105 protein-coding genes, 4 tRNA genes, 1 other RNA gene and 1 pseudogene (2 of these 111 running past the window's edge) are annotated in these 114,411 nt (G+C 74.3%); 60 read left to right on the top strand and 51 right to left on the bottom strand.

Translation table 11 applies throughout. The features are described 5' to 3' along the window. The 3 genes from ACZ402_RS08450 to ACZ402_RS08440 form a co-directional block, all read left to right on the top strand. Positions 1–112, top strand: partial view of a hypothetical protein gene (locus ACZ402_RS08450; protein ID WP_375822931.1) — the end only. 1,157 nt of this gene lie to the left of the window's left edge; the window shows 112 of its 1,269 coding nt (coding positions 1,158–1,269); its start codon lies off the left edge, out of view; the stop codon is at positions 110–112. Further along, positions 109–3,021, top strand: a complete 2,913-nt coding sequence (locus tag ACZ402_RS08445) for a multicopper oxidase domain-containing protein (protein WP_375822930.1) — start codon at positions 109–111, stop codon at positions 3,019–3,021. Before ACZ402_RS08450 ends, ACZ402_RS08445 begins: the two co-directional genes overlap by 4 nt. 92 nt (positions 3,022–3,113) lie before the next feature. Beyond that, positions 3,114–3,470 (top strand): DUF2249 domain-containing protein, encoded by a 357-nt coding sequence (locus tag ACZ402_RS08440; protein WP_255180867.1) that lies wholly within the window; start codon positions 3,114–3,116, stop codon positions 3,468–3,470. A gap of 104 nt (positions 3,471–3,574) precedes the next feature. Here ACZ402_RS08440 and narI read toward each other — a convergent pair whose 3' ends face one another. From narI to ACZ402_RS08405, 7 genes are all read right to left on the bottom strand, one after another. Continuing rightward, a complete protein-coding gene (gene narI / locus ACZ402_RS08435) occupies positions 3,575–4,309 on the bottom strand; it encodes a respiratory nitrate reductase subunit gamma (protein WP_255180868.1) in 735 nt (244 codons plus the stop codon). Next, entirely contained in the window at positions 4,306–5,013 is a 708-nt protein-coding gene (gene narJ, locus ACZ402_RS08430; RefSeq protein ID WP_375822929.1) for a nitrate reductase molybdenum cofactor assembly chaperone, read from the bottom strand. The genes narI and narJ overlap by 4 nt, the downstream gene beginning before the upstream one ends. Further along, positions 5,010–6,653, bottom strand: a complete 1,644-nt coding sequence (gene narH / locus ACZ402_RS08425) for a nitrate reductase subunit beta (protein WP_375822928.1) — start codon at positions 6,651–6,653, stop codon at positions 5,010–5,012. Before narH ends, narJ begins: the two co-directional genes overlap by 4 nt. Beyond that, the gene (locus tag ACZ402_RS08420) at positions 6,653–10,405 is read right to left on the bottom strand and encodes a nitrate reductase subunit alpha (RefSeq protein ID WP_375822927.1); all 3,753 of its coding nucleotides are present in this window, start codon (positions 10,403–10,405) and stop codon (positions 6,653–6,655) included. Before ACZ402_RS08420 ends, narH begins: the two co-directional genes overlap by 1 nt. Positions 10,406–10,467: 62 nt before the next feature. Beyond that, the gene (locus ACZ402_RS08415; protein WP_255180872.1) at positions 10,468–11,814 is read right to left on the bottom strand and encodes an MFS transporter; all 1,347 of its coding nucleotides are present in this window, start codon (positions 11,812–11,814) and stop codon (positions 10,468–10,470) included. A gap of 121 nt (positions 11,815–11,935) precedes the next feature. Next, positions 11,936–12,664: a helix-turn-helix transcriptional regulator gene (locus ACZ402_RS08410; RefSeq protein WP_375822926.1), complete on the bottom strand. Its 729-nt coding sequence runs from the start codon at positions 12,662–12,664 to the stop codon at positions 11,936–11,938. A 91-nt stretch (positions 12,665–12,755) separates the two neighbouring features. Then, positions 12,756–13,301 (bottom strand): NUDIX hydrolase, encoded by a 546-nt coding sequence (locus ACZ402_RS08405; RefSeq protein WP_375822925.1) that lies wholly within the window; start codon positions 13,299–13,301, stop codon positions 12,756–12,758. Positions 13,302–13,442: 141 nt separating this feature from the next. Between ACZ402_RS08405 and ACZ402_RS08400 the strand changes: the two genes are divergently transcribed. Together ACZ402_RS08400 and ACZ402_RS08395 are read left to right on the top strand one after the other, a co-directional pair. Beyond that, positions 13,443–14,645 (top strand): MFS transporter, encoded by a 1,203-nt coding sequence (locus ACZ402_RS08400; protein WP_375823166.1) that lies wholly within the window; start codon positions 13,443–13,445, stop codon positions 14,643–14,645. A 58-nt stretch (positions 14,646–14,703) separates the two neighbouring features. Beyond that, positions 14,704–16,014: an MFS transporter gene (locus tag ACZ402_RS08395; protein WP_375822924.1), complete on the top strand. Its 1,311-nt coding sequence runs from the start codon at positions 14,704–14,706 to the stop codon at positions 16,012–16,014. 849 nt (positions 16,015–16,863) lie between these two features. Here ACZ402_RS08395 and ACZ402_RS08390 read toward each other — a convergent pair. The 8 genes from ACZ402_RS08390 to ACZ402_RS08355 all read right to left on the bottom strand — a co-directional run bounded on the left by ACZ402_RS08390 (position 16,864) and on the right by ACZ402_RS08355 (position 25,539). Further along, positions 16,864–18,663 carry an acetyl/propionyl/methylcrotonyl-CoA carboxylase subunit alpha gene (locus tag ACZ402_RS08390; RefSeq protein ID WP_375822923.1) on the bottom strand — a complete coding sequence of 600 codons (1,800 nt, stop codon included), beginning with the start codon at positions 18,661–18,663 and terminating at the stop codon, positions 16,864–16,866. 196 nt (positions 18,664–18,859) lie between these two features. Then, positions 18,860–19,519: a Maf family protein gene (locus ACZ402_RS08385; protein ID WP_375822922.1), complete on the bottom strand. Its 660-nt coding sequence runs from the start codon at positions 19,517–19,519 to the stop codon at positions 18,860–18,862. A 60-nt stretch (positions 19,520–19,579) separates the two neighbouring features. Next, positions 19,580–20,500, bottom strand: coding sequence for an AEC family transporter (locus tag ACZ402_RS08380; RefSeq protein WP_375822921.1), 921 nt, complete (start codon positions 20,498–20,500; stop codon positions 19,580–19,582). A gap of 74 nt (positions 20,501–20,574) precedes the next feature. Beyond that, positions 20,575–22,317, bottom strand: coding sequence for a DUF885 domain-containing protein (locus ACZ402_RS08375; RefSeq protein WP_375822920.1), 1,743 nt, complete (start codon positions 22,315–22,317; stop codon positions 20,575–20,577). 10 nt (positions 22,318–22,327) lie between these two features. Next, positions 22,328–23,146: a hypothetical protein gene (locus ACZ402_RS08370; protein WP_375822919.1), complete on the bottom strand. Its 819-nt coding sequence runs from the start codon at positions 23,144–23,146 to the stop codon at positions 22,328–22,330. Next, a complete protein-coding gene (locus tag ACZ402_RS08365) occupies positions 23,143–23,403 on the bottom strand; it encodes an acyl-CoA carboxylase epsilon subunit (RefSeq protein ID WP_375822918.1) in 261 nt (86 codons plus the stop codon). Before ACZ402_RS08365 ends, ACZ402_RS08370 begins: the two co-directional genes overlap by 4 nt. Then, positions 23,400–23,918: a hypothetical protein gene (locus ACZ402_RS08360; protein WP_087471592.1), complete on the bottom strand. Its 519-nt coding sequence runs from the start codon at positions 23,916–23,918 to the stop codon at positions 23,400–23,402. Before ACZ402_RS08360 ends, ACZ402_RS08365 begins: the two co-directional genes overlap by 4 nt. Before the next feature lie 49 nt (positions 23,919–23,967). After that, the gene (locus tag ACZ402_RS08355; RefSeq protein WP_465272298.1) at positions 23,968–25,539 is read right to left on the bottom strand and encodes an acyl-CoA carboxylase subunit beta; all 1,572 of its coding nucleotides are present in this window, start codon (positions 25,537–25,539) and stop codon (positions 23,968–23,970) included. Positions 25,540–25,779: 240 nt separating this feature from the next. Here ACZ402_RS08355 and ACZ402_RS08350 point away from each other — a divergent pair, with 240 nt between their 5' ends. Both ACZ402_RS08350 and ACZ402_RS08345 read left to right on the top strand, forming a co-directional pair. Continuing rightward, positions 25,780–26,694 carry a biotin--[acetyl-CoA-carboxylase] ligase gene (locus ACZ402_RS08350; protein WP_375822916.1) on the top strand — a complete coding sequence of 305 codons (915 nt, stop codon included), beginning with the start codon at positions 25,780–25,782 and terminating at the stop codon, positions 26,692–26,694. Positions 26,695–26,822: 128 nt separating this feature from the next. Continuing rightward, a complete protein-coding gene (locus tag ACZ402_RS08345) occupies positions 26,823–27,911 on the top strand; it encodes an adenylate/guanylate cyclase domain-containing protein (RefSeq protein WP_375822915.1) in 1,089 nt (362 codons plus the stop codon). Between the two features lie 33 nt (positions 27,912–27,944). On the opposite strand, the gene ACZ402_RS08340 is transcribed toward ACZ402_RS08345, so the two are convergent. Then, positions 27,945–28,712 (bottom strand): SOS response-associated peptidase, encoded by a 768-nt coding sequence (locus tag ACZ402_RS08340; protein ID WP_375823165.1) that lies wholly within the window; start codon positions 28,710–28,712, stop codon positions 27,945–27,947. Positions 28,713–28,816: 104 nt separating this feature from the next. On the opposite strand from ACZ402_RS08340, the gene ACZ402_RS08335 reads away from it, so the two are divergent. Both ACZ402_RS08335 and ACZ402_RS08330 read left to right on the top strand, forming a co-directional pair. Continuing rightward, complete coding sequence (locus ACZ402_RS08335; protein ID WP_375822914.1) at positions 28,817–30,052, top strand: multidrug effflux MFS transporter; 1,236 nt, start codon at positions 28,817–28,819, stop codon at positions 30,050–30,052. Between the two features lie 86 nt (positions 30,053–30,138). Beyond that, complete coding sequence (locus ACZ402_RS08330; RefSeq protein WP_375822913.1) at positions 30,139–31,506, top strand: LCP family protein; 1,368 nt, start codon at positions 30,139–30,141, stop codon at positions 31,504–31,506. 55 nt (positions 31,507–31,561) lie between these two features. Here the strand turns inward: ACZ402_RS08330 and ACZ402_RS08325 are convergent, their stop codons facing one another. Beyond that, positions 31,562–32,788, bottom strand: a complete 1,227-nt coding sequence (locus ACZ402_RS08325) for a pyridoxal phosphate-dependent aminotransferase (protein WP_375822912.1) — start codon at positions 32,786–32,788, stop codon at positions 31,562–31,564. Positions 32,789–32,987: 199 nt separating this feature from the next. Here ACZ402_RS08325 and ACZ402_RS08320 point away from each other — a divergent pair, with 199 nt between their 5' ends. The 16 genes and pseudogenes from ACZ402_RS08320 (at position 32,988) to ssrA (ending at position 46,015) form a co-directional block, all read left to right on the top strand. Continuing rightward, a complete protein-coding gene (locus ACZ402_RS08320) occupies positions 32,988–34,289 on the top strand; it encodes a CpaF family protein (protein WP_375823164.1) in 1,302 nt (433 codons plus the stop codon). Position 34,290: 1 nt separating this feature from the next. Then, positions 34,291–35,151, top strand: coding sequence for a type II secretion system F family protein (locus ACZ402_RS08315; RefSeq protein ID WP_375822911.1), 861 nt, complete (start codon positions 34,291–34,293; stop codon positions 35,149–35,151). After that, positions 35,148–36,089: a type II secretion system F family protein gene (locus tag ACZ402_RS08310; RefSeq protein WP_375822910.1), complete on the top strand. Its 942-nt coding sequence runs from the start codon at positions 35,148–35,150 to the stop codon at positions 36,087–36,089. The genes ACZ402_RS08315 and ACZ402_RS08310 overlap by 4 nt, the downstream gene beginning before the upstream one ends. Before the next feature lie 75 nt (positions 36,090–36,164). After that, positions 36,165–36,380 (top strand): hypothetical protein, encoded by a 216-nt coding sequence (locus ACZ402_RS08305; RefSeq protein WP_375822909.1) that lies wholly within the window; start codon positions 36,165–36,167, stop codon positions 36,378–36,380. A 58-nt stretch (positions 36,381–36,438) separates the two neighbouring features. After that, complete coding sequence (locus tag ACZ402_RS08300) at positions 36,439–36,789, top strand: TadE family protein (protein ID WP_375822908.1); 351 nt, start codon at positions 36,439–36,441, stop codon at positions 36,787–36,789. A gap of 71 nt (positions 36,790–36,860) precedes the next feature. Beyond that, entirely contained in the window at positions 36,861–37,265 is a 405-nt protein-coding gene (locus ACZ402_RS08295) for a pilus assembly protein (RefSeq protein ID WP_375822907.1), read from the top strand. Then, positions 37,265–37,756: a pilus assembly protein TadG-related protein gene (locus ACZ402_RS08290; protein ID WP_375822906.1), complete on the top strand. Its 492-nt coding sequence runs from the start codon at positions 37,265–37,267 to the stop codon at positions 37,754–37,756. The genes ACZ402_RS08295 and ACZ402_RS08290 overlap by 1 nt, the downstream gene beginning before the upstream one ends. 189 nt (positions 37,757–37,945) lie before the next feature. Further along, the gene (locus tag ACZ402_RS08285; RefSeq protein WP_375822905.1) at positions 37,946–38,560 is read left to right on the top strand and encodes a hypothetical protein; all 615 of its coding nucleotides are present in this window, start codon (positions 37,946–37,948) and stop codon (positions 38,558–38,560) included. 133 nt (positions 38,561–38,693) lie between these two features. Beyond that, entirely contained in the window at positions 38,694–39,833 is a 1,140-nt protein-coding gene (locus ACZ402_RS08280) for a WxL protein peptidoglycan domain-containing protein (protein WP_375822904.1), read from the top strand. A 77-nt stretch (positions 39,834–39,910) separates the two neighbouring features. Then, positions 39,911–41,023: a peptide chain release factor 2 gene (gene prfB / locus ACZ402_RS08275; protein WP_375822903.1), complete on the top strand. Its 1,113-nt coding sequence runs from the start codon at positions 39,911–39,913 to the stop codon at positions 41,021–41,023. 161 nt (positions 41,024–41,184) lie between these two features. Further along, a pseudogene (ftsE, locus tag ACZ402_RS08270) lies at positions 41,185–41,865 on the top strand (cell division ATP-binding protein FtsE); the annotation flags it as partial. 224 nt (positions 41,866–42,089) lie between these two features. Then, positions 42,090–43,001 (top strand): permease-like cell division protein FtsX, encoded by a 912-nt coding sequence (gene ftsX / locus ACZ402_RS08265; RefSeq protein ID WP_047234060.1) that lies wholly within the window; start codon positions 42,090–42,092, stop codon positions 42,999–43,001. 1 nt (position 43,002) lies between these two features. Then, entirely contained in the window at positions 43,003–44,382 is a 1,380-nt protein-coding gene (locus ACZ402_RS08260) for a peptidoglycan DD-metalloendopeptidase family protein (RefSeq protein WP_375822902.1), read from the top strand. Between the two features lie 153 nt (positions 44,383–44,535). Then, positions 44,536–45,006: an SsrA-binding protein SmpB gene (gene smpB / locus ACZ402_RS08255; RefSeq protein ID WP_375822901.1), complete on the top strand. Its 471-nt coding sequence runs from the start codon at positions 44,536–44,538 to the stop codon at positions 45,004–45,006. Positions 45,007–45,105: 99 nt separating this feature from the next. Then, positions 45,106–45,519, top strand: a complete 414-nt coding sequence (locus tag ACZ402_RS08250; RefSeq protein ID WP_375822900.1) for a hypothetical protein — start codon at positions 45,106–45,108, stop codon at positions 45,517–45,519. Positions 45,520–45,648: 129 nt separating this feature from the next. Then, positions 45,649–46,015: a transfer-messenger RNA gene (gene ssrA, locus ACZ402_RS08245) on the top strand. Positions 46,016–46,095: 80 nt separating this feature from the next. Here the strand turns inward: ssrA and ACZ402_RS08240 are convergent. Together ACZ402_RS08240 and ACZ402_RS08235 are read right to left on the bottom strand one after the other, a co-directional pair. After that, positions 46,096–46,455, bottom strand: coding sequence for a hypothetical protein (locus ACZ402_RS08240; protein WP_375822899.1), 360 nt, complete (start codon positions 46,453–46,455; stop codon positions 46,096–46,098). Beyond that, complete coding sequence (locus ACZ402_RS08235) at positions 46,448–47,431, bottom strand: DUF4349 domain-containing protein (protein WP_375822898.1); 984 nt, start codon at positions 47,429–47,431, stop codon at positions 46,448–46,450. Before ACZ402_RS08235 ends, ACZ402_RS08240 begins: the two co-directional genes overlap by 8 nt. Before the next feature lie 150 nt (positions 47,432–47,581). Here ACZ402_RS08235 and ACZ402_RS08230 point away from each other — a divergent pair, with 150 nt between their 5' ends. From ACZ402_RS08230 to ACZ402_RS08190, 9 genes are all read left to right on the top strand, one after another. Next, entirely contained in the window at positions 47,582–48,463 is an 882-nt protein-coding gene (locus ACZ402_RS08230) for a PfkB family carbohydrate kinase (RefSeq protein WP_375822897.1), read from the top strand. A 132-nt stretch (positions 48,464–48,595) separates the two neighbouring features. Continuing rightward, entirely contained in the window at positions 48,596–49,756 is a 1,161-nt protein-coding gene (locus tag ACZ402_RS08225; RefSeq protein WP_082141568.1) for an ROK family transcriptional regulator, read from the top strand. Positions 49,757–49,952: 196 nt separating this feature from the next. Then, positions 49,953–51,263, top strand: a complete 1,311-nt coding sequence (locus tag ACZ402_RS08220) for an extracellular solute-binding protein (RefSeq protein ID WP_375822896.1) — start codon at positions 49,953–49,955, stop codon at positions 51,261–51,263. A gap of 151 nt (positions 51,264–51,414) precedes the next feature. Beyond that, positions 51,415–52,368, top strand: a complete 954-nt coding sequence (locus tag ACZ402_RS08215; RefSeq protein WP_375822895.1) for a carbohydrate ABC transporter permease — start codon at positions 51,415–51,417, stop codon at positions 52,366–52,368. Beyond that, positions 52,365–53,297, top strand: a complete 933-nt coding sequence (locus tag ACZ402_RS08210; RefSeq protein WP_375822894.1) for a carbohydrate ABC transporter permease — start codon at positions 52,365–52,367, stop codon at positions 53,295–53,297. The genes ACZ402_RS08215 and ACZ402_RS08210 overlap by 4 nt, the downstream gene beginning before the upstream one ends. A gap of 1 nt (position 53,298) precedes the next feature. Beyond that, complete coding sequence (locus ACZ402_RS08205; protein ID WP_375822893.1) at positions 53,299–54,327, top strand: ROK family protein; 1,029 nt, start codon at positions 53,299–53,301, stop codon at positions 54,325–54,327. Beyond that, positions 54,327–55,109 (top strand): glucosamine-6-phosphate deaminase, encoded by a 783-nt coding sequence (gene nagB / locus ACZ402_RS08200; RefSeq protein ID WP_375822892.1) that lies wholly within the window; start codon positions 54,327–54,329, stop codon positions 55,107–55,109. Before ACZ402_RS08205 ends, nagB begins: the two co-directional genes overlap by 1 nt. Before the next feature lie 187 nt (positions 55,110–55,296). Next, entirely contained in the window at positions 55,297–55,632 is a 336-nt protein-coding gene (locus ACZ402_RS08195) for a DUF3039 domain-containing protein (RefSeq protein WP_141388733.1), read from the top strand. Further along, positions 55,629–57,482: a DEAD/DEAH box helicase gene (locus ACZ402_RS08190; protein WP_375822891.1), complete on the top strand. Its 1,854-nt coding sequence runs from the start codon at positions 55,629–55,631 to the stop codon at positions 57,480–57,482. The genes ACZ402_RS08195 and ACZ402_RS08190 overlap by 4 nt, the downstream gene beginning before the upstream one ends. A 19-nt stretch (positions 57,483–57,501) precedes the next feature. Here the strand turns inward: ACZ402_RS08190 and ACZ402_RS08185 are convergent, their stop codons facing one another. Then, positions 57,502–58,929 (bottom strand): nicotinate phosphoribosyltransferase, encoded by a 1,428-nt coding sequence (locus ACZ402_RS08185; protein WP_375822890.1) that lies wholly within the window; start codon positions 58,927–58,929, stop codon positions 57,502–57,504. A 113-nt stretch (positions 58,930–59,042) separates the two neighbouring features. Between ACZ402_RS08185 and clpS the strand changes: the two genes are divergently transcribed. The 6 genes from clpS (at position 59,043) to rdgB (ending at position 63,307) form a co-directional block, all read left to right on the top strand. After that, positions 59,043–59,330, top strand: coding sequence for an ATP-dependent Clp protease adapter ClpS (clpS, locus tag ACZ402_RS08180; protein ID WP_375823163.1), 288 nt, complete (start codon positions 59,043–59,045; stop codon positions 59,328–59,330). Beyond that, positions 59,327–59,995, top strand: coding sequence for a DUF2017 family protein (locus tag ACZ402_RS08175; RefSeq protein ID WP_375822889.1), 669 nt, complete (start codon positions 59,327–59,329; stop codon positions 59,993–59,995). The genes clpS and ACZ402_RS08175 overlap by 4 nt, the downstream gene beginning before the upstream one ends. 111 nt (positions 59,996–60,106) lie before the next feature. Then, positions 60,107–60,910 carry a glutamate racemase gene (murI, locus tag ACZ402_RS08170; RefSeq protein ID WP_375822888.1) on the top strand — a complete coding sequence of 268 codons (804 nt, stop codon included), beginning with the start codon at positions 60,107–60,109 and terminating at the stop codon, positions 60,908–60,910. Beyond that, on the top strand, positions 60,910–61,740 hold the full coding sequence (locus tag ACZ402_RS08165) for an MBL fold metallo-hydrolase (protein ID WP_375822887.1): 831 nt from the start codon (positions 60,910–60,912) through the stop codon (positions 61,738–61,740). Before murI ends, ACZ402_RS08165 begins: the two co-directional genes overlap by 1 nt. A 92-nt stretch (positions 61,741–61,832) precedes the next feature. After that, entirely contained in the window at positions 61,833–62,603 is a 771-nt protein-coding gene (gene rph, locus ACZ402_RS08160; protein ID WP_087471618.1) for a ribonuclease PH, read from the top strand. Next, the gene (gene rdgB, locus ACZ402_RS08155; protein ID WP_375822886.1) at positions 62,600–63,307 is read left to right on the top strand and encodes an RdgB/HAM1 family non-canonical purine NTP pyrophosphatase; all 708 of its coding nucleotides are present in this window, start codon (positions 62,600–62,602) and stop codon (positions 63,305–63,307) included. The genes rph and rdgB overlap by 4 nt, the downstream gene beginning before the upstream one ends. A 44-nt stretch (positions 63,308–63,351) precedes the next feature. On the opposite strand, the gene ACZ402_RS08150 is transcribed toward rdgB, so the two are convergent. Further along, positions 63,352–63,825: a DUF3054 domain-containing protein gene (locus tag ACZ402_RS08150; RefSeq protein WP_375822885.1), complete on the bottom strand. Its 474-nt coding sequence runs from the start codon at positions 63,823–63,825 to the stop codon at positions 63,352–63,354. 110 nt (positions 63,826–63,935) lie between these two features. Between ACZ402_RS08150 and ACZ402_RS08145 the strand changes: the two genes are divergently transcribed. Next, on the top strand, positions 63,936–65,570 hold the full coding sequence (locus tag ACZ402_RS08145) for an ABC-F family ATP-binding cassette domain-containing protein (RefSeq protein WP_375822884.1): 1,635 nt from the start codon (positions 63,936–63,938) through the stop codon (positions 65,568–65,570). A gap of 103 nt (positions 65,571–65,673) precedes the next feature. Here ACZ402_RS08145 and ACZ402_RS08140 read toward each other — a convergent pair whose 3' ends face one another. The 5 genes from ACZ402_RS08140 to ACZ402_RS08120 form a co-directional block, all read right to left on the bottom strand. Further along, the gene (locus ACZ402_RS08140) at positions 65,674–66,216 is read right to left on the bottom strand and encodes a flavodoxin domain-containing protein (RefSeq protein WP_375822883.1); all 543 of its coding nucleotides are present in this window, start codon (positions 66,214–66,216) and stop codon (positions 65,674–65,676) included. A 146-nt stretch (positions 66,217–66,362) separates the two neighbouring features. Beyond that, positions 66,363–67,025, bottom strand: a complete 663-nt coding sequence (locus ACZ402_RS08135; protein ID WP_375822882.1) for a Pr6Pr family membrane protein — start codon at positions 67,023–67,025, stop codon at positions 66,363–66,365. Further along, on the bottom strand, positions 67,022–67,591 hold the full coding sequence (locus tag ACZ402_RS08130) for an NUDIX hydrolase family protein (RefSeq protein WP_087471623.1): 570 nt from the start codon (positions 67,589–67,591) through the stop codon (positions 67,022–67,024). The genes ACZ402_RS08135 and ACZ402_RS08130 overlap by 4 nt, the downstream gene beginning before the upstream one ends. 41 nt (positions 67,592–67,632) lie before the next feature. Next, complete coding sequence (locus ACZ402_RS08125) at positions 67,633–69,258, bottom strand: aminotransferase class V-fold PLP-dependent enzyme (protein WP_375822881.1); 1,626 nt, start codon at positions 69,256–69,258, stop codon at positions 67,633–67,635. After that, the gene (locus ACZ402_RS08120) at positions 69,224–70,675 is read right to left on the bottom strand and encodes an MFS transporter (RefSeq protein WP_375822880.1); all 1,452 of its coding nucleotides are present in this window, start codon (positions 70,673–70,675) and stop codon (positions 69,224–69,226) included. The genes ACZ402_RS08125 and ACZ402_RS08120 overlap by 35 nt, the downstream gene beginning before the upstream one ends. 133 nt (positions 70,676–70,808) lie before the next feature. On the opposite strand from ACZ402_RS08120, the gene trxA reads away from it, so the two are divergent. Beyond that, on the top strand, positions 70,809–71,192 hold the full coding sequence (gene trxA / locus ACZ402_RS08115) for a thioredoxin (protein WP_375822879.1): 384 nt from the start codon (positions 70,809–70,811) through the stop codon (positions 71,190–71,192). A gap of 224 nt (positions 71,193–71,416) precedes the next feature. Here the strand turns inward: trxA and ACZ402_RS08110 are convergent. Both ACZ402_RS08110 and bcp read right to left on the bottom strand, forming a co-directional pair. After that, positions 71,417–71,498, bottom strand: a tRNA-Leu gene (locus ACZ402_RS08110). Positions 71,499–71,596: 98 nt separating this feature from the next. Then, the gene (gene bcp, locus ACZ402_RS08105; protein WP_375822878.1) at positions 71,597–72,073 is read right to left on the bottom strand and encodes a thioredoxin-dependent thiol peroxidase; all 477 of its coding nucleotides are present in this window, start codon (positions 72,071–72,073) and stop codon (positions 71,597–71,599) included. A gap of 158 nt (positions 72,074–72,231) precedes the next feature. Here bcp and ACZ402_RS08100 point away from each other — a divergent pair, with 158 nt between their 5' ends. The 4 genes from ACZ402_RS08100 to ACZ402_RS08085 all read left to right on the top strand — a co-directional run bounded on the left by ACZ402_RS08100 (position 72,232) and on the right by ACZ402_RS08085 (position 76,960). After that, positions 72,232–72,528, top strand: a complete 297-nt coding sequence (locus ACZ402_RS08100; protein ID WP_253051451.1) for a GroES family chaperonin — start codon at positions 72,232–72,234, stop codon at positions 72,526–72,528. Positions 72,529–72,645: 117 nt separating this feature from the next. Next, a tRNA-Lys gene (locus ACZ402_RS08095) sits at positions 72,646–72,721 on the top strand. A gap of 120 nt (positions 72,722–72,841) precedes the next feature. Next, a tRNA-Lys gene (locus ACZ402_RS08090) sits at positions 72,842–72,914 on the top strand. Between the two features lie 269 nt (positions 72,915–73,183). Beyond that, entirely contained in the window at positions 73,184–76,960 is a 3,777-nt protein-coding gene (locus ACZ402_RS08085) for a metallophosphoesterase family protein (protein WP_375822877.1), read from the top strand. Positions 76,961–77,083: 123 nt separating this feature from the next. On the opposite strand, the gene ACZ402_RS08080 is transcribed toward ACZ402_RS08085, so the two are convergent. Continuing rightward, a complete protein-coding gene (locus ACZ402_RS08080; protein ID WP_375822876.1) occupies positions 77,084–77,845 on the bottom strand; it encodes an SDR family NAD(P)-dependent oxidoreductase in 762 nt (253 codons plus the stop codon). Positions 77,846–78,194: 349 nt separating this feature from the next. Here ACZ402_RS08080 and ACZ402_RS08075 point away from each other — a divergent pair, with 349 nt between their 5' ends. The 7 genes from ACZ402_RS08075 (at position 78,195) to ACZ402_RS08045 (ending at position 85,855) form a co-directional block, all read left to right on the top strand. Beyond that, a complete protein-coding gene (locus ACZ402_RS08075) occupies positions 78,195–79,505 on the top strand; it encodes a TrpB-like pyridoxal phosphate-dependent enzyme (protein WP_375822875.1) in 1,311 nt (436 codons plus the stop codon). A gap of 58 nt (positions 79,506–79,563) precedes the next feature. Continuing rightward, positions 79,564–80,328, top strand: a complete 765-nt coding sequence (gene trmB, locus ACZ402_RS08070) for a tRNA (guanosine(46)-N7)-methyltransferase TrmB (protein WP_375822874.1) — start codon at positions 79,564–79,566, stop codon at positions 80,326–80,328. 173 nt (positions 80,329–80,501) lie between these two features. Then, positions 80,502–80,852, top strand: coding sequence for a DUF485 domain-containing protein (locus tag ACZ402_RS08065; protein ID WP_375822873.1), 351 nt, complete (start codon positions 80,502–80,504; stop codon positions 80,850–80,852). Next, positions 80,849–82,495 carry a solute symporter family protein gene (locus ACZ402_RS08060; RefSeq protein ID WP_375822871.1) on the top strand — a complete coding sequence of 549 codons (1,647 nt, stop codon included), beginning with the start codon at positions 80,849–80,851 and terminating at the stop codon, positions 82,493–82,495. The genes ACZ402_RS08065 and ACZ402_RS08060 overlap by 4 nt, the downstream gene beginning before the upstream one ends. A gap of 126 nt (positions 82,496–82,621) precedes the next feature. Beyond that, positions 82,622–83,188 carry an AAA family ATPase gene (locus ACZ402_RS08055; protein ID WP_375822870.1) on the top strand — a complete coding sequence of 189 codons (567 nt, stop codon included), beginning with the start codon at positions 82,622–82,624 and terminating at the stop codon, positions 83,186–83,188. A gap of 64 nt (positions 83,189–83,252) precedes the next feature. Beyond that, positions 83,253–84,836: a dihydrolipoyl dehydrogenase family protein gene (locus ACZ402_RS08050; RefSeq protein WP_375822868.1), complete on the top strand. Its 1,584-nt coding sequence runs from the start codon at positions 83,253–83,255 to the stop codon at positions 84,834–84,836. A gap of 95 nt (positions 84,837–84,931) precedes the next feature. Next, positions 84,932–85,855 (top strand): ATP-grasp domain-containing protein, encoded by a 924-nt coding sequence (locus ACZ402_RS08045; protein ID WP_375822866.1) that lies wholly within the window; start codon positions 84,932–84,934, stop codon positions 85,853–85,855. 109 nt (positions 85,856–85,964) lie between these two features. Here ACZ402_RS08045 and ACZ402_RS08040 read toward each other — a convergent pair whose 3' ends face one another. The 4 genes from ACZ402_RS08040 to ACZ402_RS08025 form a co-directional block, all read right to left on the bottom strand. After that, positions 85,965–86,882, bottom strand: coding sequence for an ABC transporter substrate-binding protein (locus ACZ402_RS08040; protein WP_375822865.1), 918 nt, complete (start codon positions 86,880–86,882; stop codon positions 85,965–85,967). A 77-nt stretch (positions 86,883–86,959) separates the two neighbouring features. Further along, entirely contained in the window at positions 86,960–87,694 is a 735-nt protein-coding gene (locus ACZ402_RS08035; RefSeq protein WP_375822863.1) for an ABC transporter permease, read from the bottom strand. Beyond that, positions 87,691–88,332, bottom strand: a complete 642-nt coding sequence (locus ACZ402_RS08030) for an ABC transporter permease (RefSeq protein ID WP_237842265.1) — start codon at positions 88,330–88,332, stop codon at positions 87,691–87,693. Before ACZ402_RS08030 ends, ACZ402_RS08035 begins: the two co-directional genes overlap by 4 nt. Then, entirely contained in the window at positions 88,329–89,162 is an 834-nt protein-coding gene (locus ACZ402_RS08025; RefSeq protein WP_264032219.1) for an ABC transporter ATP-binding protein, read from the bottom strand. The genes ACZ402_RS08030 and ACZ402_RS08025 overlap by 4 nt, the downstream gene beginning before the upstream one ends. Positions 89,163–89,397: 235 nt before the next feature. On the opposite strand from ACZ402_RS08025, the gene ACZ402_RS08020 reads away from it, so the two are divergent. From ACZ402_RS08020 to ACZ402_RS08010, 3 genes are all read left to right on the top strand, one after another. Then, positions 89,398–90,051: a LysE family translocator gene (locus ACZ402_RS08020; protein WP_375822861.1), complete on the top strand. Its 654-nt coding sequence runs from the start codon at positions 89,398–89,400 to the stop codon at positions 90,049–90,051. A gap of 142 nt (positions 90,052–90,193) precedes the next feature. Beyond that, a complete protein-coding gene (locus ACZ402_RS08015; RefSeq protein WP_264032217.1) occupies positions 90,194–90,427 on the top strand; it encodes a heavy-metal-associated domain-containing protein in 234 nt (77 codons plus the stop codon). Beyond that, on the top strand, positions 90,424–92,415 hold the full coding sequence (locus ACZ402_RS08010; RefSeq protein WP_375822860.1) for a heavy metal translocating P-type ATPase: 1,992 nt from the start codon (positions 90,424–90,426) through the stop codon (positions 92,413–92,415). The genes ACZ402_RS08015 and ACZ402_RS08010 overlap by 4 nt, the downstream gene beginning before the upstream one ends. Here the strand turns inward: ACZ402_RS08010 and ACZ402_RS08005 are convergent. From ACZ402_RS08005 to ACZ402_RS07990, 4 genes are all read right to left on the bottom strand, one after another. After that, a complete protein-coding gene (locus ACZ402_RS08005) occupies positions 92,346–93,071 on the bottom strand; it encodes a Crp/Fnr family transcriptional regulator (protein WP_375822858.1) in 726 nt (241 codons plus the stop codon). The two genes, ACZ402_RS08010 and ACZ402_RS08005, sit on opposite strands and share 70 nt — an antisense overlap. Positions 93,072–93,186: 115 nt before the next feature. Next, positions 93,187–93,262, bottom strand: a tRNA-His gene (locus tag ACZ402_RS08000). Positions 93,263–93,337: 75 nt separating this feature from the next. Next, positions 93,338–93,982, bottom strand: a complete 645-nt coding sequence (gene orn, locus ACZ402_RS07995) for an oligoribonuclease (protein WP_375823162.1) — start codon at positions 93,980–93,982, stop codon at positions 93,338–93,340. Positions 93,983–94,169: 187 nt separating this feature from the next. Then, positions 94,170–94,319, bottom strand: coding sequence for a hypothetical protein (locus tag ACZ402_RS07990; RefSeq protein WP_156533217.1), 150 nt, complete (start codon positions 94,317–94,319; stop codon positions 94,170–94,172). Between the two features lie 213 nt (positions 94,320–94,532). Between ACZ402_RS07990 and ACZ402_RS07985 the strand changes: the two genes are divergently transcribed. The 3 genes from ACZ402_RS07985 to ACZ402_RS07975 are packed head-to-tail and all read left to right on the top strand — an operon-like array spanning position 94,533 to position 97,337. Then, on the top strand, positions 94,533–95,270 hold the full coding sequence (locus tag ACZ402_RS07985) for a phosphatase PAP2 family protein (protein ID WP_375822856.1): 738 nt from the start codon (positions 94,533–94,535) through the stop codon (positions 95,268–95,270). Between the two features lie 43 nt (positions 95,271–95,313). Beyond that, the gene (locus ACZ402_RS07980) at positions 95,314–95,994 is read left to right on the top strand and encodes an ArsR/SmtB family transcription factor (protein ID WP_375822855.1); all 681 of its coding nucleotides are present in this window, start codon (positions 95,314–95,316) and stop codon (positions 95,992–95,994) included. Beyond that, a complete protein-coding gene (locus ACZ402_RS07975; protein WP_375822854.1) occupies positions 95,991–97,337 on the top strand; it encodes an MFS transporter in 1,347 nt (448 codons plus the stop codon). The genes ACZ402_RS07980 and ACZ402_RS07975 overlap by 4 nt, the downstream gene beginning before the upstream one ends. Positions 97,338–97,473: 136 nt before the next feature. Here the strand turns inward: ACZ402_RS07975 and ACZ402_RS07970 are convergent, their stop codons facing one another. The 5 genes from ACZ402_RS07970 to ACZ402_RS07950 form a co-directional block, all read right to left on the bottom strand. Next, positions 97,474–98,073: a CbiQ family ECF transporter T component gene (locus tag ACZ402_RS07970; RefSeq protein ID WP_375822852.1), complete on the bottom strand. Its 600-nt coding sequence runs from the start codon at positions 98,071–98,073 to the stop codon at positions 97,474–97,476. Then, on the bottom strand, positions 98,070–98,729 hold the full coding sequence (locus tag ACZ402_RS07965; RefSeq protein WP_375823161.1) for an energy-coupling factor ABC transporter ATP-binding protein: 660 nt from the start codon (positions 98,727–98,729) through the stop codon (positions 98,070–98,072). Before ACZ402_RS07965 ends, ACZ402_RS07970 begins: the two co-directional genes overlap by 4 nt. Positions 98,730–98,884: 155 nt before the next feature. Beyond that, a complete protein-coding gene (locus ACZ402_RS07960) occupies positions 98,885–100,078 on the bottom strand; it encodes a thiolase family protein (protein WP_375822850.1) in 1,194 nt (397 codons plus the stop codon). Next, the gene (locus tag ACZ402_RS07955) at positions 100,075–101,541 is read right to left on the bottom strand and encodes a class I adenylate-forming enzyme family protein (RefSeq protein WP_375822849.1); all 1,467 of its coding nucleotides are present in this window, start codon (positions 101,539–101,541) and stop codon (positions 100,075–100,077) included. The genes ACZ402_RS07960 and ACZ402_RS07955 overlap by 4 nt, the downstream gene beginning before the upstream one ends. A gap of 19 nt (positions 101,542–101,560) precedes the next feature. Continuing rightward, positions 101,561–102,241 (bottom strand): biotin transporter BioY, encoded by a 681-nt coding sequence (locus ACZ402_RS07950; protein WP_375822847.1) that lies wholly within the window; start codon positions 102,239–102,241, stop codon positions 101,561–101,563. Between the two features lie 358 nt (positions 102,242–102,599). Here ACZ402_RS07950 and ACZ402_RS07945 point away from each other — a divergent pair, with 358 nt between their 5' ends. Then, positions 102,600–103,088, top strand: coding sequence for an Hsp20/alpha crystallin family protein (locus ACZ402_RS07945; protein ID WP_374614547.1), 489 nt, complete (start codon positions 102,600–102,602; stop codon positions 103,086–103,088). Positions 103,089–103,094: 6 nt separating this feature from the next. On the opposite strand, the gene ACZ402_RS07940 is transcribed toward ACZ402_RS07945, so the two are convergent. The 9 genes from ACZ402_RS07940 to ACZ402_RS07900 all read right to left on the bottom strand — a co-directional run. Continuing rightward, positions 103,095–104,018, bottom strand: coding sequence for an FHA domain-containing protein (locus ACZ402_RS07940; RefSeq protein WP_375822845.1), 924 nt, complete (start codon positions 104,016–104,018; stop codon positions 103,095–103,097). Next, positions 104,015–105,298: a VWA domain-containing protein gene (locus tag ACZ402_RS07935; RefSeq protein WP_375822843.1), complete on the bottom strand. Its 1,284-nt coding sequence runs from the start codon at positions 105,296–105,298 to the stop codon at positions 104,015–104,017. Before ACZ402_RS07935 ends, ACZ402_RS07940 begins: the two co-directional genes overlap by 4 nt. Before the next feature lie 102 nt (positions 105,299–105,400). Continuing rightward, complete coding sequence (locus ACZ402_RS07930; RefSeq protein WP_375822841.1) at positions 105,401–106,690, bottom strand: protein phosphatase 2C domain-containing protein; 1,290 nt, start codon at positions 106,688–106,690, stop codon at positions 105,401–105,403. Then, on the bottom strand, positions 106,687–109,044 hold the full coding sequence (locus ACZ402_RS07925) for a serine/threonine-protein kinase (protein ID WP_375822840.1): 2,358 nt from the start codon (positions 109,042–109,044) through the stop codon (positions 106,687–106,689). The genes ACZ402_RS07930 and ACZ402_RS07925 overlap by 4 nt, the downstream gene beginning before the upstream one ends. Further along, positions 109,041–110,147, bottom strand: coding sequence for a hypothetical protein (locus ACZ402_RS07920; protein ID WP_375822838.1), 1,107 nt, complete (start codon positions 110,145–110,147; stop codon positions 109,041–109,043). The genes ACZ402_RS07925 and ACZ402_RS07920 overlap by 4 nt, the downstream gene beginning before the upstream one ends. Further along, complete coding sequence (locus ACZ402_RS07915; RefSeq protein WP_375822837.1) at positions 110,144–111,172, bottom strand: glutamate ABC transporter substrate-binding protein; 1,029 nt, start codon at positions 111,170–111,172, stop codon at positions 110,144–110,146. The genes ACZ402_RS07920 and ACZ402_RS07915 overlap by 4 nt, the downstream gene beginning before the upstream one ends. Continuing rightward, entirely contained in the window at positions 111,169–112,515 is a 1,347-nt protein-coding gene (locus ACZ402_RS07910) for a hypothetical protein (RefSeq protein WP_375822835.1), read from the bottom strand. The genes ACZ402_RS07915 and ACZ402_RS07910 overlap by 4 nt, the downstream gene beginning before the upstream one ends. Further along, the gene (locus ACZ402_RS07905) at positions 112,512–114,254 is read right to left on the bottom strand and encodes an AAA family ATPase (RefSeq protein WP_375822833.1); all 1,743 of its coding nucleotides are present in this window, start codon (positions 114,252–114,254) and stop codon (positions 112,512–112,514) included. The genes ACZ402_RS07910 and ACZ402_RS07905 overlap by 4 nt, the downstream gene beginning before the upstream one ends. Next, positions 114,251–114,411, bottom strand: partial view of a hypothetical protein gene (locus tag ACZ402_RS07900; protein ID WP_375822831.1) — the end only. Its footprint extends 412 nt past the window's final position; the window shows 161 of its 573 coding nt (coding positions 413–573); its start codon lies off the right edge, out of view — the gene reads right to left on this strand; the stop codon is at positions 114,251–114,253. Before ACZ402_RS07900 ends, ACZ402_RS07905 begins: the two co-directional genes overlap by 4 nt.

The raw sequence follows: 114,411 nt of genomic DNA, 5'->3' as shown, positions 1-114,411 counted from the left end.
CTCTGCCTCGCGTGACCAGGGCTCTACCTCGGCCGACCGGGCCTCTGCCTCGCGCGACCGGGGTTCTCCCTCGGCCCCGTCCGCCGTGCTCCCGATCGTCTCCGGAAGGTGACCGTGCCCGCCTCGCCCGAGCGACCCTCGCTCCTGACCGCCCGACCCGCCGGACCGCTGCCCGGCACGCAGAAGGTCGGGGGAACGGGCCGGAACCTGTGGCTCCACGCGCTCGTCCTCGGGTGGTTCGTCGCCGAGGCGGTGCTCGTCGTGGTGCACCGGTTCGTGCCCGACGCGCTGTGGCTCATGGTTCACGTGCTCATGCTCGGCGCGGTGAGCACGGCGATCCTCGTGTGGAGCCAGCACTTCGCCGACACGATGCTGCGCCGCCAGGCGCCGGGCGGGCGCCCGCTGCACGTCGCGCGGCTCGCCGCGCACACGGTCGGCGCGCTGCTCGTCGTCGCGGGGCTCCTCACCGACGTGTGGTCCCTGGTCGTGGCGGGCGGGGTGCTCGTGGGTGCGGGCGCGGTGACGCACGCGACGGTGCTCGTGCTCCAGGGCCGCGGTGCGCTGCCGTCGCGCTTCGGCCGGCTCGTCCGCTACTACGTGGTCGCCGCGGCGTGCCTCCCGGTCGGCGTGACGCTCGGCGTCCTCATGGCCCGTGGCGGCGCGGGGACGGAGGCGTACGGCCGCCTCTACGTGGCGCACGTGACGCTCAACGTCCTCGGGTGGGTGGGGCTCACCGTGCTCGGCACGCTCGTGCTCCTGTGGCCGACCGTGCTGCGCACCCGCATCGAGCCCGACGCCGACGTCGCGGCCCGCCGCGCGCTCCCGGTGCTCACCGCGGGGATCCTGCTCGTCGTCGTGGCGTGCACGGTCGGCTGGCGGCCCCTCGTCGCGGCCGGGGCGGCGGTCGTGCTGGGCGGTGTCGTGCTCGTCGGGCGGCACCTCGCGGCACAGGGTCGCGCCGCGCAGCGCGGAGCCTGGGGGTTCGCCGCGTGGAGCCTCGCCGCGTCGGTCGTGTGGTTCGCCGGGAGCGTGGCCGCGTTCGGGGCCCGGGTCGCGACGGCGCCGTCGTGGGCCGCCGCGCAGGACGCGATCGGCGGGCTGCTGCTCCCGTTCGTCGTCGGGTTCGCCGCGCAGGTGCTCCTCGGCGCGCTCACGTACCTCGTCCCCGTCGTGCTCGGCGGCGGCCCTGCACGACGGCGGCGCACCGAGGCCGTCGTCGGCGCCGGCGGGGCGTACCGCGTGCTCGTCGCGAACGGCGGGCTCGCGCTGTACCTCCTGCCGCTGCCGTCGTGGGTGCGCGTCGGGCTGTCGCTCGTCGTCTTCGCGACCTTCCTCGCGTTCCTCGTGCTCGCACTCCGCGCCGTCCTCGTCTCGCGGGGCGATACGGTCTCGCAGAGCGACACGGCCCCGCGGGGCGATGCGGTTCCGGGGGGAGCCGTCACCGCGCGCGCCGACGGACCCGGGCCGACGGCGGTCCCGTCCCCGGTCGGGGCACCCGCCCCGGGTGCCGCACCCGTCGCGGCGGACGCTCCGCCGTCGGGCACGCGCCGCGACGAGGCCGCCCGGGCGGTCGCTGCTCGGCGGGAGACTCAGGCGCGCCGGCCGCTCGCCGGGGCGGTGACCGCCGCGGTCGCGACCCTCGCGCTCGCGGTCGTGGGCGGCGTCGCAGCCGACCCGGTCGCGGCCGGCGTCGGCGGGGGCGGGTCCGTCGCCGCCGTGGACGGTGCGGCGGGCGCCCCCGGGGTGGTCGCGACCGGCCGCACGACGACCGTGCAGGTCGACGCCGTCGACATGCGCTTCGTCCCCGACACGATCAGCGTGCCCGCGGGCGACCGGCTCGTCATCGAGCTGACGAACGCCGACGACGACGTGCACGACCTGGTCCTCGCCGACGGCGCGACGACCGGCCGTGTCGCACCGGGCGCGACCGCGACCCTCGACGCGGGCGTCGTGAGCGGCGACCTCGACGGGTGGTGCTCCGTGGCCGGTCACCGGCTCATGGGCATGACGCTCACGGTGGAGGTCACCGGGGGCGCGGCGCTCGTCGACCCAGCGGGTCCTGAGGAGGCGCCCGCGGCCGAGGGGGCGCACGCGGGGCACGGGACGTCCTCGGGGACGGACTCGCTCGGCGTGGCGGACGCCGACCTCATGGGCGGGCCCGGGGACGGGTTCGTCGCGCGCGACGCCACGCTCCCGCCCGCCGAGTCGGACCCGTCCGGCGGACCCGTCGTGCACCGGCGCACCCTCACCGTGACGGAGGCGGTGCAGGAGGTGGCGCCCGGCGTCGAGCAGACCGTGTGGACGTTCGGCGGGACCGCGCCCGGGCCCGTGCTCCGGGGGAAGGTCGGCGACGTCTTCGAGATCACGCTCGTCAACGACGGGACGATCGGGCACTCGATCGACTTCCACGCGGGCGCGCTCGCGCCCGACGAGCCGATGCGGACCATCGCGCCGGGGGAGTCGCTCACCTACCGCTTCACGGCGACCCGGGCGGGGATCTGGATGTACCACTGCTCGACCATGCCCATGTCGCTGCACATCGCGAACGGCATGTTCGGCACGGTGATCGTCGACCCGCCGGACCTCGCCCCCGTGGACCGCGAGTACGTCGTCGTGCAGTCCGAGCTCTACCTCGGCGCGCAGGGCGCGTCCGCCGACGACGCGAAGGTCGCCGCCGCCGAGCCCGACCTCCTCACGTTCAACGGGTACGCGAACCAGTACCGCTACGACCCGCTCGCGGCCCGGGTGGGCGAGCGCGTGCGCGTCTGGGTGCTCGACGCCGGGCCGAACCGCCCGAGCGCGTTCCACGTCGTCGGCGGCCAGTTCGACACCGTCTACCACGAGGGCGCGTACGCGCTCCCGCCGGGAACCTCCGGCGGGAGCCAGGTGCTCGGCCTGCTGCCCGCGCAGGGCGGGTTCGTCGAGCTCACGTTCCCCGAGGCCGGGACCTACCCGTTCGTCACGCACGCCATGTCCGACGCCGAGCGCGGCGCGTCCGGGGCGTTCGCCGTGAGGCCCTGACCGGCCCGCCCGCCGGCGTCGTCGTCCACGCCGGCAGCACCGCAGACCCAGCACCCCCACCCGGCGCTCGCGCCACGACCAGGAGGACCACCATGGCAGCAGAACCGATCGAGATCACCGAGCCCCCGCAGCACGCGGCGGTGAACGAGGAAGGGCCCGGGGAAGGGGCCGAGGAGGGGCACACCTGCGGGTGCGCGCACGACGACGCCGAGATCGTCCTCGACGTCCGCACGATCCCGCACGCCGTGCGTCACGGCGTCGTCTTCGGGGCGCTCGAGGCGCTCGCGCCCGGGGACGGGCTCGTCCTCGTCGCGCCGCACGACCCGCTCCCGCTGCTCGCGCAGCTCGAGGGTCGTGAGCCCGGCGCGTTCGACCGCGAGTACCTGTCGCGCGAGGCGACCGAGGTGAGCATCCGCCTCACGCGCCGTCCTGTGCCCGCACAGGACTGAGCGGCCGGGCCGACACGGTCCCGGCACGACACGACGCCCGGCGGCACGGGGATGGCCGCCGGGCGTCGTCGTGCGCGCACCGGGTCGAGCGAGGACGGTCCTCGCTACGGGGTCGTCGGGGGCTCCCAGCCGCGGCGCGGTGCGCGCGACGTCGTCGCGACCGCGCGACGCCGGTAGACGACGTACGGCCGCGTGAGGTAGCCGAGCGGCGCGGAGAACACGTGCACGAGGCGCGTGAACGGCCACAGGGCGAACAGCGCCAGGCCGCACAGGACGTGGAGCTGGAACGCGAGCGGGACGTCGGCCATGAGCGACGGGTCGGGCTGGAACGTGAGCAGCGAGCGGAACCACGGCGAGATCGAGCCGCGGTAGTCGTACCCGCCGCCGAAGATCTGGTGCTGGACCGTCGCGAGCGTGCCGAACCCGATCGCGGCGCCGAGCACGACGTACATGAGCTTGTCCGTGCGCGTGGTCACGCGGAAGACCGCGCCGGAGAGCCTCCGGCGCAGGACGAGGATCACGAGCCCGACGACCGTGAGGACCGCCGCGAACGTCCCGGCGATCGTCGCGACGAGGTGGTAGGCGTGCTCGTCCACGCCGACGGCCTCCAGCCACGGGCGCGGCACGAGGATCCCGACCACGTGCCCGCCGATCACCATGAGGATGCCGACGTGGAACAGCGGCGAGCCGAGGCGCAGCCAGCGGTTCTCGTAGAGCTGCGACGAGCGCGTCGTCCAGCCGAACTGGTCGTAGCGGTACCGCCACACGTGCCCGACGACGAACACCGCCGCCACCGCGTACGGGACGGCGACCCACAGCAGGACGTCGAGCGGGCTCATCGTCGGGTCTCCTCGGTCAGGCTCGGGATCGTGGCGAACGGCGTGAGGTGGGACAGGTCGCTCAGGCCGACGAGCTCGGTGGGCGGTCCCGCGGCGACCAGGTCGCGGAAGCGTGCCGCCGTCTCCGACTGCATCGCGGGCAGCGTCGCGACGAGCGCCGCGACCACGTGGGCGTACGGGCTGCGCAGGGTCTCGAGCGCGGCGCGCAGGACCTCGATGCCGTCGCGGTGCGCGTCGAGCACCATGCCGGCGATCTCGCCGTCCGTGCGTGCGGAGAGCTCGAGCACCGTGGGCAGGTGGTCGGGCAGCTCCGAGCCGTCCGTCTCCCATCCCGCCGCGCGGAACGCCTCCACGAACGTGACGAGCGCGGCGCCGCGCTTCCGGGTGTCCCCGGCCGCGTAGTACGACAGGTACAGCGAGCACCGGCGCTTGAGGTCGAACGTCGCGACGTAGGCGGCCTGCCGCTCCCCGAGGGACAGCGACGCCGTGGCGTCGAGGAACGCGCGCAGGGGCCGCCGCACGTCGGACGGCAGCCCGGCGACGACGTCCTCGACGTCCGTTCGGTGCGCGGCGGCCTCCGCGGTGGGGTAGTCGAGCAGGAGCGAGATCACGGTGTGCGCGGCGCGGCGCTGGTCGTCCGGCAGGGGACCGGGCGACGACGCGCTCGTCGAGGACACCGGCCGGGAGCGGGTCGCGCGCCTCATGCCGCACCCCCCGAGGCCTCCGGGCCCGCCGGTCGCGGCGGCGGGAAGAGACCGCCCGGGGTCCCGTCGCCGTCCCAGTTGAGCAGGTTGACCCGACCCGTGGTGGAGGGGGTGTACGGGCTGGTGGCCCGTTCCTTCTCGCCGACCGCGTGGAACGACTCGCCCGTCGTCGGTCCCGCGCCCCCCATCCCCGGTCCGCCGTCGTAGTCGAGCGAGCACGCCATGTCGCTCAGCTCGCGGGCGATCTCGGTGTGGGCGGTGGGGATGACGTAGCGGTCTTCGTACTTGGCGATCGCGAGGAGGCGGTACATGTCCTGGACCTGTTGCCCGGTCATGCCGACGGCGGCCGCGGTCTCTTCGTTGGCGTCGTGGCCGAGGTTGATGTCGCGCATGTAGGAGCGCATGGCGGCCAGGCGGCGCAGGACCTTCTCGACGGGGGCGGTGTCTCCGGCGGTGAACAGTCCGGCGAGGTACTCCAGGGGGATGCGTAGCTTCGAGATGGCGGCGAACAGGGTTCGTCCGTCCTCGCCGTCGTTGCCGGAGGCGGTGATGACGTCGACGACGGGGGACAGGGGTGGGATGTACCAGACCATGGGCAGGGTGCGGTACTCCGGGTGCAGGGGCAGGGCGACCTCGTACCGGGTGATGAGGTCCCAGATGGGGGAGCGTTGGGCGGCGGTGATCCAGTCCTCGGGGATCCCCTCGGCGCGTGCGGCGGCGATGACGTCGGGGTCGTTCGGGTCGAGGAAGACGGCGCGCTGGGAGGCCAGGAGGTCGTGCTCGTCCTCCACCGACGCGGCCTGGGTGACCTTGTCCGCGTCGTACAGGACGAGGCCGAGGTAGCGCAGGCGTCCCACGCACGTCTCGGAGCACACGGTCGGCAGGCCGACCTCGATGCGCGGGTAGCACAGGGTGCATTTCTCGGCCTTGCCGGTCTTGTGGTTGAAGTAGACCTTCTTGTAGGGGCAGCCGGTGACGCACATGCGCCAACCCCGGCACTGGTCCTGGTCCACGAGCACGATGCCGTCCTCGGCCCGCTTGTACATGGCGCCCGACGGGCAGGACGCGACGCAGGCGGGGTTGAGGCAGTGCTCGCAGATGCGGGGCAGGTAGAACATGAACGTCTTGTCGAGCTCGGTCGCGACGTGCTCGGACATGTGCTGCAGCACCGGGTCGTCGGCCATGGTGGTGGTGGACCCGGCGAGGTCGTCGTCCCAGTTCGCCGACCAGGAGATGTTCATGTCCTTGCCCGTGAGCAGCGACTTCGGCCTGGCGACGGGGGTGTGGGCGCCCTGGGGGGCCGAGAGCAGCATGTCGTACTCATACGTCCACGGTTCGTAGTAGTCGTGGATCGAGGGCAGGACGGGGTTGGAGAAGATCGTGGCGAGCTTCTTCAACCGGCCCCCGGCGCGCAGCTTGAGCTTGCCCTTCTTGGTCCGCACCCACCCGCCCTGCCAGCGGTCCTGGTCCTGGTAGGTGCGGGGGTACCCGAGTCCGGGGCGGGTCTCGACGTTGTTGAACCACACGTACTCGACCCCGGTGCGGTTGGTCCAGGCCTGCTTGCACGTGACCGAGCACGTGTGACACCCGATGCACTTGTCCAGGTTCATCACCATCGACATCTGCGCCATGACCTTCATCAGTAGGTCACCTCCTGAGAACGACGACGGATCACCGTGACCTCGTCACGCTGGTTGCCCGTCGGGCCGATGTAGTTGAAGCCGTACGAGAGCTGCGCGTAGCCGCCGATGAGGTGGGTGGGCTTGAGCAGCACGCGGGTCAGGGAGTTGTGGATGCCGCCCCGCAGGCCGGAGGTCTCCGACCGCGGCACGTCCACGGTCCGGTCCTTCGCGTGGTACATGAAGACCGTGCCCTCGGGCATGCGGTGCGAGACGACGGCCCGCGCGACCACGACGCCGTTGCGGTTGTAGGACTCGATCCACTCGTTGTCCGCGACGCCGATCTTCTCCGCGTCCTGCGGGCTCATCCAGATCGTGGGACCGCCGCGCGAGAGCGACAGCATGAAGAGGTTGTCCTGGTACTCGGAGTGGATCGACCACTTCGAGTGCGGGGTCAGGTACCGCACCGCGACCTCGGCGTAGCCCTCGGACCCCTGCGCCCCCGTGGGGGACGTGTCGCCGACCCGTGAGTCGCCGAACAGGCGGTGCATGTCCAGCGGCGGACGGTAGACCGGGAGCTGCTCGCCGAGCTCCGTCATCCAGTCGTGGTCGAGGAAGAAGTGCTGGCGGCCCGTGAGCGTGTGCCACGGCTTGAGCCGCTCCACGTTGATGACGAAGGCGCTGTAGCGCCGCCCGCCGTGCTCCGACCCGGACCACTCGGGAGAGGTGATGACCGCCGTCGGGCGGGACTGCACGTCCGGGAAGGTGATCCTCTTGCCCTGCTCGTCCCGCGCCAGGTCGGCCAGACGCTGCCCGGTGCGCCGCTCCAGGTCCTCGAACCCCTGCACCGCGAGCCGCCCGTTCGTCGTCCCCGACAGCGCGAGGATCATCTCGCAGACGTGCGTGTCCCGGTCCAGGCGCGGACGCCCCGCCGTCGGGCCGTCGGCGACGACGCCGTTCGCGACGGCGAGCCGCTCGACCTCCGGCGTCGGGTCGAACGCGACGCCCTTGGTGACCATGCCGACCTTCTGCGTGAGCGGACCGAGGGCGGCGAGCCGCGCCGCGAGCGCGGGGTAGTCCCGCTCGACGACGACGAGCTTCGCCATCGTGACCCCGGGCACGAGCTCGTCCTGTGGCAGGACCTCGCCGTGCGGCGTCGCCATGGCGTCCGGCGTGTCGTGCGCGAGCGGGACGGCCACGACGTCCTTGCGCACGCCCAGGTGCGTCACTGACAGCTCCGAGACGTGCCGGGCGAGCGTGTGGAAGATGTCGAAGTCGGTGCGCGTCTGCCAGGGCGGGCTGATCGCCGGGTTGAACGAGTGCACGAACGGGTGCATGTCCGTCGAGGACAGGTCGTGCTTCTCGTACCACGTCGCCGCCGGCAGCACGACGTCCGAGAACAGCGTCGTCGACGTCATCCGGAAGTCGGCCGTGACGAGCAGGTCGAGCTTCCCCTGCGGCGCCTCGTCGTGCCACGCGATGTCCCGCGGCCGCCGGTCCGGCCCCGACTCCGGTGCGCGCACCGCGGCGTCGGTCCCGAGCAGGTGCTTGAGGAAGTACTCGTTGCCCTTGCCCGACGACCCCAGCAGGTTCGCGCGCCAGACGGTGAGCACGCGCGGGAAGTTCGCCGGGTCGTCGGGGTCCGCGCACGCGTAGTCCAGCTCGCCCGAGGAGAGCTGGTCGACGACGTGGCGCACCGGGTCCTTGCCCGCCGCCTCGGCCTCGTCCACCAGGTCGAGCGGGTTGCGGTCGAACGTCGGGTAGCTCGGCGTCCAGCCGCGACGGACGGACTCCACCAGCGTGTCCGCCGTCGTGCGGCCCGCGAGCTTCCCGGTGGCGAGCGGGGACGCGAGCGCGTCCGCGGGCAGGCCGTCGTAGCGCCACTGGTCCGTCGCGAGGTACCAGAAGGCCGTGCTGATCATGAGGCGCGGGGGCCGGACCCAGTCCGCCGCGTTCGCGTACTGCTGGAACCCCGTGATCGGGCGGACCTTCTCCTGCCCGACGTAGTGCGCCCAGCCGCCGCCGTTGACGCCCTGGCAGCCCGTCATGGTGACGAGCGCGAGGAACGTGCGGTAGATCGTGTCGGAGTGGAACCAGTGGTTGGTGCCCGCTCCCATGATGATCATCGACCGGCCGTCGGAGTCGAGCGCGTTCTGCGCGAACTCGCGCCCGATGCGCGCCGCGGCGACGGCGGGAACGCCGGTGATCTCCTCCTGCCACGCCGGGGTGCCCGGGGTCGCGGGGTCGTCGTATCCGGTCGGCCACGTGCCCGGCAGGTCGAGGTCGGGGCGGTCCACGCCGTACTGCGCGAGCAGCAGGTCGTAGACCGTCGTCACCAGGTGCTCGCCCACGCGGTGCGTCGGCACGCCGCGCCGGACGGCGCCCGCGCCGCCCTGGTGCTCCGCGCCCTCCTCGGGAGCGAGGTCGAAGCGCGGGAGGTCGACGGCGACCGGCTCGCCCGACGCGCCGCCCGAAAGGTCCGCGACCGACAGCGCGGGCTCGACGCCCTCGAGGTCGAGGTTCCACCTCCCGGGGTCGCCGTAGCGGTGCCCGAGCGACCCGTTGGGGACGACGACGTCGCCCGCGCGGGACAGGATCACCGTCTTGGACGCCGCGTTCGCAGTGTCGGCCTGGTCGGCGGCGGGCGTGCCCGCGAGCCGGTCCGCCGTGAGGAAGCGCCCGGGCACGTACGCGTCCCCGCGCTTCTCCAGCGTGACCAGGTACGGGGAGTCCGTGAACCGGGCCATGTAGTCGAGGAACCGCGGCGCGCGGTCGCGCACGTGGAACTCGGTGAGGATGACGTGGCCCATGGCCTGGGCGAGGGCACCGTCCGTCCCCGGGTGCGGGGCGAGCCACTCGTCGGCGAACTTGGTGTTGTCGGCGTAGTCGGGGGAGACGACGACGACCTTCTGGCCGCGGTAGCGGGCCTCGGTCATGAAGTGGGCGTCCGGCGTGCGGGTGACCGGGACGTTGGAGCCCCACATGATGCAGTAGGTGGAGTTCCACCAGTCGGCGGACTCCGGGACGTCGGTCTGGTCGCCGAACACCTGCGGGGACGCGACCGGGAGGTCGGCGTACCAGTCGTAGAACGACAGCATGCTCCCGCCCAGGAGCTGCACGAACCGCGAACCCACCCCGTGCGACACCATGGACATCGCGGGGATGGGGGAGAACCCGGCGACGCGGTCGGGTCCGTAGGTCTTGATGGTGTGGACGTGGGCGGCGGCGACGATCTCGGCGGCCTCGTCCCAGGTGGTGCGCACGAGCCCGCCCTTGCCGCGCGCCGACTTGTAGGCGCGGGCCGACCCCGGGTCGGACGTGACCTTCGCCCACGCGAGCACGGGGTCGCCGCCCACCTCGTCCTTCGCGCGCCGGTACAGGTCGAGCAGGGTGCCGCGGACGTAGGGGTAGCGCACGCGGGTGGGGGAGTAGGTGTACCAGGAGAACGCGGCGCCGCGGGGGCAGCCGCGGGGTTCGTACTCGGGGGAGTCGGGGCCGACGGAGGGGTAGTCGGTCTGCTGGGTCTCCCAGGTGATGATGCCGTCCTTGACGTAGACCTTCCAGGAGCAGGACCCGGTGCAGTTCACGCCGTGGGTGGAGCGCACGACCTTGTCGTGGGACCAGCGGTCGCGGTAGAACACGTCGCCCTGGCGCCCGCCGGTCAGGAACACCTGCCGCAGGTCGTCCGACACCTTCCCGCGCCGCAGGCGGCTGCCCAGGCGCAGCAGGGTGTCCGCCGGGTCACGGGGGGTGCGCTCGTCGAGTGGGGGCACGACAGCTCCTCGGGTTCTCTGGGGCGGGGACGGCGGACGCGTCGCCGGCGTTCCCGGTCGGGTCAGGAGGGGTTCGGGGCGCCCGGTCGGGCGTAGTAGTGCCACGTGAGCCACGTGCACAGGGCGAAGAACACGGCGCACCCGACGAAGAACGACCGCGCGGGGACGAGCGACAGGCCGATGCCCACGAGGAACGGGCCGAACGCGGCGATCGAGGCGGTCCAGCCGATCACCCCGCCCGCCTGACGACGCGGGAAGATCATCGGCATCTGCTTGAACGTCCCCGCGTTGCCGATCCCGGCGAAGGTGAACACCGCGAGCATCCCCGCGAGGAACCAGCCGAACTGCCCGACGTCGTGCGGGTCGAGGAAGAACAGCGAGAACACCGTCGAGACCGTCATGCCGATCCCGGCGACGAGGGTCCAGACCGCGCCGCCGAACCGGTCGCACAGCGGCCCGAACCCGGCGCGCGCGGCCGAGCCGAGCAGCGGGCCGAGGAACGCGTAGCGCAGCGGGTCGGGCGCGTTCGCGAACCCGCCGTACTGCGCGACGATGAGCAGCCCGAGCTGCGCCGCGAACCCGCTGAACGCGCCGAAGGTCATGAGGTAGATCGCCGTCATGATCCACGTGTGCTTGTTGCCGAAGATGTCGAGCTGCTCGCGGAAGTTCGCGCTCACCGGGACCCGGCGCAGGTACAGGGCGGCGAGCACCGCGCCGAGCACGGTCCACGGCACGAGGACGAGGCCCGCGTTGTGCAGCCACAGGTGGCTGCCCGTCGCCGTCTGCTGCGGCGTGAGGACCGCCGTGCCGAGGAGGCCGAAGCCGACGACCCACGGCGTGAGGAACTGGATGAGGCTCACGCCGAAGTTGCCGATCCCGGCCTGCAGCCCCAGCGCCGTCCCCGCCATGCGCTTGGGGAAGAAGTAGCTCGTCGAGGGCATGAAGCCGGAGAACGCGCCGCCGCCGATCCCCGCCGCGACCGCGAGCAGCATGAGCACCGAGTACGGCGTGCTCGCGTCACGCACGGCGAACGCCCAGCCGAGCATCGGCAGGAGGACGAGCGTCGCCGTCCCGCCCACGAGCGTGCGCGTGCCGACGACGGGGGGCAGGAACATGTAGACCATGCGGAACAGCCCGCCGGCGAGGCCGGGGACGGCCGTGAGCCAGTAGAGCTGCGCCGTCGTGAGGTCGAAGCCGACGTCGTTGAGCCGGGGCGCGACCGCGCTCACGAGGTACCACGCGCAGAACGCGAGCGTGAGGTTGTACGTCGTGATCCACAGCGTGCGCCACGCGAACCGGCGGTCCCAGCGGGACTCGTCCTCGGGGTCCCACGTCGACAGGTCCACGCTCGACGGCGTGCGCACCGCCCGCAGCAGCGAGGGCGGCCTGGTGGTGGCAGGGGCGGTCATGTCGTCCTCCCGTCGTCGCAGGTCACGACCACACCGACGTCGTGACGCCGGGCCCGTACCCGGTGCGCCGTCAGCATGACCCGACGGGCGGGAGCCGCGGCGGGTCGCGGACCGTGAATAATCAGCCCGCGCGCGAGAGCTGCAGCACGCAGTGGTGCGGCTCGACGAAGGGCAGCAGCGCCTCCGCACGGACGGGCCCCCCGACGCCGGCGAGCACGCCCTGGACGAGGCCGAGGTGGACCGCGCAGACCACGTCCTCGCGGTCGGCCGCGAGCGCGAGGAACGGGCACCGGTAGAGGTGGAACCGCAGCCGTTCCTCCTCGAGCTCGGGGTCGAGCCCGAGCTGGTGCAGGTGGTCGTCGAGCGCGGCGAGCTGGTTCTCCGGCGTGGGCGCGGGCGCCTCCCGGCCCGAGGAACGGAGCACGTCGGCGAGCCGCCGCCCCGCGGCGCGAGCGGTCCCGGCGAGGTCGTCTCCGGAGCCGGGCGCGGGGGCGTGCGCGGGGTCCTGGGGGGCGTCGTCGTGACCGAGCACCGCGCGGGTCAGCGCGGCCCGGACGAGCGACTCGCCGAGGCGCCGCGCTGCGCCGTCGTCCCGGGGCGGGTCCTCGCCCGCGATGGCCTCGTAGAGGATGCGCGGGCGTCCGCGCGTCGTGCGCACCTCGGGGGCGCTGCGCACGAACCCCGCGTCCGCGAGCCGCTGGAGGTGCTCGCGCGTCGCGCTCGGGCAGAGCGCCGCCTCGCGCGACAGGTCCGCGACCGTCATCGGGCCGCGTTCCTGGAGGGCGTGCAGCAGCGTCAGCCGGCTCGACGACGCGAGCGCGCGGTACGTGGTCGACGTGTCCTCGGGCACGACGCCATCGTGCCCCGGCCCGACGCCGTCGGACCGGTCCCGGGGCGCGTCCGACGCGGATCGATGACGAAGGTCCTGCGGGCGCGGGCCGTCAGGCCCCGGGGCCGCCCTGGTCGAGCGCCGCGCGCAGGCTCGGCCAGGCGTCCGCGAACGCGGGCAGCAGGTCGAGGGTCGCGACGTCGTCGACCGGGACCCAGCGGACCTCGACGCTCTCCGCGTCCGTCGCGCGCGGCTCGACGACCGCGCCGTCCGCGACCTCGGCGAGGACCGTCGTGTAGCGCCACGGGCCGTGGTCGAGCACGCGCTCGCCCACGACGCGCACGTGCGCCGGCTCGAGCCCCGCCTCCTCCTGCGCCTCGCGCAGCGCGCCCTGCACAGGGGTCTCGTCCGGCCCGACGGCGCCGCCCGGCACTCCCCACGTCCCGCCCTGGTCGGACCACGGGGCGCGGTGCTGGAGCACGACGTCGGTCAGCCGGCCCGCTCCGTCGCGCCGTCCGAGCAGGAGCCCGGCGGCGCCGAACAGTCCCCAGTGCCGCCGGCCGCACGCGCACTCCACCCAGCCGTCGCCCGGCTGCAGGTGGCGGGGGAGCCGCGGGGGCGGCTCGCCGGGGTCGCGGGGCGCGGTCGGGATGGTCACGGGGCCATGCTGCCAGGCCGGCGTGCCGCTCGGCACCGCACCCCACGCCGGCGTCCGGAAAAGGTTGCCCGGGCAGACGGCGCGGCGGCGTACGCTTCTCCGCTTGTGAGCAGGATCGGGGAGGTCGTCGCACCGCGACGCATGGGCACCAGCTTCCGCTGGCTGCTGTCGTCGTCGTGGACGAGCAACGTCGGCGACGGCATCGCCCTGGCGGCGGGGCCCCTGCTCGTCGCGTCCCAGACGGACTCCGCGTTCCTCGTCGCGCTCGCCGCCCTGCTGCAGCGACTGCCCTGGCTCCTGTTCGGGCTGTGGGCCGGGGCGCTGGCCGACCGCCTCGACCGGCGCGTCGTCGTCATGGTGGCCAACGCGCTGCGGGCGGTCGTCGTCGTGGCGCTGTGCGTCCTCATCGTGACCGGGCACGTGAGCATCGGCGTCGTGCTCGCCGTGATGTTCCTCTACGGCGTCGCCGAGGTGTTCGCGGACTCCGCGTCCCAGACCCTGCTCCCGATGCTCGTCGAGCCGCGCGACCTCGGCACGGGCAACGCGCGGCTCCAGGCCGGGTTCCTCACCGCCAACCAGCTGCTCGGGCCGCCCGTGGGCGCGTTCCTCTTCGCGCTCGGGATGGTCTGGCCGTTCGTCGTCCAGGTCGTGTGCGTCGGGCTCGCCGTCGTGCTCGTGGGGCGGATCGCGACCACACCGGGCGGTGTGCGCGAGACGCAGACGCACGTGCGCCAGGACATCGCCGAGGGCGTGCGGTGGATCCTCGGGAACGCCCCGGTGCGGACGCTCGCGATCGTCATCCTCGCCTTCAACGTGACCTGGGCAGCGCCGTGGGGCGTCCTCGTCAAGTACGCGCTCGACCACCTCGACATGGGTGAGGTCGGGTTCGGGCTGCTCACGACGGCGTCGGCCGTCGGCGGCGTCGTGGGCATCGCGTCGTTCGGGTGGCTCGAGCGGCACGTGCGCCTGTCGACCCTCATGCGCGTGTGCCTCTCGCTCGAGGTCCTCATGCACCTCGCGCTCGCCCTCACCACGACCGGCTGGATCGCCCTCGCGATCATGGTCGTCTTCGGCGCGTACGCGTTCGTGTGGGGCACCGTGTCCAACACGATCCGGCAGCGTGCCGTCCCCACGGAGTTCCAGGGACGGGTCGGCTCGGTCTACATGGTCTGCGTGTTCGGCGGCAGCGTCGTCGGGCAGGCGCTCGGCGGCGTCCTCGCCCAGGCGTGGGGGATCACCGCACCGTTCTGGTTCGCGTTCGTCGGCGCGGGCATCACGCTCGCGCTCGTGTGGCGCCAGCTCGGGCACATCGCGCACGTGGGCGAGGTCCCCACCGCCGACTGACCGTCCGCCGACGGTGAATTCCGTGGACCCTGTGGGTGGCGGCCGTCAGGATGTGCGGGTGAGCCATACGCCGTACGAGAACACCGACGCCCCCACCGCCGACGTCTCCGACGGCGCGGAGACCGGCGCCCCGGTCGACGACACGCTCGCCAAGCCCCGGTGGCGGCGGGACACCGCGATCTTCCTCTCCGGCCAGACGGTCTCCCTGTTCGGCTCGATGCTCGTGCAGTACGCCGTGATGTGGCACCTGACGATCGAGACGAAGTCCGGCGCCGTGCTCGCGCTGAGCACGCTCTTCGGGTTCCTGCCGCAGGCCGTCGTCTCGATCTTCGGCGGCGTGTGGGCCGACCGCGTGAACCGCAAGGCGCTCGTCATCGCCGCGGACGGCACGATCGCCGTGACGACCCTCGCGCTCGCGCTGCTCATGCTCGGCGGTGCGGACGATCTCTGGCTCATCTACGCCGCGCTCGCGATCCGCTCCACGGGTGCCGGCATCCAGACCCCTGCCGTCGCGGCCCTGCTCCCGCAGATCGTCCCGACGAGCAAGCTGCTGCGCGTCAACGGGATCAACCAGTCGATCCAGTCCGCGATGATGCTGCTCGCCCCCGCCGTCGCCGCGGCGGTCTACGCGAGCACGTCCATCGTCTCCGTCTTCTTCGTCGACGTCGTCACCGCCGCGATCGGGATCGGGCTCCTCCTCCTCGTCCCCGTCCCGACGCTCGCGCACGCCGCCGCGGGGGAGCGGGCCGGGTACTTCGACGACCTCGTCGAGGGCTTCCGCTACCTCGGTTCCCACTCGTTCGTCCGGTGGGTCCTCGGCCTCTATGCCGTCGTGTTCCTGCTCATCGTCGCGCCGTCGTACCTCACGCCGCTCATGGTCGCGCGGACCTTCGGCGAGGAGGTCTGGAAGCTCACCGTCAACGAGGTCGCGTTCTCCGTCGGCATGCTGCTCGGTGGCGTGCTCCTCGCGACGTGGGGCGGGCTCAAGAACCGCATCGCCATGATCGTCGGCTCGACGTTCGTCTTCGGCGTGCTGTCCGTCGCGATGGGTCTCTCGACGAACATGTGGGTGTTCTTCGTCTTCATGTTCCTGCTCGGCCTCTCGGTGCCGCCGTTCTCGACGACGTCCATGACCGTCCTGCAGGAGACGGTCGAGCCCGAGCGCCAGGGCCGCGTCTTCGGGTTCGTCGGGATCGTCATGGCCGTCTCGATGCCGCTCGGCATGGTCGTGTTCGGCCCGCTCGCCGACCGTTTCACCGTGGAGTCGCTCCTCGTCGTCTCCGGGATCCTCATGTTCCTCGTCATCACCGTCGCCGTCGCCCTGCCGTCGGGCCGCCGCGCCATGCGCTCGGCCGCCCAGCCCGGCTAGCACCCGCGTCTCCGTGCCGGATCGGGCCGACTGCTCGCGAGGTCCGCTCGTGGATTACGGTCTCCTGCCCGCGGGGTCGGGTCCGCGGTGGGGTCGCACCGTGTGCTTGGACTGGCGCACCGTCACCCTGGTCTGTCGGGCGGGGGTTCTCGGAGTGCGCCTCTGACGTCCTGCGCACACGGTCCGACCCCACCGCTCGTCCTGTCCGTCGCCGCACGACCCGCGGCCCCGGTTCTGCGGACAGGCTCGGCCTGGGCGGGCGGTCGCGCCGCCCGGCGGAGGGAGGGTCTTGTCGAGATGCGAGAAGTGGCCCCTGCGGGCCTTGTCCCGTGGGCCATTTCTCCCTTCTCGTCACCACGCGCGGGACTCTTGGTGGTGGCGACGTCGGCCGAGGGGCCGAGGTGACGGCGCGGCGGGCCGGGCGCGCCCCCACCCCGACCACTCGAGCCGACCGCGGGTAGTTCGCCGGGCCGCTCCTCGGTCGCCCGAGCCGAACCTGCGGGCATGCGCGGGGCCGTACCTCGGTCACCCGAGCCGCCTGGCGGGCATGCGCTGGGCCGCGCCTCGGGCGCCCGAGACGACGCCGCCGGCATGTGCGGGGCCGTGCCTCGGTCACCCGATCCGGCTGGCGGGCATGCACCGGGCCGTACCTCGGTCGGCGCGGGCCGCGACGTGCTGGAGGTGGCGTTCACCCGAGCCGGCGTGTCGGGGCGGTTCTCCGGACCGCAGCATGGTCGGCCGTGCCGGCGGTCCCGCGGGCGTTCACCGAGCAGCGACCCGGTCGCCCGAGCCGAGTCTGCGGGTCGCGAGACGGACGACGGCGCGCGGGCCCGACGGCGGCGCCGAGGGTCAGTCGACGATCTCGCAGATGGCGGTGCCGGAGCTGACGCTCGCGCCGGCGGTGGCGGAGAGCGAGCGGACGGTGCCGGCGCGGTGGGCGAGGAGCGGCTGCTCCATCTTCATGGCCTCGAGCACGACGACGAGGTCGCCCTCGGCGACCTGGGTGCCGTCGGCGACGGCGACCTTGACGATCGTGCCCTGCATGGGGGAGGCGAGCGTCGTGCCGGAGGCGCCGCCGTTGGCCTTCCCGGTGCTGCGCCGTGCGGGCCGACGGGCGGCGTTCGCGGTGCGGGCGCGACCCGCGGCCATGCCGAGGCCCGCCGGGAGGACGACCTCCAGGCGCTTGCCGCCGACCTCGACGACGACGCGCTCGGTCGCCAGGGGCTCGTCGTCATCGTCGGCGGGGGCGGCCGGGGCGGGGGCGAGTGCGGCGAGCTGGTCCGCGAACTCGGTCTCGATCCAGCGGGTGTGCACGCGGAACGGCTCGTCGTCCGTGGGGACGAACGCCTCGGCGTCGAGCACGGCGCGGTGGAACGGCACGACCGTCGGGATGCCCTCGACCTCGAGCTCGCGCAGCGCGCGGCGGGCGCGCTGGACGGCCTGCTCGCGCGTGGCGCCGGTGACGATGACCTTGGCGATCATGGAGTCGAACGCGCCGGAGATCGTGTCGCCCTCGACGACGCCGGAGTCGACGCGCACGCCGGGCCCGGACGGGAAGCGCAGGCGCGAGATGCGGCCGGGTGCGGGGAGGAAGTTCGCGGCCGGGTCCTCGCCGTTGATGCGGAACTCGATCGAGTGGCCGCGCACCTGCGTCGACGTGTAGCCGAGCGGCTCGCCCGCGGCGATGCGGAGCTGCTCGCGGACGAGGTCGATGCCGGTGACCTCCTCGGACACCGGGTGCTCGACCTGGAGGCGCGTGTTGACCTCGAGGAAGGAGATGGTGCCGTCGGCGCCGACGAGGAACTCGCACGTGCCCGCGCCGACGTAGCCGGCCTCGCGCAGGATCGCCTCGGACGCCTTGTACAGCTCGGCCTCCTGGGCGGCGCTGAGGTAGGGCGCAGGGGCCTCCTCGACGAGCTTCTGGTGGCGGCGCTGGAGGGAGCAGTCGCGCGTGGACACGACGACGACGGTGCCGTGCTCGTCCGCGAGGCACTGGGTCTCGACGTGACGGGGGGTGTCGAGGTAGCGCTCGACGAAGCACTCGCCGCGCCCGAACGCGGCCGTGGCCTCGCGCACCGCGGACTCGTAGAGCTCGTCGATCTCGTCGGCGGTGCGGGCGACCTTGAGGCCGCGGCCGCCGCCGCCGAACGCCGCCTTGATCGCGATGGGCAGGCCGTGCTCGGCGGCGAAGGCGTGCACCTCGCTCGCGTCGGCGACGGGGTCGGGGGTGCCGGGCACGAGCGGGGCGCCCGCGCGCTGCGCGATGTGGCGCGCGCTCACCTTGTCGCCCAGCGCGTCGATCGCGGCCGGCGGGGGCCCGATCCAGACGAGGCCGGCGTCGAGGACGGCCTGGGCGAACTCCGCGTTCTCGGCGAGGAAGCCGTACCCGGGGTGCACCGCGTCCGCGCCGGAGCGGCGCGCGACGTCGAGCAGCTTCGCGATGTCGAGGTACGTCTCGGCCGCCCGGGAGCCGCCGAGCGCGAACGCCTCGTCGGCGAGGTGCACGTGCGGCGCCTGCCGGTCGGGGTCCGCGTAGACCGCGACGGACGCGATGCCGGCGTCGGCGCAGGCGCGGACGATCCGGACGGCGATCTCGCCACGGTTGGCGACGAGGACCTTGCTCAGGGGGCGGGTGGGGTTCGCGGGCACGGCTCACGGTAACGCGTGCGCGCCGCGCCGTTCACGCTCCCGGGCCGGGTACCGGACAAGATTGGAGAACATGCCAAGGCGCATGCGGGGCGGTTGGAGGAAACCTCCATAGCGGCGCGCTCCTGGGCCTCGCTCGTCCCGTGGGGTTGTCCGGCACCCACAACGAGCATCGACGACCGACGTCGGCCGCCCGGTCTCAGGCGCGCAGCTCGTGCCACGCGACGCCGGCCTCCCGGAGCAGCGACCGCAGCAGCGGGAGGCTGATGCCGACGACGCCGTGGTGGTCGCCCTCGATGCGCTCGACGTAGGGCCCGCCGAGGCCGTCGACCGTGAACGCGCCCGCGACGTGCAGCGGCTCGCCCGTGGCGACGTACGCGTCGATCTCGTCGTCGGTGAGGTCCGCGAAGTGCACGGTCGTCGAGCTCGTGGCTCCTGCCGCGGTGCCCGTCCCGCCGTCGGGCAGCGGGCGAAGGTCGACGAGCCAGTGGCCGGTGTGCAGGACGCCGGCCCGCCCGCGCATCGAGCGCCAGCGGGCGCGGGCGTCCTCGGCGTCGGCGGGCTTGCCGAGCACCTCACCGTCGAGCTCGAGCATCGAGTCGCAGCCGACGAGCAGCGCGGGGTCGTCGATCGGCGTGCCGGACCCGTCGTCGGCGAGCGTGCGCACGATCTCCTCCGCCTTCGCCCGGGCCAGGACGAGCACCGCGTCCACGGGGTCGAGCCCGCCGCGCTCCGCGGCGGCCGCGCGCAGGACCGCGTCCTCGTCGACGCCCGACACGCGCACGAGGGGTTCGACGCCGGCCGCGCGCAGCGTCGCGAGGCGGGCGGGGGAGCGGGAGGCGAGCACGAGTCGGAGCACCCGCGCAGACTACCCGTCGGGCACCGGCGCGACGGGGCGTGCCGCCCGCCGACGAACCCGCTACGCGACCAGCAGCGCGGCGACGAGCAGCACGACGGGCGAGCCGAGGGTCGTGACGAGGATCGTGTCGCGCGCGAGGATCTCACCCCGCCCGAACCGCGCCGCGTAGTTGTAGACGTTCTGGGCGGTCGGCAGCGCGGCGAGCGTGACGGCCGACGCGACCGCGGCGTCGTCGAGACCGAGCACGAGCCGGGAGACGGCGAACGCGACGACGGGCATGACGAGCAGCTTCGCGACGCTCGCCACCCCGACGGCCGCGCGGGGCTCGCCGCGGCGCAGCGGCCTGGTGCCGTGCAACGACATGCCGAACGCGAGCAGGATCATGGGGATGGCGGCGCCGCCGAGGATCTCGAGCGGGGCCGTGACCGCGACGGGCGGGGTCCAGCCGGTCAACGAGACGACGGCGCCCGCGAAGGACCCGAGGATGATCGGGTTGCGCACGGGCTGCGCGAGGACGAATCGCCAGGACAGGCGCCCGCTCGTCGTCGCGTCGAGGACGAGCAGCGCGACGGGGGCGAGCACGAGGAGCTGGAGCAGGATCACCGGCACGACGGCGGTCGCGTCGCCCAGCACGTACACCGCGACGGGCAGGCCGATGTTGTTCGCGTTCACGTAGCCGGAGCCGACCGCCCCGATGGTCGCCTCGGGGGCGGGGAGCCGCAGCCACAGCCGGTCGACGAGCACGAACACGCCCGCGGTCACGACGGCCGACGCCGCCGCGACTGCGAGCGGTGCCTGGAAGAGCGCTCCGACGTCGGCCTGCGCGAGCACGGTGAACAGCAGGGCGGGGCTCGCGACGAAGAACCCGACGCGGTTGAGCGCCGTCCGCGCGTCGGGTCCGCCGATCCCGAGGCGCGCGGTGACGTACCCGGCCGCGACGACCACGGCGATGATGGCGAAACCGGTGAGGACGGCGCCCACGCGTCAGGCCCTCAGGGCGGGACCGCCCCGCCCGGGCCGGCGCGAGGCCGACCCGGGCGGGGTGGACGACCGGGTCACGAGGAGAGCGCGTCGCGCAGCACGTCCAGGCCGACCGAGCCGAGGTTCAGCGCGCGCGCGTGGAACGCCTTCGCGTCGAACGACTCGCCGCGCGCGGTGGCAGCGGCGCGCGCATCGTCGCGCGTGGCCTCCCACAGGCGCTGCCCGACCTTGTACGACGGCGCCTGGCCCGGCCACCCGAGGTAGCGGTCGAGCTCGAAGCGCACGAACGAGTCCGGCATGTTGACGTTGGCGCGCAGGAACGTGAGCGCCTTGTCGGCGTCCCAGGTCCCGCCGCCCCACCGCTCGGGCGCGGGCAGGCCGAGGTGCACGCCGATGTCGAGCACGACGCGCGCCGCGCGCATGCGCTGCGCGTCGAGCATGCCCAGACGGTCGCCGTCGTCGTCGAGGAACCCGAGGTCCGCCATGAGGCGCTCCGCGTACAGGGCCCAGCCCTCGCCGTGGCCCGAGACCCAGCACGCGAGCCGGCGCCACGTGTTGAGCGTCGCGCGCGCGTACACGGCCTGGCCGCACTGCAGGTGGTGGCCGGGGACGCCCTCGTGGTAAACGGTCGTCTTCTCGCGCCACGTGTTGAACTCCGTGACGTCCGACGGCACCGACCACCACATGCGGCCGGGCCGGGAGAAGTCGTCGCTCGGCGGCGTGTAGTAGATCCCGCCCGTCTGGGTCGGCGCGATCATGCACTCGAGGTCCAGCACCGGGGTCGGGACGTCGAAGTGGACGCCGTTCAGCGCGGTGATCGCGGCGTCCGACGTCTCCTGCATCCAGGACCTCAGGGCGTCGGTGCCGTGCAGCGTGCGCGCCGGGTCGGCGTCGAGCGCGGCGACGGCGTCCTCGACGCTCGCGCCCGGTCCGGCGATGCGGCCCGCGATCTCCTCCTGCTCGGCGACGACGCGCGCGAGCTCCTCGAGCCCCCACGCGTACGTCTCGTCGAGGTCGACCTGCGCGCCGAGGAACGTGCGCGAGAAGAGCCCGTAGCGCTCGCGGCCGACGGCGTCCTGCTCGCGGGCCTGTGGCGCCAGCGTCGTCTCGAGGAAGTCCGCGAGGCGGCCGTAGGCCTCGCGCGCCGCGGCGGCGCCGAGCTCGAGCTCCTTGCGCACGAGCGAGCACGCCGAGGAGTCGTCGAGGACGGCGCTGGCCTCGGGGCCGGCGACGAACGTCGTGAAGAACGAGCCCTTCGCGTCGGCGAGCTCGCGCGACTGCTGCACGCCGATCCGCACCTGACGGATCGCGGCGACGTTGCCGCGCGCTGCCGCCTCGGTGAGGGAGGCCATGTACCCGTCGACCGCGCCGGGGAGGGAGTTGAGGCGGGACGCGATGTTCTCCCACGCCTCGACGGTCCCGGTCGGCATGATGTCGAAGACGTCGCGCAGCTCCTGCACCGGCGACGCGATGTTGTTGAGGGTCGCCAGCGGCTCGCCCGCCTCGTGCAGCTCGAGCTGGAGACCGACGCGCTCGCGCATCGCGGCCAGGGTGACCCGGTCGACGTCGTCGACCGGCTCCAGGCCCTCGAGCTCGCGCAGCACCGCGCGGTCGGCGTCGGCCCGCGCGTCGTGCCCGGCGGGCGAGAGGTCGGAGACGAGGTGGTCGTAGCCGGACAGGCCCATCGCGGTCGCGGCGATCGGGTCGAGCTCGGCGATCCGCGTGACGTAGGCCTCGGCGACGGCGTCGATCGGCGTGGGTGTGCGGTCGGGGGTCCCGGCGGATGCGCCGGCGGGTGTGGTGGTGGTGTCGCTCACCCGGTCGAGACTACTCGGCACCCGGTCGCGGGTCTGCCGGATTCTCCGGGCTCTCCCCGCGGTCGTCCTCGGTCGGCTCGCCGGACGGGTCCGGGGGTGGCGCCGCGTCGGGAGCGGTGTCGGTGCGGCCGCGCAGTGCCGCCACGAGGTCGTCCGCCCAGGCACGGTGGTAGCGCACCAGGAGCACCCCCGTGGCGTCCGTGTCGTCCGCGGCGTGCCAGACGGCGACCGGGTCGCCCGCGCGCGGGCCCACCACGCCGTCGGGCACGACGACGCGCGCCGGTCGTGCGGTCCTCGCGCCGGACGCGGTGGTCACGACCAGGGTCGTCCGGACGACCGTCGGCCCGGCCGTCCGGGCGCCCGTGGCGGCGCCCTCCATCGAGCCCTCTGCCGTGCCCTCCGCAGTGCCTGCCGCCGTGCCCGCCGCCAGGTCCGCGGCACCCGCGTCGGGGAGCACGAGCGTCCCGGTCGCCCGGACCGGCGCGGCGAGCAGCGCGTCACGGCCACGGGTGAGCCCCGCGATCACACGGTCGTCCCGGTAGCGCACGAGCGCGAGCAGGGCCGTGACGAGGAGCCCCAGCGTCGCGACCACCACGACGGCGTCCGGCACGGGCCAGCCACGGCCCGACGCGAGGCGCTGGTAGACGAGCAGCGCGACGGTCGGCACGAACGCCACGGCCCAGGCCCACCGGCGCCAGCCCGGCACGGGCTCCACGGCCGGCAGGCTCGTCGGGTCCGCCTCGACCTCGTCGGCGGACGCGGGGAGCTCGACGAGCACGCCCCGCTCGGGCAGGCGGCGCGTGCGCGGCGACGTGCTCGGCGTCGTCACGACCGCAGGCTCCAGCGCCACGAGTCGGCGTTGTGCCGGCCGGAGCGCCCGCCGAAGCTCTTCGCGGTCGCGCCGTCCCCGGTCCCGCGCAGCCCGCGCGCCCGGTTGGTCCACTCGTCGACGGGCGCGACGTCGTCCGGAAGGCCGCTCGCGGCGGCCGCCGCGGCGAGGCCGGCGACGAGCGCCGCGACCTCGAGCTCGTCCGGCACGCCGCGCACGACGCGGACGCTCGGGGAACCGGGCCGTGGCGTGCTCACTCGTCGTCCTCGTCGTGGTCGTGGTCGTCGTCCGCCCCGCGCCCCACGCCCCACTCGGGGACGGCGTACCCGGCCTCGACGAGCCGCTCGCGCGCCTCGTGGCCCCACCGGTCCAGCAGCCCGACGACGTCGTCGAGGTCCGGCCCGCCGGGGTGCGTCATGACGACGTAGTCGAGCGTGAAGGTGTCGTCCTGCACGTCCGCCGGGGAGGCGTCCTCGTCGACCTCCTCGTCGGCGCCCGGATCCCACACCGACGTCGTGAGGTCGGCGTGGATGCCGAGCGTGCCGTGCAGCTCGTCGAACAGCCGCGCGTTGAGCGCGCCGATGCGGCCCTCGAGCGCGAGCACGCGCGGGTCCTCGTCCGCCTCGGACGCCCCGAACTCGGCCCGCACCCCGACCGCGGTCTCGACGTACTCGTGCAGCGCCGCCGTGAGCGCGTCGACCGCGGCGTGCAGCGGCGCCGGGTCCACCGACCCGAGCGGGACGGGTCCGTGCGTGGCGTCGTCGTGGCTCATTCCTGGTTCTCCCTCGCGAGGTTCGTCGGGTGCTCGTGCTCGCTCGTGGTCACAGCGGGATGTTGCCGTGCTTCTTGGGCGGCAGGGTCGCGCGCTTGGTGCGCAGCGCGCGCAGCGCCCGCACGACCTGCACGCGTGTCTCGGACGGACGGATGACCGCGTCCACGTACCCGCGCTCGGCGGCGTCCCACGGGTTGACGATCGCGTCCTCGTACTCGGCGACGAGCCGGGCGCGCTCCGCCTCGACGTCGTCGCCCGCGTCGGCCGCGCGCTTGAGTGCCGCCCGCTGGAGGATGCTCACCGCGCCGCCCGCGCCCATGACGGCGACCTGCGCCGTCGGCCACGCGAGGTTGACGTCGGCGCCGAGCTGCTTGGAGCCCATGACGATGTACGCCCCGCCGTACGCCTTGCGCGTGATGACCGTGACGAGCGGGACCGTGGCCTCGGCGTAGGCGTAGATGAGCTTGGCGCCGCGCCGGATGATGCCCTGGTGCTCCTGGTCGACGCCCGGCAGGAAGCCGGGGACGTCCACGAGAGTGAGCACCGGGATGTTGAACGCGTCGCACGTGCGCACGAACCGCGCCGCCTTCTCCGCGGCGTCGATGTCGAGCGTGCCCGCCATCGCGAGGGGCTGGTTCGCGACGACGCCGACGGACTGGCCCTCGACGTGCCCGAACCCGACGAGCACGTTCTTCGCGAACAGCGGCTGCACCTCGAGGAACGCGCCCTCGTCGAGCACGTGCTCGATCACGGTGCGCATGTCGTACGGCTGCGAGTCCGAGTCGGGCACGAGCGCGTCCAGCTCGAGGTCCTCCTCCGTGACGTCGAGCTCGACGTCGTCGGGCGGGAACGACGGCGCGTCCGAGAGGTTGTTCTGCGGCAGGTAGGACACGAGGTGGCGCACGTAGTCGATCGCGTCGTCCTCGTCCGCGCCGAGGTAGTGCGCGACGCCGGACTTCTCGTTGTGCGTCAGACCACCGCCGAGCTCCTCGAAGCCCACGTCCTCGCCCGTCACCGCGCGGATCACGTCCGGTCCGGTGATGAACATGTTCGACGTCTTGTCGGCCATGACGATGAAGTCGGTCAGCGCGGGGGAGTACACCGCGCCGCCCGCGCTGGGACCGAGGATGAGCGAGATCTGCGGGATCACGCCCGACGACGCGACGTTGCGGCGGAAGATCTCCGCGAACTGCGTGAGCGCCGCGACGCCCTCCTGGATGCGGGCGCCGCCGCCGTCGGAGATGCCGATCAGCGGCACGCCGGTGCGCAGCGCGAGGTCCTGCACCTTGGTGATCTTCTGGCCGTGGACCTCGCCGAGGCTCCCGCCGAACACCGTGAAGTCCTGGGAGTACACGCACACCTGGCGGCCGTCGATCGTGCCGTGCCCGACGACGACGCCGTCGCCCGCCAGGCGCTTCTTCTCGAGCCCGAAGTTGTGCGAGCGGTGCTTCGCGAACGCGTCGAGCTCGACGAAGCTGCCCTCGTCGAGCAGCGCCTCGATGCGCTCGCGCGCCGTCTTCTTGCCGCGCGCGTGCTGCTTGGTCCGCGCCGCCTCCTCGGGCAGCTCCGTCGCCTCGGCGCGACGACGGTCGAGGTCGGCGAGCTTGGCCGCGGTGCCCACGAGGTGGGGCGCGTCGGGCGATGTCGGGGGTGCCTCGGGCGTCGCGGGCGAGGTGGTCGCAGAGTCCGTCACGGACCCGAGCCTAGTTGGCGGGTGGCGCCAACTCGATGCGGGCGACGCCAGCACGTCCGGGGCGGGTCTTGGTGGGTGTCGACAAACCCGACGTCGACGCCCACGGACGCGGCCGTGGTCCCCGCCCACCCTCGTGCCGGGCCGTCCGCGTGCGGGAGGATGGCGGGCATGGCGAGCGCGCGCGACGACGAGACCAGGCCCGACGGCGACGGGCGGCCCCCGCTGCGGGCGGAGTTCCTACGAGAGCTGCTCGTGGCGCCCGCGGGGCCCCTCGCCCGGCTCGAGGTCGTCCCCGAGTCGGCGTCGACGAACGCCGAGCTCGCGCGCGCGGTCGCCGACGACCCGGACGCCTGGCCCGCGCCGGCGCTCCTCGTCGCCGAGCACCAGCCCGGCGGCCGCGGCCGGCTCGGGCGCTCGTGGACGACGCCGCCGCGCGCCGCGCTCCTCGGCTCGCTCCTGCTGCGCCCCGAGGTGCCCCGCGAGGCGCTGAGCTGGCTCCCGCTCCTCGCCGGGCTCGCGACCGCCCGCGCGCTGCGCGCGACCGCCGGGGTCGACGCGGTCGTCAAGTGGCCGAACGACGTCCTCGTGCCGGACCCGGGCGCCGCGCCGGGGTCGCTGGACGTCGCGTCACCGGGAGCCGGCGACCAGGCGCCGCTGCGCAAGGTCGCCGGCATCCTCGCCGAGGTGCTGCCCGACGGCGGTGTCGTCGTCGGCGTCGGGCTCAACGTCTCCCAGGCACGCGACGAGCTCCCCGTCCCCACGGCCACCTCGCTCGCCCTCGTGGGGGCCGCGACGACCGACCGCGAGGTCCTGCTCGTCGCGCTCCACGAGGCGTTCGGCGAGGTCCTCGCCCGCTGGCAGGACGCCGGGGGAGACGCGCACGCCGCCGGGCTCGACGCCGACTGCGCGCAGGTCAGCGCCACGCTCGGCACGCGCGTGCGGGTCGAGCGCGTCGCGGGCGGCGACGTCGTCGGGCTCGCCACGGCGCTCGCGCCCGACGGCGGACTGGTGGTGCGCGACGACGACGGCACGACGAGCGTCCACCACAGCGGCGACGTCCACCACCTGCGCCCGCACGGGTGACGGTCTGCGGCCGAGATCGGCAGTCCGGGACGACGTCGGCGGTCACGACCGCCGATCTCGCGCGTCCCTGCCGATCTCGGTCACGACCGCCGATCTCACCGACCCTGGCCGAGGAATAGGATCGCCGGGTGCCCGTGGACCCTGAGCAGAACGAGCCCGTCCCCACCACCACGTCTCCGAACGGCGGGGACGGCGGCGAGGCGGCCCCGGACACCGAGGCGACCGAGGCCGTGCTCGACGAGGCGCTCCTCGGGGGACCTCGCACCCTGACCGTCGAGCGGCTCGCCGAGCGCGCGGGCGTCGGGACGGACCGGGTGCGCGCCTACTGGCAGGCGCTCGGCCTCCCCCTCACCGAAGGGGAGGAGCACGCGTTCACCGAGAGGGACGCGCAGGCGCTCGCGGACGTGTTCGACTTCGCCGCGACGGAACGGCTCGACGAGCGTGCCCTGACGACCCTCATCCGGTCCACCGGGCACACCACCGAGCGGCTCGTGCTGTGGCAGGTCGAGGCGCTCGTCGAGCACATGACGCGCCGGTTCGACCTCGACGACACGAGCGCGCGCCTCCTCGTCCTCGACCGGCTGCCCGAGCTCGCGCCGGTCCTCGAGGAGCAGCTCCTGCACGCGTGGCGCCGCCAACTCGCCGCGGTCGCGGGTCGGTTCGCGGTCGAGTTCTCCGACGCGCGGGCCACCGCGGTCGACGAGCACGAGCTCCCGCTGCCGCGGGCCGTCGGGTTCGCGGACATCGTCTCGTTCACGCAGCGCACGCGCGGGCTCGGGTCGAGCGAGCTCGCCGAGTTCGTCCAGCTCTTCGAGACCAGCGCGCGCGACGTCATCACCGCCGCGGGCGGGCGCGTCGTCAAGACGATCGGCGACGCCGTGCTCTACGTCGCCGACGACGTCGCGACCGGGGCGCGCGTCGCGCTCGGCCTGGCCGAGGCCGGCGGGCGCGAGGAGGACGTCGACGTCCCGCCCGTCCGCGTGAGCCTCGTGTGGGGCCGGGTGCTCTCGCGGTTCGGCGACGTGTTCGGGCCGAGCGTCAACCTCGCCGCCCGCCTCGTGGACATCGCCGAGCCGACGACGGTCCTCGTCGACCGCGAGACCGCGGGCCTGCTCGCAGGCGACCAGCGCTTCGCGCTCACGGCGCAGCCCGAGACCGAGGTGCAGGGGCTCGGCACGATCGAGCCCGTGCGCCTCCAGTGGGCCTACCGCGGCTGACTGCCGCCGCCCTCTCGCGCCGAGGCGCGGCCGTCAGACGGCCTCGAGCAGGCCGGGCCCGTCGTTCGTCACCGAGTTGACCAGCGTCGAGATCTCGCGCGCGACCATGGGGACGTCGTCGTGCGGGCCGCCGAGCCCGAGCAGGTCGGCCGCCCCACGGGCGTCGACGGCCGGGTCGAGCCACGCGTCCCACGCGTCGGAGGGCAGGGCCAGCGGCATGCGGTCGTGGATCTCGGCGAGGTACGGCGCCGCGTCCGTCGTGATGATCGTGGTCGAGACGAGCCAGCGGTCGGGGTCGTCGTCGGCCTTGGACCGGTCGCGCCAGAACTCGTAGAGCCCGGCGAACGCGGCGCTCTCGCCGTCGCCCGGGGCGATCCAGTACGGCTGCTTGGGGACCTTGCCCCGGCGCGGCGGCGCGCTCGCGGACCCTGCCGGCGCCGCGCCGTCGGGCAGGACGCGCCACTCGTAGTAGCCGTCCGCCGGGACCAGGCAGCGCCGCACGCCGAACGGCTTGGCGAACGCCGGCTTGTCGAGGATCGACTCCGCGCGCGCGTTGATCATGCGCGCGCCGCCCCTCGCGTCCTTGGACCATGAGGGCACGAGGCCCCAGCGCGCCACCCGCAGCGAGCGCCGGACCTCGCCCGTGTCCTTCGCGGCGCGCTCGACGACGATCCGCACCGGGTCCGTGGGCGCGAGGTTCCACGACGGCGGCAGGAGCCGCGCGTCGTCGGCGACGTCCGCGATCGCGAACTCGTCCGCGAGGTCCTGCGCGTCCCGGAAGGAGGCATAGCGTCCGCACATGCCTCCCAGCCTGCCGCACGCCACCCACGCGCGGGCGGCGAGGGAGAGCAGGCTCACGCCCCGAACGCCTCGTCCGGCGCGATCGAATCGATACGATGGGCGTCATGCCCTCGTCCTCGGTCGACCCCGCCGTGCCCCGACCGAGATCGTCCGCCCGCTGGGTGCTGCTCCTCGGCGCGCTCGCCACGCTCCCCGCGCTCACGGTCGACATGTACCTCCCGCTCCTGCCGGAGGTGGGCGCCGAGCTCGGCGCGCCCGACTCGCTCGCGCAGCTCACCCTGTCCGGGATGCTCCTCGGCGGCGCGGTCGGCCAGCTCGTCATCGGGCCGCTCTCCGACCGCTACGGCCGGCGCCTGCCCGTCCTCGTCGGGCTCTCGCTGCACGTCGTGACCTCGCTCCTGTGCGCGCTCGCGCCCAACATCGGCATCCTCGTCGGGCTCCGCGTGCTGCAGGGGTTCTTCAACGCGTCCGCCTCCGTCGTCGCGATCGCCGCGATCCGCGACCGCTTCACCGGGTCGGACGCCGCGCGCATCCTGTCGCGCCTCATGCTCGTCATCGGGCTCGCCCCGCTCCTGGCCCCGTCGATCGGGTCGTTCATCGGGGCCCACGCCACGTGGCGCGCGGTGTTCTGGGTCCTCGCGCTCGGCGGCATCGCGCTCGGCGCGATCGTGCTGCTCTGGATGCCCGAGTCCCTGCCGCTCGAGCGACGGCGACCCGCCGGGGCGCGGACCGTCCTGCGCGGCTACGCGAGCCTCCTGCGCGACCGCCACTTCGTCGCGCTCGCCGTCCTCCCCGGACTCGGCCAGGCCGTGCTCATGAGCTACGTCGTCGGGTCGCCGTTCGTCCTCCAGGAGGGGTACGGGCTCAGCCACGGTCAGTTCGCGCTCCTCTTCGCCGTCAACGGCATCGGTCTCGTTCTGTCCGCGCAGGCCAACGCCGCTCTCGTCCGCCGTGTCGCCCCCGTGCGCCTGCTCCGGACCGCGCTCGTCGTGCAGGGCGTGTTCGCCGTCGGGCTGCTGGTCGTCGCGCTCACCGGCGCGGGCGGGATCGTCGGGATCGTCGCCGCCCTCTTCCTCGTCCTGTCGATGCAGGGCATGATCCCCGCGAACGCCTCCGCGCTCGCGCTCACCCGGCACGGCGAGATCGCCGGGACCGCGGCCGCCGTCATCGGGGCGTTCCAGTCCGGCGTCGCCGGGCTCGTGAGCCCGCTCGTCGGCGTCCTCGGGGGCGACGCCGTCGCGATGGCGACCGTCATGCTCGGCGCGGTCGTCGCGTCGCTGCTCGTGCTCGCCCTCGCCACGCCCGCGTTCCGCCGCGGCGGCTGGCACACGCCCGTCTGACGCCACGGCCGGTCTTCGCCGCCCTTTCACACGTCCTCCTGCTGGTTCGGCGCACGCATCCACGCCGCACCCCTTACCCTCGGACCGTGCCAACGACCGCCCACGCCTCGTCGACCCCGCGCTCGCGGCCTCGCGCGACACCGACGACGGCCTCCCGGAAGGGCGGCGAGGACAAGCCCTCCGGCGGCCCCCACCACGCGCGCGCGCTGCGCTCGCACCGCGTCGCGCGGGCCGTCGGGCTCGTCCTCACCGGGGCCCTCGTGTTCGTCGCCGTCGGTGCGGGAGCCGTCTACCTCGACCTCAAGTCGAAGATCACCGTGAGCGACGTGTCGGGACTCGTCGTCGGTGGCCCGACGGCCGAGCCGCCGAAGGACCCGTCCGACCCGTTCGCCGGCAAGTCGCTCAACATCCTCGTCATGGGCACGGACTACCGCGACGCCGAGAACGCCGCGATCGCCGGCGAGGAGGAGGGCATGCGGTCGGACACGACGTTCATCGTGCACGTGTCCGGCGACCGCACGCGCATGGAGGTCGTGTCCATCCCCCGCGACTCGCTCGTCGACCTGCCGGCGTGCAACCTGCCCGACGGGTCGATGTCGGGCCCGCGGCGCAACACGATGTTCAACGAGGCGTTCCAGATCGGGTCGGGCGGTGTCGACGACATGACGTACGCCGCCGCGTGCACGATCACCGCGGTGCAGGACCTCACGGGCGTCCCGATCACCAACCACGTCGTCGTCAAGATGACCGGGGTCATCGGTGTCGTCGACGCCATCGACGGCGTCACCATGTGCTTCCCGGAGCCCGTCAAGGAGAGCCCCCGGTACGGCACCCTCGACCTGCCGGCCGGGGAGTACACGCTCAACGGCCACGAGGCGATCAGCTTCCTCCGGGCGCGCCACGGGACGGGCATGGGGCTCGAGATGGGGTCCGACCTCACGCGCATCGCGCGCCAGCAGGCGTTCATCGACTCGGCCGTGCGCGAGCTGCTCTCCCAGAACATCATCACCAACTCGCCCCAGCTCTACGGCGTCATCGAGGCGGTGCTCAGCTCGATCAGCGCCGACCCCACGATCGCGGACCCGACGGCGCTCGCGGGCCTCGCGTTCAGCCTTCGCGCGATCAAGCCCTCCGAGGTCGTCTTCACGCAGGTACCCGTCGTGGAGGCGGCGAGCGACCGCAACCGGGTCGAGTGGACGTCGGAGGCGGACGCCATCTGGCAGCGGCTCATCGACGACGCGCCCCCGCCCGGCCACGAGCCCGTCACCGACCCCCGCGACGACGCGACTGCCCCTGCGGACGGCACGACCGACCCGGCGACCGGGACCGACACCGGCGCCACCGACCCGGGGGCCGGCACGACCGATCCTGGGACGACCGATCCCGGGACGACTGACCCGGGCACGACGCCCGAGACCCCGGTCGAGGAGCTGCAACCCGGCGTCTGCGGCTGAACCGGCTCCGCGCTGTTCGGGTCGATCCAGATCAGGCGACCGGGTCGAGGCCCGCTCAGGAGCGAGGCGTCGTGCCAAGGCGGGCGAGCCGCCCCACCGCCTCGCGCAGCACGTCCTCGCGCTTGACGAACGTGAACCGCACCCGTGAGGCCAGCGCGCGGGCCGTCGTCGACCCCGGCGTGCAGAACGCGCTCACGGGGACGGCGACGACGCCCGCGAGGGCGGGCAGCTCGCGGCACAGGGCGGTGCCGTCCTCGAAACCGAGCGGAGCGCCGTCGGCGATGACGAAGTACGTGCCCTGCGGCACGACGACGTCGAACCCGGCCCGGACGAGGCCCTCGCACAGCAGGTCCCGACGCGCGGCGAGCGAGTCGGCGAGCGCGCGCGGGGTCTCGTCGTCGGACAGGGCGTCGGCGATCGCGGGCTGGAACGGCGCGCCCGACGTGTAGGTGAGGAACTGCTTGACCGTGCGGACCGCGGTGACGAGCGGCTCCGGCCCGTGCAGCCAGCCGATCTTCCAGCCGGTGAACGAGAACGTCTTGCCGGCCGAGGAGATCGTGATCGTGCGCTGGCGCATCCCGGGGAGGGTGCCGATCGGCACGTGCCGGGCGTCGTCGAACGTCAGGTGCTCGTAGACCTCGTCCGTGACGACGACCGCGTCGTGACGGCGCGCGAAGGCGGCGATCGCGTCGAGCTCGTCGAGGTCGAGGACGGTGCCCGTGGGGTTGTGGGGCGAGTTCACGAGGATCAGCCGCGTGCGGTCGGTGACCGCGGCGCGCAGGGCGTCGAGGTCGAGCCGGAAGCGGTCCGGGCCCGCCACGAGCGGGACCGTCACGTGGTTCGCCCCCGCGAGCGCGATGCACGCGGCGTGCGAGTCGTAGAACGGCTCGAGCGTGACGACGTCGTCGCCCGGGCCGGCGAGCGCGAGGATCGTCGCGGCGAGGGCCTCCGTCGCACCCGTCGTCACGAGGACCTCGGTCTCCGGGTCGGGGTCCAGCCCGTAGTGGCGGTACTGGTGGCTCGCGACGGCGTTGCGCAGCTCGAGGATGCCCGGACCCGGCGCGTACTGGTTCTGGCCCTCCTCGATCGCGCGGACCGCCGCGTGCTTGACCGTCGCCGGGCCGTCGACGTCCGGGAACCCCTGCCCCAGGTTGATCGCGCCCGTGCGGTGCGCGAGGGCCGTCATCTCGGCGAAGACCGTCGCCGCGACCGTGCCGTCCGCGCCGAGGAGGCCGGTGGCGCGGGCGGCCGCCTGCCAGCGGCCGGGCGGGAGGTCGGTCATGACCCGACCCTAGCGCCGCCCGTGCCCACGATGTGGGACGGCGCGGGCGGGTTCCCCGGCGGGCGCGGCCGTGATCGCGAGCCTCCCGGCGCGGGTATCCACAGGGCTCTCCCGCGAGTCGCGCGGATGCCCTACTCTCTCGGTCAGGTCTTTCGGTCCGGCGGGGCAGCCGGCCAGCAGAGCAGGGGGAATGCTCGAGATGTCTACGGACACGCACGCCGTCGGCGTGCTCGAGGGCGAGGTGCGCGAGCTCGTCCGACGCCGCGGGGTGGACCCCGCGCGCGATCGGGCTGCGGTCGACGAGCTCGTCCGCGAGGTGGTCGCCGACTACGAGACGCGCAGCGCGCTCGGAGCCGTCGCGCCGCTCGCCGACCCGACGGCCGCCGGTCGCGCGGTGGTCGACTCCGTGGCCGGCCTCGGACCGCTCCAGCCCTACCTCGACGACCCGGAGATCGAGGAGATCTGGATCAACGCGCCGTCGCAGGTCTTCGTCGCGCGGGGCGGCAGGTCCGAGCTCACGACGACGATCCTCACCGCGGAGCAGGTGCGCGACCTCGTCGAGCAGATGCTGCGCTCGTCCGGACGCCGGCTGGACCTGTCCAGCCCGTTCGTCGACGCCTCGCTTCCCGGGGGCGAGCGGCTCCACGTGGTCATCCCTGACGTCACGCGCAGCGCATGGGCGGTCAACATCCGCAAGCACGTCGTCCGTGCGTCGCACCTCGACGACCTCGTCCGGCTCGGGTCGCTCACCCCGCAGGCGGCGACGTTCCTCGACGCCTCGGTCTGCGCCGGGCTGAACATCCTCGTCGCGGGCGCTACGCAGGCGGGCAAGACGACGATGCTCAACGCTCTCGCGGGCTCGGTCCCGCCCACGCAGCGCGTCGTCACGTGCGAGGAGGTGTTCGAGCTCCGGTTCGCCGTGCGGGACGTCGTCTCCATGCAGTGCCGGCAGCCGAGCCTCGAGGGGACCGGCGAGATCCCGCTGCGCCGCCTGGTCAAGGAGGCGCTGCGCATGCGCCCGGACCGGATCGTCATCGGGGAGGTCCGCGAGGCGGAGAGCTTCGACCTGCTCGTGGCCCTCAACGCGGGCGTCCCCGGGATGTGCACCCTGCACGCCAACTCGGCCCGCGAGGCGATCACCAAGATGTGCACGCTGCCGCTGCTCGCCGGCGAGAACGTCTCCGACCGCTTCGTGGTGCCCACCGTCGCGTCCTCGATCGACCTGGTCGTCCACCTCGGCGTGGACGCCGACGGGCGGCGCGTCGTGCGCGAGGTACTGGGAGTCACGGGCCGGGTCGAGCAGGGCGTGGTGGAGGCCGCGGAGATCTTCGTCCGGACGGGGGACCGGCTGGTGCGGGCGGACGGGTTCCCGCCCGGCGCGGACCGGTTCGCCCGCGCGGGGATCGACCTGTCCGCCGTGCTGCACCCGGAGCGCTCGCGCGTGCCCGCCGCCGCGGCGGCGGGCACCTCGGCGAGCACGGCCTGGTCGGGAGCGAGCTGACGTGGGCGTCGTCGTGGGGTTCCTGCTCGGCGCGGGCTTGTTCTGCGTGTGGTGGTCGTTCTGGACGCCGGGCCCGCGCCGGGAGCGCCGGTCGGACGGCTGGACGGCGCGCACCCAGGATCTCCTCGTGCAGGCGGGTGCGCCGTCCGTGACGCCGGGCGCGCTCGTCGCGACGAGCGTGGGCGTGGGGCTCGTGGTCCTCCTCGTCGCGACGGTCCTCGCCGGGTCGGTCACGATCGCCGCGTGCTTCGGTGCGATCGCCGCGTCGGTGCCGGTGCTCGTCGTGCGCTCCCGTGCCCGGCGCCGGAGGGCGCGGCTGCGCGACGTCTGGCCCGAGGTGCTGGACCACCTCGCCTCCGGCGTCCGTGCGGGCCTGTCGCTCCCTGAGGCCGTGGGCCAGCTGGGCGAGCGCGGTCCGGCGGACCTGCGGGAGCCGTTCGTCCGGTTCGCGGTCGACTACCGGGCGTCGGGGCGCTTCGGGGAGTGCCTGGACCGGCTCAAGGAGCGGCTCGCGGACCCGGTGGCGGACCGCATCGTGGAGGCGCTCCGGCTGACGCGCGACGTCGGCGGGACGGACCTCGGACGGCTCCTGCGCACCCTCTCGACGTTCCTGCGCGAGGACGCGCGGACCCGCGGCGAGCTCGAGGCCCGCCAGTCCTGGACGGTCAACGGTGCGCGGCTCGCCGTCGCGGGCCCCTGGGTGGTGCTCGGCTTCCTCGCGACCCGGCCCGAGACGGCGGCGGCGTACAACTCGCTGTCGGGCGCTCTCGTCCTCGGCGTCGGCGCAGCCTGCTCGGCCGCGGCGTACCAGCTCATGCTGCGGATCGGGCGGCTGCCCGAGGAGGAGAGGGTGCTCCGATGAACGCGCTCGACGTGTCGCTGACGGGAGCCGCGATCGGCGCGCTCGGCGCAGTGGGGCTGCTGCTCGTCGTCGCGGGCGTCCGCGGCCGCGCGATCCGGCTCGACGAGCGCCTCGCGCCCTACCTGCGGACGCACGACCGGACGTCGGTGCTGCTCCGCGACCAGCCGACCCGGACGCCGTTCCCGACGGTCGAACGCCTGGTCGCCCCGGTGCTCGCCGACGCCGGCCGGGCGCTCGAGCGGCTCGGCTCGACGTCCTCCGACGTCCGCCGTCGGCTCGAGCGTGCCGGACGGCGCCAGAGCGTCGAGCAGTTCCGTGCCCGCCAGCTCGTGTGGGGCGTCGTCGGGCTCGCGCTGGGCACGTTCGTCGCGGTGGTCCTCGCCGCGACGCGGGGCTCGTCCGTCGTGCTGCTCGTGCTCCTCGCGCTCCTGTGCGGGGTGGGCGGCATCCTCGCCTGCGACCACGCCCTGACGCGGGCCGTGCGACGTCGCGAGGAACGCATGCTCGCGGAGTTCCCGACCGTCGCGGAGCTGCTCGCCCTCGCGGTGAACGCCGGCGAGGGCCCCGTCGCGGCGCTCGAACGGGTCGCCACGACGGCCCGCGGAGAGCTCTCCGGAGAGCTGCGCGCGACGCTCGCGTCCGTGCGCGCCGGCACGCCGCTCGCGCGGGCGCTCGAGCAGCTCGCCGACCGGACGGGTCTGCCGAGCCTGACCCGCTTCGCGGAGGGCGTCGCCGTCGCGGTGGAGCGCGGGACTCCGCTCGCCGACGTCCTGCGCGCCCAGGCGCAGGACGTGCGCGAGTCCGGGCGTCGCGCACTCATGGAGGCGGGCGGCAAGAAGGAGGTGGCGATGATGATCCCGGTCGTCTTCCTCATCCTCCCGGTGACGGTGGTCTTTGCCGTCTATCCGTCGCTCGCCACGTTGCGGCTCGGGTTCTGAGCGGCAGCGCCCGGGGCGCCCGGCGCGCACATCTCACGCACGACACGACTCACGACGGACGAACGAGGGGGAACCATGCAGGGGTCGGGACGCAGGACGAAGGATGCACGGCGAGCAGGACGCGAGGCGTTCGGACGCCTGGTGGGAGGAGACGCGGAACGGGGCGACGTCCCGGGGTGGGTGCTCATCACCCTGATGACGGCGGGTCTCGTCATCGCGCTGTGGGCGGTCGCGGGCCCGGCGCTGACGCAGGCCTTCAGCAACGCGATCTCGAGCGTGGGCGCGCCCTGAGGTGGCGCACGGAGGCGATCGCGTCCCGGCGTCGGAAGATCGTGAGCGCGGGTCTGCGGTGGTCGACTTCACCCTCGTCTCCCTCCTGGTGCTCGCGCTGTTCCTCGGTGTCGTCCAGGTGGCGCTCGCGGTCCACGTCCGGGCGACGCTGGTGGACTGCGCCGCGGAGGGCGCTCGGGTCGCGGGCCGCGCCGATCGCGGCCCGCTGGACGGGGCCGCCCGGACGCGCGACCTGATCACAGCCGCGCTCTCGTCGCGGTACGCCCAGGACGTCGTGGCCCGTCAGACGGTCGTCGACGGCCTCCCGGTCGTCGAGGTGACGGTCTCCGCGCCGCTCCCGGTGGTGGGGCTTCTCGGTCCCGCGGGCGTGGTGACCGTCGACGGGCACGCGCTCGAGGAGGCACCGTGACCCGCCGGGTGCGGATACTGCTCGCTCGCCTCACCGGGGGTGGGCAGCGGGCAGAGGGGGGGAGCGCCGTCGTGGAGTTCCTGGGCGTCGCGCTCGTGCTGCTGCTGCCGGTGCTGTACCTCGTGCTGACGATCGGGCGGCTGCAGGCGGCCACGTTCGCGGTCGAGGGCGCCTCGCGGGAGGCCGCGCGCGCGTTCGTGACCGCGCCGTCCGCGGACGACGGCGCGCGGCTCGCCGAGGCGGCGGTCGCGCTCGCGCTCGACGACCAGGGATTCCGGACAGGGGCGGACGTGCTGACGATCTCGTGCTCCGCGGAGCCCTGTCTCGAGCCCGGGGGCGAGGTGGTCGCGCGGGTGCGGTTCGAGGTGCCGCTCCCGCTGGTCCCGTCGTTCGTCCGCGCCGCCGTGCCCCTCGCGGTCCCGGTCGAGGCCCAGCACGTCGCCTCCGTCGACGAGTACGCCGCGAGGCGGCCGTGATGCGCGCGAGCCTCGACCCACGGCGACGGAGCGGGTCGCCCGACGAGCCCGAGGACGGCCGCATCATGCTCCTCACGACGGCGTTCGTCGCCTTCGCCCTGCTGCTGGTCACGGTCGTGGTGAGCGCGACCCAGGTGCACCTCGAGCGCAAGCGGCTCTACGAGCTGGCGGACGCGCTCGCGCTCACGGCAGCGGACTCGATGACGCCCGAGTCGTTCTACACGGGCGCCGCGACCGCGCCGGTCGAGAGCGGCGTCCTGACGCTCACGGATTCCTCGATCCGGTCGGACGTCCAGGACTACCTGGCCCGGAACCCCGGGGCGCTCGGCGGCCTGCACGACGTCGTGGTGATCGAGGCGTCGACCTCCGACGGGCGCACCGCGACGGTGAGTCTCGCCGCCCGCGCACGACCCGCGATGGTCAGCTGGGTGACCCAGGCGTGGAGTGATGGCATCATCGTGCGTGCAGAGTCACGTGCCAGAGCGTGGTGAGCACCTGTTGCTGTTCGACGACGAGCATCCAGGAAGGGACGGTACGCAACGACGCGTGAGCATGCTCCCGCATCTTTGTTTACTTTCTTAACTTTGGATGGCCACTTCTGGTTCCTCTCTGTCAAAACCCCAGGTTCGCCGCTATGGTGATCCGGTCCGACAACAACTCCAACGATGGAGAGCTACAACATGAACGCACGAGCAACGAAGAAGCTCGTCGCCGGGGGTGCCCTCGGCGCGATGCTCATCGGCACGGTCGCCCTCGCGTCCGCTGCCTCCGCAGACCAGGTGGGCGACGACCAGGGTGTCGACGTCTCCGTCGAGATCGAGTCGAACGTCGAGCCGGGCAACCTCGCGCTCTCGGTCGCCTCGAACGCGACCACGCTCACCGAGCAGGACTCGACCGTCGCCGGCACCCGTGAGTTCACGGGCACCCTTCCCGACGTCACGGTCACCGACACGCGCACCGAGGTCCCCGACGGGGCGTTCTGGTACGTGGTCGGCGTCGCTGAGGACTTCACGGGCGACGCGGGCACCATCGGGGCGGAGAACCTCGGCTGGGCGCCGTCGCTGGTCAGCGGGAGCGAGAGTGGCCTCGTCGAGGCCGGCGAGGGCGTCGACCCCGAGCTCGAGGGTGGCGTCGGCCTCGTCGAGCAGGACCTCCTCGTCTCGGCCTACGACTCGGCCGAGGTCAACCCGGAGGGCTCGTGGACCGCGTCCGCGGGCCTCACGCTCCGCACCGCCGAGGACGTCGCCGCGGGCGCCTACTCCTCGACGATCACGCTCTCCCTCTTCGAGGACTGAGCACACGGTCCTCGTGACCTGACGGCCGGCCGCGGTCGGCCGTCGACCGAGCAGTCCACGGCGGGCCGCTCCACTCGTCCGACAGAGGTCGGATCGGGTGGGCGGCCCGCCGTCGTACGGAGAGAGCACCTGCGTGAACCCTGCATCACACCTGAGCCACGGACCGCGCCGCCCGGCCCGCTGGGTCGCCGCGGCCGGAGCGGCGCTCGTCGCGGCGCTCGCGCCCGCGCTGCCGGCGGGCGCGGCGTCCGGCGGCGTCCTGCCGCTCGACACCGAGGACGTCATCACCTGGGGCGTCAAGCCCGCCGACGCGGACGGCCCGGACGGGCGGTCCCGCGTCGAGCTGGTGCTCGACCCCGGGGCGTCCGCGTCCGAGCATCTCGCCGTGTCGAACTTCAGCGACGTGCCCGTGACCTTCTCGATCCAGGCCGCGGACGGGTACATCAACCCCAAGGGCCGGTTCAACATGCTGCCCTCCGACCGGGAGTCGACCGGCGCCGGGACCTGGATCGAGGTCCAGGACTCGGTCGAGGTCGCTCCCGACGCGACGGTCGTCGTGCCGTTCACGGTGACCGTCCCGGACAACGCCACGCCCGGCGACCACGTCGCCGGTATCGCCGCGACGATGACGAGCACCGGCGCGGGTGAGGGCGGGACGAGCGTCGGCGTGGAGAGCCGCGTCGGCTTCCGTGTCTCCACGCGCGTCACCGGGGACGTGGAGCCGGTCCTGACGGTCGAGAACGTCAAGGCGTCCTACACGCCGTCGTGGAACCCGTTCGCCGCGGGTGACATGACCGTCTCCTACGACGTGACGAACGACGGCAACGTGCGTCTCGGGGCCGATGGCGACGTCGCGACGTCGGGGTTCTTCGGACTGCTGTCCACGGACGGCTCGGCGACGCAGATCCCCGAGGTCCTGCCCGGGGGTTCGCAGCGATCCCGCGTCGAGACGCCGAACGTCTGGCCGCTCGGCCCGGTCCGGTCGACGATCACCGTCACCCCGACGGTGGTGGACGACGACCAGGTCGACGCACCGCTCGATCCGGTCACGGTCACCGTGACGACCTGGGCCATCCCGTGGCCGCAGCTCCTGCTCGTCGCGATCGTGGTCGTCCTGGTCGTCGGCGTCCGCGACGACCGCCGTCGTCGCCGCCAGCGCCTGGAGGCGATGCTCGCCAAGGCGCGCGACGAGGGTCGTCAGCAGGCGAGCGGGAGCGAGCCCGCGCCGTCGGGCACGGGTGCGACCGCCGCCAAGGGCGAGCCGAAGGCCTGACCGCTCCGCGCCGTCGGGCACGGGTCTGCCGGCCCGGCGGCGCGGAGCGCGCGCGGTGTCGCGTAACCTTGAACCTCGTGGCCACCATCGACTTTCCGACCGAGATCAAGGCGCTGCGCAGCACGCTCGAGTCCATCGAGAGCGTGAGCGACCCGGAGGTGCTGCGCGCGAAGATCGCGGACCTCTCGGAGAAGGCGTCGGCCCCCGACCTGTGGGACGACCCGGACGCCGCGCAGAAGGTGACGTCGGCGCTCTCCGCCGCACTGTCGGAGCTGGACCGGGTGAAGAAGCTCGGCCAGCGCATCGACGACGTCGAGACCCTGGTCGAGATGGGCCAGGAGATGGAGGACGAGGACACCCTCGTCGAGGCGGAGACCGAGGTCGCGGCGATCCGCAAGGACCTCGACCAGCTCGAGGTCCGCACGCTCCTCGCCGGCGAGTACGACGCCCGTGAGGCCGTCGTGACGATCCGCGCGGGCGCGGGCGGCGTGGACGCGGCCGACTTCGCGGAGATGCTCCTGCGCATGTACCTGCGCTGGGCGGAGCGCCACGGCTACTCGACCACCGTGCTCGACACGTCCTACGCCGAGGAGGCGGGGCTCAAGTCGGCCACTTTCGAGGTGAAGGCGCCCTACGCGTTCGGCCACCTCTCGGTCGAGGCGGGCACGCACCGCCTCGTGCGCATCTCGCCGTTCGACAACCAGGGACGGCGCCAGACGTCCTTCGCGGCCGTCGAGGTGATCCCGCTCATCGAGCAGACGGACTCGATCGAGATCCCGGAGTCGGAGATCAAGGTCGACGTCTTCCGCTCCTCGGGCCCGGGCGGGCAGTCGGTCAACACGACGGACTCCGCGGTGCGCATGACGCACATCCCGACCGGCATCGTCGTGTCGATGCAGAACGAGAAGTCGCAGATCCAGAACCGCGCCGCCGCGCTGCGTGTCCTCCAGTCCCGCCTGCTGCTCGTGCGCCAGGAGGAGGAGAACGCGAAGAAGAAGGAGCTCGCGGGCGACATCAAGGCGAGCTGGGGCGACCAGATGCGCTCGTACGTGCTGCAGCCGTACCAGATGGTCAAGGACCTGCGCACCGAGCACGAGGTCGGCAACCCGTCGGCGGTGTTCGACGGCGACATCGACGACTTCATCGAGGCCGGGATCCGCTGGCGCCGCGGGGCGCAGCAGGTCGACTGACCCGCCGTGGCGCCCGGGAGCGGTTGATCCGAGCAACGGGTCGATGCGCCCGGGCGCGGCGTGTCCGGCCCGCCGGGCCCCAGATGCGTGCCTACCCTCGGGATCGTGCGACGAACCTCGTTCGTCCACGGATCGACCCCCGACCCGAGGAACGTGCCGCTGTGATCCGCTTCGAGAACGTCACCAAGGTCTATGCGCGCGGCGCGAGACCGGCCGTCGACGACGTGTCGATGGAGGTCCGCCGCGGCGAGTTCGTCTTCCTCGTCGGCGCGTCGGGCTCCGGCAAGTCGACGTGCCTGCACCTCGTCCTGCGCGAGGAGCGCCCGACCAAGGGGAAGGTCTTCGTGGCGGGGCGGGACCTCGGCTCGCTGTCGAGCTGGAACGTGCCCAAGCTGCGGCGCCAGATCGGGGTCGTCTTCCAGGACTTCCGCCTGCTGCCGAACAAGACGGTGTTCGAGAACGTGGCGTTCGCGCTCCAGGTCATCGGCAAGCCGCGGCACACGATCGCGATCACCGTCCCCGAGACGCTCGAGATGGTCGGTCTCGCGGGCAAGGAGAAGCGGCGCCCGCACGAGCTCTCCGGCGGTGAGCAGCAGCGCGTCGCCATCGCGCGCGCGATGGTGAACCGGCCGCCGATCCTGCTCGCCGACGAGCCGACCGGGAACCTCGACCCGACGACGTCCCTCGGGATCATGCGCCTGCTCGACCGCATCAACCGCACCGGGACCACCGTCGTCATGGCGACGCACGACGAGGAGATCGTCAACCAGATGCGGCGTCGCGTCATCGAGCTCGACACCGGCACGCTCGTGCGCGACCAGGCGCACGGTGCGTACGGGGCGCGGGGGCAGGTCATCCCGGACCCGGAGCGGACCGTGCCCGGCACCGAGACCGGGAGCGTCCCCGCCGGGGCGCCGGAGTCCACGCCGACGACGGTCGTCCCGCGTACGCGGCAGGACCCCGCCCCGGGGGTGGCGGCCGCCGAGGAGGAGACGGCCGAGCCGCCGGCGCCGAGGCGACGCTCGGTGCGCCGCCACGTCGAGGCAGCGGCGGGGGAGTGATCGGCGTGCGACTCCAGTTCATCCTCGCGGAGCTCGGCCAGGGCCTGCGCCGCAACGTCTCGATGACGGTCTCCGTCGTCCTCGTCACGTTCGTCTCGCTGACGTTCGTCGGCGCGTCCATGCTCCTCCAGGCGCAGATCGGGAAGCTCAAGGACGACTGGTACGACAAGGTCGAGGTGTCCGTCTTCCTGTGCCCGACCGGTTCGCCGTCACCGACCTGCGCCGCGGGCGAGGCGACCCCGGACCAGATCGCGGCCCTCGAGGACGTCTTCGAGTCCGAGCTCGCCGACGAGATCCAGACCGTGTACTTCGAGTCCAAGGACGACGCGTTCGCCGCGTTCCAGGAGCGGTACCCGGACGGTTACCTCGGCACGCAGCTCACCGTCGACGACATGCAGGCGTCCTTCCGCCTCAAGCTCACCAACCCGGAGAACTACGAGGTCGTCAACGACGTCGTCACCGGGCGCCCGGGCGTCGAGGTCGTCGAGGACCAGCGGCGCATCTTCGACTCGCTCTTCCTCGCGCTGAACCGCGCGTCGCTCCTCGCCGCCGGCCTCGCCGCGGTCATGCTCCTCGCCGCGGTCCTCCTCATCACGACGACGATCCGGCTGTCGGCGCTGAGCAGGCGCCGCGAGACCGGCATCATGCGGCTCGTCGGGGCGTCGAACCTCTTCATCCAGCTCCCGTTCCTCCTCGAGGGGGCGATCGCGGCCGTGCTCGGTGCGCTCCTCGCGGTCGGCGGGCTGTGGGTGGGGGTGAAGTACCTCGTCACCGACTGGTTGTCGCAGTCCGTGACGTGGGTGGCCTACGTCGACGAGTCGGACGTGCTGCGCATCGCGCCCGTCCTCGTCGGCATCGCGTTCCTCCTGGCGGCCGTCTCCTCGGTCGTCACGCTCAACCGCCACACGAGGGTGTGAGATGACCCGGGACCTCCGCCGCGCGACCGCGGCCCTGATCGCCACGACGATGCTCCTCGTGGGGAGCGTCGCGTCGGCTACCGCCGACGACATCGACGACCGGCGTGCCGCAGCGGAACGGCGCCAGTCCGAGATCCTCGGCAACCGCGAGCAGCTCCAGTCCCAGCTCGAGGACACGGACGCCGAGCTCGCGCAGGCGGTCGTCGACCTCCAGGCGATCGAGGCGCGCCTGCCGGTCGCGCAGGCCGAGCTGGACGCCGCCGAGGCCGAGGTCGAGCGGACCCAGCGCGAGGCGGAGCTGCTCGCGCAGCGGCTCGAGGACGCGCTCGGCCAGGAGGCGGCGATCAGCGCCGAGATCGAGCGCGGCGCGACCGAGGTCGCCGACGCGAAGTCGAGCATCGCGGAGATGGCGCGCCAGGCCTACCGCGGTCAGGGCGACGTCTCGAGCCTCGGCATCGTCACGGGCGCGCAGAGCACCGAGGAGTTCATCGAGGAGTACGCGGTCTCGTCGACGGCGGCACGCAGCCAGTCCCGGTCCCTCCAGGATCTCCTGGAGGCCGAGTCGGTCGCACGCAACCGCGAGGCGCGCCTGCAGGCCGTGCGGGAGACGGTCGCCGACCTGAAGAAGCAGGCGGACGAGAACGTCGTCGCGGCCGAGGCCGCGCGCAAGGCGGCTGCGGACCGCAAGGCCGAGGTCGAGCAGCTCATCGTCGACCAGCAGGCGAAGAAGGCGACGATCGAGTCGCGCAAGGCTGCCGCCGAGGCGAAGGTCGCCGAGAACGAGGCCGCCCAGCAGTCGCTGCAGCAGGAGATCAAGGGGATCATCGCCGAGCAGGCGGAGCGCGACCGCAAGGCCGCTGAGGAGGAGGCGCGCCGCCAGCAGCAGCAGCAGCCGTCCGGCGGGGGCGGGTCGTCCGGCGGGGGAGGCGGCGGTGGCGGCGGTGGCGGGTCCTCGTCGGGAGGCGACCGGGGCAGCATCTCGAGCTTCCTGTCGTTCCCGACCGCGGTGCCGCACGTGACGTCGAGCTACGGGATGCGGCTGCACCCCATCCTCGGGTACTACCGCCTGCACGCGGGGACCGACCTGCGCGCCTACTGCGGCACCCCGATCATGGCCGCCGGGCCGGGGACCGTCGTCCACGCGCAGTGGCGCAACGGCTTCGGCAACCAGGTGCTGATCAACCACGGGACCGTCGGCGGGTCGAACCTCATGACGAGCTACAACCACCTCACCCGTTTCGCCGTCTCCTCCGGGCAGTCGGTCAACAAGGGGGACGTCATCGGCTACTCGGGCAACACCGGGCTGTCCGGGGCGTGCCACCTCCACTTCGAGGTGTACGTCAACGGGTCCACCATCGACCCGATGTCCGTCCTGGGCTGACCGGGGACGTCCGGCTGAGCACGACCGTGCCCCGCACGGTCGGCCCGGCCCCCGCCGTCCCGGGCGCAGGGGATAATCGGTACCGGGCGGCGTCGGGCACCCGTACGCTGGTGCTCCGGCGACGACACGACAGCGAAGGACGGTAGGACACGGATGGCGAAGGACACCGGCCGCAAGGTCGTCGCCAGCAACCGCAAGGCACGCCACGACTACGTGATCGAGGACGTGTACGAGGCGGGGATCGTCCTGTCGGGCACCGAGGTCAAGGCGCTGCGGATGGGGCGGGCCTCGCTCGTCGACGGCTACGTCGCCGTCGACCGGGGCGAGGCCTGGCTGGAGAACGTCCACATCCCGGAGTACACCGAGGGCACGTGGAACAACCACGCCCCGCGGCGCAAGCGCAAGCTGCTCCTGCACAAGGAGGAGATCCTGCGCCTCGAGTCCAAGACGCGCGAGAAGGGGCACACGATCGTGCCCCTCGCGCTGTACTTCCTCGACGGCCGGGCCAAGGTCGAGATCGCGCTCGCACGCGGCAAGAAGGAGTACGACAAGCGGCAGGCCCTGCGCGAGAAGCAGGACAACCGCGAGGCGCAGCGCGCGATACGGCAGCGCGAGCTGCGCTGACCCTGGCGGGGTTCGGGCCGACGGCCCCACCCGCTGGTGGCGTCGTCGCCCTCGACGTACGGTCGAGGGCGAGAAGACGACCACGAACCAGGAGGCCCCATGGTCAAGCTCCGTCAGTACATCCCGCGCCTCGCGGCGGGTGCGTACATCCTCAACTCCGGCCTGAACAAGCGCGGGGCGGACGAGGCGACCGCGCAGGGGATCCACGGCATGGCCGCCGGGACGTACTCGTTCCTCGAGGACGTCGAGCCGAGGCAGTTCACGAAGGCGCTCTCGACCACGGAGATCGCGCTCGGCGCGGCGCTGGTCGCCCCGTTCGTCCCGACCGGGCTCGTGGCCGTGGGCCTGGGCGTCTTCTCGGCCGGGCTCGTGGGCATGTACCTGAAGACCCCGGGCATGACGCGCGAGGACGGTGTGCGGCCGACCGAGCAGGGCACCGGGCTCGCGAAGGACGTGTTCCTCCTCGGGATCGCGGGCGGTCTGCTCGTGGACGCGCTGAGCCGCAAGAAGTAGGCGCGAGCCCGGCGGCGTCCGGCCGCGCGGAAATAACGGTGCGGCAGTCGGCGTTCATCCCGTAGGCTTGTCCTGCTGAGCGAGGACCGGGTCCGCCCGGGAACCGCGCAGTGGTTTGACAACTCCACAGGGGGTGATCGGTTTCGACGGTGGTCGTGCTTCGAGGAGAAGCGGGCCGAGGATGCAGGCTTATCTCGTTAACGATGTCTGCAAACCACAGGTGCCGATAACAAGCGCACCGACTTCGCCCTCGCCGCCTGAGCGAGCCCCGAAGTCCGTCAGCCCGAGCTAGCTCTCGACTCGGATCCTGGCGTCATCTAGAGAGCCACTGCTCGTAGTCCTCGTCATCGGGGCTGCGGGGACTTTCAGGTGACTGAGCCCGTCCGCATCTTGTCTGCGTGAGTGCGGGGGCCGAGAAAAACGACAGCAGACTGCGCCCGGAGAAGTCCTCGATCGGCGTCACCGGACCGGGGTTCGATTCCCCGCACCTCCACCCCTGCGGCAACGGCCCGCACCCCTCGAGGGTGCGGGCCGTCGTCGTCTCCGTGGGCGGACGTCGACCCCTCGGACGGTCCGTCACCAGCCGTGCTGCGCCCAGGCGGCGGCCGCCTCCTCGCCGTCGAGCCACTCGACCCGCAGCCGTCGCCCCCGCACGACGAGGCCGTCGCCGTCCTCGCGGGGGAGCGGCGGCGCCTCGGGGTCGTCGCTGTACAGGTCCTCGGCCAGGGCCGGGTCGGTGTCGTCGAGGTGGGCGCGCCACTGCACGCGCGGCTCGGGGTTCACGTGCCGCGGGAAGGCGTAGGGCCCGACGGTGTCCCAGTGCGTGCACACGCGCGTCACGAGGTGCCCGACCGGTCGCGAGGCGCCGTCCGCGTCGTGCCAGAGGCGCGCGACCCGCCCGGTCGGCGGGGTCGTCGCGGAGGCTGGGTCAGTCATGCGTGGACGCCCCGACGAGCGGCTCGCGGCTCGCGACCGGAGCGTCGGGGCCGTCGTCGGGCCCTGGACGGTCGGCCGCGGTCGGCGGCGTGCCACCGTCGTCGGCGCGACGCCGCGACCGGCGCAGCACCCACCGGACCACGACCAGCACGACCCCGGCGACCACGAGCCACGGGAGCAGGGCCCCGAGGACGACGACGAGCCCGTTGAGCGTCACGAGCAGGGCGTTCCAGCCGTTCTGCAGGCCCCCGAGGAAGCCTCCGGGGGCGAGCTGCTCGGCGGGCGCGACCTGCACGAGCGTGACGTGCAGGGTCGACATGGAGACCTGGTCCGTGAGCGCCGCCCGCTGCGACTGGAGCGACTCCAGCTCGGCCTGGCGCGTCGTCAGCTCCTGCTCCGCGGCGAGCAGGTCCGCGGTGGTGGCGGCGTCGCCCATGAGCGTGCGCAGCCGTTCGACCGACGTCGTCAGGGCGTCGACGCGGGCGTCGAGGTCGCGTGCGGTCCCGGTCACGTCGACCGCCTCGATCGACAGGTCGCGCACCTCGCCCACCTGGTCGAGCGCGTCGACGGTGGCGGTCGTCTGCGCCGACGGCACGCGGATCGTGAGCTCGGCCGACGCGCGCGCGTCGCCCTCGGGCTCCGACTGCCGCCGGCTCTCGACCCGGCCGCCCGCGCTCTCCGCGAGGTCGGCGACCGCGTCTGCCGCCGCCGACGGGTCGGCGGCCACGACCGTGACCGACCCCGTGGTGACGATCTCCCGGTCCGCCGCGGCGACGGCGTCCTCGTCCCCGGGGGCGATCCCTGAGGACGCGTCGCCGGGGGCGTCTGCCGCCCCGCTCCCCGCGACCTCCGAGGCCGCGCCGCCGTCGTCCACGGAGTACGACGCCATGTCACCCGAGGACGCGGAGCAGCCCGCCAGGAGGGCGCCGCCGAGCAGGAGCGCAGCGACGACGGCGAGGGGGCGAGTGGTCCGCATGCTGCGAGAGTAGGGGGCCAAGCGCGCGAACCGGACACCGCACGCGACATCGTGACCGTCTTGTGAACTGGTCGTGATCCAACCGCAGCGCGACACCCCCGACCGTGGACGGCGGCGCGCCCCGGAGCCCCGGCACGGCAGGATGGTCGCGTGCTGGTGTGCTGCGGTCTCGTGACCCTCGACGTCGTCCAGGTCGTCGACGCGCTGCCGCGTCCTGACGAGAAGGTCGTCGCGCGGTCCCTGTCCGCGACCTTCGGAGGACCCGCCGCCAACGCCGCCGCGACCGCCGTCGCGCTCGGCGTCCCCACGCGGCTCGTCACCGCGGTCGGGGACGGGCCGCTCGCCGCGGTCGTCCGTCGCGAGCTCGCGGACTGCGGCGTCGACCTGGTCGACGCCGCGGGGGAGACGGCCGGCGGGCACCTCGCCGTCTCGACCGTGCTCGTCACGCGGACCACCGGCGAGCGCGCCGTCGTGAGCACCAACGCGTCCGGGTTCGGCGACCTCGCGGCTCGCGCCACGGCCGACGGCCCCGGGCTCCTCGACGGTGTCGGGCCGCGTGACGTCCTGCTGCTGGACGGGCACCTCCCGGGCCTCGCCCTCGAGATGGCTCGTCAGGCGCGCGAGCGGGGCACGGCCGTCGTGCTCGACGGCGGGTCGTGGAAGCCGGACGCCGCCCGGATGATCGGGCTGTGCGACGCGGTGGTGGTGTCGGCGGACTTCCGGCCGCCGGGGGTCGGGGCGGGCGACGTGCTCGCCGCGGTCGCGGCGCTCGGGCCGCTGTTCGTCGCCCGCACGCGCGGACCGCGTGCCGTCGAGGTGCTCGACGCGGGGGAGCGCTACGAGGTCGCGGTCCCCGAGCCGGAGCGCGTCGTCGACACCCTCGGGGCGGGCGACGTCGTCCACGGCGCGTTCGCGGCGGGGCGGTCGCGCGGCGCGTCGTGGCGGGCCGCGCTCGAGGAGGCGGTCGTCGTGGCGTCGCGCTCGGTGGAGCATCCGGGCGCGCGGGGCTGGGTCGGGGCGGCGACGCCCTGAGGAGGACGGGCGGGTCCAGGGGCCGCCGTGCCCGGGACCCAGGTCCCGTGGCGAGGGCCGATCGGCAACATTTCGGTCACGAAGCCGCGAGGAAGTTGACAGCCACTTAGTAAAGGCAGTCTACTAACAAACATGACAACGGCAGTCACCGGGACCGGAGCACCGAGGAGGCGTCTGAGCACAGGGCTCAGGCCGACCTCGAAGGTGCTGCCCGAGCACGCTCGGGCCCACAACCGGTCCCTCGTGCTGCAGCACCTGTTCCACGAGGGACCCACCTCGCGCGCCGACCTGGCCCGCGCCACGTCCCTCACCCGGGTGACGATCTCGGACCTCGTGTCCGTGCTCATCGCGGAGGGCCTCGTCGAGGAGCTCGGCGTCCGCCCGGGCCAGCGCGTCGGCAAGCCCGCGATCCTCGTCGGGATGCGCACCAGCGCCTACCAGATCGTCTCCGTGGACCTCACCGACGACGAGGTGCTGCGCGGCGCCGTCCTCACGCTCACCGGCGACTTCGTCGTCCGGCAGAGCCTGGCGGTCGACGGCCGCACCGGCACCGAGCTGGTCGACCTCCTCACGCGCTTCTGCCGCGGCCTCATCGCGTCCGCCACCCAGCCGGTCATCGGCGTGGGGATCGGGTCGCCCGGCGTCGTCGACGCCGAGGGTCGCGTCATCGAGGCGCCCAACCGACGCTGGTACGACGTCCCGCTCGCCGCGCAGCTCACCGAGCGGCTCGGCCTCGCGGTCCACGTGGCCAACGACGCGAACATCGCCGCGCTCGGTGAGTTCACGTTCGGCGGCGCGGCCGGTGACGGCCTGCTCGTCCTCACCGTGGGCGAGGGCGTGGGCGCCGGGATCATGGTCGACGGCGCACGGGTGCGCGGGCACGCGGACGCGGCCGGCGAGCTGGGGCACGTGACCGTCGTCGACGACGGCGAGCCGTGTGCCTGCGGGCGCCGCGGCTGCCTGGAGACCGTCCTGTCCGTGCCGGCGCTGCGCCGCGCGGTGGACGGGCTCGACACCGAGGCTTCCGACGCCGTCCTGGCGTCGGTGGGCAGGACGCTGGGCATCGCTCTGGCACCTGTCGTCAGTGCGCTCAACCTCGCGGAGGTGCTCGTCAGCGGTCCTGCGGACCTGCTCGACGGGCCGCTGCGCGAGGCGGCGTTCGAGACCATCCGCTCCCGCACGATGCCGGTCATCGGCAGCGGGCTCCAGGTGCGGATGGCCACGCTCGACGAAGACGTCGTCCTAGCCGGGGCAGCCGTCCTCGTCCTGTCCGGACAGCTGGGGGTCTCATGAGCCGACGACGCTCGGACTGACCCCCACCGCCCGACCGGGGCCGGTTCGTCCCAGCCCTCAGACCTCCTGGGGAACCCCAGAACAGCATCCCCAGGAACGCAGTACCCCTGCACGCGCTCGATTACGCAGGACTCCTGCCACACCTCCGGTGGCGTCACTGACGCCGCCACCAAGAATCACCGAGAGGAAGCACCCAGTGAAGAGGAACCGTCTCGTCGCCGCCTCCGTGGCGTCGACGATCACCCTGGCGCTCGCGCTGACCGCCTGCAGCACCGGCGGGAGCGGCGACAACGGCTCCGGCGAGACCGAGGCCACGACCGGCGACATCCGCGTCTGGCTCAACGGCTCGGACACGCCCGACGCCGCGCGCGAGTACCTCAAGACGACGTTCGAGGAGGAGAACCCGGGCAGCACCCTCACGATCGAGGAGCAGTCCTGGACCGGCCTCGTCGACAAGCTGACGACGTCGCTCTCCGGGTCGGACAGCCCGGACGTCGTCGAGGTCGGCAACACGCAGTCCCCGGCGTTCACGTCCGCGGGCTACTTCCGTGAGATCACGGAGGAGGAGTTCCAGTCCTTCGGCGGCGACGACCTGCTCAAGGGCTTCGTCGAGGCCGGCGACTGGGACGAGAAGCACTACGCGCTGCCGTACTACGCCGGCTCGCGCGCCGTGTTCTACTCGCCGTCGGCCATCGGCTCGGAGATCACCGTCCCGACGACGCTCGACGAGTACGTCGCGCTGGGCAAGTCGCTCAAGACCGACACCCGCTCGGGCGTCTACTGGCCCGGCCAGGACTGGTACAACGCGCTCCCGTTCGTGTGGGAGAACGGCGGCTTCATCGCCGAGCAGAACGACTCCGGCGAGTGGGAGGCGGGCTTCTCGAGCGAGGGCGGCCTCGCCGGCCTCGCGCAGGTCCAGGACCTCATGCTCAACGCGTCGCTCGCGCCGAAGGACGGTCAGGAGACCGACCTCCAGGTGCCGTTCTGCGAGGGCAACGTCGCGTTCCTCTCGGCGCCGACGTGGATCCAGTGGTCCATCAACGCTCCGGAGGAGCCCGAGACGCCGGACGGCGTCCCCGGCTGCGCCTCGACCTACGGCGCCGACCTCACGGCCTTCCCGCTCCCGGGCAAGGAGGCCGGCACGACCGCGCAGGTCTTCGCCGGTGGCTCGAACATCGCCGTGGCGCAGAAGTCGAACAACCCTGAGCTCGCGTTCAAGGCGTTCGAGATCATGATGAGCGACGAGTACCAGACGATCCTGGCGCAGAACGGTCTCATCCCGGCCCGCGTCTCGCTCTCGAGCGAGGTCCCGCAGGACAACCCGATCGCCCAGGCCGGTGTCGCGGCTGCGGCGAACACGCGCCTCACCCCGCCGTCGCCCAAGTGGGCGGACGTCGAGGCGCAGAACGTGCTCCAGACCGCCTTCACGCGGATCGCGAACGGTGACGACGTCAACACTGTCGCCACCGAGCTGGACGCGAAGATCGAGGAGATCCTCAACAGCTGAGCCCGTCCGGTGGCGCCCGGGCTCGTCCGGGCGCCACCGGAGGCTCGAGCCGTCAGGGGTGGGGTCTCCTCGTGGGAGCCCCCACCCCTTCCCATGACGGGCCGTCGGCACGTCCCCGCGCACCACCGCGCACCCCTGACGGAGTGAGGAAATGAGCTCAACCACCCTCGAACCCCGCACCGAGCGCCCCGGCGCCGTGCGGCCCCCCAAGAAGCGGCGTCCACCGGTCCTGCCCTGGACGCTCCTCGTCCCCAGCCTCGTCGTGCTGGGGGTGCTGGTCGGGTACCCGATCGTCCGACTGATCGTCATGTCGTTCCAGGAGTACGAGCGGGCCCAGCTCATGGGCCAGCCCGCCGAGTGGGTCGGCTTCGACAACTACGTCCAGGTCCTCACCGACGTCGACGGCTTCTGGACCGTGCTGCTGCGCAGCTTCGTCTTCATGGTCGTCTGCGTCGCGTTGACGATGGTCCTGGGCACGCTCATCGCGCTGCTCATGATGCGGCTCGGCAAGGGCTTCCGCCTGCTGGTCTCGGTCGGCCTGCTCCTCGCCTGGGCCATGCCCGCCCTCGCCGCGACGATCGTCTGGGGCTGGATCTTCGACACCCAGTACGGCGTGATCAACAACCTCCTGACGACGATCACCGGCGACAACTGGATGGGCCACTCGTGGCTCCTCAACCCGCTCCAGTTCTTCCTCATCGCCACGCTCATCATCGTCTGGGGAGCGATCCCGTTCGTCGCCTTCACGATGTACGCGGGCCTGACGCAGATTCCCGGCGAGGTGCTCGAGGCCGCGCAGCTCGACGGCGCGGGTCCGGTTCAACGTTTCCGCCTCATCATGGTCCCCTACGTCCGCAGCATCATCACCGTGCTGATCGTGCTGTCGATCATCTGGGATCTCCGCGTCTTCACACAGATCTACGCGCTCCAGGGTGTGGGCGGCGACCGGGAGAAGACGAACACGATCGGCGTGTACATCTACCAGACGGGTATGGCCCAGGGGCACTACGGAGTCGCTGGCGCGATCTCGGTGATCTTCGTGTTCATCATGTTGGCCATCTCCTTCTACTACGTGCGCCAGACGGTCCGGGAGGAAGAACTGTGAGCACCATCTCGACCACTCCCCAGACTTCGGTCCGCCATGCCGCCGGTGTGCCCAGGTCGGCCCCGCGCAAGAGCCGTGAGACGCAGCGCAAGAAGGTCGCGAACGTCGGCTACTCGATCATCGCGATCATCGTCTTCGCGGCATCGGTGTTCCCGGTGTACTGGATGGTCAACACCTCGTTCCTGCCGACGAATCTCGTGCGCGGTACAGATCTGCAGTTCTTCCCGACGCCCGATGTCTTCACCCTGAACAACTATGTGACGGCCATCACCGACGACTCGCGAGCGCCCTTCGTGCCCGCGATGGGTAACTCCCTGACGGTGACGTTCTTCACGTTGATCATCGCGATGGTGCTCGGATTCCTCGCGTCGCTCGCGGTGACCCGGTTCCGGTTCAAGGGCCGTCGCACGTTCATCATCGCGATCCTCGTCGTTCAGATGATCCCGGGCGAGGCGATGATGATCTCGATCTTCCGGATCATCGACGGCTGGCAGATGCTCAACACGGTCGTGGGCCTGGGCATCGTCTACGTCTCCGGGGTCCTGCCCTTCACGATCTGGACGCTGCGTGGCTTCGTGAACGGCGTTCCGGCCGACCTCGAAGAGGCCGCGATGATCGACGGCTGCTCGCGTGGCAAGGCGTTCTGGAAGATCACCTTCCCTCTCCTCGCGCCTGGACTCGTCGCGACGGGCGTCTTCGCCTTCATCCAGGCCTGGAACGAGTTCGTCATGGCGCTGATCATCATGTCGCGTCCCGAGTCGATGACCCTTCCGGTGTGGCTGCGCACGTTCCAACAGGCGACGCAGGCGACCAACTGGGGCGCTCTGATGGCGGGATCGGTGCTCATCGCGATCCCGGCGGTGGTGTTCTTCCTCATCGTCCAGGGTCGAATGACCGGTGGCCTCGTCTCGGGTGCGGTGAAGGGCTGACGTGAGCGACCTGAGCACGGCTGCCTCGCTGAACGGCGAGGCAGCCGCAGCCCTGGCCGGACGCCCCGGCCCCCGTGGCACGTCGCGGTGCGACGCCCCGGGGACCGGGAGCGCGGTCGGTCTCGACATCGGCGGGACCAAGGTGCTCGCCGCCTTCCTCGGGCCCGACGGCGTGGCACGGGAGACCCTGCGCCTGCCGACGGTGCGCGGGCCGCAGGGCGTCGTGTCCAGCGCCGCCCGCGCCGTCCGTGAGGTGGTGCGCCGCGCGGGCGCGGAGCTCGCGGACGTCGACGGCGTCGGCGTGGGCGTGCCGGGGCTGGTGGACCCCGAGGACGGCTCGGTCATGCACGCCGTCAACCTCGGCATCGAGGGTGGGCGCTTCGCGCTCGCCGAGGCACTGTCGGCGGAGCTTGGTGGTGTCCCGGTCCAGGTGGACAACGACCTCAACGTCGCTGCGCTCGGTGCCTCGCACCTGCGCGGCGACGACGGGTCGGACCTCGCGTTCCTCGCGCTGGGGACCGGTCTCGCTGCCGGGATCGTCCTGGGTGGTGAGCTGCGGCGGGGCGTGAGCGGCGCGGCGGGCGAGATCGGCCACATCCCGATCGACCCGCACGGGCCCGAGTGCGCGTGCGGTCAGCGGGGGTGCGTCGAGGTCTACGCCTCCGGCTCTGCCGTGTCCGCGCGGTGGCCGTCGCGCCACGGCCGGCCCGCGCCCGCGGAGCTCTTCGACGCGGCCGCCGCCGGCGACCCGGAGGCGATCCGGATCAAGGACGAGTTCGCGTCCGCCGTCGCCTCCGCGGTGCGGATCCTGGAGCTGACGGTCGACGTCCGGCACGTGGTCCTCGGCGGCGGTGTGTCCGCCCTGGGGCAGCCGCTCCTCGACGCCGTGCGCGCGGCGCTCGACGCGCAGTCGAGCACGTCCCCGTTCCTGTCCTCGTTGCGTCTCGCCGAGCGGGTCTCGCTCGCTCCGGCGGACGTACCCGTCGCCGCGGTGGGCGCTGCCCTCGTCGGCCGTCGAAAGGTGAAGTGATGGAGGTCGTGATCGCTCCTGCGGAGCGGTTGGCGGTGCTGGCTGCGGACGCGATCGAAGGGTTGGTGCGGTCGAAGCCGGAGTCGGTGCTGGGGCTGGCGACGGGTTCGTCGCCGCTGAAGGTGTACGACGAGCTGGCGCGCCGGCACCGTGAGGACGGGCTGTCGTTCGCGGGAGTCAAGGCGTTCATGCTGGACGAGTACGTGGGCCTCCCGGCGGAGCACCCGGAGCGGTACCGCAACGTGATCGAGACGGAGATCGCCTCGCGCGTGGACTTCGCCCCGGGCGCGGTCCAGGGACCGGACGGCAACGCCGAGGACCTGGTCGCGGCGTGCGAGGCCTACGAGGAGTCGATCGCGGCCGCCGGGGGCGTGGACCTGCAGATCCTGGGCATCGGGACGGACGGCCACATCGCGTTCAACGAGCCGGGGTCGTCGCTGGCGTCGCGGACGCGGATCAAGACGTTGACGGCGCAGACCCGCGAGGACAACGCGCGGTTCTTCGGTGACGACGTGGACCGGGTGCCGCGGCACTGCCTGACGCAGGGGCTGGCGACGATCATGTCGGCGCGGCACCTGGTGCTGCTGGCGACGGGCAAGGGCAAGGCGGAGGCGGTGCACCAGCTCGTGGAGGGCCCGATCAGCGCGCTGTGGCCCGCGACGATCATGCAGATGCACCCGCACGCGACGGTCCTGGTCGACGACGCGGCGGCCTCGCGACTGCAGCTCGGTGACTACTACCGCCAGACGTACGCGTCGAAGCCGGGCTGGCAGGGCCTGTAGTCACTCTCTGCCGATGAACTCTCGCGGGCCGTGGCCCGCGAGGCACAGCTGCCCGCCGGCGCGCGGTCCACGCCCCTGGACCGCCGCGCCGGCGGGCTCTCTCGTTCCCCGTGCTCGGGTCCGTACGTGCCGCCGAGGACGTGGTGCGGACCCCCAGGTGTCGGCACGCCGACGTAGACTTCCCCCCATGATCGAACTCCGTGCGAGCACACCCCCCGGCGGTCCTGAGGACCCGTTCCGGAACCCTGCGACCGAGCCGACGACCGGCACGTCGACCGGGGTGCTCGAGCGCGAGGAGACGCGCGAGCAGACCGAGCCGGGCGACCACGAGCGCTTCGCGCACTACGTGCGCAAGGAGAAGATCATGGAGTCCGCGCTCTCCGGCAAGCCGGTGATCGCGCTGTGCGGCAAGGTCTGGGTACCCGGCCGCGACCCGAACAAGTTCCCCGTGTGCCCCACGTGCAAGGAGATCTACGAGGGGCTGCGAGACCCGCAGGACGGCGAGGGTGACTCCGGCAAGTGAGCGGGGAGCACCAGACGACGTCCACCGGTCACTCCGCCCCCGACACCCGTAGCAGGACCACCCCGCCCGCGCCGCAGAGCCCCTCGTCGGCGGCGGCGTCGCACCTCTCGCCCGCGTTCCCGCGTCGTGCCCCCTGGGGCTCGGCGTCGAAGCTGCGCGCGTGGCAGGCCGAGGCACTCGAGCTGTACCGCACGCGCGCGCCGCGAGACTTCCTCGCCGTCGCGACCCCTGGCGCCGGCAAGACGACGTTCGCGCTGCGCGTCGCGACCGAGCTCCTGGAGCAGGGTGTGGTGCGCCGGGTGACGGTCGTCGCGCCGACCGAGCACCTCAAGCACCAGTGGGCCGACGCGGCCGCGCGCGTGGGAATCCGGATCGACCCCAACTTCCGCAACAGCCAGGGGCGGCACGGCGCCCACTACGACGGCGTCGCGCTGACCTACGCGCAGATCGCCGCCAAGCCCGCGCTGCACGCGGCACGCACGACCGCCGACCGGACGCTCGTCATCCTCGACGAGGTGCACCACGGCGGCGACGCGCTGTCGTGGGGCGACGCGGTGCGCGAGGCGTTCGAGGACGCGACGCGCCGTCTCGCCCTCACGGGCACGCCGTTCCGCTCCGACACCGCGGCGATCCCGTTCGTCGAGTACGAGCGCGGCCCCGACGGCATCCGCCGCTCGCGCGCGGACTACACGTACGGCTACGGCGACGCGCTGCGCGACCACGTCGTCCGGCCGGTGCTGTTCCTGTCGTACTCGGGCAACATGCGCTGGCGCACCAAGGCCGGCGACGAGGTGAGCGCGCGTCTCGGCGAGGCGCTCACCAAGGACATGACCGGCCAGGCGTGGCGCACCGCGCTCGACCCGAACGGCGAGTGGATCCCGTCGGTCCTCGCCGCGGCCGACAAGCGGCTCACGGAGGTGCGGCGCGCGATCCCCGACGCCGGGGGTCTCGTCATCGCAACGGACCAGACCGACGCGCGTGCCTACGCAGGCCACCTCGCGCGCATCACCGGGAAGTCCCCGACGGTCGTCCTCTCCGACGACGACGGGGCGAGCAGCCGCATCGAGGAGTTCTCCGACGGCGACGGCCGGTGGATGGTCGCCGTGCGCATGGTGTCGGAGGGCGTGGACGTCCCGCGCCTCGCCGTCGGCGTGTACGCGACCTCGACGGCGACCCCGCTGTTCTTCGCGCAGGCGGTCGGACGGTTCGTGCGGGCGCGCAAGAGGGGCGAGACTGCGTCGGTCTTCCTGCCGAGCGTCCCGCACCTGCTGGAGCTCGCGAACGGGCTCGAGATCGAGCGCGACCATGCGCTCGACCGGCCGCTCACCGCGGAGGAGCAGGGCGAGGGCTTCAATCCCGAGGACGCGCTCCTGGCGGAGGCGAACCGGGAGGACAAGGCGTCGGGCGAGCTCGTCCAGGGCTCGTTCGAGGCGCTCGAGGCTCAGGCCTCGTTCGACCGCGTGCTGTTCGACGGCGGCGAGTTCGGCACGGGCGCGGACGTCGGGTCGGACGAGGAGCTCGACTTCCTCGGCCTGCCGGGCCTCCTCGACGCCGACCAGGTCACCACGCTGCTGCGGCAGCGCCAGGCGGACCAGATGAGCGCCCGCTCGAAGATCACGCAGTCGGCGGAGCGGGAGCGGTCCGAGATGGACCACCGCCGGGCGGCGGAGCTCCGCAAGGAGCTCCAGCAGCTCGTCTCGGCGTGGTCCCGCCGCAGCGGGCAGCCGCACGGCTCGGTGCACACCGAGCTGCGCCGCCGCTGCGGCGGCCCCGAGGTGCCGCTCGCGACGGTCGAACAGCTCGACGCCCGCGTCGCGACCGTCCGCGGCTGGTTCGTCGGCAAGCGGTAGCCGAGACCGGCCCCGCGCGTCAGGGGAGCGTGTGCACGACCGTCGGGATCGCGGGGTCGCCGGCGGAGAGGCGCCGTGCGCCGCGGGGCAGCTCGGCGCGGGCCTCGCGGTGGCGGTGCGCGGCGTTCTGGACGCCGTAGGAACCGACCCAGCGCGAGTCGACCGCGCCGTCGACGACGAGCGGGACCTGCAGGGGCCGCAGGTCGCCGTCGTCGGGCTCCCACTCCTGGACGGGGAGGTCGGCGCCGGTGACGACGACCTCCTCGACCGCGCGGCCGTCGACGTCGAAGCGGCGCGCCGCGACCTTGCGCCCGCCGGTGCTGGTCTTGGCCGTGGACGCCTTGGCGACGGGCTGGAGCACGCCGGAGGAGTCGGCGCGGGCGACAAGCTTGTAGACCATGCCGCACGTGGGCGCGCCGGAGCCGGTGACGAGCGAGGTGCCGACGCCGTAGGAGTCCACGGGGGCGGCGGCGAGCGACGCGATGGCGTACTCGTCGAGGTCGGACGTGACAGTGATCCTCGTGTCGTGCGCACCGAGCGAGTCGAGCTGGCGCCGCACCTCGACGGCGAGGACACCGAGGTCACCCGAGTCGAGGCGGACGGCGCCGAGCCGTCCGCCGGCGGCGCGGACCGCGTTCTGGACCCCCTTGCGCACGTCGTAGGTGTCGACGAGGAGGGTCGTGCCGGGCCCGAGGGAGGCGACCTGCGACGCGAAGGCGGACTCCTCGTCGTCGTGCAGGAGCGTGAAGGCGTGCGCGGCCGTGCCGATGGTCGCGAGCCCGTAGCGGCGTCCCGCCTCGAGGTTCGACGTCCCGGCGAACCCGCCGACGACGGCGGCGCGCGCCGCGGCGATGGCGGCCTGCTCGTGCGCGCGACGCGCGCCCATCTCGAGGCAGGGGCGCTCGACGGCGGCGCTCGTCATGCGCGACGCGGCCGACGCGACGGCGGAGTCGTAGTTGAGGATCGAGAGCACGAGCGTCTCGAGCAGGACCGCCTCGGCGAACGTACCCTCGACGGTCATCACGGGGGAGTGCGGGAAGAAGACCTCACCCTCGGCGTACCCCGTGATCGTCCCGGTGAACCGATACCCCGCGAGGAACTCGAGGGTGCGGTCGTCGACGACGGACTGGGCGTGCAGCCAGTCGAGCTCCTCGGCCCCGAAGCGGAACGACGAGAGCGCCTCGAGGACGCGTCCGGTCCCCGCGAGGACCCCGTAGCGCCGCCCGGGGGGCAGGCGGCGCGTGAAGACCTCGAACAGGCAGTGCCGGTCGGCGGTGCCGTCCGCGAGCGCGGCCTGGAGCATCGTCAGCTCGTAGCGGTCGGTGAGCAGGGCGGTCGACGCGACCGGCCGGTACGGCGGGCGCTGCGGGACCGGGCCGGCCTGTCCCGGCGAGGCAGCGCTGTCGGTCGGGGAGAGGGCGACGCTGCCCGGATCGGCGAGGCTCATGCGGAATACGGTAGGGCAGCGACGGGCGCGACGGGTGTCGACAGGCCCACGAATACAGTGGTGGCGTGAGCCCCCAGCCGATCTTCACCCGCGCCGTCGGCGCGCGGGCGTCCGTGACCGTGCCCGAGGAGGCGACGCGGGTCGACGAGTCCGTCCTCCCCGACAGCCCGTGGGTCACCCTCGTGTGGAACGACCCGGTCAACCTCATGAGCTACGTCGCGTACGTGTTCGAGTCCTACTTCGGGTACGCCGCGGAGCGCGCCCACGAGCTCATGCTGCAGGTGCACCAGGAGGGCCGTGCCGTCGTGTCGACGGGCGACCGCGAGCGCATGGAGGTCGACGTGCAGGCGATGCACTCGTTCGGGCTGTGGGCGACCCTCCAGAAGGACGGCGAGCAGTGAGGCCGTTCCGCGCCGAGGCGCACGGGTACGTCGCGGAGCTCGAGCCGTCGGAGCGGATCGTGCTGGCCCAGCTCGCGGGCGACGTCGCGCAGATGCTCCAGGAGGGCGTGCCCGGGCGGGCGCCGGGGGAGCCCGGCCCGTCCGGGCCCGACGACGCGTGGTCGCCTCCCGGCTGGACGGGGCCGGTCCCCGGGGGGAGCGTCTCGGACGCGACGCCGCCGCCGGACCCGGCCGTGCGGCGTCTGCTCCCGGACGCGTCGGACGACGTCGAGGTGGCGGCCGAGTTCCGGCGGTTCACCCAGGACGACCTGGCGGCGCGCAAGGTCGGGCGGCTGGTGCTGCTGGCCCGCATGCTCGTGGACGCGGAGCCCGCCGAGGTGGCCCCGTTCGCCGTCGTGCGCGACGAGGCCGAGGACGTGGCGGGGGCGCTGACGGACGTCCGCCTCGTGCTCGCGGAGCGGCTCGGCCTGCGGACCGACGAGCAGGTCGAGAGCCTCTACGACGAGCTGGACCGCGAGGGCGACGACGGCCCGGACGACGGCGAGGTGGGTGGCGCGCCGCGCCGCTTCCTCGTGAGCGTGTTCCTGCTCACGGGCCTGCTCCAGGAGTCGCTCGTGGACGGGATGCTCGCCGACCTGCGGGCGGGGCGCGACGGTCGGTCCTGAGGGTCGTCCCGCGCGTCGGGTCGGAGGGGCGGTCGCCCTGTGGGCGCTGCCACAGGCGGGAGCCGCGGTTCGGTGCGCCCCGCGCGCGGGCGCGCCAGTAGGCTCGGGCGGGTGAACGACGCTCCCATCGGGATCTTCGACTCGGGCGTGGGTGGCCTGACCGTCGCGCGCTCGATCCTGGACCAGCTCCCGAACGAGTCCCTCCTCTACATCGGGGACACCGCGAACGGCCCCTACGGGCCCAAGCCGCTCGCGGCGGTCCGGGCGATGGCGCTGGCGATCATGGACCAGCTCGTCGACGACGGCGTGAAGATGCTCGTCATCGCGTGCAACTCGGCCTCCTCGGCGGTCCTGCGCGACGCGCGCGAGCGGTACACGCAGCGTCACGGCCTGCCGGTCGTCGAGGTCATCCTCCCCGCGGCGCGCCGCGCGGTCGCGGCGACGCGCTCGGGGCGGATCGGGGTCATCGGGACGCGCGCCACCATCACGTCGCGGTCGTACGAGGACGCGTTCGCCGTCACGCCGGGCCTGCACCTGACGACCCAGGCGTGCCCGGACTTCGTGCCCCTCGTCGAGCAGGGAGTGACGTCGGGGCCCGAGGTGCTGGAGGTCGCGCACCGCTACCTCGACCCGGTCAAGGCGGCGGGCGTCGACACGCTCGTGCTCGGGTGCACGCACTACCCGCTCCTGACGGGCGCGATCTCCTACGTCATGGGCGAGGAGGTCACGCTCGTGTCGAGCGCGGAGGAGACCGCCAAGGACGTCTACCGCACGCTCGTCGCGCACGGCCTCGAACGCTCGCGCGACGCGGGGACGCCGCAGCACCGCTTCCTCGCGACGGGGAGCGCGGAGCCGTTCGAGCACCTGGCGCGCCGCTTCCTCGGCCCCGAGGTGCTCAGCGTGGAGGCCGCCTGATGCGCCTCGTCACGGTCGGGTGCTCGGGGTCGTTCGCCGGGCCGGAGTCGCCCGCGTCGTCGTACCTCGTCCAGGTCCCGGCAGCCGAGGCCGCGGCCGCGGGGTTCGAGGCACGCGAGTGGAACGTCGTGCTCGACCTCGGCAACGGGGCGCTGGGTGCGCTCCAGCGGTTCGTCGACCCCCTCGACCTCGACGCCGTCGCGCTGTCGCACCTGCATCCCGACCACTTCGTCGACGTCTGCGGGCTGTACGTGTACCTGCGCTACCACCCCGAGCGCGGCTCGACCCGGACCGGGGTGCCGAGCCGGCTGACGGTGCTCGGTCCGTCGGAGACGGCCGCGCGCATCGAGGCGGCGTACGGCGCCGAGCCGGGCGACGGGATGGCCGAGGAGCTCGACGTGCGGGTCTGGGACCCGAGTGCGCCCGTCCAGGTGGGACCGCTCACGCTGGAGCCCTACCGCGTGTTCCACCCCGTCGAGGCGTACGGCGTGCGCGTCACGGGGCCGTCGTCCGTACGGCCGGGCGAGCGGGCCGTGCTCGCGTACACGGGCGACACCGACGCGTGCGACGGCGTCGTCGAGCTCGCGCGGGACGCCGACCTGCTGCTGTCGGAGGCCGCGTTCCACGAGGGCCGCGACGACGGCGTCGAGCGCGGCATCCACCTCACGGGGCGCCGGGCGGGCGAGGTCGCGACGGCGGCCGGCGCGCACCGGCTGGTCCTGACGCACCTCCCCGCGTGGAACGACCCCGAGCGGTCGCGCGCGGAGGCCCGCGAGTCGTACGCGGGCCAGGTCGACGTCGCGACGACCGGCGCGGTCTTCGACCTCTAGCCGCTGAGCGCGGGGGATGGGTCGCCCGCACGGCGTCGTGACGACGGATACCCCGCACTCAGCGGGTGCCGGGCGGTCGGTAGGGTGGCGGCATGACCATCCCCGCATCGTCCTCGGACACGGGCGCGCCCCTGCGCGCCGACGGCCGCACGCCCGACCAGCTCCGCCCCGTGACCATCACCCGCCACTGGCTCGACCAGGCCGAGGGGAGCGTGCTCGTCGAGTTCGGCCGCACGCGCGTGCTGTGCGCGGCGTCGTTCACGGAGGGCGTGCCGCGCTGGCGCAAGGGGTCGGGCGAGGGCTGGGTCACCGCCGAGTACGCGATGCTGCCGCGCGCGACCAACGAGCGCAGCCAGCGCGAGTCGGTCAAGGGCAAGATCGGCGGGCGTACGCACGAGATCTCGCGCCTCATCGGCCGGTCCCTGCGCGCGATCATCGACGTCTCGGCGCTCGGCGAGAACACGATCGTGCTCGACTGCGACGTCCTCCAGGCCGACGGCGGCACCCGCACCGCCGCGATCACGGGGGCCTACGTGGCGCTCGCCGACGCGGTCGCGTGGGGCCAGAGGCACGGGCACATCAAGGGTGGCAAGCCGGTCCTGACGGACTCCGTCGCGGCCGTGAGCGTCGGGATCATCGACGGCACGCCCATGCTCGACCTCCCGTACGTCGAGGACGTGCGGGCCGAGACGGACATGAACGTCGTGGTCACGGGCTCGGGCACGTTCGTCGAGGTGCAGGGCACCGCCGAGCACGCCCCGTTCGACCGCGCCGAGCTCGACGCGCTGCTCGACCTCGCGGTCGCGGGCACCGCCGACCTCACGGCGATCCAGCGCGCGGCGCTCGCGGCGGACGCACGGTGAGCGGCGCGCCCGAGGCGACGGGCGTCGTCGTGCCCGACGGCGCCCGCCTCGTGCTCGCGACCCACAACCCGGGCAAGATCGCCGAGCTGCGCGCCATTCTGGCGGCTGAGCTGGACGCGCACCCGGGCCTCGAGCTCGCGCCCGAGGCGATCGTCGGTGCCGGTGACGTCGGCGCGCCCGAGCCGGTCGAGGACGGCGTGACGTTCGCGGAGAACGCGCTCATCAAGGCGCGCGCGCTCGTCGCGGCGACGGGGCTGCCCGCGGTCGCGGACGACTCGGGCCTCGCCGTCGACGTGCTCGGCGGCGCCCCGGGGATCTTCTCGGCGCGCTGGGCCGGGCGGCACGGCGACGACGTCGCGAACCTCGAGCTCCTGCTCGCCCAGCTCGGCGACGTGCCCGCGGAGCACCGGGCCGCGGGCTTCGTGTGCGCGGCGGCGCTCGTCACGCCCGACGGCACCGAGGTCGTGCGGACAGGGGAGATGCGCGGGACCTTGCTCACCGCGCCGCGCGGCGCGAACGGGTTCGGCTACGACCCGATCCTCCTGCCGGACGAGCAGCCCGGCGCAGGGACGGCCCGCTCCGCGGCCGAGCTCAGCCCGGCGGAGAAGAACGCCGTCAGCCACCGGGGCAAGGCGTTCCGCGCGCTCGCCCCCGAGATCGTGACCGTGCTCTCGTCGAGGCAGGGGCCCGATCCGGCGAGGTAGAGGCCTGGTCGCAGGGCACGCCTCTCCCTCGGGCGACCACGCCGCTACCTCGGGGCGCGGGCGGCGCGGAGGCGCGTGACGAGCGTGGCGACGAGGCGCCATCCGACGAGCGTCGCGAGCAGGAACAGCGCGGAGACGACGAGGAACGGCACGGCGAGGCCCTCGCCCGTCGCGGCCCGCAGCGCCATGCCGACGGCCCAGGTCAGCGCCCACGCACCGACGCCGACGGGCCAGGGCACGAGCGGGCGTCGCCACGCGCGCAGCACGACCCACGCGACCGCGAGGCCGGCGAGGAACGGCCACGCGATGCCTGCGACGGCGGTGAGGGGGCTGTCCGCGGAGTGGGTCGCGCGGCCGCCGGCGGCGAAGACGAGGACGCTCACGACGTCGAGCACGACGGCGAGCGTCACGACCCCGGCCGTCGTCCGGCCCGCGGGGGGCGTCGGCGTCGTCCCGGGGGCGTCGGCGGTGGGGGACGGGACGCTCGGGTGGGCCGGTCCGGAGGGCGCGGTGCTCATGGGCTCGACCGTACCCCGCTCGCGAGATCGGCCCGTACGGTCGAGATCGACCCTCGGAAGGTCGACCTCGCGCCGCAGGGGTCGATCTCGCGGACCATAAGGTAGTCCCCGTGCATCTTGCCGCCGACGACCTCGCCTTCGCCTACCCCGGACGACCCGTCCTCGACGGCGTCGGGGTGCGCGTCGCGGCGGGGACCCGGCTCGGCGTCGTGGGGGAGAACGGCACGGGCAAGTCGACGCTGCTGCACGTGCTCTCGGGGGACCTCGCGCCGAGCCGCGGCGAGGTCCGCCGCGCGGGCTCGCTCGCGCTCGTCGAGCAGGAGCTCGCGATCGCGCCGGGCCAGACGGTCGGCACGCTCGTCGCCGCGACGCTGAGCGGGCTGCGCGCGGTCGCCGCGGAGCTCGAGGCGGCGGCCCGCGACTTCGACCACGAGGCCGGCGACCTCGCCGAGCTCACGGAGATCCTCGCGCGGGCAGAGCACCTCGCGGTGTGGGACGCAGACCGGCGCGTCGACGTCGCGCTGTCGCGGCTCGGCGCGTGCCGGGACCGGGACCGGGAGCTCGCGACGCTGTCCGTCGGCGAGCGCTACCGCGTGCGGCTCGCGTGCCGGCTCGCCGAGCGCGCCGACCTGCTGCTCCTCGACGAGCCCACCAACCACCTCGACGCGGGCGGCATCGACTTCCTCACGGGCGAGCTCGTCGCGTGGCGCGGGGGAGCGGTCATGGTCACGCACGACCGGCAGCTCCTCGACGACGTCGCGACCGAGATCCTCGACCTCGACCCGGCCATGGACGGGAAGCCGGTGCTCTACGGGCAGCCGGGCTACCTGTCCTACCGGTTCGCCAAGAACCAGGCGTTGCACCGCTGGCGTCAGCGGTTCCGGGCGGAGCAGAAGCGCGCGGAGAAGCTCGCCGCGGTGCTCGACGCCTCGTACGAGGGGCTGTCCGACGAGTGGCGCCCGCCCAAGGGCAGCCAGAAGCACCGTCGCGCGACGCGGGCCCGCATCCACGTCAAGGCCGCGGACCGGCGCCTCCAGCAGCTCGAGGCCGAGGCCGTCGAGGTCCCGGTGCCGCCGCTCCAGCTCGTCTTTCCCGAGCTGCCCGCGATGTCGCCCGGCTGGGACCCGGGCGACCCGGTGCTCGAGCTGCGCAGCCCGCGCGTCGGGCCCGACGCCGACCCGCGCCTCGACCTGCCCGGCACGCGCGTCGCGCTCCCGCCGTCGGGGCGCCTGCTCGTCACGGGGCCCAACGGGAGCGGCAAGTCGACGTTCCTCGCGGCGCTCGCCGGGCTGGTCGCGCTCGACCGGGGTGCGCGGTCGGTCGTGGACGGCGCGCGGCTCGGGGTCGTGGCGCAGGAGGGTCCCGCGCTGCCCCCGGAGGCGGAGGACCGCACCGGGTTCGACGAGTACGCGCGCGAGGCCCTCGAGCTCCTCGACACGAACCGGCTGGACCCGGACCACCTCGTGCCGGTCGCGTTCCTCGGCCTGCTGACCGAGGAGGACCTGGAGCGTCCGCTGCGCAAGCTGTCCGCGGGGCAGCGGCGCCGGTTCGACCTCGCCCGCGCGCTGCTGGCCGCGCCGCACGTGCTGATCCTCGACGAGCCGACCAACCACCTCTCGATCGACCTCGTCGACGAGCTCACGCAGGCGCTGCGGGTCACGCCCGCGGCCGTGGTCGTCGCGACGCACGACCGGCGGATGCGCGAGGACCTCGACGACTGGCCGCGGCTCGAGCTCGCGGGCTGACCCCGGCCGAGCGACCGGAACGACCTGCGACGGCACCGACCTGCGACGGCACGGATCCGGGACGGCACCGACCCGCGGTCCGCACCGACCGCCGGGTGGTCGCTCAGCGACCCTCGGCGGGGCTCGCCGCGGGCACGAGCACCTTGCCCAGCGCGCGGCCCCACGCCCGGGCGCGGTCCAGCTCGCCGTCGTCGAGCGGCCCCTCGACGTCCCCGACGTAGAACGACGCCGGGGGAGCGACCAGGCGGAAGCCGGCCCGGCGCAGCACCTTGGCCGCGCCGCGCGCGGCGGAGCCGGGCAGGGGCTTGACCTTGGTGACGCGCGTGTCGAACGTCGCGGCCAGACGCGTCTCGCCCTGGCGCGGGACGGCCTCGACCCACTCGCGCAGTCCCGTCGCGCGGTCGGACACGTCGCCGCTCGCGCGCTGCACGGCCTCGGCGCGGGTCGCGGGACGGGTCATGCCGAACGCGTGGGTCGGGCCTCCGGCGACCACGAGGCCCATGTGCCGGAGCGCCTCGGGGCTCGCGGCGGGGTCGGTCACGTCGACCACCATCACGCGGACCGTCTCGCTCAGCCCCTCGGCGACGGCCTGCGCGACCCGCTCGCTGTTCCCGTACATCGACTCGTAGACCACTGCGGCATCCATGGCGCGCCCCTTCGTCGAACGCCCGTCCGGACCGGACGGGTCCCCTCCCTCCAGCCTCCGGGCGACGCCACGCCCGGCCCAGGGTCGAGCGGACGGAGCGTGGGGGCCGTTGGTCCCGGGCTCACCGCCGCCCGGTGGGCGAGGCGTCAGGGGGCCGGGCGCAGCCGCGCGTCGACGAGGCGCACGAGCCACGCCAGCGCGAGGAAGACGACCGCGACGACCGCCGTGTTGACCAGCGCCCGGACCAGGCCGAGCTCGCCCACGTCGAGGAACGGGTACGGGTACCAGCCGACGACCGCGCCGCGGAGGAACGTGTACGCGATCCACGCGAGGGGGTAGACGACGGACCACCACACCGTCGCGGCGTCCACCCGGGGACGCGGCCCGACCACGAGCCACGCGGCGACGGCGAGCACGGGCGCGAGCAGGTGCAGGAGCAGGTTCGAGACCTGGCCGGCGGCGCTCAGCTCGGCGAGACCGCGCAGGACGGTGTTGTAGACGATGCCGGTCACGGCGATGCAGAGCAGCGCGTCGAGGTGTGCGACGCGGAGCACCGGGCCGTCGCGCTCGGGCCGCACCGCGAGGAGGACCGAGACGACGCCGACGAGCAGGTTCGACTGGATCGTGAAGTAGGAGAACAGGCGCACGAGACGCTCCGCCTGGCTCGGGGCCGTGCCGGGCCCGTCGACGAGCGCGATGACGAGCTCCATGGCGACGCCCGCGAGCGCGGCGAGCGCCACGAGCGCGTGGAGCACCCGCGCGACGGCGATCCGTCGTCCGGCCGCCGGGACGCGCGGCGCGCCCGTCACGGCAGGCGGCCGACGTACGCCATCGCCTGGCGCAGCAGCACCCCCTGGCCGCCGCGCATCTCGAGCTGCACCTCGTCGCTGCACGCCTGCTCGGGCGTGAGCCACGCGAGCTCGAGCGCGTTCTGCTGCGGGCGGCAGTCGCCCGTCACCGGCACGACGTACGCGAGCGACACCGCGTGCTGGCGCGGGTCGTGGTAGGAGGTGATGCCGGGGGTCGGGAAGTACTCGGCCACCGTGAACGGCTGCGGCGACGCGGGGACCTGCGGGAGCGCGACCGGGCCGAGGTCCTTCTCGATGTGCCGCAGCAGGGCGTCGCGGATGCGCTCGTGGAACATCACGCGGCCGGAGACCAGGGCACGCGTCATCATGCCCTCGGGCGTGACGCGCAGCAGGAGCCCGACCGCGACGACGTCGCCGGAGTCGTCGACCCGCACCGGGACGGCGTCCACGTAGACGAGCGGGAGCTGCGCGCGCGCGACCGCGATCTCCTCCGGGCTGAGCCAGCCCGCAGGCTGCGGGTTCTCGTGGGAGAAGTCGTCGGGCACGAAGTCGGCGGTGTCGGTCACGCGACTGTTCTACCCCGTGCGGTGCGCCGGGGCGAGTCCGCTCACGGCGCGCCGGGACCGGCGGGCGGCTCGGCGACCCGCGCGACGATCTCGACGAGCGCCCGTTCCGCCACCGCCGCGGGCAGCACCTCCATGACGGCCATGAGCGGCGCGAGCCGGTCGGGCAGGACGGAGCGGGCCGTCCCGCCGCGCTCGCCGCCGTCCGCGGCGAGGGCCGCGAGCAGCGCCTCCCAGACGGCGTCGGCGGTGGGCTCCGGCGCAGCGCCGTCGGCGCCCGGGCCGAACGCCCCCGCGAGCGCGCCGAGCACGGCGCTCACGTCGGGACGCGGCTCGCCGCGTACGGCGTCCGCACCCTGGACGAGGGCCGCGCCGAGGCCACCGAGACCGGCCTCCGTCACGGGGGTGACCGTGAGGTGGGTCGTGTGCGGCAGGTGGGTCCCGTCGTCCTGCGCGAGCCCCGGCTGGGGCTGGAGGACCCAGCCGAGCGACCGGACGGCGTCGGCCCACAGGTGCGGGTCGACCTGCCGCGCCGGCGGCACCGTCTCGTCGCAGGCCACCGCGATCAGGGGACCGGTGGGGCGCCCGACGACGCGCAGCCCGTCGATCCCGTCGATCGCCTCGTGCAGGGCCCGGGTCGCGCGCACGCACCGCGCGGTGAGGGCCGTGTACCCGGCCGTGCCGAGGGCCTGGCTCACGGCCCACGCCGCCGCGAGCGGCGCCGCCGAGCGCGAGCCGGACGTCGTCGGGTTGACCACCGGGTAGCCGGGCCAGCTCGTCGTCGCGAAGAACTGACGGCGCTGGCGGTCGCGCCCGCGCACGAGCAGGACCGACGTGCCCTTGGGCGCGTAGCCGTACTTGTGCACGTCGGCGGAGATGCTCGTCACGCCCGGCACGGAGAAGTCGAACGCGGGCACCGGCGCACCGCCCGCGCCCTCCCAGAACGGCAGGACCCACCCGCCGACGCACGCGTCCACGTGCACCGGCACGCCGCGCGCGGCGGCCGCGGCGGCGACCTCGGCCACCGGGTCGACGACGCCGTGCGGGTACGACGGCGCGGACACGACGACCAGCGCGACCTCGGCGCCGTCGGTCCCGCCGTCGAGCGCCGCGACGAGGTCGGCGGCCGCGAGGGTCCCGGTCGCGGGGTCGACCGGCACGAGCGTGAGGTCGACCTCGAGGTACTGCGCGGCCTTGCGGAACGCCGCGTGCACGCTCACCGGGGCGACGACGCGCGGGCGCACGTCGGGCCGGGCCGCGCGGGCGGCGTCGCGGGCGATCTTCACCGCGAGGAGGCAGCTCTCGGTCCCGCCGGAGGTCACCGAGCCCACGACGGCGTCGGGCCCGGTGGCGGGCCCGCGGAGCATGGTCCGGGCGAAGGCGACCAGCTCGGACTCCATGACGGCGACCGACGTGAACGTCGTCGGGTCGAGTCCGTTGACGGGCTGGACCGCGCGGGCCGCCGCGGCGGCGAGCTCGTCGAGCTCGGCGAGGCCGGGGTCGTAGACGTAGGACAGGACGCGGCCCCCGTGCGTGGGGGCGTCGGCGGCGCGGAGCGCGGCGAGCCGGTCCAGGATCCCGTCCGTGCGCAGGGGGACGTCGCCCGGCGCGGCGCCGGGGTGCTTCGTGGAGGGGTCAGTCGTGCGCTCGGTCGGTGGCGGCGTGGTCACGCGGCAGCTCCGGTGCTGTGTCGTCGATGTCCCCCCTGCGCAGACCGTACCGTACGAGCGGTACGAGGCTTGCCAGCACGAGGACCGCGGGGACGACCGAGAACGACAGGGCGATGCCGTCGACCGCCGCGGTCGGCTGCGTCACGGTCTCCCCGGCGCGCGTCGACACGTAGCCCGTGATGCCGAGGACGAGCGAGAGCACCGCGGCGCCGAGCGCCATGCCCGTGGTCTCGCCCGCCGTCCAGACGCCGCTGAACGCCCCGCCGCGTCCCTCGCCGTGCGTGCGCGCGTCGTGGGCGATGACGTCCGGGAGCATCGCGAGCGGGAGCGCCTGCATGCCCGCGTAGGCGATCCCGGCGAGCGCCGTCGGGACGTACACCCACGCGCCGGGCGCCCACAGGAGCGGGATCATCCCGAGCGCGGCGACGGCGAAGAGCACCGTGGCCACGACGAAGCCGCGCTCCTTCCCGTCCCGGCGCGCGAGCCGGGTCCACAGGGGCATGCAGAGCAGGGCAGGGGCGATGAGGGCGGCGAAGAGGTAGCTCACCGCGGCCTCGTCGTGCAGCACGTAGCGGGCGACGTACGCCGCGCCCGCGAGCATGAGGCCGGTGGCGACCGCCTGGAGGAAGAACGCCGCGAGCAGCGTGCGGAACGGCCGCGAGCGGCGCAGCGCGTCGAACGCCTCGCGGACCGCGAGGGTCCACGCGCGCGAGGCGGACGTCGACGCGGCGGGGCCGAGCGGCGTCGTGCCCGCGACCGGCGCCGAGCCACCTGTCGTGCCCGAGCGGCCGGTCCGGGGGGCGACGCGGGTGGCGACGAGCATGCCCGCGCCGATGACCACGCCGGACACGACGCCCATGACGAGGTAGCCCGAGGTCGAGTCGCCGCCACCGCGCAGCGCGGGGCCCCCCGCGCCGAACAGCAGGATCGCGAACGCGAGCGCCGCGACGCGCCACGCGAGCAGCCGCGTGCGGCCGTCGTAGGTGGGGTCGAGCTCGGCCGGCAGGGCGATGTACGGGACCTGGAAGAGCGAGAACGCCGTCGCGGCGAGGAGGAACGCGACGAGCACCCAGATCGCCGCCGCGGTGGGCCCGGCCGCGGCGGGGACGGCGAACGTCAGCGCGAAGAAGACGGGCAGCGTGAGGGCGCCGATCGTCATGAAGCGCCGGCGCGAGCCGGTGCGGGCGAGGTCGCGGTCGGAGCCGTACCCGATGAACGGGTCGATGACGACGTCCCAGACCTTCGCGCCGGTGACGATGAGCCCCGCGACCGCGGCGGGCACCGCGAGCGCGTCGGTCAGGTACACGAGCAGCACGAGCCCGGGCAGGGTGCCGAAGCCCCCGGTGCCCACGGAGCCGGCGGCGTAGCCGGCGATCGTCCTGCGCGAGAGCCGGGGGGAGGCGGTGGCGTTCGTCACAGGGGCAGCGTAGAGGCTGGTCGGGCGCGGGGCGGCCCGGGCGCGTGCCGCGCCGGGTAGGCGAGGGGAATACGTGGGGCAGGATCGTTGCTCTACGAGGCAGACACCCCCCACCGTCCCAGGAGGATCATCCATGGCCACGCAGACGCTCACCGAGTCCACCTTCGAGCAGACGATCACGGAGAACGACATCGTCCTCGTCGACTTCTGGGCCGACTGGTGCGGACCGTGCAAGATGTTCGCGCCCGTGTTCGAGGCGTCGTCGGAGGAGAACCCGGACGTCGTGCACGGCAAGATCGACACCGAGGCCGAGCGCGGCCTGGCCGCGGCGGCGAACATCACGTCGATCCCGACGCTCATGGCCTTCCGCGAGGGCATCCTCGTCTTCTCCCAGCCCGGCGCGCTCCCCGCCCCCGCGCTCAAGCAGGTCGTGGACGCCGTGAAGGGCCTCGACATGGAGGACGTGCGGCGCCAGATCGCCGCGGCGAACGACGGCACCCCGGCAAAGGACGCCTGACCCCGGCCCCGCGTACACGTACGGCCCGGCACCTCGAGGTGCCGGGCCGTTCGCGTCTCGGTCAGAGGCCGTCGTGCGCGCGCAGGATGCGCCTCGACGGAAGAAGCCGGTGCCCGCACCGGCAGGGGGCAATGGTGCGGACACCGGCTCTGACGTCAGGCTAGGCGCCCAACTGGACGGGCGTCCAGTTAACGGGCGGGTGAAAGACAGGGTGTCGCTCAGGGTGCGCGAGGCGGGACTCGAACCCGCACGTCCGAGGACACCAGGACCTAAACCTGGCGCGGCTGCCAGTTACGCCACTCGCGCGCGGTGGTCAGTCTACGGCGCGAGCGCTGCGTCCCCGGTCGGTCGAGGCGTCCGGGGCGCCGCGCTCGTGCGGGGACGCAGCGCTCGCGCCGCAGGGGCTACTTCGGGTCGATGCCCAGGTCGCGGCGCAGCTTGGCGACGTGGCCCGTCGCCTTGACGTTGTACTGCGCGAGCTCGACCGTGCCCTCCGGGTCGACGACGACCGTCGAGCGGATGACGCCGACGACGGTCTTGCCGTAGAGCTTCTTCTCGCCCCACGCGCCGTACGCCTCGAGGACGGTCTTGTCGACGTCGGAGACGAGCGGGAACGTGAGGTGCTCGGCCTCGACGAAGGCCGCGATCTTCTCGACCGGGTCGGGGGAGACGCCGACGACCGAGTACCCGGCGCCCTGGAGCGAGGCGAGGTTGTCGCGGAAGTCGCAGGCCTCGGTCGTGCAGCCGGGGGTGCCGGCGGCCGGGTAGAAGTAGACGACGACGTGCTTGCCGCGCAGGTCGGAGAGCGTGACGGTGCTGCCGTCGGCGGCGGGCAGGGTGAAGTCGGGAGCGGTGTCGCCGACGGTGAGGCGCGTGGACATGGATCTCCTTCGGTCCGGCCAGGGTGTGGGCTCGAGCGTAGGTGAGGCGTCGTGGCACCGGTAGCGTTGTGGCTGTGAGCAAGACGACGTCCGCCCCCTCCGCGTCCTCGACCCGCCCGTCCTCGGCCCGGCCGGCGGCCCGTGACCTCCCGATCCGGATGCTGCACGACCGGCTCCTCGTCGACCCGGAGGTCGACGCGAGCGAGCGCCAGAGCTCGGCGGGCCTCGTCATCCCCGCGACGGCCGTGGGCCCGAAGCGCCTGGCGTGGGCCGTCGTCGTCGCCGCTGGTGAGCACGTGCGTCAGGTGGCCGTGGGCGACCGCGTCCTGTTCGACCCGGACGACCGCGCGGAGGTCGAGCTCGGGGGCCGGGACCTCGTGCTGCTGCGCGAGCGCGACGTGCACGCCGTGTCCCAGGAGGTCGAGGAGGACGGCCCGACGGGCCTGTACCTCTGAACCGGGCCGTGGGCCCCGCCGCGTGGTCGGGGCGTCGGGCGGTGTCGCCGACGTCACACGGGGGCGGGCGGAACGGATTTTCCCGGCGCGCCCGCGGCTGCTAGTGTTTTCTCTCGCGCGCCATTAGCTCAATTGGCAGAGCAGCTGACTCTTAATCAGCGGGTTCGGGGTTCGAGTCCCTGATGGCGCACCACCACCGATCGGGCCGTCCGTACGCGGGCGGCCTGAGCCGTGCCGGTCGAGGGACCGGGGCGGCGGGAGCGGAACTCCTCGTGCAGGACGACCCGCGGCCGCTGGTAGTGTTCCCTCTCGCGCGCCATTAGCTCAATTGGCAGAGCAGCTGACTCTTAATCAGCGGGTTCGGGGTTCGAGTCCCTGATGGCGCACCCTTCCTGACCAGGCCGTCCACCCTCCCGGGTGGGCGGCCTTCGTCGTTCCTGCTGGTCGCCCGCAGCAACCGTCGCCGTCCGTTTCGCCGGAGTTCGCTCCGCGCCGACCTCGTGTTCACCCGCGCCGGGAAGGGTCCGGTCCGGGCGCCGTCGCCGTTCGGCAACGTCGCCCGTCGACCAGCTCGCCACGGAAGGGAACCACGATGGACACGTCCGTGCCCACGCACAGGACTTCGAGACGGACCGAGAGACGGACCGCCGCCAGCGTGCGGCGCCGCGGCGCGGTCGCCGGGGTGCTCGGGACCGCGCTCGTCGCCGGCCTGCTCGCGCCCGGCGCCGCCGCTGCGACGGACCCGGTCACCGGCGCCGCCCGGACCGCTGCCGGCAGCACCGCCGGGACCGCCGCGGAGACGCGGCCGGTGCTGAGCCCGACGGCCGGCACCTTCCTCGACGGCACCGTCCGTGTCGCGGCCGACCCGGTGCGTGCGGGCGACCCCGTCACCGCGCTCGCGGTGGACGGCACGGCGCTCGACGCCGCGGCGACCCCCGCGACGGCGCGCCTGCTGTTCGACGTCGGCAGCAACTCGATCGAGAGGCGCTACGGCAGCTACGTGCTGGTCAACGGCGAGCGCCTCGAGCTCGACCGCGACATGGTGTCCGAGCGCGTCGCCCTCGACGTGCCGGCGCAGTGGCTCGCGCAGGGCGAGAACACGGTGCGGTTCGTCGTCGGCGCGGTCACGACGTCCTGCGGGTCGAACTACGACGACTACGACCTCACGGACGTGTCGCTCGAGCTCCTGGGAGAGGCCGCCGACGGGTCGGCCAACAGCTTCTCCTACGCGTTCGGCGACGGGTCGTGCGGGACCAACACCTCGCGGGTGCTCTCGGCGGACCTCACGTTCGACCTCGTGCAGGACCCGGCGGCCACCACGGGCCTCGCCGCGGACCTCGACACGACGACGCTGGACAACGGCGCCCACACGCTCACCGCGACGACCGCCTCCGGCGCGTCCGCGTCGAGCGCGGTCACCGTGAACAACGGCGCTCCGGGCGCCCCCGTCGTCGTCCCCGCCGACGGCGCGCTGCTGCACGGGCCGCAGAGCCTCCTCGCGACGCCGCCGGCCGGTGGCGACGCGCCCGTGGGCATCGAGCTGGACGGCGACCCGCTGACCACCGTCGCGACGCTCGGCGCCGGCTCGTCCCGGTTCGTCTTCACCGTGGGCTCCAACTCGATCGAGGCCCGCTACACCAACCACCTGCTCGTCAACGGACAGCGCATCGACCTGGTCGACCGCGACTACGTGAGCGAGACGGTGCGGATCGACGTCCCGAACGCGTTCCTCCTGCCCGGGCGCAACACCGTCCGCTTCGTGACCGGCACCTACCCGACGTCGTGCGGGGACAACCGCGACGACTTCGCGATCTCCGGCATCGGTCTCGACGTGACCGACGGCAAGGCGACGGGCGTGGGCATCGCGCCGTCCTACTCGTTGGGCGACGGCGACTGCGGCACGAGCACGACGAAGCCGCGCGAGGTCGACCTCGTCTTCGACGTCGTGCGGGACGCCGACGCGCCCGCGACCGGCCTGCGCGCCGACGTCGACACGACGACGCTCGCCGACGGCCAGCACACGATCACGTCGGCGACGGCCGCCGGCGCGGTCGCGCGCCGGACCGTCACGACCGACAACACCGGTCCCGCGGTCGTCTCGAGCACGCCCGCCGCGGGTGCCGCGCTCGCCACGGCGACGAGCCTCGCCGTCGAGCTCGAGGACGCCTCGGGCGTCCTGTCCGGCCCCGACGTCACGCTCGACGGCGAGCCGCTCCCGCTCGGCGCGCCCGTCGGCCCCGGCCTCGCCCCGGGCGAGCACACGCTCGTCGTCGCGGCGACGGACGTGCTCGGCAACGCGAGCACCCACGAGATCGCGTTCACGAGCCTCGGCGTGCCCGACGTCCCGACCGACCTGGCCCCGGCGCACGGCACCCGCGACGTGACCGGGAGCGTCGACCTGTCGGCGCGCGTGACGGCTCCCGGCGGCGGCGACGTCACCGCGACGTTCTCCCGCGCCGACGTCACCGCCCCCGCGCTCGTCGCGCAGGGCGAGTCGGCCGAGATCCCGACCACGCTGCCCGTCGCGGGCGAGCAGCCTGCCGCCGCGGACGCGCTCGCACCCGGCGACGACCTGACGCTCGACTCCCCGCAGAGCCGCGACGTCACCTACCAGCGCTTCGAGCTGCCCGCCGACGGCGACACGGCCGGGCAGGTCGCCCGCTGGGAGGGCGTCGTCGACCCGCAGCGCCTCGCGACGCTGCACGTGTGGGACGGGGAGCGGTGGGAGCCGCTCGCGTCCGCGCGCGGTGCCGCCGAGGGCACGACAGCCCTGAGCGCCGTGCTCCGCGGCGGCGCCGCCGTCGACGGGACGGTGCACGTGCTCGTGACGGGCACGGACCCGTTCGCCGACGACATCGCGGCGGGCGGATCGCGCGACGAGACCGACTTCGCGCCGCGCGAGGACTACGACTTCTCGCTCGTGCACTTCACCGACACGCAGTACCTGTCCGAGGGCGCGGTCGAGCAGGAGACGGCCGAGGAGCGTGCCGTGTGGGCGAAGGCCTACACGGACCTCACGCAGTGGGTCGTGGACAACGCCGAGGAGCGGGGCATCGCGTACGTCGGCCACACGGGCGACGTGAACGAGAACTACACGCGCCTCCCGGCCGACGACGCGATGGCGGCCCAGGTCCGCGGCGAGTACGAGTTCTCGTCGTCCGCGCAGAAGATCCTCGACGACGCGAACATCCCCAACGGCGTCCTCGCCGGCAACCACGACAACCTCACGGGCCAGGACAACGGGCCCGGGGCGCTGTTCAACGAGTTCTACGGGCCCGAGCGGTACGAGGCCCTGTCCGCGGGCTGGGAGGACGCCTCCTACGGCGGGCCGTGGCGTGACGGCGACAACCAGAACCACTACGACCTGTTCAGCGCGGGCGGGCTCGACTTCGTCGCGGTGTACCTGTCGTACGGCGTGACGGACGAGGAGGCGGCCTGGGCGGACGGCGTGCTCAAGCAGTTCCCCGACCGCAACGCCGTCGTCCTCACGCACGACTACCTCGTGCCCAGCACGAACCCCGACGGGCGCGACTCCGAGATCTCGACGCCCGACGGCCGCCTCGTGCACGCCAAGGTCGTCGAGCCCAACCCGAACGTGTTCCTCGTCCTCGCGGGACACCGTCACGGCGTCGGCATCAACGTGCGCCAGGACGTCGGCACGCCGGGCAGCGGCGTCGTCGAGCTGCTCGCGGACTACCAGTTCTACGAGGTCACCGCCGAGGAGGCGGGGCTCACCGAGATCGGCGGGTACGCGCCCGACCAGGGCCTGCGCCTCGGCGCGAGCTTCCTGCGCCTGCTGCAGTTCGACGTCGACCGCTCGGAGATGATCGTCGACACGTACTCGCCGTGGCTCGCGAACTTCGGGGCCACCGAGTACGACGACGAGCTGCGCTACGACGGCCGCGAGGACGACTTCACGGTCCCCGTGGACCTCACCTCGCGCGTGACGAGCCTCGTGACGGACTCCGTGTCGCTCTACGCCCCGGCGCAGGAGATCGGCCGCGTGACCGTGCCGTCGGGCGAGGTCGCCACGGTCACGTGGGACGGGCTCGAGCCCGGCGCCCTCCACGCGTGGACCGTCACGGCGACGAGCGCGGGCGGCGGCACCTCCGTCTCGCCGGTGAGCACGTTCACGACGGCGCCCGGCGAGGACGGGCTCGTCGTCGCGACGACGGCGCGCAGCCAGTGCATGGCGGGCACGGCGTACGTCGCGGTCCGGGCCCTGAACGCCGACACCGTGCCGGTCGACGTCACGCTGAGCACGCCGTACGGCGAGCGCACCGTGACGGGCGTGCAGCCGGGCGCGTCGGCGTACCAGGCGTTCGCGGTCCGCTCGGCGCAGGTCGCGGCGGGCAGCGCGCACGTGGCCGCGACCGGCGACGGCCGCACGTTCGCGGGCGACGTCGCGTTCGACGCGCTGGCGTGCGGCTGACCCGTGCGCCGCGCGGGTGACCGGGGCGACCCGGTGACGCGCCGTGCCGAGAGGTGAGACGTGGCCCCCGAGCGCTCGCGCTCGGGGGCCACGTCTCCGTCCTCGGCGCGGGAGCCGTCCTGGTCAGACGGCGGCCCACCCGCCGTCGCTGTGCAGGACGGCGCCGGAGACGTTCGCCGAGTCGTCCGACAGCAGCCACGTGATCGCCGCGGCGAGCTCGTCGGCGCTCGCGGCGGGCGGGACGGTCGTCGCCATGATCGGCCCGAGCCGCTCGCCGGCGTACGGCGAGCGGAACGGCGCCTCGATGCTCGTCGCGACGGCGCCCGGCGCGACGACGTTCGCCCGCACGCCCTGCGGGGTGTAGAAGAACGCCGTGCTCTTCGTGAAGCCGACGATCGCGTGCTTCGACGTCGCGTACGCGGTGCCCGAGGCCGACGCGCGCGAGCCCGCCTCGGACCCGACGTTGACGATCGACCCCTTGCCGGCGTCGAGCATGAGGGGCAGCACCGCGCGCGTGAGCCGCATGACGGCCGTGACGTTGACGGCCAGGACGAGGTCCCAGGTCGAGTCGTCGACCTCAGCGGTCGGCAGGAAGCCGTCCATGATGCCCGCGACGTTGGCGAGCGCGTCCACGCGGCCGTCCGCCGCCGCGACCACCGCGTCCACGGTGGTCTGCGCGCTCACGTCGCCCGCGACCGTCACGAGGGCGTCGGTCCCGACGTCCGCGACGAGCTTGTCCAGCCGGTCCTCCCGGACGTCCGTCGCGACGACGCGCGCGCCCTCCGCGAGCAGCCGCTCGACGGTCGCGCGCCCGATCCCGGCGCCCGCGCCGGTGACGATCGCGGTGCGGCCCTCGAACCTTCCTGGTACGTGGTTGCTGACCATGACGGCTCCTTCCGTCCGCGCCGGCACTGCCGTCGTCCGGCGTCCTGGTCCCATCCCACCGTCCGGCTCCCGGCGCGCGCGAGAGCCGATCGTCCCGGGTCCGGTGCCGGTGGTCCTCCGTCCCGCAGCCTCCGCGGGCGGTGTCCCGACCCCGCGCGCCGGGGTAGGGTCGGCGTCGTGACGCACCCGTCCGTGACCCCCTGGTGGCCGGCCGCCTGACGGCCGGTGACCTCATCCGGCCGTGCCCCGACGACGTGGGCGGCCTCGGCGGACCCCGGTGCACGCGTCGTCGGCCCAGCGGCCTGTACCTCCCGAGTACCCCACGAGTACCCCCGAGCTGGAGCCCAGAATGACGACACAGCAGTCTCCCGTCCCCGTCCGGTCCCTCGAGCCGACCGGAGCGGAGGTGCCCTCGACCGTCCCGACGCACTGGTACAACCTCGCCGCGGACCTGCCCGAGCCCGTGCCGCCGCACCTGCACCCCGGCACGCGCGAGCCGCTCACGCCCGACGACCTCGCGCCGCTGTTCCCGCTCGCGCTCGTCCAGCAGGAGGTGACGACGGAGCGCTACGTCGAGATCCCGCAGACGGTCCGCGAGATCTACGCCCTGTGGCGGCCGTCGCCGCTCGTGCGCGCGCGGCGCCTCGAGCGGGCCCTGGGCACCCCGGCCCGGATCTACTACAAGTACGAGGGCGTGAGCCCGGTCGGCTCGCACAAGCCGAACACCGCCGTCGCTCAGGCGTACTACAACGCGCTCGAGGGCACGACGAAGCTCACGACCGAGACCGGCGCGGGCCAGTGGGGCGCGTCGCTGTCGTTCGCGGGCGCGCTGCTCGGGCTCGACGTCGAGGTGTGGCAGGTGCGCGCGTCGTTCGACTCGAAGCCGTACCGCCGGGCGCAGATGGAGGTCTACGGCGGGATCTGCCACCCGTCGCCGTCGGACCTCACCGAGGCGGGCCGCGCGATGCTCGCCGCCGACCCGGGCACGACGGGGTCGCTCGGCATGGCGATCAGCGAGGCCGTGGAGACGGCGGCGAAGGACCCCGCGGCGCACTACGCGCTGGGCAGCGTGCTCAACCACGTCATGCTGCACCAGAGCGTCATCGGCCAGGAGGCCCTCGTCCAGCTCGACGAGGCGGGCGAGGGGGCGCCCGACGTCGTGTTCGGGTGCGCGGGCGGCGGGTCGAACCTCGCGGGCCTGACGTTCCCGTTCCTGGGCCGCAACCTGCGCGAGGGCACGACGACGCGGCTCGTCGCGTGCGAGCCGGCCGCGTGCCCGTCGCTGACCCAGGGGGAGTACCGCTACGACTTCGGCGACGTCGCGGGCCTCACGCCGCTGCTCAAGATGCACACGCTCGGCAAGGACTTCGTCCCGCCGGCGATCCACGCGGGCGGCCTGCGGTACCACGGCATGTCGCCGATGGTGTCGCACGCGGTGAACCTCGGGCTCATGGACGCGGTCGCCGTCGAGCAGGACGAGGCGTTCGTCGCGGGCACGCTGTTCGCGCGCAGCGAGGGCATCATCCCGGCGCCCGAGTCGACGCACGCCGTGGCGGCCGCGATCGCGCACGCGCGCGCCGCGACCGAGCCCGAGGTGATCGTGCTCGGGCTGTCGGGCAACGGCGTCCTCGACCTGCCGGCGTACGCGGCGTACGTCTGACGGACCTCGGGCGCCCCGCGCGGTAGGTCCTCGCGCGGGGCGCCCGTACCCTGGTGCGATGCCCGAGCCGACCCCCGACACCCTCGACGACCGCCCGCGCTACCGCACGCAGCCGGTGTCGTTCGTGCGACGCAGCGGGCGCCTCGCGCCCCGCCAGCAGCGGGCGTGGGACGCCCACCGGGACCGCTACGTCGTCGACGTGCCGCGCGACGTCGCGCGGACGTCGGTCGACCCGGAGTTCGTGCTGGACGTCGCGGGCACGTTCGGGCGCGACGCGCGCCTCGTCGTCGAGATCGGCTCGGGCCAGGGCGAGGCCGTGGTGGCCGCGGCAGAGCGCGAGCCGGGCACCGACTTCCTCGCCGTCGAGGTGTACGCCCCGGGCCTCGCGCAGACCGTGCTGCGCGCGTCCCAGCACGACCTCACGAACGTGCGCCTGGTCCAGGCGAACGCAGCCGAGCTCCTGGCCACGACGCTGCCCGCGGGGAGCGTCGACGAGCTGTGGATCTTCTTCCCCGACCCGTGGCACAAGTCCCGCCACCACAAGCGGCGACTCGTGGCGCCGTCGTTCGCGGCCCTCGCCGAGCGGGTGCTGCGGGCTCCGGGCGACGGCGCCCGGCCGGGCGGCACGCTGCGGCTCGCCACGGACTGGGCCGAGTACGCGGAGCAGATGCTCGACGTGCTCGACGCCGCGCCCGGGCTGCGCAACGTCCACGGCCCGCGCGGCGTGGCGCCGCGCTTCGAGGGCCGCGTCCTCACCGGGTTCGAGCGCAAGGGCGAGAACGCCGGCCGCGTCATCACCGACCTGGAGTACGTGCGCGTCTGACGTGTCGCGACCGGCCGTGCCGGGTTCTTGCGGACAGAAGTGATCTACGGCACATTGTGCCGGGGGAGAACGTCGCCCCGGGCACGCAGCGTCGCGTGCGGTCGCGTCGACAGGTGGCCGTCTGCGGGGTGCGGGCTCTCTGTCAGTCCACGGAATGAGCCAACGGAGGCGTCATGACCGACGTGACGGCCGCCCCCGGACCGGGGTCCGCCGACGAGACCGACTACCAGCGCGTGCAACGCTCGCCCGAGTTCCAGGACCTGCGCAGACGCTTCCGGAACTTCGTGTTCCCGATGACCGCGCTGTTCCTCGTGTGGTACTTCGTCTACGTGCTGCTGGCGAACTACGCGCACGACTTCATGAGCATCCGGGTGTGGGGGAACGTCACGGTCGGGCTGCTCTTCGGCCTCGGCCAGTTCGTGTCCACGTTCGCGATCACCATGATCTACGCGCGCTGGGCCAACAAGCGCTTCGACACCGCGGCCGACGCGCTGCGCCGGGAGATCGAGGAGGACGAGCTGTGAGCGCGCACCTCCTGGCCGCGGAGGCCACCGACGTCGGGAACCCGGTCGTCAACGTCGCGATCTTCGGCGTCTTCGTCGCCGTGACGCTCGTCATCGTGCTGCGCGCGTCGCGGCAGAACAAGTCCGCCGCCGACTACTACGCGGGCGGGCGCTCGTTCACGGGCCCGCAGAACGGCACCGCCATCGCGGGCGACTACCTCTCCGCCGCGAGCTTCCTCGGGATCTGCGGCGCCATCGCGATCAACGGCTACGACGGCTTCCTCTACTCGATCGGGTTCCTCGTGGCGTGGCTCGTCGCGCTCCTGCTCGTGGCCGAGCTGCTGCGCAACACGGGCAAGTTCACGATGGCCGACGTGCTGTCGTTCCGGCTCAAGCAGCGCCCCGTGCGGATGGCGGCGGCGCTCGCGACCCTGGCCGTCGTGTTCTTCTACCTGCTCGCCCAGATGGCGGGCGCCGGCGGGCTCGTGGCCCTGCTGCTCGGCGTCTCCTCGACGGCGGGGCAGAGCGTGGTCGTCGCGGTCGTGGGCGCGCTCATGATCCTCTACGTGCTGGTCGGCGGCATGAAGGGCACCACGTGGGTGCAGATCATCAAGGCGGTGCTGCTCATCGCGGGCGCCGCGGTCATGACGGTGTGGGTGCTCGCCACGTTCGGCTTCAACCTGTCCGACCTGCTCCAGGGCGCGATCGACAGGGCGGGCGTCGGCGGCGAGGCGCTCATCGAGCCCGGCAAGCAGTACGGCGCGACCGGCACGACCAAGCTCGACTTCCTCTCCCTCGCCCTCGCCCTCGTGCTCGGCACCGCCGGGCTGCCGCACGTGCTCATGCGCTTCTACACCGTGCCCTCGGCCAAGGAGGCCCGCCGCTCGGTCGTGTGGGCGATCTGGCTCATCGGCATCTTCTACCTGTTCACGCTCGTGCTCGGGTACGGCGCCGGGGCGCTCGTGGGACCGGAGACGATCAGCGCGGCACCAGGCGGCGTGAACTCGGCGGCGCCGCTGCTCGCGTTCGCTCTCGGCGGGGAGATCCTGCTCGGCTTCATCTCCGCGGTCGCGTTCGCGACGATCCTCGCCGTCGTGGCGGGCCTGACGATCACCGCGGCGGCGAGCTTCGCCCACGACATCTACGCCAACGTCATCAAGCGGGGCGAGGTGAAGCCCGACGGCGAGGTCAAGGTCGCGCGCATCACGGTCGTCGTCATCGGGATCCTCGCGATCCTCGGCGGCATCTTCGCCCAGGGCCAGAACGTGGCGTTCCTCGTGGCGCTCGCGTTCGCCGTCGCGGCGAGCGCGAACCTGCCGACGATCCTCTACTCGCTGTTCTGGAAGCGGTTCAACACGTCCGGGGCGCTGTGGAGCATGTACGGCGGGCTGATCTCGTGCATCGTGCTCATCGCGTTCTCGCCCGTCGTGTCCGGCAAGGTCGACCCGGTGACGGGCGCGAGCCTGTCGATGATCAAGAACACGGACATCGACTTCGCGATCTTCCCGCTGAGCAACCCGGGCATCATCTCCATCCCGCTCGCGTTCCTGCTCGGGGTCCTCGGGACGCTGCTCAGCAAGGAGAAGCCGCACCCGGAGAAGTTCGCCGAGATGGAGGTCCGGTCGCTCACGGGCGCGGGCGCCGAGAAGGCGGTCGTGCACTAAGCGCGCGACACCTGTCGCGGGCGCCGCGAGGAGGCCCCGGTCCGGGCGACGGACCGGGGCCTCCTGCGCGTCCCCGTCCCGGGAATCCCGTGGCCCGGGCGGTCGGCCGTGACGTACCGTCCCGCCATGCCCTCCCCGTCCCTGCCCGACGCCGTCGCCCCCGAGGCCGGCCCGGCACCCGTCCTCGTGGTCACCGGGGCGATGGCCTCGGGCAAGTCGACGGTCGCCGACGCGCTCGCCCGGACGTTCCCCCTGGCCGCGCACGTGCGCGGCGACATGTTCCGCCGGTTCGTCGTGAGCGGGCAGGCGTCCATGGCGCCGCCCCTGTCGGCCGCGGCCCGTGCCCAGCTCGACCTGCGGCAGGAGCTCGCGGCGCAGGCCGCGGACACCTACGCCGCGGCGGGCGTGGTCGCGGTCGTCCAGGACATCCTGCTCGGGCCCGACCTGGAGCGGTTCACGGCGCGCGTGCGCACCCGGCCGTGCTACGCCGTCGTGCTCATCCCGGACGCCGCGACCCTCGCCGCGCGCGACGCCGCGCGGCACAAGCGGGCGTACGGGGACTGGACGCCGGACGAGTTCGCCGCGGCGGCCCGGTCGACGCCGGGCGGACTGCACCTCGACACCACGGGACGGTCCGTCGCCGAGACGGTGCGGCAGGTCCTCGACCGGCTCGACGAGGCGCGCGTCGCCTGACCCGCCGCCGAGCCCGCCGACCTCCCGCTGGGCGACGAGCGCGACGCCGCGTGAGGATGGGCCCATGACGAGCGACCCGCAGCAGGAGACCGCGCCCGACGAGACCTACGACGTGATCGTGATCGGCGGCGGGCCCGTCGGGGAGAACGCCGCCGACCGCGCCGGGCGCACGGGCCTGAGCGTCGCGCTCGTCGAGGCCGAGCTGGTGGGGGGCGAGTGCTCCTACTGGGCGTGCATCCCCTCCAAGACGCTCCTGCGGCCGGGCGCGGCGCGCGCCGAGGCGCGCGGCGTCCCGGGGGTGGGCGTGGACGACGCGCTCGACGTCCCCGCGATCCTCGCGCGGCGCGACGCGATGGTCGCGGACTGGGACGACGGCGGCCAGGTCTCCTGGGTCGAGGGCGCGGGGATCGCGCTCGTGCGCGGGCTGGGACGGATCGTCGGCCCGCGTCTCGTGGAGGTCGTCGCCGAGGAGCCCGACGCCGACCCGGACGACCTCCCGCGGACGCGGCGGCTCGCGGCCCGGCACGCCGTGATCGTCGCGACGGGGAGCGTCCCCGTGCTCCCCGACGTGCCCGGCCTGGCCGACGCCAACCCCTGGACGAGCCGCGAGGCGACGGCGGTCGAGGACGTCCCCGAGTCGCTCGCGATCGTGGGCGGCGGAGTGGTCGCGACGGAGATGGCCGTCGCGTTCGCCGACCTCGGCACGCGCGTCACGGTCCTCTCGCGCGGGGGGCTGCTCGGCCGGACCGAGCCCTGGGCGGGCGTGGCGGTCGCGGCGTCGCTGCGTGAGCTGGGCGTGGACGTGCGCCTCGGGGTCGCCACCGAGTCGGTCGAGGCGCTGCCCGACGGCGGGGCGCGCCTCACGCTCTCGGCCGTCGGGTCGCGGTGGGGCGGGGACGACGCCGGCGAGGCGCCGGACGTGTCGCCCGTGACGGCGGAGCGCGTGCTCGTCGCCACCGGTCGTGCCCCCCGGACGCAGGACCTCGGCGTCGACAGCGTCGGGCTCACCCCGGGGCGCGCGCTCGACGTCGACGACACGATGCTCGTGCAGGGGTTGCCGCAGGACGCTGCCGAGGGTGCCGAGGGCGGCTGGCTGTACGCCGCGGGTGACGTCACCGGCCGGGTCGCGACGACCCACCAGGGCAAGTACCAGGGCCGGGTCGTGGGCGACGTCGTCGCCGCGCGGTTCGGCGACCCGGACACCGACGGGGCCCCCACGGCGGGGGAGCGGGCACCCGCCGTCGGCGCGGCGCCCGCGCCGTGGTCGCGGTTCGCGGCGACCGCCGACGGCGTCGCGTCCCCGCAGGTCGTCTTCACACGCCCCGAGGTCGCGGCCGTCGGGCACACCGAGGCGTCCGCCCGGGAGGCCGGGATCGACGTGCGGGTCGTGCGGTACGACCTCGCGAGCGTCTCCGGCGCCGCCGTGCGCGCCGAGGACTACGCCGGCAGCGCCCAGCTCGTCGTCGACGCCGCGCGCGAGGTCGTCGTCGGCGCCACGTTCGTCGGCCCCGACGCGGCAGAGATGCTGCACGCCGCGACGATCGCCGTCGTGGGCGAGGTCCCGCTGCGGCGGCTGTGGCACGCGGTGCCGTCGTACCCGACGGTGAGCGAGGTCTGGCTGCGCTTCCTGGAGGAGTACGGGCTGTAGCGTGCGACGTCGCGGCGGCGAGGGCACGCCGCCGAGACCGGGCACGTCACAGGGCCGGGCGCCCGCGCGGCGGTCCCGTCCCCTAGGCTCGGGGCGTGACGACCGAGACCTCAGCCCCGCGCGTCGCCCTCGCGACGTGCTCCGTCCTGCCGCACCTGGACCCTGACGACGCGCCGCTCGTGCGCGCGCTCGACGCCCGTGGCGTCGCCGCGCAGCCCGCCGTCTGGGACGACCCGGACGTCGACTGGGCAGCGTTCGACGCCGTCGTCGTGCGCTCGACGTGGGACTACTCGGCCCGGCGCGACGAGTTCGTCGCGTGGGCGGCGCGCGTCCCGCGCATCCTCAACGCGGAGGCCGTGCTCCGCTGGAACACCGACAAGGGCTACCTGCGCGAGCTGGAGGGCGCGGGTATCCCCGTGATCCCGACGCTGTGGCTCGACCCCGCGCGCAACCTGTCCTCGCGCGCGATCCACACGCGCCTGCCCGCCCAGGGCGACTTCGTCATCAAGCCGGTCGTCAGCGCCGGGGCCAAGGACACGGGCCGCTACCAGGCGGGCGAGGCGCACTCGCGGGGGCTCGCGATCCAGCACGCGAAGAACCTGCTGGTCTCGGGGCGCGAGGTCATGGTGCAGCCGTACGTGACGAGCGTCGACACCGCGGGCGAGACGGGCCTCGTCTTCGTCGACGGCGAGTTCTCCCACGCCGTGCGCAAGAACGCGCTCCTCACCGGCCCGCACCGCCCGACCCGCGGCCTGTACCAGCAGGAGGAGATGAGCCCGTTCACCGCGACCGAGGAGCAGCTCGACGTCGCGCGCCGGGCGCTCGCGGTGGCGGCGGACGCGGTCGGCGGCGGGGACGTGACGAGCTTCCTCTACGCCCGCGTCGACGTCGTGACGGGCAACGACGGCGGCGTCGTCGTCATCGAGCTCGAGCTCACCGAGCCGTCGCTGTTCCTCGCCCTCGCCCCGGGGTCGCTCGACCGGTTCGCCGACGCGATCGCCGCGCGCGTCGCGCACTGACGTCACCTCCTGACGTCGCGCACCGACGTCGGGAACCGGCTGCCGGCCGGCTCGTGACCGTGGCCCGTCCCGGGGACCGGGACGGGCCACGATCCTGCAGGGCCGGCGGTCAGGCCAGGCCGTTCTCCGACAGCCAGTCCGCCGCGATGTCCTCGGGCGAACGCTGGTCGACCCGGGACTCGACGTTCAGGGCGATCAGGCCCTCCGGGGTGAGGGCCGCGCTGACCGGGTTGATGACGTCCGCGATCTCGTCGGCGAGGTCCGCGTTGACGAGCGGCACCACGTTGGACGCGAGGAAGAGCCCCTCGGGGTCCTCGAGCGTCACGAGGTTCTCGGTCTGGATGCTCGGGTCGGCGCTGAACACGTTGGCGATGTTCACGGTGCCGGCCACGAGGTCCTGCACGGTGGTGTCGCCCGTGGCGACGAAGGAGACGTCGACGCCGTACACGTCCTTGAGACCCTGCGGGCCGTAGGGGCGCTGCTCGAGCTCCGCCGGGCCGCCGAGCGTGAGCGGCACGTCGAGCCCGGCGAGGTCCGCGAGGCTCGTGAGGTCGTGCTCCGTGGCGAAGGCCTCGGTGACGTTGTACGAGTCCTGGTCGGTCGCGCTCGACTGGTCGAGGACCGTGAGCCCGTCGGGCAGCGCGTCCTGGAGCGCGGCGTAGACGTCCTCGGGGGACGTCGCGGTGGTCTCCGGGTCGAAGAACTGCAGCAGGTTGCCCGTGTACTCCGGGAAGAGCTGGATCTCGCCGTCCTCGAGCGCGGGCATGTAGGCGTCGCGCTGGCCGATCGAGAAGTTCCGCTCGACCGTGAAGCCCTGGGCCTCGAGCGCCTGGGCGTAGATCTCGGCGATGATCTCGTTCGAGTCGTAGGCCTGGGAGCCGATGACGATCGTGTCGGACGAGGCGCTGCCGTCGGACGCCCCGGTGTCGGCGTCGAGCGGGTCGGACCCGCCGCCGCAGGCGGTGAGCGTGAGGACGGCGGTCGCCGCTGCGGCGACGAGGGCGGCGGTGCGTCGGGTGCTGCGCATGTGTCTGCCTTTCTGAGGGCCGTCCCGGGGACCGGGAGGGTCGGGCGGAGTGCGGTGCGGGAGGTCGGGCCCGAGTATCAGGCGGTGGTCGGTGCGGGGACCCGGCGACGGCGCCGCCGGGCGGGTGCGTCGTCCGAGGAGCGGCCGACCGTCACGCCGCGCGGGACGACGACCCGTTGGAGGATCGCGAACAGCGCGTCGAGCACGACGGCCAGGACGACGACGAGGAGAGAGGCTCCGAGGATCTGGGAGAAGTCGCGGATCTGGATGCCCTGGACGATGTAGAAGCCGAGGCCCCAGTTGCCGATGTAGCCCGCGAGCGTGACGGTCGCGACCACCTGGAGGGTCGCGGAGCGGAGACCGCCGATGAGCAGCGGGAGCCCGAGCGGCACCTCGGCCTTGAAGAGCACCTGCCACCCGGTCATGCCGACGGACCGGGCGCCGTCGACGACGCGCCGCTCGACGGCTTCCACACCGGCGTAGGCGCCCGCGAGGATCGGCGGGATCGCGAGGAGGACGAACGCGGTGACGGACGCGGTGACCTTGTGCGTCACCCCGAAGACGAGGACGAGGAGCAGGACGAGCCCGAACGACGGGACGGCGCGGGCCGCACCCGAGAGCGCGACGGCGAACTCCCGGCCACGACCCGTGTGGCCGATGGCCCAGCCTGCCGGGATCGCGATCGCCGCGGCGATGAGCACCGAGACGAACGTGAACGCGAGGTGGGTCCAGATCGCCTCCGGGAGGGGGAGCGCGCCCGTGAGCCGGTCGGGGGAGAAGATCCAGGCGATCGCGTCGGAGAACAGGTTCATGCGCGCACCTTCCTGGACCAGGGCATGACCGCTCGCCCGGCGAGGACGAGCAGCAGGTCGACGAGCAGGGCGATGACGACGACCGCGACGACGCCCGAGAGGATCTCGGCGACGATCTGCCGCTGGTAGCCGTTGGTGAAGAGGTAGCCGAGGTTGTCGATCCCGATGAGGATGCCGACCGTCGCGAGCGAGATGGTCGACACGGCGGTGACGCGCAGCCCGGCGAGCACGACCGGTCCGGCGAGCGGGAGGTCGACCTGCCAGAAGCGCCGCCACGGCCCGTAGCCGACCGCGAGAGCGGCTTGCCGGACCGTCGGGTCGACCGAGGCGAGGGCGTCCGCGACGAACCGGGTCATGATGGCCACGGCGTAGATCGTCAGCGCGACGACCAGGTTCAGCTCGGACAGGAAGCTGATGCCGAGGAGCGGCGGGAGCAGCGCGAAGAGCGCGAGCGACGGGATCGTGTAGAGCAGGCCGACGAGCGTCAGGACGAGGCCCCGCGTGAGGCGGAACCGGAAGGCGAGCCAGCCCAGCGGGATCGAGACGAGGAACCCGAGCACGATCGGCACCACGCACTGGCTGAGGTGCTCGACCGTGAGACGGCCGATGAGGTCGAGATTGTCCAGGACCCAGGTCATGCGCCGCCCTCGGCGCGGTCGTCGACCAGGACGCCCTGGGTGCGTCCCGTGCCGTCCACGAGCACGGTCCCGTGCTCGGTGCGCTTGGTGTGCAGAGCCCGGGCGCCCCGCTCCGCCCCGATGAAGCTCGCGACGAACTCGCTCGCGGGGTTCTCCAGGATCTCGCTCGGGGACCCGATCTGGGCCACCTGCGCCCCCTTCTCGAGGATGACGACCTGGTCGCCGAGCAGGAACGCCTCGTCGATGTCGTGCGTGACGAAGACGACCGTCTTGTCCAGCTCGCGCTGCAGCCGGATGGTCTCCGTCTGGAGCTCGGCGCGCACGATCGGGTCGACGGCCCCGAACGGCTCGTCCATGAGCAGGATGTTCGGGTCCGCGGCGAGCGCGCGCGCCACGCCGACGCGCTGCTGCTGGCCCCCCGAGAGTTGGCTCGGGTAGCGGTCCGCGAGCGCGCGGTCGAGGCCCACGGTGTCGAGCAGCTCGAGCGCACGGTCGCGCGCCTGCCGGCGCGGGGTGCCCTCGAGGCGCAGCACCGTCGCCACGTTGTCGACGACCTTGTGGTGGGGGAGGAGCCCGCCGTTCTGCAGGACGTACCCGATGCTGCGGCGCAGCTTCACGGGGTCGCGGTCGAGGATGGACGCGCCGTCGATCTCGATCGTGCCCGACGTGGGCTCCACCATGCGGTTGATCATGCGCAGGAGCGTCGTCTTGCCGCTCCCGGACGACCCGACGAGCACCGTCGTGCGGTGGGGCGGGATCACCAGGTCGAAGTCCGCGACCGCCGCCGTGCCGTCCGGGTACGTCTTGGTGACCGATCGGAACTCGATCATGGGGCGCTGCCTCCCGACAGTCGGTGAACCGGCCTCCACCCAACCACGACCGTGGCCGGCCAGCCGAGCGCGATGCCACGCGTCCACCGACCGTACGTCGAACCACCGACACGTCGCACTCGCACCGGTACGTCGGCTTCGCGCCGTCGCGCACCACGCCGGTCCGGCGCGGGCCGCCCGGGGCGCCGCGGGATTCTCCCGTGACGTACACCACGTCGGGGCCTATCGTGGCGCTGTGCCGCCCCTCGACTCCCTGCTCGCCTTCTCCCTCGCCTCGCTCGTGCTCGTCGTGATCCCCGGGCCGAGCGTGCTGTTCGTCGTCGGCCGGTCGCTCACGCTCGGGCACCGGGGCGGGGTGCTGAGCGTCCTCGGCAACGAGCTCGGCGCGCTGACGCTCGTCGTCGCCGTGGCGCTCGGGGTCGGCACGGTCGTCGCGACGTCCGTGGCCGTCTTCACGGCCGTCAAGCTCGTCGGCGCGGCCTACCTCGTCTACCTCGGCGTCCAGGCGATCCGGCACCGGCGCGAGGGTGCCGTCGACGTCGACGTCGACGTCGACGTCGCGCCCGTGCGCGAGCCGTGGTGGCGCGTCGTGCGGCAGGGCTACGTCGTCGGCGTGACGAACCCGAAGACCATCGTGTTCTTCGTCGCCGTCCTGCCCCAGTTCACGGACTTCCACGCCGGTCGCGTGCCCGCCCAGATGATGGTGCTCGGACTGGTCTTCACGGTGATCGCGTTCGTCTGCGACAGCGCGTGGGCGCTCGCCGCCGGCGCGGCCCGGTCCTGGTTCGCCTCCTCCCCGCGGCGCCTGAGCGCGGTCCGCGCGACGGGCGGCGGCATGATGATCGGCCTGGGCGGCGTGCTCGCCGTCGCCTCGCACCGCACGACCTGAGCGGCGACGGCCCTCGACGGCCCTCGATGGCCGAGCATGACGCCCGTCACCACTTGACCAGGGTCAAGGACAACTGCGGCCGGTCTCCCTAGCGTCGTTCTCGTCGGCCCACGAGGGGCCGCGCGACGACGGGAGAACCACGATGAGCACGACGATGGACGTCACCACGATCCTGCGGGCGGACGGCTTCTCCTGCCCCTCGTGCGTGGCGAAGATCGAGAAGCAGGTCGGTCGGCTCGACGGCGTCCGGTCGGTGCGGGTCCGGTTCGCGTCCGCGCGGATCGAGGTCGTGCACGACCCCGCGGTCTCCGGCGTCGAGGACCTCGTGGCCGCGGTCGCGAGGGCGGGGTACGTCGCGCGCCCCGCGCTCGCATGAACGCCCCGGGCGGGTTCACGGCCCGCAGCGCCGGCCCGCGCCTCCGTGCCTGGGCGCGGGGTCGATGGGCGGTGCCGGCGGCAGCCGGGACGCTGGTCCTCGCGTCCTTTGCGGCCTCCGCGCTCGCCGGGCACGGGTGGTGGTCCGACGCCCTCATGGTGTCGGCCGCCGTCGTCGCGGGCGCGCCGGTCGCGGTCGCGGCCTGGCGCGCGCTCACGGCGCGGAGCATCGGCATCGACCTCCTGGTCGCGGTGGCGGCCGTCGGAGCGATCCTGGTCCGGAACTTCTGGGAGGCGGCGGCCGTCACGTTCCTGTTCGCCGTCGGGCACGCTCTGGAGTCGGCCACGCTCGACAGGACCCGCGCCGCGTTGGCCGAGCTGGTCGCCGTCCTGCCGGACGCCGCCGTCGTCCTGCGCGACGGGCGCCAGGTCGAGGTCACGGCGGCCGACGTCGCGGCGGGTGAGACCGTGCTGGTGAAGAACGGGGCCAAGGTCCCGGTGGACGGCACGATCCTCCGCGGCGTGGGGGCCGTGGACGAGTCCTCCGTCACGGGGGAGTCGATCCCGACCGAGAAGGTCGCCGGGGACGCGATGTTCGCGGGGACGATCGTCACGGCCGGGCTCCTCCAGGTGACCGCCACGGGCGTGGGGGAGGACACGACGCTCGCTCGGATCATCCACCGGGTCGAGGAGGCGCAGGACGCCCGAGCACGCGCCCAGGGGTTCATGGAGCGGTTCTCGGCCTGGTACACGCCGGCCGTCATCGTGCTCGCCGTGGCCGTCGGCGTGCTCACGCGCGACGTGCTGCTCGCCCTGACTCTGCTCGTCGTCGCGTGCCCGGGCGCGCTCGTCATCTCGATCCCCGTGTCCGTCGTCGCCGGCATCGGCCGCGCGGCGCGGGACGGGGTCCTCGTCAAGGGCGGGGAGTTCCTGGAGACGGTCGCCCGGGTCGACGCCGTCGCGCTCGACAAGACCGGCACGCTCACCGAGGGCCGGCCCCGCCTGACCGACGTGGTCGTGCTGGACCCGGCGGCCGACGAGGACGACGTCCTGCTGACCGCCGCGCGCGTGGAGGCAGGCTCGGAGCACCCGCTCGCCCGCGCGGTCGTCGACGCCGCCGCGGAGTCGGGGCACGTCGTCGTCGGTCTTCCCGAGCACACCGAGCCGGTCCCCGGCAGGGGCGTGCTGGCGGTGCTCGACGGCGTGCCGGTCGCCGTCGGCAACCTTGCGCTCCTGGCGGGGCGTGACGTCGTGGGCGCCGGGCGCGCCGCTGCCGTCATGGCGGAACGAGCAGCGGTCGGACGGACCCCGATGGTGGTCACCCGGGGCGACGCCGTGCTCGGCGTGGTCGCGGTCGCGGACCGGGTGCGACCCGACGCGGCGTCGATGGTGTCCCGGCTGCGCGCGGTCGGCGTGCGCCGGATCGTCGTGCTCACCGGCGACGTCGACCCGGTCGCGCAAGCCGTGGCCGCCGAGACCGGCGTCGACGAGGTGCGGTCGGGGCTGCTGCCCGAGGAGAAGCTCGCGGCCGTGCGGGACCTCCAGCGCGAGGGGTACACCGTCGCGATGGTCGGCGACGGCGTGAACGACGCCCCGGCCCTCGCCGCGGCGGACGTCGGGGTCGCGATGGGCGCTGCGGGGACGCGGGTCGCGATCGAGACGGCCGACGTCGCACTGCTGGGCGACGACCTGCTCAAGGTGCCGCACGCGGTCTCGCTCGCGCGCCGCACGGTGCGCACCATGCGGCAGAACATCGTGATCGCGCTCGTCACGGTCGCCGCGCTGCTCACCGGGATCCTCGTCGGTGGGGTCACCATGGCCGTCGGGATGCTCGTTCACGAGGCCTCGGTGCTCGTGGTCGTCGTCAACGCGATGCGGCTCGCCCGCCGGCCGCGGTCGGCCGCCGCCGTCCCGGGCGGTCAGGACCGCGCGGCGAGATCCATGAGGACGTCGGCATCGAGGACGACGATCTCCCCGCCTGCGCGCTGAGCGATGACGCCGGAGTCGTGGAGCCTGCGCAGCTGTCGGCTCAGCGACTCCGGCGTCGTGCCGAGCAGCGAGGCGACGTCCTTCTTCGCGAGCGGGAGCCGGACGACGGTCTCCGGCGCCGCCCCGGTCGTGGTACCCGACCGCGTGCCCCGGGCCGGCAGCGACAACAGGTACTCCGCGAGCCGGGCTCCCACCCCGCCGGAGACGACGGACGCCAGGCGCTGCTCGACGTCGTCCAGCCGGGCGCTGACCGCCTGGAGCATCCGGAAGGCGATGGAGGGGTGGCGCCGCACGAGCTCGCCCAGGTCCGCGTGCCGGAAGACGCACAGCCGGCCCGGTTCCAGTGCGGTGACGACGTGCTCCGAGCGCCGGCCGGTGAGGAAGCCGGCCTCACCGAGGAAGTCGCCCGGGCCCAGGACCCGCAGGACCTGCTCGCGCCCCTCCGCGTCCGAGCGTGCGACCTTGAAGCGGCCCGCGTGCACGACCAGGAGCAGTGACGTGGCGACGTGGGCGAAGGGGCGGTCGCCCGGGCGCACCGTCGTCGGTCGGGCGACCGCGGCGACGTCGAGCTGCTGCTCGGGCGTGAGCCCCTGGAAGACCGGGACGACCCGGACGCACAGGTCGCCACGGGTGCTCGGACCGGTGTTCTCGGCCACGACTCGCCTCCCTCGCGGGCCGGTGTCGTCATGGCGCTGCGCGGGGTGCGCGCCGGACGACGAAGGCCCGGGTCGGTCGGAGGAGCTCCTCCGACCGACCCGGGCCTCGTGTGACTGGGGTGAGTAACGGGACTTGAACCCGCGACCCCCTGGACCACAACCAGGTGCTCTACCAGCTGAGCTATACCCACCATGACCGGGCGTGAAGCACCGGCCGTCGAAAAGTGTACCCGGTCCGCGGGGTGCTCCCGGACCGCTTTTCGAGGTCAGGCGTCGGTGGGTCCTGTGACGGTGGCCACGGACGTCTCGACCTCGTCGTCCGCGGGTCGGGTCCGGCCGCGCGTGACGCTCGTCGCCACGACCTGCTCGGCGACCTTGCGCGCCGTCGCGGAGTCGGGGCCGGGCTGCGGGACGAACACGGCGGCGCGGTAGTAGCGCAGCTCGTCGATGCTCTCGAGGATGTCCGCGAGCGCGCGGTGCCCGCCGTGCTTCTCCGGCGACGAGAAGTACGCCCGCGGGTACCAGCGGCGCGAGAGCTCCTTGACGGAGGACACGTCGATGATGCGGTAGTGCAGGTGGCTCATGAGCGCGGGCATGTCGCGGTCCAGGAACCCCTTGTCGGTGCCGACGGAGTTGCCCGCCAGCGGCGCCTTGCCCGGCTCGGGGACCCACGTGCGGACGTAGTCGAGGACGCGCTGCTCGGCCTCGGCGAGCGTCAGGCCCTCGTCGAGCTCGTCGAGCAGCCCGGAGGTCGTGTGCATCTGGCGGACGAAGTCGCCCATCTGCTCGAGCGCCTCGGCCGGGGGCCGGACGAGGACGTCGACCCCGTCGCCGAGCACGTTGAGCTCGGAGTCGGTGACGACGGCGGCGACCTCGACGAGGGCGTCGGCGCCCAGGTCCAGCCCGGTCATCTCGCAGTCGATCCAGACGATGCGTTCGTTCGCGTTCACAGGACTCACGGGCCACAGCCTAGCCGCGGCGCGCACGACGAAGGCCCCGGCTGTCCGGTCCACCAGGGTCCGGACGGTCGGGGCCTTCGACGGGGTGCGCCGCCGCCTGTCGGGGAGGGTCCCCGGCCCGGCGAGCGGTCGGTGCGCGTCATGCGGTACGGCGCGGCAGGCGGGCCTGCCGGGTGTTCGCCGGGACGCGGGTCGTGGTGCGGCGCAGCTGCGACCGGCGCAGGGTCTGCTCCTGCAGCTGCTCGCGACGGCTGAGGGCCGCCACGTCGTACGTGATCAAGGGATGCATGGTTCTGCTCTCGTGACGCTGGGTTCGTGGGTCTGGCCGGACCCTCCACCGCCCGGTACGGACCGGACGGACGTCACCGCGGTGTGGGTACATACGACCACGGGGGTCGTGGGCGGTGCATCCCTTTTTCGCCACGAGCGTCGGGTCGCGCCCCGGTGCCCGACGGCGGACGGTCGCGGTGCGGCGTCGGCCCGCCGTGCGTAGCCTCCGGGGATGAGCGCGGGGGAGAGGCGGACGGGCGGGACGCCGGGCGGCGCGTCGCTGCGCGGGGTCCTCGTGAGCGTGTGGCCGGGCCTGCTCCTGGTGCTCGCGGGGGTCGCGGGTTTCGCCCTCCTCCTGGACGCGGTCCGCGAGCAGGACGACCTGTGGCGGCTCGACGAGCCGCTGCTCGCGTGGATGGTCGCGCACCGGACGTCGGTCGTGACGGGCGTCCTCACGGTGGTCACCACCGTGTCGGGGCCGTTCGTGCTGCCCGTTCTCGTCGCGGTCGGGTGCGTGGTGTGGGCGCGGCGCACGGGGACGTGGTGGGAACCGGGCCTGCTCGCGGGAGCCATGCTGCTCGCGACGCTGGTCTCGACCGTGCTCAAGGCGGTGATCGCCCGGCCGCGGCCGCCGGACGTGTCGATGGTCGTCGCCGGGGTGGAGCGATCGTTCTCCTTCCCGTCCGGGCACACGATCGGCGCGGCCACGCTGGTCCTGGTGGGCGGGTACCTGGTGTGGCACCGCCACCACGACCCGCGGGTCCTCGCGGTCTGGGCGGTCGCCTCCGTGCTCGTGATCGGGGCCGTGGCGCTGAGCCGGCTCTACCTCGGGTACCACTTCCTCACCGACGTCCTGGCGGGCCTGTCGCTCGCCGTGGCGGTCCTGGGCGTGGTGGTCGTGATGAGTCGCGTCCACGACGGGCGGGTGCGGCGTCGCGGCGGCTCGGAAGAGGTGCCGGAGCCTCGCTAAAGAACTCTTGCGCAAGAAGTCTTTCGTGAACTAGCGTGAGGGCATGAGCACATCGGCCGACCCTCACGCCACCGGCCCGGACGACCCGGGCGCGCCCAGCGATCCCGCCCCCGCGCCGTCGTCGGGCACGCTCCCGCGCGGCCCCCGGCCCGAGGCGGGCCAGGTCGTCGCCCGCGACCCGGCGACCATCCGGGCGCTCGCCCACCCGCTCCGCCTGCGGATCCTCGCGCTGCTCGACGACGAGGGCGAGGTGACCGCGACGCGGTGCGCCGAGGTCATGGGCGAGTCGGTCGCGAGCTGCTCCTTCCACCTGCGCATGCTCGCCAAGTACGGATACGTCGAGCCGGCGGAGCGGCGCGGCAAGGAGCGGCCGTGGCGTTCCGTCGGGCGGGGCCGGCAGACGACGTTCGACCCCGACGTGCCGGAGACGCTGCACGCGGCGGGCGCGGTCGCGAGCCTCATGATCGACCAGGAGGCGGCGCGCGTGCGGACGTGGCTCGCCGGCGCGGCCACCGACGACCCGCAGTGGCTCCTCGCCTCCACGATGACCGGCGCGTCCTTCTACGCGACCCGCGAGGAGCTCGACGCCCTCGCCCGCGAGGTCGAGGCGCTCACCGACCGGTTCCGGGGGCGCTGGGAGGACACGTCGCTCCGTCCCGCGGGCGCGCGCCGTGCACGCCTCTTCTCCGTCGTCAACGCCGATCTCCCGGAGGCCCCCCGATGAGCGCGACCCCCGAGCCGACCGACGTCGCCGCCCCACCCGCTCCCAGGGACGCTCCCGGGGACGCGCCCCAGGACGCGCCGGGGGCGGCGGCGGAGCCCGGCGCCGCGGCCGTCCCCGTCGCCGTCCGGGACGACGCCCCGGACCCCCGGGCCGCGCTGCGGTCCCGCGGGTTCCGGCTCCTGTCGGTCGCGTGGGGGTTCACGAACTTCGCCGACTCGGTCCTCGCGATCATCCTCGCCGTGTGGGTGAAGGACCTCACCGGCTCGAACGGTGCCGCGGGGCTGGTGTTCGCGGCGCTCGGGCTGCCGGCGCTCGCGTCCCCGCTCCTCGGGCAGCTCGCCGACCGGGTGTCGCGCCGACGGATGCTCGTCGTCACGTACCTCGTCGGCGCTGTGAGCCTCCTCGCCCTCCTCGCCGTCCGCGGGCCCGAGCAGGTCTGGCTCGTGTTCGTGGTGACGGTGATCTACTCGGGGGTCGGGTTCGCGACGGCGGCGGCCCAGGCGGGCCTCGTGCGGGACATGCTCCCGGACGAGGCGATCGCGCCCGCGAACGGCCGGCTCACGACGATCGACCAGGTCTTCCGCCTCCTCATGCCGGTCGTCGGCGCGGGCGCCTACGCGCTCGCCGGCGCGTGGCCGCTCGTGGTCGCCGCCTCCGTCGCGTTCGCCGTCGCGGGCACCGTCATCGGCCGGATCCGGCTCGTCGAGACGCCGCCGACCCCGGCCGCCGAGCGCGAGCCGTACCTGGCCGAGATGACGGCGGGCTTCCGCCACCTCGTGCGGACGGCCCCGCTCGGCGTGCTCACCCTCGCCATGCTCGTCGCGTTCGCGGGGGTCGGGCTGCTCAACGCGGTCAGCCTCGCGATCGTCGAGGACGGGCTCGGGCTGGCCCCGGAGCTGCTGGGTCCCATCTCCTCGGTCCAGGCGCTCACGGCGATCGTCGCGGGGCTCACGGCGGCCCGCCTCGTCGCCCGCTGGGGCGCGCAGCGGCTCGTCGCCCTCGGGCTGCTGGTGCTCGCGCTCGGCATCGTGCCCGCGACGGGGACGAACGTCGTGGCGATCGTGCTCGGGCTGGGCGCGGTCGGGCTCGGCGCCACCTGGTCGATCGTCGGCTTCGTCACCGAGCGGCAGCTCCGCACGCCCCCGGGCCTCCAGGGGCGCGTCGCCGCCGCCAGCCTGCTGCTGGTCAACGTCCCGCAGCTCGTGCTGACCGTGGTCGGCGCGGCCCTCGTGGGCGCCGTCGACTACCGCGCCCTGCTGGTCGTGACCGTGGTCGGCATCCTCGTCGCGGCGGTCGTCTCCCTCCGCGGCCGCCGCGCCACCGGCGAGCCTGCGTCCCGATGAGAGCGCCCTCTCCGCGAGGTAGAGGCCTGGTGCGGCGGGGTAGAGGACTGGTACAGCGAGGTAGAGGCCTGGTCGTGACCAGGGCTCTACCTCGTGAGACCAGCGCTCTATCTCGGCACGACGGCGGGACGGGCCGTCAGTCGTCGAGGCCGCGGGCGCGCAGCGCGTCGCCGAGCGCGTCGGCCTGGCGCAGCGCGCCGACGACGAGCGGGACGGCGTAGGCGCGGACGTCGTGCTCGCGGCCCCGGGCGCGGCACGCGTCCCGCACGCGCTGGGCCAGCGCGGCGACGACGGGGACGCAGCGTACGGCGAGCGACAGGACGAGGGCCGCACGGTCGACGTCGACGCCGAGGCGGCGCAGCGGCCGCAGCCCCCGCTCGATCGCGGCGAGGACGGCGGACGTCCGGGTCGTGAGGAGCACGAGCCCCGCGAGCGCGACCAGCGCGACGAGCCGGGTCGTGAGCACGACCGCCGGCACCGGGCCGAGGGCGAGCCACTGGACGGCGAGGAGCACGGGCACGACCACGCGCAAGGGGCGCACCTGCTCCCACGCCGCACGCCGTCCCACGCCGGCGACCGCGTAGAGCGCGCCGACGGCGAGGACCACCGCGCCGACCCCCGCCGGCGAGGACACGAGGAGCACGACGGCCGACGCCGCCGCCAACCCCGCGAGCTTGGCCCCGGCCGGGGCGCGGTGCAGGACCGACGACCCCGGCCGGTAGGTGCCCGGGGTCACGACGCCCCGTCGACGAGGCGCAGGTAGCGCGCGACGGCGGGCCCCGGCGCGTCGTCGGCGACGACCCGTCCGTCGTCCACCACGAGCACGCGGTCCATCGCGTCCATGAGCGACAGGTCGTGCGAGACGAGCACGACCTGCTGGGGGAGCGCCGCGAGCTCGGCGGCGAACCGCCGCGTGTTGCGCAGGTCGAGGAGCGTCGTGGGCTCGTCGGCGACGACGAGCCGCGGCCCCGCGGCGAGCACCGACGTGAGCGCGAGGAGCTGCTTCTGCCCGCCCGAGAGCAGGTGTGCGGGGTGGTCGGCGTGGTCCGCCAGGCCGCGCGCGGCGAGGGCCGCCCGCACGAGGGCGTCGCGCTCGGCCGGAGCGTGGCGACGCAGCGAGTACGCGACGTCCTCCGCGACCGTCGGCATGACGATCTGGGCGTCCGGGTCCGTGAACACGAACCCCACGCGCCGACGGACCGCCGGGCCGTCGCGGCGCGTGTCGAGGCCGTCGACCAGGACCCGGCCCGACGTCGGCACGACGAGCCCGTTGAGCAGGCGCGCGAGCGTGCTCTTGCCCGAGCCGTTGGCCCCGACGATCCCCACGCGCCGCTCGCGCAGCTCGAGGTCGACCCTGCGCAGCACGTCGCGCTCGCCGAGGCGCACGTGCACGTCCTCGAGCCGGACCGTGCAGGCGGGCCCGGCGGGGTCGTGCTCGGGCGTGGCCGGGGTGCCCGTCGCGAGGAGGGCGCCGGACCCGTCCGCCGGCGCGGTCGAGATGATCCCGGCGGCGGCTCGTCGCCGCCGGGCCGACCGGGCGCGCGCGATCACCGGACGACCTCCAGCACGGCCGCGACACCCAGGCCGCCGCCGACGGCCGCGGTCGCGAGACCGAGCGTCCCAGCAGGTGCACCCGCGCGCACGAGCCGCGAGAACAGCCGCACGACCGACACCGCGCCGCTCGCGCCCCACGGGTGCCCGAGCGCGAGCGCGCCGCCGTCGGCGCAGACCCGCGCGTCGTCGACGGGGTCGCCGAGCGGGTCGAGGCCGAGCGCGTCCGTCACCGCGAGGACCTGCGCGGCGAACGCCTCGACGACCTCGACCGCCGCGACGTCGTCCAGCCGCGTGCCCGCGCGGTCGAGCGCCGCGCGCACCGCGGGGACCGGCCCCCACCCGGGCAGCGCCGGGTCGCAGCCGACCGTCGCCGACGCGAGCACGCGCAGACCCGGGACTCCGAGCCCGCGCCGGACGCGCTCGGGCACGACCGCGACCGCCGCCGCGCCGTCGCTCACCGGGCTCGTGGTGGCGGCGGTGACCGTGCCGCCGGGCGTGAAGGCTGGCGAGAGGCGGGCGAGCACCGCGGGGTCGAGGCGCCGCGCCCGTTCGTCGCGCGCGAGCGACCGTGTCGGCGCGCCGACCCGGACCGTCTCGGCCGCGAACCGCCCGCCCACGTGCGCGGCGAGGGCGCGCGCATGGCTGCGCACCGCGTACGCCTCCTGGCGCTCGCGGGTCACGCCGCGGCGGCGCGCGAGCGCGTCGGCGGCGGCACCCATGCCCGGGTCGGCCCACGGCGTCGGCGCGAACGCGGCGCGCGCGTACGGCACGTCGCCCCACACCGTGTGGTGGGCGCGCGTGGGAGCGAGGGACGCGCTCTCCGTCCCGCCGGCCAGGACGAGGCGCGCCTCGCCCGCGCGGACCTGCTGCGCGGCGAGCAGCACCGCGGCGAGACCGGAGGCGCACTGCCGGTCGACGGTCAGCCCCGGCACGGTGACGCCGAGGCCCGCGGCGAGCGCTGAGGCCCGGGCGACGTTCCCGCCGGGCCCGGTGCAGCACCCCAGCAGGACGTCGGCGACGTCGTCCTCGACCCCGAGGGCCCGCGCGTCGCCGAGCGTCGCGCCGAGCGCACCGGCCGCGAGGTCGACCTCGGACGCCGACCGGTGCCCGTGCCCGGCGGTCCCCACCCACGTGCGGCGCGCGGCCACGACCACGGGCGCGTCCGCCCACGCCCCCGGCGCGGTCACCGCAGCGGCTCCAGGCCCGACCGCGCGGGGTCGGTCCCCAGCAGGGCCTCGCTCACGGCCCCGCGCGCGGGCTTGCCCGACGGGGTCCGGGGGAGGGCGCGCGTGCCGTACCAGCGCCGGGGCCGCTGCGCCGGGGCGAGCGCCGCGCGCGCGACGCGCTCCAGGTGGGCGCGCAGCCCGGGCCGGTCGTCGCACTCGACGACGGCGCTCACGACCGCCCCGAGGCGCCGGTGCGCGGTCCCGAGCACGACGACGTCGCGGACCCCCGGCACGGCGCGCAGCACGACCTCGACGTCCTCGGGCACGACCGTCGACCCGCCGGTGAGGATCGCCCCGTCGCCGCGGCCGCGCAGCACGAGCGTGCCGGGCGGGGCACCGGCCGCGGACGGCGACGTCGACGGGTCGGGCAGGGGGTCGGCGAGGTCGCCCACGGTGCTCCACGCGCCGTCGCGCCGCAGCGGTCCGGTGGCGCGCGCGAGGTAGCCGCGGGACACCCAGGGCGAACGGACCCAGACCTCGCCGACGCTCGCCTGCGGCAGCGGCCGGACCTCGAGGTCGACCCCCGGGAACGCACGCAGCCCCGACCCGTCGGGGTCGTAGGCGACGAACGAGAGCTCGACCGCGCCGTAGTAGGCGAGCACGTCGACGCCGAGCGCCGCCGCGCGCGACCGCGCCCCGGCGGCGAGGGACGCCCCGCCGACGACCGCGTGCCGCAGCCGCGACGGCGCCCCTGCGGCGACGGCGTCGAGCACGTCGTCGAGGACCTGCGGCACGAGGTGCACGACGTCGCTGCTCGCGAGCGCGGAGGTCGTGGCGGCCGGGGTGCGTGTGAGGTAGGCGCACGCACCGACCGCGAGCGTGTGCACGGCTGCGAAGCAGTAGAGCGACGACGCGAGCGGGCCGGGGACGAGCACGGTGTCGGCGGGACGCAGCCCGAGGAGCCGCGTGACGTCGTCGAACGAGCCCGCCCACGACGCGCGCGTGCGCACGACCGCGCGCGGCCGGCCCGTGCTGCCCGAGGAGAACCCCGCCCACGCGAGGTCGTCCGGACCGGGCTCGTGGCCCGTGCCGGGGTCCGCACCCCCCTGCGGGGCGAGCCCCGGCACGAGGTCGGGGAGGGCGCCGGTCCCGCGCGGCAGGGGCACCTCGACGAACGTGCGCGGCGCGAGGGTGCGCAGGACCTCCGCGCGGTGCGCGCGCGGCCACGCCGGGTCGCACACGAGCGGCGTCGCGCCGGCGTGGTCGGCGGCGAGGACCGCCGTGAGCAGGTCCAGCGGGTCGGGCAGGGACACGGCGACGAGGTCGCCCGGGCGCGTGCCGGTCGCCGCGAGGTGCGTCGCGCCCGCGCGCACGTCGGCGGCGAGCGCGGCGTAGGTGCGCGACCGCTCGGGGGTGCGCAGGGCGGGGCGGTCGCGCGCCGCCGGGTCGGCGGCGTGCGTCAGGACCTGGTGGGCGACGGGCACGCGGACACTCTCGCAGGTGTCAGGAGGCGGTGCGGCCGGCGGCCATGGGACGGCCCGCAGAACGGCCCGACCGGCGCGCGGCCGGGTAGGCGCGCACGACGCCCACGGTGATCGCCGCGGCGGCCAGCGCCTTGAGGACGTCGCCCGGGAGGAACGCGAGGGAGAGCTGCGCCGTCGTCGCGAGCGGTACCCCCGTGACGGCGGACTGGACCGGCACGCCGCACGCGTAGACGACCGCGACCCCGCCGACGAGGCACGCGACGAGCACACCGCCGAACGTCACCCGGCGCAGCCGGTCGACGAGCCAGCCCACGACCGCCGCCCCCGCGAGGAACCCGAGCAGGTAGCCCGCGGACGGGCCGACGAACGCCCCGAGGCCGCCGCGCCCGCCCGCGAGCACCGGGAGGCCGGCCGCCGCGAGCGCGAGGAACGTCGCGACCGCGAGCGTGCCGCGCCACGCGCCGAGGATCGTCCCGGCGAGCATGACGCCGAGCGTCTGGAGCGTGATCGGGACCGCGTTCCCGAACAGCGCGATCGACCCCGGCATCCCGAGCGCGGCGATCAGCGCCGCGAAGGTCGCGACGCGCGCGGCGTCGCCCGCGTCGAGCGCGAGCGGCGCGCGGCGCCCCGCTCCCGGACCGGTGGTCTGCGTGGCGGGCGCGGGCGTCCCGGGGGTCGCCGTGGTCGGTGCGTCGGTCATGGTGCTCCCTGCGTCGTCGTGACGGATCGGTGCCCGACCCGTCGTGGCCAGGTCCACTCTCCCGGCCCTGCGCGGTGCGCGACGACGGGGACGCGGACGACGGCGGTGTCGCCGCGTGCACGGATCGCACAACGGGTTGGAGGGTTCCACCAACCTGGCTGTCGTCGCGGGATCCGGTCTCGGAGGAAGTCGACAACCGCCCCTCTGCCGCGTGCACCGGGACGGCCCACGGCGGCTCTTGGCACTCTCCGGGGGAGAGTGCTAGAACAGAGGTGTAGCCGCCTGCGAGGTGCCTACCTCGCGGGACCACCGACCGGTCCCGGACGGTCCGGGACCGACCGACGAGGAGGTGAGAGGTGTGGCTGCGATGATCGACCCGTTCACGACCACCTTCGATGCGATGGACCGCCTGGTCGGCCAGCTCGCGTCCGGGGCGCGCGCGACCGCGGCGTCGGCGTCGGGCGGCATGCCGCTCGACCTGTTCCGGGCGGGCGACCACTACGTCCTGACGATGGACCTTCCCGGTGTCGACCCGGGGACGATCGACGTGTCCGTCGAGGACCGCACGCTGACGATCCGCGCCGAGCGCAGCCCGCGGACCGATCCCGACGTCCAGTGGCTCGCGCGCGAGCGGCCCTCGGGGACCTACGCGCGTCAGCTCACGGTGGGGCGCGGGCTCGCGCTCGACCAGATCTCGGCGTCGTACGAGGACGGGGTGCTGTCGCTGACGATCCCCGTGGCCGAGGAGGCCCGGCCGCGCCGGATCGAGGTCGCGCACCGCGCGGGCAGCAGCGGTGCGGCGACCCAGATCACGGCCGAGGCCGAGCCTCGGACGACCGAGGGCTGAGCCGGCTCAGACCTCGCCCGGGAGCGCCTTGCGGACGACGAGCCGCGTCCACGCGCCGAGGTAGACCCGGTCCCCGTCGGACAGCTCGCGTCGCTGCCCGGCGGGGACCGGGTCCGTGGGGAGCGGCTCGCCGGCGGGGCTCACGTACGTCCCGTTCGACGACTGCAGGTCCTCGACCCACCACCGTTGACCGTCCGTGCTGAGCTGGCAGTGCCGGCGGGAGACGCCCGTGTCCGCGCCGCAGTCGACCTGCGGGTGGATGCCGCGGGACACCGACGGGCGGCCGACGAGCACGCTGCGCTCGCGCAGCACGACGAGGCCGGGCAGGCCCGCCGAGGGCATCGGGTCCTCGGGCTGCTGCGCCGCGTACCAGTCGGGGTCGATCCAGATCTCCACGACCCACTGGTCCGGCCCCGGGACCGGGGGCGTCGGGAGGTGGGTGCCCGACGTCGCCGGCTCGCCCGGGGCGCCCGCCTCGGGTGCGGCGGCGGGGCTCGGGGCGGGCAGCGGGGGCGGGGTCGACGACGACGGGGACGTCGCGGCGGACCTTGCCGCGGAGGTCGGCAGCGGGGGCGGCGTGGACCCGGAGGGTGTGCCCGGCACCGGGGGTGCGGAGGTCGCGGGCGCGGGCGTCGGGCGCGACGGCGGGTCGAGCGAGAGCGCGGACGGCGGCTCGACCGGGTCGGGCAGGGCGCCCGTGGTGAAGTCGTAGCCGCAGTTCTCGCAGAACAGCGCGCCGCCGGGCGCCGGCGACCCGCAGTTCGGGCACGTCGTCGCGGGCGCGGCCGCCCCGGCGCCGCCCGGCGCGGGCGTCGCACCGCTCGCGACGGGCGCGGACGGGGCCGACGCCGCGCCGATCGGCTCGCCGCACACGTCGCAGTAGTCGGTCGACTCCGACGGGTGCCCGTTGGGGCAGACGACGGCGCTCACCGGCGGACCCGCGTCGTCTTCGTCGAGGCGGTGTCGAGGGCCATCTCGTCGAGGGTCGACGTGTTGCGCTTGAGGCGCACCGTCCCCTGCTCCTCGTTGTCGATGTCGACGACCTTGCGCAGCCGCGACGTCGCCTCCTCGTTGCCGGTCTGCTGCGCGAGCTGCACGGCCCGCCCGAGCTTGACGGTCGCCGTCGCCTCGTCGCCCGACGCCTTGGCCGCGAGGCCCTCCTGGATCGCCGCGGCGAGCTCGGTCTGGCCCGTGTAGTGCGCGACCTCGGGGTTGATGCGGGTGGTGAGCGACTCGTCGTCGGACCACTTGGCCTTCACCAGCCCGGAGGAGACGACCTCGCCGTTCACCGCGAGCTGGACGCGCGCCGCGAGCTGCTCGGAGCCGACCGGCTTCGACGCGACGCGGACCGCGACGTGGTAGTCGCGCGACTCGTCGCCCCACGAGCCGGTCGGGTAGGCACCCGTGAGCGGGTTCACCTCGGCGCGGCGGTGCGTGAGGTCCTCGACCGTCGGCGCGACCTGGCGCACGAACAGCACCTGCGAGCCCTGCGGGGCCCACACGCGCAGGTCGGCCGAGGCCACCCCGCGGGCCATGGACGCCTGCATGAGCCGCTCGAAGTCGGCCGCGATCTCGTTCGGGTCCGCGATGAGGCCGACCGAGCCGAGCAGCGCCGTCGAGATCTCGCGCAGCTCGTCGACCTGCCAGCGCGAGCCGACGCCGCGCGCGTCGCACTGGAAGTGCCCGGTGACGTCCCGGACCGCGGCGGAGAGGTTCGCGCGCGGCTCCGACTCGTTCTTGCCGTCCGTGAGGAGGATCGCGTGCCGCTGCGCCGCCTGGGGAACCGTCGCGAAGAGCTGGTCCGCGAGGCGCAGCCACGTGCTCATCGCCGTGCCGCCGCCGGGCGTGAGCATCGAGATCGCGCGCTTCGCCTCGGCGCGCGCCCCCGGCTCCATCTGGACCATCGCCATGCGCGCGTTCGGGTACGGGAAGACGCGGTTGGCGACGTGGCTGCCGCCGACGATCGCGAACCACGTGCCGTCGAGGATCTGGTCCACGGCCACCTGGGCGGCGTGCTTCGCGGCCTCCATGTTGCGGCCCGACATCGAGCCGGACGTGTCGACCATGATGATCTCGGCGACCCCGCCCGCGCCGCCGACGCTCCCCGCGCTCCCGGCCCCCGTGCACGTCACGGTGACGATCGCGTGGACGTCCGTGGCGCCCTCGGACAGGAACTCGTTCTGGTAGACCTCGGCGGCGAACTCGGCCATGGGGGCTCCTTCGGTGGTGCGGGTGTTCGTGCAGGCTATCGGGTCGGGGGTGGTGGTGGCGGGTCGTGCGGGGGGTCCGGCGGGACCGCGGCGCGCGGCCCGTCAGGACCTGGGGACCGTCGTCTCGAGGTCCGGGTCGAGCTCGGGGGACGTCGCGGCGGACGACCGGTCGAACCGCGCGAGCGTCGCCGTGATGTTGTCCCGGCCGCCCTGGGCGTTGGCCCAGTCCACGAGCGCGCCCGCCACGGTCTGCGGTTCGTGGCCGACCCGCTCCTGGGTGGCGTGGAGCAGCGCCGCGAGGTCGGCGGCGGGGGAGCAGTAGTTCCACAGCCCGTCCGAGCAGACCAGCACCCAGCCGTCGCGGTCGGGGAAGGTCGCGGCCGTCCGGGCGACGGGGTCCGGGGCGTCGGGGCCGAGCCAGCGCGTGATCGCGTGGGCCTGCGGGGAGCTCTCCGCCTGGACGCGGGGGATGCCCTGGGCCATCATCTCCTGCGCCCAGGAGTCGTCGACGCTGAGCTGGTGCGCGTCGCCCTCGTCCGGGATCCAGTAGGCGCGCGAGTCGCCCACCCAGCCCGTGACGACGAGCGGGCCGTCCACGACCGCCGCGACGAACGTGCACGACGGCGGGTTCTCGCGGTCGGCCATCGCGCCGACGGTCGTCAGGATCGCGTCCTGCGCGGCCCGCGAGGCGTCACCGACGAGCGCCGACCAGGCGGCGACCCGCGCCGTCGGCTCGCCGACGACGGGGGAGGTGCCCTCCGGGGCGCCCGCGGCCAGCAGGTCGCGCGCCGCCCGCGCCGCCGCGAGGCTCGCGACGTCGGAGTCGGGCGCGGAGGAGACGCCGTCGCACACGACGAGCGCGGCGAACGCGCGGTCCGCGGTCGCGGACGGGCTCGCGGCGAGCGCCATCGCGTCCTCGTTGCGGGAGTGCCGCACGCCGCGGTCGCACACGCCGGCGACCCACGTCGCGGGGCGCTCGGCCCAGTGGTCCCGCTCGGACGCGGCCGGCTCGCCGCACTCGGTGCAGTACCCGTCCTCGGCGACGCGGCCCCCGCACCGCACGCACGGCCGGACGCCGGGGTCGGCGGCGCCGTCGCCCGGCGCGGACGCAGGGTCCGCGGACGCACGCGGCGACGTCTCGGGGCCGGCGGGTGCCCCGTCCGCTCCGCCACGGTCCGCCGCCTCGCCGTCCGCGTCGCCCGCCGGGGGGAGCGGGGCGAGCGGCGTGCCGCACGCCTCGCAGAACCGCGCGCCCTCGGGCGACGGCTCGCCGCACGCCGGGCACGCGAGCACTGCGGCCGACGCCGGGACCGCCCGGTCGGGGTCGATCTGGCCGCGGGCGGCCTGGTCGGGGACGGCCTGGTCGGGCAAGGGCGCCGGGGCGTCGCTCATCGGACCGTCCACCGTCGCACCTCGTTCGCGCGGTCGACGAGCGTGACGCGCTCGTCGCGCGACTCCGTGAGCGACGCGAGCTCGCGGTACGCGCCCTCGAGGGCGTCGCGCAGCGCGGGCTCGTCGGCGGGGACGCCCGCGATCCGCGTCGTCGGCTCGGGACCCGACCGCGTGACGGTCTCGAGCGCGGAGCGCAGCACGCCGACGGACAGCTCGGCACGCTCGCGCGGCGCGATCGACACCGCGGCGACGCTCGCCATGGCGTCCGCGAGCGCGGGCAGGCCGCGCCCCGACTCGGCGAGCAGGTGCGCGCGCAGGGTGCGGGACTCCACGTACGACCCGCGCGTCGGCCCCACGAGGTCCAGCGCGTGCAGCGCCCCGTCCAGGTCGCCGCGCGCCTCGCGGATGCGCATGAGCCCGAACGCGGCGGGCGCGGTGTAGTTGGCGTCCGTCCGCGCGCAGATCACGTAGAGCGACTCCGCGATGTCCGGCTCGGCGCTCAGCTCGCAGGCAGCGGCGAGCGCGAGCTTCGGTGCGAGCTCGCCGGGCACCTGGCCGTAGACCGCGTTGAACGACGCGCGCGCGGCGACCGGGTCGCCCTGCGCGAGCTCGCCGAGACCCCCGAGCCACGCGGCGCGCCACTCCCACGGGTCGTCCGCGAGGATCGTGCCGATCGTGCCGCGCAGCACGTCGAACCGGCCCGCCTCGATCGCCGCGCGGGCGCGCGCGAGGTGCACCTCGACCGTGTCCTCGGGCGCGTCGGCGAGCGCGGCGAGCCGCGCGTCCGGGTCGACGACGTTGACACCGGCGAGCCAGCTCGCCATCGGGTCGTGGTCGTCGCGGCGCAGCGTGGGGAGCTCGTCCCACGCGAGCGGCCGGGCCGCCACGTCGGCGACCGGCGCCTCGAACAGCACGGACGCCGCCGAGTGCAGCGCCGGGTTGCCCGGCCCCGCGTCGGCGGCCACGACCTCGCGCAGCACCCCGAGGAGCTGGGTGCGCATCTCGTCGGCGGTCGCGAAGCGGTCCGCCGGGTCGAGCGCGCACGCCTTGGCGAGCAGGCGGTAGAACGAGTCGTACTGCTGGAACACGGGCGTGTCCGCGACCGGGGGCAGCGACGCGACGTACGTCGTCGTGTTGCCGCGGAAGTCGAGGACGAGCGTCGCGAGCGTGCGGCCGATCGTGTAGATGTCGGAGGCGATCGACGGGCCGACCTCCGCGACCTCGGGCGCCTGGTACCCGACGGTCCCGAAGATCGCCGACGTGAGGTCGTCGCTGCGGCGCACGCCGCCGAGGTCGATGAGCTTGACCCCGTCGCCCTGCTGGATGACGTTCTCCGGCTTGAAGTCGCAGAACAGCAGGTTGTGGTCGTGCAGGTAGGCGAACGCGGGCAGGATCGCGAGCACGTAGGCGAGCGCCTGGTCCACCGGCATCGGGTCGATCGCGCCCTTGTTGGCGTCCCGGCGGTCCTGGAGGATCTCCTTGAGCGACTCGCCGCCGACGTACTCCATGACGGTGTAGCCGGCGCCGTCGTGCATGGCGAAGTTGTAGATCTCGACGATGAGCGGGTGCTCGACCTCCGCGAGGAACTGCCGCTCGGAGATCGCGGCCGCGTAGGCGTCCGGGTCGCCCGAGTTGAGCAGGCCCTTGAGCACGACCCACCGGCCGGACACGTTCTGGTCGCGGGCCAGGTAGATCCAGCCGAGGCCGCCGTGCGCGAGGCAGCCGACGACCTCGTACTGCCCGCCGACCAGGTCGCCCGGGGAGAGCTGGGGCGTGAAGTCGAAGCGGTTGCCGCAGTGGGGGCAGAAGCCGGACGTGCGGCCGGGCTGCCCGTCGCGTCCGCGGCCGACCTTCTCGCCGCACGCGGGGCAGTAGCGCTTGCGCTCCGCGACCTCGGGCACCGCCATCACGGACTGCAGCGGGTCGCGCGCGGGGACGGACGGCACGGTCGTCAGCCCCGCGCCGAGGCCGCGACCGCGCAGGCGGGTCGACGACGTCCCGACGCGACGCGTGGCCTTCGAGCCGGTCGCGGCGGTGCGCGCCGAGCCGAGCGCGGCCGTGGCGAGGCGGCTCGAGCTCGTGCGGCCCGTGCGCGTCGAGCGCTCGGCGTCGGGGTCCGCGCCCGCGGCCGGCCCCGCCCCGGGACGGCCCTGGACGAAGCCGGTGCCGAGCATCGCGGACGGCGACGCGGCGGCAGCCGTGCCGGGCGCCGGCGCACCGGTGGTGCCGGTCGAGGCCCCCGTCGGCGTGCCGCCGGAGCCGCCCGCGGGCGTGCCGCAGACGTTGCAGTAGCCGTCCTCGATGGTGCCCGGGCAGCCGGGCTCCGAGCACGGGACGGTCGCGGTGGTGGTCACGACGACGCTCCTTCCGGGGTGGGCAGGTCGCGGGTGAGGAACTGGTACTGCTCGACGAGGAAGCGGGCGAGCGTCACGTCGCACGGCACGGCCTCGACGGCCTCGCGGGCCTCGGCGTGGCCGGAGCGCACGGTCGCTGACGCGGAACGCCCGTTGGCCTCGGCCCTCTCGGCGAGCCGCTCCAGGCTGTAGCGCAGCTCGGCGCGGGCGCGCAGGGGGCGGGTGTAGGCCTCCTCGACGGTCTCGACGGCGCGCGCCACGGTCGCCAGGCGCGCCGTGTACGCGTCGAGCTCGAAGCGGGAGTCGGGGACCGGACCGAGGCGGGAGACGTCGGGGACGGCGAGCCGCGGCGGGTGCGCGATCTCGCGCCGGCACCGCGCGACGAGCTCGCGCAGGGCGGGCTCGCGCGCCTCCAGCGCGTCGCGCTGCTCCTCGGTGCGGGCACGGTCGCGGCGCAGCTCGCGGCGCTGCGCCGACGCGACGATGAGGTCGCGCTCGGCGCGCGCGACCTCGGTCTCGAGCTCCGCGAGCGGGCCCGAGACGTCGGCCCCGCGCGCGGCCTGGGCGACGAGGTGGTCGAGGCGTCCGCGCAGGGTCTCGACGCGCCCGCGGGCGTCCGCGTCGGAGCCGGCCAGGTCCTCGCAGCGCACGAGCTCGGCGCGCACGCCGCGCAGCCGCGCGACCTGGTCGGCCGTGTGCGGGTCGAACGACAGGCGCGTGCGGAGCTGCACGACGAGCGCGTCGCACAGCTTCACCGCCTCGACGAGCGAGACGAGCGCGGCGCCGGAGCCGGAGTCGAGCCGGCCCCAGACGAGCTGGGAGATCTTCTCGCGCGCGACGGCGTCGGCCCGGCCGGAGTCCCAGACGGGCCGGATCTCGTCCGCGCGCGAGCGGATCGCCTGCCAGAGCGACAGCGCGAGCACGAGGTCGGCCGTGTAGACGTCGGGCGTCGCCGCGGCCTGCGCGGCGGCGTCGAGCCGGTCGAGCTCCGTGCGGCGCTCGTCGAGCCACGTCTCGAGCGCGGCGAGGTACGCCAGGAGGTCGGCGGCGGGGATCGCCTCGCCGAGGCGTCCCGGCGCCTCGGGCGCGGTCGAGCGGGTCACGGCGTGCGGCCGTACACCGCGGTCGGCGGCGCCGGCGCCGGGCCGAGGCCGCCGAGCCACTCGTCGTAGATCGCGGCCCAGCGCCCGTCGGACTTCATCTGCTCCAGCACGCCGTTGACGAACCGGACCATGTCCACGTTCTGCGCGGGGACGCCGATGCCGTACGGCTCGTCGCTGATCGCCTCGCCGACCACCGTGGCGTACGGGTCCTGCGCGGCGAACCCCGCGAGGATCGTGTCGTCGCCCGTGATCGCGTCGACCTTGCCCTGCTGGAACAGCACGAGGCACTGGGTGTGGGTCGTGGCCGGGACGGGCTCGATGCCGGAGAACTGCTCGAGGCGCGTGAGCGTCGTCGTGCCCTCGGGCGCGCACACGCGCTGGCCCTCGAGGTCGGCGATCCCGCTCGCCGTCGAGTCCCGCGTGACGAGCACCTTCTGGCCCGCGTGGTAGTACTCCGCCGAGAACGCGATGGTCTCCCAGCGCTCGCAGTTGATGGTGAACGCGCGGGCGACGAGGTCGACCTCGCCGTTCTCGAGCACCTCCATGCGCTGGCCCGACGTGATGACGCGGAACTGGAGCCGGTCGGGGTCGCCGAAGATCGCGCGCGAGATCTCGTGCAGCACGTCGATGTCGAAGCCCTCGATCTGGCCCGACAGCGAGTTGCGCGCGCCCATGAGCAGCGTGTCGGCCGAGACGCCCACGACCAGCGACCCCCGGTCGCGGATCGCGGCCATGGTGCTCCCGCCGGGCAGCGCGTCCGGACCGGGCAGCGCGCCCTCGGGCGCGTAGGAGGCGAGCGGGTCCGCGCACTCCGCGGGAGCCGCGGGGGCGGCGGGCGCATCCTCGGTGGCCTCGTCCTGAGGAGCCTCCGTGAGGCGGAGGTCGTCCGCGCCGGACGGGCCCGAGCACGCCGTCAGCGCGAGCGCCGCGGCGAGCGCGGCGCCGACGACGCCGGTGCGGCGTCGGCGTGCGGCGGCGCGTCGGCTCCGGGCGGACCGGTCGGGGGTGGCGAGCGTCGTGGTCACCGGTACTCCTCCAGTCGTGCGGTCACGCCGCGCCACGCGAGCAGGGCGGCGACCAGGCCCGCGGCGAGCAGGAGCCAGCCCGCGACGGTCGCGGTCGTCGCCGCCCCGTCGAGCCGCTGGCTCGTCGCGGCCGCGTTGGTCTCGATGTCGTCGCGCGCGGACGTGGAGAACGCGTCGAACGCGGCGTTGGGGCTTTCGGGGTCCGTCGCGGTGGCGAGCGCGACGGCATCGTCCCACTGGCCCGCGTCGTCGAGCGCGCGGATGTCCGCGTGCCGAGTCACCCACGCCTCGAGCGCCTGCACGGTCGACCCGTCGAGGATCCCCTCGGACGCCGCGGTGTCGAGCCGCGCGGTGGCGTCGTCGGTCGCCGTGACGAACGCCTCCTCGTACGCCTGCCCGGACCCGCGCTTGATGAGCGTGAACGCCTCCATCGACTTGGCGTCGTTGGCGAGCGAGTAGGCCTGGGACGCGGCGAGCGTCGCGGCGTACGGGCCGGTGCGCACGTCCTGCGCGCGCGAGCCCGCCTGGGCCAGCAGGACCGTGGACACGATGCCGACCACGAGCACGACGGCGGTGGCGACCGCGAGGCCGACGTTGAGCACGCGGTGCGTGCGGCGCGCGAGCCACACCTGGCTCACGACGAGCACCGCGAGCGCCACGAGCCCGCCCGCGAGCACCCACAGCGCGTTGCGGACGCCCGAGAAGTCGGCGGCGACGCGGTCCGCGTCGTCGAGCACGACCTCGTCGAGCGCCGGGAGCATCTGCTCGCGCAGGATCGTCGACGCCTGGTCGAGGTACGCCGAGCCGACGGGGAAGCCCTGCCGGTTGTTCGCGCGCGCCTGCTCGACGAGCCCGGTGTAGACCGTGAGGTCGGCCGCGACCTGGCCGAGCAGCTCCGCGTCGCCCTCGTTGCTCCCGGAGAGTGTGGCGAGGCCGGTCGCGGCCTGGTCGACGAGGTCGTCGTACCGGGCGCGCTGGTCGGCGGGCTCGAGGCCTCCGACGAGGAACGCGCCGGTCGCGGTCGCGTCGGCCGCGACGAGCGCGTTGCGGACCTCCTGGACGCCGACGAGCTGCGCGGTGTCCTCGCTCGCGGCCTCGAGCGCCCGGGACTGGACGCTCCCCGCCTGGAAGCCGAGCACGCCGAGCGCGACGGCGGCGAGCACGCACAGCGCCATGACGAGCCGCAGCTTGCCAGGCGTGCGGCGCAGCGCGCCCCGGGCGCGGGACACGCCGGCGCTCGGTGCTCCGCTCGGGGCGCCGGCCGGGCGGGGCGCGCCGCCCGGCGCGGGGCCGCCCGCGGGGACGATCTGCTGGCCCGCAGGGCGGACCGGGGTGGTCGTCATGCGTTCTCCTCGGCGGTGGAGGGGGCGGTCTCGGGCGCGTCGTCGGACGCGACGTCGGGGGACGGCGCGTCGTCGGTGGGCGCGTCCGCGGTCGGGGCGTCGTCCGGGGCGCCGTCGGGCTCGGGCGGGTCGAGCGTGGCGAGAAGCGCGGGGGCGCCCTCACCGTCGACGACGTCGACCGGCAGCAGGAGCCGGAGCTCGTCGATCGTCGGCGCGTCGGTGTCCTTGAGGCGCCACGCGTGGCGCGCGATCGCGCCGTCGAGCACGTTGCGCGCCCAGCGCGCGTTGCCGAAGCCCTCGGTGCGCGGCTGGGCCGCGGCGAGGCGCGCGAACACGTCGAGCGCCTCGGGCGTCGGCTCGAAGTCGGACTTCGCCGCCATGCCCGCGAAGATGTCGCGCAGCTCGGCGTCGGCGTAGTCCTCGAACGTGATGGTCGTGGAGAACCGCGACTCGAGGCCGGGGTTCGTGGCGAGGAAGTCCGCCATCGGCCCGGGGTAGCCCGCCACGATGACGACGAGCTCGTCGCGGTGGTCCTCCATGTCCTTGACGAGCGTGTTGATCGCCTCGGCGCCGTACTGGTCCTCCGCGAGGCCGTACGCCTCGTCGACGAACAGCACGCCGCCGAGCGCGGTCGCGACGACCTCGGACGTCTTCACGGCGGTCTGCCCGAGGTAGCCCGCGACGAGCTCGGAGCGGTCGACCTCGACGAGGTGGCCCTTCTCGAGCAGCCCGAGCGCCCGGTAGATCCCCGCGACGAGGCGAGCGACCGTCGTCTTGCCCGTGCCGGGGTTGCCGAGGAACACGAGGTGGCGCGTGAGCGTCGGGCGGGTCAGGCCCGCCTCCGTGCGCAGCTTCTCGACGCGCAGCAGCTCGGTCTGGCGGTGGATCTCGTCCTTCACGCGGGTGAGCCCGGTGAGCGCGTCGAGCTCGGCGAGCAGCTCCTCGATCGAGCGGGGAGGCTCCTCCTCGGCCGCGGCCTCGGCGGTCGTCGCCGCCTCGGTCCGCGTGGCCGTGGCGTCGGCGCCGCCCGCGGGCGCGCCGGCCGGCGTCGTGCCCGACGGTGCGGCGGGCGCCGGGCCGTGCGACGTGCCGGACGGTGCCGCGGCGGGGCGGGCACCGAGCGCGTCGAGGATGGACGCGACCGACGGGACCTCGGGCGCGGGGCGGCGGAGGCCGTCGAGCGAGCCCTGCGCGGCGAGCAGGTCGCCGAGGTCGAACGGGTCCGCCCCGCCGGCCGACGGGCGCGCGGCGAGCGGCCCGCCCGCGGCGGGCAGCGGCGTCGGGCCCGACGGCGTGCGACCGGCACCCGGGACGGCGGCCGGGGCCGGTGCCGGGACGCCGCCCGACTGCTGCACCGCGGCGGTGGCCGCGGCGGCCCCGGCCACGTGCGGGCCCGGGGAGCCGAGGTGCGCGGCGGCGCGCGCGACGTCGGCGAGCGCCTGCCCGTACGCGGTCGCGTGCTTCGAGCGCGCCGTGCCGAGCGCGGCGAGGACGTCCGTCGGCGACGTGCGCCAGCGCCGCGCGCTCGACGCGGCCGTGAAGAACGCGCCCGTCGCGGCGGGGTCGTGCCCGAGCGCCGCGAGCCACGCGGCGGGTGCGCCGGGGGAGGACTCGGCGACGGCCGCCGCGAGGCGGGCACCCTCGTCGCGCGCGGCCTCCTCGTCCACGCCCGCGGCGCTCGCCGCGGCGTCCAGCGCGTCGAGCGCCGCCGCGAGGCTCGGGACCACCTGGCCGGTCATGGTGCCTCCAGTCGTCCGGGTTCCGACGTCGTGCCGCTCGGCGGCTGGGGCGTGCCCTGGCCCGCCCCGGGGTCGAGCGCGATCGACGAGTCGCGGAACTTCTCCGCGAGGAACGCGCCGTGCGCGACGAGCGCGGCGGCGTCGGCGCGCGAGACCG

Source organism: Cellulosimicrobium sp. NPDC030954, from assembly GCF_055571305.1.
Note: the sequence above shows the minus strand (reverse complement) of the source record. Positions and strands in the feature narration are given on the sequence as shown.

Excerpts from the sequence above, each read along its gene's own strand:
- narJ (WP_375822929.1), bottom strand. The coding sequence starts at position 5,013 with ATGAGGCGCGCGACCCGCTCCCGGCCGGTGTCCTCGACGAGCGCGTCG.
- ACZ402_RS08260 (WP_375822902.1), top strand. The coding sequence starts at position 43,003 with ATGACCCGGGACCTCCGCCGCGCGACCGCGGCCCTGATCGCCACGACG.
- ACZ402_RS08140 (WP_375822883.1), bottom strand. The coding sequence starts at position 66,216 with ATGGATGCCGCAGTGGTCTACGAGTCGATGTACGGGAACAGCGAGCGG.
- ACZ402_RS08080 (WP_375822876.1), bottom strand. The coding sequence starts at position 77,845 with ATGGTCAGCAACCACGTACCAGGAAGGTTCGAGGGCCGCACCGCGATC.
- ACZ402_RS08415 (WP_255180872.1), bottom strand. The coding sequence starts at position 11,814 with ATGACCGCCCCTGCCACCACCAGGCCGCCCTCGCTGCTGCGGGCGGTG.
- ACZ402_RS08065 (WP_375822873.1), top strand. The coding sequence starts at position 80,502 with ATGACCGACGTGACGGCCGCCCCCGGACCGGGGTCCGCCGACGAGACC.
- ACZ402_RS08250 (WP_375822900.1), top strand. The coding sequence starts at position 45,106 with ATGGTCAAGCTCCGTCAGTACATCCCGCGCCTCGCGGCGGGTGCGTAC.
- bcp (WP_375822878.1), bottom strand. The coding sequence starts at position 72,073 with ATGTCCACGCGCCTCACCGTCGGCGACACCGCTCCCGACTTCACCCTG.
- ACZ402_RS08150 (WP_375822885.1), bottom strand. The coding sequence starts at position 63,825 with ATGAGCACCGCGCCCTCCGGACCGGCCCACCCGAGCGTCCCGTCCCCC.
- ACZ402_RS08360 (WP_087471592.1), bottom strand. The coding sequence starts at position 23,918 with ATGAGCCACGACGACGCCACGCACGGACCCGTCCCGCTCGGGTCGGTG.
- ACZ402_RS08100 (WP_253051451.1), top strand. The coding sequence starts at position 72,232 with ATGCTGCACGACCGGCTCCTCGTCGACCCGGAGGTCGACGCGAGCGAG.
- ACZ402_RS08310 (WP_375822910.1), top strand. The coding sequence starts at position 35,148 with ATGAACGCGCTCGACGTGTCGCTGACGGGAGCCGCGATCGGCGCGCTC.
- ACZ402_RS08225 (WP_082141568.1), top strand. The coding sequence starts at position 48,596 with ATGACAACGGCAGTCACCGGGACCGGAGCACCGAGGAGGCGTCTGAGC.
- ACZ402_RS08240 (WP_375822899.1), bottom strand. The coding sequence starts at position 46,455 with ATGACTGACCCAGCCTCCGCGACGACCCCGCCGACCGGGCGGGTCGCG.
- ACZ402_RS07905 (WP_375822833.1), bottom strand. The coding sequence starts at position 114,254 with ATGACCGGCCAGGTGGTCCCGAGCCTCGCGGCGGCGCTCGACGCGCTG.
- ACZ402_RS08040 (WP_375822865.1), bottom strand. The coding sequence starts at position 86,882 with ATGCGCAGCACCCGACGCACCGCCGCCCTCGTCGCCGCAGCGGCGACC.
- trmB (WP_375822874.1), top strand. The coding sequence starts at position 79,564 with ATGCCCGAGCCGACCCCCGACACCCTCGACGACCGCCCGCGCTACCGC.
- ACZ402_RS08010 (WP_375822860.1), top strand. The coding sequence starts at position 90,424 with ATGAACGCCCCGGGCGGGTTCACGGCCCGCAGCGCCGGCCCGCGCCTC.
- ACZ402_RS08340 (WP_375823165.1), bottom strand. The coding sequence starts at position 28,712 with ATGTGCGGACGCTATGCCTCCTTCCGGGACGCGCAGGACCTCGCGGAC.
- ACZ402_RS08015 (WP_264032217.1), top strand. The coding sequence starts at position 90,194 with ATGAGCACGACGATGGACGTCACCACGATCCTGCGGGCGGACGGCTTC.
- ACZ402_RS07910 (WP_375822835.1), bottom strand. The coding sequence starts at position 112,515 with ATGACGACCACCCCGGTCCGCCCTGCGGGCCAGCAGATCGTCCCCGCG.
- ACZ402_RS07975 (WP_375822854.1), top strand. The coding sequence starts at position 95,991 with ATGAGCGCGACCCCCGAGCCGACCGACGTCGCCGCCCCACCCGCTCCC.
- ACZ402_RS07985 (WP_375822856.1), top strand. The coding sequence starts at position 94,533 with ATGAGCGCGGGGGAGAGGCGGACGGGCGGGACGCCGGGCGGCGCGTCG.
- orn (WP_375823162.1), bottom strand. The coding sequence starts at position 93,982 with ATGACCGGGCTGGACCTGGGCGCCGACGCCCTCGTCGAGGTCGCCGCC.
- ACZ402_RS08075 (WP_375822875.1), top strand. The coding sequence starts at position 78,195 with ATGACGACACAGCAGTCTCCCGTCCCCGTCCGGTCCCTCGAGCCGACC.
- ACZ402_RS08305 (WP_375822909.1), top strand. The coding sequence starts at position 36,165 with ATGCAGGGGTCGGGACGCAGGACGAAGGATGCACGGCGAGCAGGACGC.
- ACZ402_RS08400 (WP_375823166.1), top strand. The coding sequence starts at position 13,443 with ATGGGCACCAGCTTCCGCTGGCTGCTGTCGTCGTCGTGGACGAGCAAC.
- ACZ402_RS07930 (WP_375822841.1), bottom strand. The coding sequence starts at position 106,690 with ATGAGCGACGCCCCGGCGCCCTTGCCCGACCAGGCCGTCCCCGACCAG.
- smpB (WP_375822901.1), top strand. The coding sequence starts at position 44,536 with ATGGCGAAGGACACCGGCCGCAAGGTCGTCGCCAGCAACCGCAAGGCA.
- ACZ402_RS08325 (WP_375822912.1), bottom strand. The coding sequence starts at position 32,788 with ATGACCGACCTCCCGCCCGGCCGCTGGCAGGCGGCCGCCCGCGCCACC.
- ACZ402_RS07990 (WP_156533217.1), bottom strand. The coding sequence starts at position 94,319 with ATGCATCCCTTGATCACGTACGACGTGGCGGCCCTCAGCCGTCGCGAG.
- trxA (WP_375822879.1), top strand. The coding sequence starts at position 70,809 with ATGGCCACGCAGACGCTCACCGAGTCCACCTTCGAGCAGACGATCACG.
- ACZ402_RS08025 (WP_264032219.1), bottom strand. The coding sequence starts at position 89,162 with ATGATCGAGTTCCGATCGGTCACCAAGACGTACCCGGACGGCACGGCG.
- ACZ402_RS08050 (WP_375822868.1), top strand. The coding sequence starts at position 83,253 with ATGACGAGCGACCCGCAGCAGGAGACCGCGCCCGACGAGACCTACGAC.
- narI (WP_255180868.1), bottom strand. The coding sequence starts at position 4,309 with ATGAGCCCGCTCGACGTCCTGCTGTGGGTCGCCGTCCCGTACGCGGTG.
- ACZ402_RS08165 (WP_375822887.1), top strand. The coding sequence starts at position 60,910 with ATGCGCCTCGTCACGGTCGGGTGCTCGGGGTCGTTCGCCGGGCCGGAG.
- ACZ402_RS08290 (WP_375822906.1), top strand. The coding sequence starts at position 37,265 with ATGCGCGCGAGCCTCGACCCACGGCGACGGAGCGGGTCGCCCGACGAG.
- ACZ402_RS08035 (WP_375822863.1), bottom strand. The coding sequence starts at position 87,694 with ATGAACCTGTTCTCCGACGCGATCGCCTGGATCTTCTCCCCCGACCGG.
- ACZ402_RS08440 (WP_255180867.1), top strand. The coding sequence starts at position 3,114 with ATGGCAGCAGAACCGATCGAGATCACCGAGCCCCCGCAGCACGCGGCG.
- ACZ402_RS08335 (WP_375822914.1), top strand. The coding sequence starts at position 28,817 with ATGCCCTCGTCCTCGGTCGACCCCGCCGTGCCCCGACCGAGATCGTCC.
- ACZ402_RS07935 (WP_375822843.1), bottom strand. The coding sequence starts at position 105,298 with ATGGCCGAGTTCGCCGCCGAGGTCTACCAGAACGAGTTCCTGTCCGAG.
- ACZ402_RS08185 (WP_375822890.1), bottom strand. The coding sequence starts at position 58,929 with ATGAGCCTCGCCGATCCGGGCAGCGTCGCCCTCTCCCCGACCGACAGC.
- ACZ402_RS08215 (WP_375822895.1), top strand. The coding sequence starts at position 51,415 with ATGAGCTCAACCACCCTCGAACCCCGCACCGAGCGCCCCGGCGCCGTG.
- ACZ402_RS08285 (WP_375822905.1), top strand. The coding sequence starts at position 37,946 with ATGAACGCACGAGCAACGAAGAAGCTCGTCGCCGGGGGTGCCCTCGGC.
- ACZ402_RS08320 (WP_375823164.1), top strand. The coding sequence starts at position 32,988 with ATGTCTACGGACACGCACGCCGTCGGCGTGCTCGAGGGCGAGGTGCGC.
- narH (WP_375822928.1), bottom strand. The coding sequence starts at position 6,653 with ATGAAGGTCATGGCGCAGATGTCGATGGTGATGAACCTGGACAAGTGC.
- ACZ402_RS08195 (WP_141388733.1), top strand. The coding sequence starts at position 55,297 with ATGATCGAACTCCGTGCGAGCACACCCCCCGGCGGTCCTGAGGACCCG.
- ACZ402_RS08030 (WP_237842265.1), bottom strand. The coding sequence starts at position 88,332 with ATGACCTGGGTCCTGGACAATCTCGACCTCATCGGCCGTCTCACGGTC.
- ACZ402_RS08235 (WP_375822898.1), bottom strand. The coding sequence starts at position 47,431 with ATGCGGACCACTCGCCCCCTCGCCGTCGTCGCTGCGCTCCTGCTCGGC.
- ACZ402_RS08055 (WP_375822870.1), top strand. The coding sequence starts at position 82,622 with ATGCCCTCCCCGTCCCTGCCCGACGCCGTCGCCCCCGAGGCCGGCCCG.
- ACZ402_RS07980 (WP_375822855.1), top strand. The coding sequence starts at position 95,314 with ATGAGCACATCGGCCGACCCTCACGCCACCGGCCCGGACGACCCGGGC.
- ACZ402_RS08350 (WP_375822916.1), top strand. The coding sequence starts at position 25,780 with ATGGCGAGCGCGCGCGACGACGAGACCAGGCCCGACGGCGACGGGCGG.
- nagB (WP_375822892.1), top strand. The coding sequence starts at position 54,327 with ATGGAGGTCGTGATCGCTCCTGCGGAGCGGTTGGCGGTGCTGGCTGCG.
- ACZ402_RS07950 (WP_375822847.1), bottom strand. The coding sequence starts at position 102,241 with ATGACCGACGCACCGACCACGGCGACCCCCGGGACGCCCGCGCCCGCC.
- rph (WP_087471618.1), top strand. The coding sequence starts at position 61,833 with ATGACCATCCCCGCATCGTCCTCGGACACGGGCGCGCCCCTGCGCGCC.